Here is a 110,934-nt window from a genome sequence, read left to right on the forward strand (position 1 = left end):
GTTACGCTGCGCTAACCCGCCCTACGGATCTCTCCGTCAATGCGTGACGCGCAGCTCGCGCTCGCGCTGAATCACTTCAGTGGCAAGCCGCAAATACGCTTCGCTGCCGACGCATTTGAGATCGTAGACCAGCACCGGCTTGCCGTAGGACGGCGCCTCCGAGATGCGCACGTTGCGCGGGATCATGGTCTTGTAAACCTTCTCGCCCATGAATTGCCGGACGTCGGCGACGACCTGGTTGGAGAGGTTGTTGCGCGAGTCGAACATGGTCAGCACGATGCCGTGGATCGACAGGTTCGGATTGAGCGTCGAGCGCACCTGCTCCACCGTCTGCAAGAGTTGCGACAGACCTTCGAGCGCGAAGAACTCGCACTGCAGCGGCACCAGGATCGCGTCGGAGGCCGCCATCGCGTTCACCGTGAGCAGGTTGAGCGAGGGCGGGCAGTCGATCAGCACATAGGTGTAGTCGGCATCCGGCGAGACGTTGTTGTTGAGCGCTCCGATGGCGTCGCGCAGCTTGAAGGCGCGGCCTGGCGTAGTGCCGAGCTCGAGCTCGAGGCCGGAGAGATCCATGGTCGAGGGCGCGATGTGGAGCCGCGGCACCGCGGTCGAGACGACGGCCTCGCGCAGCGGGGCTTCACCAATCAGCACGTCATAGGTCGAGCAGGAGCGGTTGCGGCGATCGATGCCGAGGCCGGTCGAGGCGTTGCCCTGCGGATCGAGATCGACGATCAGGACGCGCTCGCCGATCGCAGCGAGCGCCGTGCCGAGGTTGATCGCTGTGGTTGTTTTTCCCACACCGCCCTTCTGATTCGCCAGCGCCAGGATGCGCGGATGGCCATGCGGCACCTCGCTGGTCGGTTCCTGGGTCGGCTCTTGGGTCTGCTCTTGCTGCGGCTCGTCAATCACGGTCATCGAAATTTTCCCCACTCAACCCCTGAGCGCCTCAGCTGCGCCGTTCGGCGGCATCGAGCTCCACGATCCAGCCGTCACCCGTGCGGCTATGGTGGAGCCGAGGCTCGATATTCCAATATTTAGCGGCTTCGGTCAATTCAGCCTCTACATCTTGACCCTTAGGAAATAGCGCCTTTGCGCCCTGGCGCATCAGCGGCTCCGCAAAGCCGATGAGTTGATGTAGCGGAGCCAGCGCACGCGCGGTGACGCAATCGACGGGGCCGGTGATTCTATCCACATTATCCCCGATCTCAGCGAGATGTACGACTCCCGGAGATGTGGTGACGCGAATTGCTTCGCGCAGAAACGCCGCCTTCTTGGCGATTCGCTCAACGAGATGAACTTTCGCGCCCGGCGACGCCGCCATGGCGCAGGCCAGGACGACGCCGGGAAAACCGCCGCCACTGCCGAGATCGGCCCAGCGCTTTGCGGCGGGCGCGAGATCGACGAGCTGGAGCGAATCGGCGATGTGCCGGGTCCAGAGGTTTGGCAGGGTCGAGGGCGCGACGAGATTGGTCTTGGCCTGCCACTCCCGCAGCAATGCGATGTAGCGGTCAAGCCGGGCTTCCGTTTCATGTGAAACGGGGGCGAGCTTCAGCGCCTCACGTTTGTCGGCAGCGATGACGGAATCGAGCGACTGATCATTGGCGCTGGCCTTGTCGATCTTCGGTCTGGCCGGTGCCGGTTCAGATCGACGATCCGCGCCCTCGCCTGTCCCTGGTCGTCGCGTTAGCGGTCTGTCCCCGCCCGGTCCGCGCTGTTTCACGTGAAACGCCTATGCGATTGCCTGGGAGGATTTGCGGGCCTCGCGGCGGAGATAGGCCGCGAGAATGCCGAGCGCGGCCGGGGTCATGCCATCGATGCGGCCGGCCTGACCGACCGTGAATGGCCGTGCCTTCTCCAGCTTGGCGCGGACCTCGTTGGAGAGCCCGGGCACCTGCTGGTAATCGACCTCCGACAGCACCAGCCCCTCGTCGCGCCGGAAGGCCTCGACGTCGGCGCTCTGGCGCTCGAGGTAGACATCGTACTTGGCGTCGATCTCGAGATGGGTGGCGATAACAGGATCGATGGCCGACAGCTCCGGCCAGATCGCGCGGACCTGGCTCCAGCCGATATCCGGATAGGCCATCAGCGAGAACGCCGACCGGCGCTGGCCATCCCGGTTCAAGAACAGTCCGTGCTTGATCGCCTCGTTCGGGGTGATCGCCAGCGACTTCGAGAGCGCCCTGGCCGCGTTCAGGGCGTCCATCTTGGCGCGATGATGCTGGGTCCGGGCACTGCCGACGCACCCCAAAGCGATCCCCTTCTCGGTCAGACGCTGATCGGCATTGTCCGCCCGCAAGGTCAGACGATACTCGGCCCTGGAGGTGAACATCCGATAGGGCTCGCTGATCCCGCGGGTCACGAGGTCGTCGATCATCACGCCGAGATAGCCGTCTGCGCGGTCGAACACGGTCAGTGCGGCCCCGCTCGCAGCCAGTGCCGCGTTCAGGCCGGCCACGATGCCCTGCCCGGCGGCCTCTTCATAGCCGGTGGTGCCGTTGATCTGTCCGGCCAGGAACAGGCCGCGCAGTCGCTTGGTCTGCAGGGTCGGATCGAGCTCCCTGGGATCGATATGGTCGTATTCGATGGCATAGCCCGGGCGGACCATCTTGACCCGCTCCAGGCCAGGGATGCTGGCGAGGATCGCGAGCTGGACCTCCTCAGGGAGCGAAGTCGAGATGCCGTTGGGATAGACCATGCTGTCGTCGAGCCCTTCGGGCTCTAGGAAGATCTGATGACCGTCGCGATCGCCAAAGCGGACGATCTTGTCCTCGATCGAGGGGCAATAGCGGGGACCAGAGCTCTTGATCTGGCCGGAGTACATCGGCGAGCGATGAACATTGGCCCGGATCACCTCATGGGTCGCGGACGTGGTCCGGGTGATGCCGCACTGGATCTGCGGGGTCGTGATCCGCTCGGTCATCACCGAGAACGGCTCCGGCGGCTCGTCGCCGGGCTGCATTTCGACCGCCGACCAGTCGATCGTGGTGCCGTCCAGACGCGGCGGAGTGCCGGTCTTGAGCCGTCCCAAGGTGAAGCCGGCGCGCTCAAACGAGCCGGAAAGACCCATCGCGGGTGCCTCATCGACGCGGCCGGCCGGCCAGTTCTTCTCGCCGAGATGAATGAGACCGCGGAGGAAGGTGCCCGTGGTGACAACCACAGCCCCTGCCCGGAGCTCACGGCCATCGGCCAGGCGCAGACCGGTGACGCGGCCATCGGCCACGATCAGCTCGTCAGCCTCGCCCTCGATGACCGAGAGACCCTCGGTCTGCCGGATCGCGGCCTGCATCGCGGCGGCATAGAGCTTCCGGTCTGCCTGGGCCCGAGGACCGCGGACGGCGGGACCTTTGCGGCGATTGAGCACGCGAAACTGGATGCCGCCGGCATCGCCCACGCGACCCATCAGACCGTCCAGCGCATCGACCTCCCGAACCAGATGACCCTTGCCGAGGCCGCCGATCGCGGGATTGCAGGACATCGCACCGATGGTGGAGAAACGATGCGTCACCAGAGCGGTCGTCGCGCCCATCCGGGCGGCCGCAGCCGCGGCTTCACAGCCGGCGTGGCCGCCGCCAATCACGATGACGTCGAAGCTCTCTCGCTCTGTTCGCATGGCGGACTTCTAGCTCAGTGTCGGGAAAGCCGGAAGAAGAAACTGGGGAGCTGGATGTTTCACGTGAAACACGAACCAAGGGGGCCCAAGCGATTTCGCGAAAACAACCCCATGCACAGTAGAATTACAGTTGGATTGGCTCGTGTTTCACGTGAAACGAAATCGGCATTCCCCGGACAAAGTGCCGACCGGTCGATGGTGGATCCGCTAGCCGCCACACTCGTCATTGCCAGAATCCCTCCTCGGAAGGCAGTCTGGATCGCTTCGCCTCGAGGGCTCCTCGCAATGACTGGGAGCGAGCGTAGCGCCGCTGAGGCGGTCCTTTGTACGCAGAGAGAGGGAACTTCCATTCGCCGTGCTTCGCGCTGGCCCATCCGAACTCCAAAGCGGATCTATATCGAGCGACGACGAGCCGTGGAATGTTTCACGTGAAACACAAGGAATGGAATAAGGGCTAGTTCTACAATGAAGAACTAGACTTACTTTCCAATGCAAAACTTTTGGAAGATGGCTTCGAGGACGTCTTCGACATCCACCCGGCCCAGCAATCGGCCCAAGGCGTAAGCGGCAGCGCGCAGCTCTTCGGCCGCAAGCTCCTCGCCGTCTTCTACAAGGTCCAGACTCCGGCGCAAGCTTTCTGACGTCCGGACCAACAGATCCCGCTGGCGAGCCCGGGTCACCAGCGCGCCCTCGGTGGCTCCGAAAAACTCAGAAGCGAATTTAACCAGCGCGTCCACAAGGTCCGGGACACCATCCCCCCGACTCGCCGAGATCCCGAACTCGGCCCGCGGTACGACGCCCTCGCTCAGGTCGATCTTGTTGCGGACGATCCAGACCGGTCCACCGGACGGATCGCCCTCATCAGACGTCCGCGGCGACCGCATCGCACTGGGATCGACGGCCTGCTCCGCCTCAACCAGCCACAGCACGAGGTCGGCGTCTTCGGCGCGGGCCCTCGCCCGGCGCACGCCCTCCTGCTCGACCGGATCATCGGTCTCGCGAATGCCGGCAGTGTCGATCACCGTGACGGGATAGCCATCGAGATCGAGCTGGACCTCGATCACGTCGCGCGTCGTGCCGGCATACGGCGAGACGATCGCGACCTCGCGGCGCGCGAGCTGATTCATCAGGGTCGACTTGCCGACATTCGGCTCGCCTGCGATCGCAACCACGAGGCCCTCGCGCAGACGTTCAGAATGTCCCTGTGCTGCAAGGACTTCTGCAATTTCATCGTACAGCGCTTTGATCGCTTGCACCGCCGGCGCCCTCAGCTCCGCCGGCACATCGCCCTCATCGGAAAAATCGATGCCGGCCTCGATCAGCGCCGACGCCTCGATGATGCGCTCGCGCCAGTCGCGCGCACGGTCCCCGAGCAGGCCCTGCAGCTGGCGCAGCGCCTGACGGCGCTGGCGGTCGGTGTCCGCGTGGATGAGATCGTCGAGGCCCTCGGCTTCGGTGAGGTCGAGCTTGCCATTCTCGAAAGCGCGTCGCGTGAACTCGCCGGGCTCGGCCGCACGCGTATTCGGAATTAAAGAAATCGTGGCGAACAGCACCGAAAGTACGGCGCGGCCGCCATGAACGTGGAATTCGGCGACATCCTCGCCGGTCGCGCTGGCCGGCCCCGGAAACCACAGCACGACCGCATCGTCGATCGGCTGGCCCGCGCCGTCACGAAGCAGCCGGCGGCTGGCCTGCCTCGACGCCGGCAGCTTCCCCGCCAGGGTCGTCAACGCCAAGCCGGCCTGTGGACCCGAAATGCGCACCACGGCGATCGCACTCGGCGCCCGGCCGGACGACAGCGCAAAGATGGTCTGGTCTCGCGGATGCATGGCCTATTTGTCCGGCTCGCGACGAAAAGGCAAACGGGGCCATTCCTTAGACCGCGGCGGGTCGATTTTGCTGCGCTTTTGCCGCAGCAAAGATCATATTGCATTGCAGCAAAGATCCGGAAATTTGCTGCAAAAATCTTGCCGATTGGAAGGTTCGCCCAACGAGTGTCAAGTATTATGTAGACATATCAACATCTTCCGAGCAGCCCGGATCTGCGCTTCGATATAGCTCCATGCTGCACTTTCGCTGCAGCAAAGCTGCACAACGAAAAGGGCGCCCGAAGGCGCCCTAAAATTCATATTGCACTGCAATCAGGTGTTCATGGAGTCGAAGAACTCCGAATTGCTCTTGGTCGAGCGCAGCTTGTCGAGCAGGAAGTCGATCGCGTCCATCGTGCCCATCGGGTTGAGGATGCGGCGGAGCACGTACATCTTCTTGAGCACCTGCGGATCGGTGATGAGCTCTTCCTTGCGGGTGCCGGAGCGCGAGATGTCGATCGCCGGGAAGGTGCGCTTGTCCGAGACCTTGCGGTCCAGGATCAGCTCCGAGTTACCGGTGCCCTTGAACTCTTCGAAGATGACTTCGTCCATGCGGCTGCCGGTATCGACCAGCGCGGTCGCGATGATGGTCAGCGAGCCGCCCTCCTCGATGTTGCGGGCGGCACCGAAGAAGCGCTTCGGGCGCTGCAGCGCGTTGGCGTCGACACCGCCGGTCAGCACCTTGCCGGATGACGGCACCACGGTGTTGTAGGCGCGACCGAGCCGCGTGATCGAATCGAGCAGGATCACGACGTCGCGGCCATGCTCGACCAGACGTTTTGCTTTTTCGATCACCATCTCGGCGACCTGGACGTGACGCACCGCCGGTTCGTCGAAGGTCGATGACACGACCTCGCCCTTCACCGAGCGCTGCATGTCCGTGACTTCTTCCGGACGCTCGTCGATCAACAGCACGATCAGATAGCATTCGGGGTGATTGTGCGTGATCGAGTGCGCGATGTTCTGCATCAGCACGGTTTTACCCGTGCGCGGCGGCGCGACGATCAAGGCGCGCTGGCCCTTGCCGATCGGCGCGACGATGTCGATCACGCGTGCAGACAAGTCTTTCCGCGTCGGATCGTCGATCTCCATGCGGAAACGCTGATTCGGAAACAGCGGCGTGAGGTTGTCGAAATTGACCTTGTGCTTGGCCTTTTCCGGGTCCTCGAAATTGAGCGTATTGACCTTCAGCAGCGCGAAGTAGCGCTCGCCCTCTTTCGGGCTGCGGATGTGGCCTTCGATGGTGTCGCCGGTGCGCAGGCCGAAACGGCGGATCTGCGACGGCGAAACGTAGATGTCGTCCGGGCCCGGCAGATAATTCGCATCGGGCGAGCGGAGGAAGCCGAAGCCGTCGGAGAGAACCTCGACGACGCCCTGGCCGACAATATCGGTCTCGGCGAGCGCGAGCTGCTTGAGGATGGCGAACAGCAGCTCCTGCTTGCGCATGGTGCTGGCATTCTCGACCCCATTCTCCTCCGCGAACGAGACGAGCTCGGCCGGCGTTTTGGACTTGAGGTCTTCGAGTTTAATTTCCCGCATTGGGGTGGTCCTGTGGGGTAACCTTGGGAGGGGTGCGAGGAGGCTCTGAAATGCGGACGTGAGAAGATAAGGTCCGCAGGTCTGGCAAGGTTAAGTGCCGATGAGGCTTCAAACCTGATGCGGTGTCCGGCCTCTGGAAAGCTCAGACACAACCACATCCGCCTGCGTTGGGTGGGATATCGATAATATAGAAAATCGCTCCCCGCTCCGCAAGCCGAAGCGCTGAGCTAATCGTCGCGCGTCTTGCCTAGAACGGCTTCACGATCACCATGATGACGATGAAAATCATCAAAACGGTCGGCACCTCATTGATAATTCTATAGAATTTCTGGGTCCGGGGGCGCCGGTCGGCAGCGAAATCCTTCAGCCAGCGGGAAAAAAAGCCGTGGACCGCCGACATCGCCAGGACCAGTGCCAGTTTTACGTGCAACCAGCCGAATGAGAACCAATGGCCGGACCAGGCAAGATAAAGGCCGGCGAGCCAGGTGACGGTCATGGCCGGGTTGATGATGGCCTTGAGCAGCCGGCGTTCCATGATCTTGAACGTCTCGGACTGCTTCGAGCCGATTTCGGCCTCGCTGTGATAGACGAACAGCCGCGGCAGATAGAGCATGCCCGCCATCCAGGCGATGACGGCAATCACGTGCAGCGCCTTGATCCAGAGATAGACGTCTTCAAACATTTTCTGCTTCCGGATTTCCGACCCAGCCGAGGGAACGCTGGGGATAGTAAGAACTCGTTAAGGTCTCGCCTGCACACATATCCGTCCGTAGCGCCTTCCTCAAATCTAGAATCTTAGATTCTTAAGGTTTGAGTCTATGTGACCGTGGATTGGACTCACACAATTCCGTCCGCGTGTTCACGCGCGCTTGTTCACATCCATCAACATATCCCTGATCGCTCTGGCGACTTGCGATAAGTCGGCCAGCTTCAAAGGCTTGCGCCTTTCTGTCGGCAGCTTATCAAGGGGGTTGTCCGCGCAATCCCGTTTCCCTGCAGCGAGGGCGCCGGACTTGTCCTGACGGGCAGCGGTGTGAAGAAAATTGGCACTTGTCCCGCCCCTGGTGTCGCGCAACCCTTTCCGAGGGGTTAAGCTCCACAGAAATCCACAAACCACCCCGCCTTCATCCAAAGAGTTTTCGTGCCAACCTCGAACAATTATTTCCATCTGCACCTCGTGTCCGACTCCACCGGCGAGACGCTGATCACCGTGGCGCGGGCGGTTGCGGCCCAATACGCCAACGTCACCCCGGTCGAGCACGTCTATCCGCTGGTGCGCAGCCAGAAGCAGCTCGACCGCGTGCTCGACGAAATCGAGGAAGCGCCGGGGATCGTGCTGTTCACGCTGCTGGAGAAGGATCTGGTCTCCAGGCTCGAGGACAAGTGCAAGGAGATCAATGTTCCGAGCCTGTCGATCATCGGTCCGGTGATGCAGCTGTTCGAAGCCTATCTCGGGGCTGCGACCACCGGCCGCGTCGGCGCCCAGCACGTCCTCAACGCGGAATATTTCAAGCGCATCGATGCGCTGAACTACACCATGATCCATGACGATGGTCAGCATGTCGAAGGCCTCGACGATGCCGACGTCGTGCTGGTCGGTGTGTCCCGCACTTCCAAGACGCCGACGTCGATTTATCTGGCCAATCGCGGCATCCGCACCGCCAACGTGCCACTGGTTCCCGGCATTCCGGTGCCTTCGCAACTGGAGACGCTGACGCGGCCGCTGGTCGTCAGCCTGCACGCGACGCCGGAACGCCTGATCCAGATCCGTCAGAATCGCCTGCTCTCGATGGGAACCGATTCCGGCAACGACACCTATACCGACAGGCAGTCGGTCACCGAGGAAGTTGCGTTTGCGCGCAAGCTCAGCGCCAAGCACGATTGGCCGCTGCTGGACGTCACGCGACGCTCGATTGAGGAAACCGCGGCGGCGATCATGAAGCTCTACAGCGATCGCCAGCGCAACCGGCCTTCCGGATAGCTTTCGCGATGGGTCTGTGGCTCGGCAAATCTCCGTTGATCCTGGCCTCGCAGAGCAGCGCGCGAAAAATGCTGCTGGCCAATGCCGGGCTGGAGTTCAAGGCTGTTACCGCCGATATCGACGAGCGCGGTATTCAAGCCGCTTCAGCGCTTTCAAATCCGCGCGAGATCGCTCTGCTGCTGGCGCGCGAAAAGGCCAAGGCGATCTCGGCCAATCATCCCGGAAGCTACGTGATCGGGGCCGATCAGACACTGGCTCTTGGCAACCGTCTTTTCAACAAGCCTGCAGGCCGTCCGCAGGCATTGGCGCAATTGCGCGATCTCGCCGGCAACAGCCATGAGCTGAATTCCGCCGTGGCCGTGGCACATGACGGCCAGATTGTTTTCGAAGACGTCGCGGTCGCCCGCATGACCATGCGCGAGATGACCGAGGACGAGCTTTCAGCCTATCTGGACGCTACCGGTGACGCCGTCACCACCAGCGTCGGGGCCTATCAGCTTGAAAGCCTGGGCATCCATCTGTTCGAGCGGATCGAAGGCGATCATTTCACCATTCTCGGTCTGCCGCTGCTGCCGCTGCTTGCGTTCCTGCGAGGCGAGCGGCTAGTTGCGGTGTGAATGACAGACAGGGCTGAGCGCTGATGCGGATCCTGGGACTGACCGGCTCGATCGGGATGGGAAAATCCACCACCGCGAAACTGTTCGCGGAGGCCGGCGTGCCCGTCTACGATGCCGATGCCGCCGTGCATCAGCTCTATGAGGGCGAAGCGGCGCCCGCCATCGAGGCAGCCTTTCCCGGCACCACCGCGAACGGCAAAGTGGACCGGCCAAAACTGTCGGCGCGCGTCGTGCACGATCCGGCCGCAATCAAGCAGCTCGAGCAGATCGTCCATCCGATGCTCGGTGCGTCCCGGCAAAAGTTTTTTGCCGCGGCGGAAGCCGCCAAGGCGCCGGTCGTGGTGCTGGACATCCCGCTGCTGTTCGAGACCGGCGGCGAGAAGCGGGTCGACGCCGTGGTCGTGGTCTCGACCTCGCCGGAACTCCAGCGCGAGCGAGTGCTGGCCCGCGGCACGATGGACGAGGCCAAGCTCGACGCGATCATCGCCAAGCAGACGCCGGACGCGGAGAAGCGCAAGCGGGCCGATTTCGTGGTGGATACGTCACATGGACTTGACCCGGTGCGCGCGCAAATCGCCCACATCCTGGCCGAGGTCGTTAAGATGCCGCAGCGGCGGGCCTGATTCGCCGCCGCACACGGCTCTCAAGACGCTGCTCTCACGCCACTGATCTCAAGACATGCGCGAAATCGTTCTCGATACCGAAACCACCGGCCTCGATCCGCTTCGCGGCGATCGTCTGGTCGAAATCGGCTGCGTCGAGATCCTCAATCGCATGCCGACCGGGCAGACGTACCACGTCTATATCAATCCTGAACGGGACATGCCGGCGGAAGCCTTTGCGGTGCATGGGCTGTCGGCCGAATTTCTGTCGACCAAGCCGCTGTTCCACGAGGTCGCCGATGCGTTTCTGGAGTTCATCGGCGATGCGCCGCTGGTGATCCACAATGCCTCGTTCGACATCGGCTTCATCAATGCCGAGCTCGACAAGATCAAGCGCGCGGCGATCCCGCGCGAGCGGCTGGTCGATACGCTGCTGCTGGCGCGGCGCAAGCATCCCGGCGTGTCCAACCGGCTCGACGATCTCTGCTCGCGCTATGCGATCGACAATTCACACCGCACCAAGCACGGCGCGCTGCTGGACGCCGAGCTGCTGGCCGAGGTCTATGTCGATCTGGTCGGGGCGCGGCAGTCGCAGCTGCTCCTGGCGTCGGACGCTCAGGAGATTCGCGTCAATGCGGCGGGTGATGCGCCGCGGCGGCAGCGGCTGGTGCCGCTCGCGCCGCGGGTTTCCGATGCCGAGCGCGAGGCCCACAAGGCCTTCATTGCAACGCTCGGCGACAAGGCGATCTGGAACGAGTTTTTGCCCGCTCCAGCTCCTCCGGCTGGTTAGGCCTGGCCGCTCGGCTGAGCGGCCATTTGCCGCTCCATGTTCTGGCGATAGAGACCGACGAAGTCGACCGGATCCAGCATCAGGGGCGGGAACCCGCCGTCGCGCACCGCGGTCGCGATGATCTCGCGGGCGAACGGGAACAGCAGGCGCGGGCACTCGATCATGACCAGCGGATGCAGATTCTCCTTCGGCACGTTGGCGATGCGGAACACGCCGGCATAGGCGAGCTCGAACGAGAACATGATCTTGCCCGCGGTCTCGGCCTTGCCTTCGACCGACAACGTCACCTCGAACTCCTGTTCGCTGAGATTGTTGGCGCTGACATTGATCTGGATGTTGATCTGGGGGGGCTGGCTCTGCTGCTGGAGCGAGCTGGGCGCGTTCGGATTTTCGAACGAAAGGTCCTTGGTATATTGCGCCAGCACGTTGAGCTGGGGAGCCTGGGCCGCCTCGGGAGGGGTGCCGTTACCGTTGGTCATGAGAGTCTCTCCTTACCCGATTTGGGCTGAATTTCGCGGCGGTTGGCTAACATAGGGCCGCCTCGTTCCACAAGGACGAACGGTCCCGGAGGCGGGATTCCGGCCGCGCCGCAACTGCCGCGTTCATCCTGCCTTTTCCGCAAATCTGCGCCTTAAATGATTGAAGATGCGCGATTTCCGGGCAGGATCGGGTTTCCCCTTAAGCATAAAACGCGCTACACTCGGTGCTGTGCCAAAAGGCGCCATTGGCCGGGCAAGATTTCGTGCCTACATCCCACGGACCTGACGCGGACCTAAAATGGTGATGTAGACTTGCCGTTCCCGTATGGAACGGTCTACTGGCCGGATTGATTTTCCCGGCGACGACCCCAAAGCAAAGACCCAGAGCAAAGACCAGAAAGCGAATCCGACGTGGACATCTACACCATCATCTTCCTGGCGCTAGCGGTCTTCATCTTTCTGCGGCTGCGCAGCGTGCTCGGGCAGCGGACCGGCAACGAGCGGCCGCCGTTCGATCGGACTGCCGCGCGCAATGCGCTCGGGGGCACCCAGGACAACAACGTCGTGACCATGCCGGGCAAGGTGATCGACCAGGCCCCGCTGGCGCCGACGGCCGAGCCGACCCCGCCCTCCGATCGCTGGAAGGGCCTGACCGAGCCGGGCACCGCGCTGGCGCAGGGCCTCGATGCCATCGTCGAAAAGGATTCCACCTTCGACCCGCGGCATTTCATCTCGGGCGCCCGCGGCGCCTACGAGATGATCGTGCTGGCCTTTGCTAATGGCGACCGCCGCGCGCTGCGCGACCTGTTGTCGTCGGACGTCTATGACAGCTTCGAGGCCGCGATCAAGGAACGCGAGAAGAACGAGCAGAAGACCGAGACCCGCTTCGTCTCGATCGACAAGGCGGAGCTCGTCGGCGCCGAGCTGCGCGACCGTACCGCCCAGCTCACGATCCGCTTCGTCTCGCAGATGATCTCGGCCACCCGGGACAAGGCCGGCAACATCGTCGACGGCAGCGCCGACACGGTCGCCGACATCACCGACATCTGGACTTTCGCCCGCGACGTCACCTCTCGCGATCCGAACTGGAAGCTGGTTGGCACCGGAAGCGCGAATTAAGGTCTATCTGAAGACCGGCGCGACGGCGCTTTGCGCAGGTGTCGTCGTGCTGTCGTCGTTTTCGCTCGGCGCCGAGGCGGCGCGGCGCCACTATCGCAGCCATCACCATCATGCTCCAGCGTTGCCTGCCGCTCCGCCGCGGGCCTTGCCCTATCCGCAGCTCCCGCTGCCGTTCGAAATTCCGGGCGCGCAATATCTGCCGCTGGCTTGGGCGGACGTGAAGGGCTGGAGCGATGACAATCATCTCGCGGCGTACAAGACGTTCCGCGCCAGTTGCAAGACGATCAATGCACAAACCGGCGCGGCTGAACCGAAGGCGCTGGCAGGCTCGCTGAACGAACCTTGCCGCGCGGCGAAATCGCTTGAGCTCACCGACGACGCCAAGGCAAAGACCTTCTTCGAGGAGAACTTCGCACCGCTGCGGATCTCGCGCCTCGGCGAGCCCGATGGTTTCGTCACCGGCTATTACGAGCCGGTGCTGGAGGGATCGCGCACGCAGACCGACGTCTACAACGTTCCGGTCTATCGCCGTCCCTCGAATCTGTTCGTGCGCGGCTACAAGCAGGATTCGGTGAGCCTGCCCAACAAGGGCCCGGTCTATCGCAAGATCGGCCGCCGCAAGCTGGTGCCCTATTACGACCGCGGCGAGATCGAGGACGGCAAGATCGCCGGCCGCGGGCTCGAGATCGCCTGGCTGAAGGATCCGACCGATCTGCTGTTCGCGCAGATCCAGGGTTCGGCACGGATCAAGTTCGACGACGGCAGCTCGGTTCGGCTCAATTACGACGCTTATAACGGTTATCCCTACACCGCCGTCGGGCGCATCCTGATCGAGCGCGGCATCATTCCGAAGGAAGAGATGTCGATGCAGAAGATCAGGGAGTGGATGACGCAAAACCCTGATGGCGCCAAGGAGCTGCGGCGCGCGAACCGCGCCTACATCTTCTTCCGCGAGGTCAATCTCTCCGACAAGGACGAGGCCGTGGGCGCACAAGGCATTCCGCTGACGGCGGGACGCTCGATCGCGGTCGACAAGGCGCTGCATGTCTACGGCACACCGTTCTTCATCGAGGGCGAGCTGCCGATCGATTCCGAGCGCTCCAAGACACCGTTCCATCGGCTGATGATCGCGCAGGACACCGGCTCGGCCATCATCGGACCCGCGCGCGCCGATCTGTTTTTCGGCGCGGGCCAAGAGGCCGGCCGCGTCTCCGGCCGGCTGCGCCATCCCATGCATTTCGTGATGCTGGTGCCGAAGGGCCTCGATCCCTCGGCGCGGGCTGTGCGGCTGCCGGTGCCCGATCCGCGCCCCTCGGAGAAGATCGCAAGGCTGTTTCCGCAGACCGATCCTGGGAAGGTGACGGCCAAGCCCGCTGCTGCCGCCGGTCCTGTGGAAGCCAAGACCGACACGGTCGCTATCGCGGGTCCAGTCCCGCTGCCCACGCCGCGTCCCGTGATCGAGCCCGCTTCCGAACCGCAGCGGCCGGCGAAGAAACGTCCCCATCGGCAGCAATGAAGCGATCGTCCCGTCCGCCCGTGCTGGAGCCTCGCCCCTCGCCGCGCCGCCGCGCGCTGAGCGAGGAGGAGCGCGCGCTGTGGGAGGTCGTTGCCAAGCAGGTCAAGCCGCTGAGGAAGCACCGCGCGGCGAAGGCGCATGCCGCTCCGCGCACAGAGCCTTTGCCCGCAGCCCCGGTCACGCGGCCTGCGTCATCGCCACGGCCGGTCGCTGCTGCACCGGCGCCGCGCGCCGCAAAACCGGCCGTCCCGCCTCTGGCGCCGCTCGGCAAGCGCGAGCGTACAAAACTGTCGCGCGGCCGCAGCGAGATCGAGGCGCGGCTCGATCTGCACGGCATGACCCAGAGCCGCGCGCATCGCGCCCTGACCGGCTTCCTGCACCGCGCTCATCACGACGGCATGACCTTCGTGCTCGTCATCACCGGCAAGGGCCGCAGCGGCGGCGAAAGCGGCGTTCTGCGCCGCCTGGTGCCGGAATGGCTGAGCCTGCCGGAATTCCGCGCCTTCGTCGTCGGCTTCGAGACCGCGCATATCGGCCATGGCGGCGAGGGCGCGCTGTATGTGCGGATCAGGCGTGCGAGATTTTAAAACGGCCGGATGATTCCGACGCGCGGGATCAGCGTGAGGATCAGGCCGAAGATATTCGTCTTCTGATCCTCTGCCGGAATCAGCGGCGCCTCACGCGCGGCCGGCAGCATCTTCACCGCATGCAGGATCAGGAACATGCAGACCGCCCAGTTCGAGATCCAGCGCGAATAGTCGAACACCATCGCGAACATCACGAGATAGGCGAGGCTGACGCCGGTCAACGCCGCGAGCACGAGGCGGCGGTGCGTCTCGCTTGCGAGCGCGGCGATCAGCCTGGCAAAATAGCGCCACAGCGGCGTGTGCAGCCAGATCAGCAGCGCGAACACGGGCACGCCGAGGATGTTGTGCGGCAGGCGCCCCCAGGTATCCGAGACCTCCTTCGCCAGCGGCTGGTACCAGATGTAAGCGAATTGCAGCAGGTCGGTTCGCGACGGGTCAGCCATCCGCGTTTTCAGATACGCGACGAAATCCGCTTCGGGAATCGGCATCGTTCCCAAAAATTGCGCCGCAAAGAACAGCACCGCGACGATGAGCAGGGCGACGATGCCGAAGGCGACGTTGCCGCGATTGAGCCCGCAAGCGAGATAATGCCTGATCACGACGATGGTGACGATCGTCGGCACATACATCAGCAGGTGAATGTGGTGGATCAGCACGAGAATGATCGAGAACAGCGCAGCCGTCGCCACGAACAGCAGCGATCCCGCCGGCATCAGCAGCAGGACGATCGCCAGCGCGCAACCATAGATGTCGAAATGGCCGAGCGTGTGCATGAAGTTCTTCAGGAAGAACGGCGAGCCCGCGATGAAGACGAACAGCGGCAGCGTCTTCGCGGTGAAGCCAAAGCTCTTCTGAAACAGCCTTGCGTAGAGGGCCAGCGTCACCAGCCAGGTCACCCCGCCGATCGCGAACACCGACCAGACCGGCACCTTGTCCGTGAACAGCGCGACGATGGCCCCGATCAGCGCGCGCTTGATGAAGCCGAAATGGTAGTCGACCACGAGATGGATGTAGGGGACGTAAGGCGGCAGCTGGATCTTGTGAACGAACACGCCGACGAGGATGGCGGCGTTGACCACAAGCAGAAGGCGCCAGGGATTTTTCTGAATTTGAGCGATCACGCCGCACCTGAGCTGGCGCGATCGACCACCGCTGTCGTCCCGGGCAGGCGAAGCGCGACCCGGGACCCATAACCACAGGACGCTGTTTGAGGCAGGGCTGGAGCTACTATCTGTTTCAACAAGGACCGCTGGTGGTTATGGGTCCCTGCTTTCGCAGGGACGACAACCGATTGATAGCGTGACCGCCCAAAATTACAAAATAAACCGGCTCAAATCCGCGTTCTTGGCGAGATCACCCACGTGCTTCTGCACGAAATCCGCATCGACCTTGACGGTCTCGCCGCTGCGGTCGGGGGCGGTGAAGGAGATCTCGTCCAGCACCCGCTCCATCACGGTCTGCAGCCGCCGCGCGCCGATGTTCTCGACGGTGGAGTTGACGGCGACCGCGACGTCGGCGAGCGCGTCGATGGCGCCGTCGGTGATGTCGAGCGTCACGCCCTCGGTCTGCATCAAGGCGACATATTGCTTGATCAGCGAGGCCTCGGGCTCGGTGAGGATGCGGCGCATGTCGTCGCGGGTCAGCGCCTGCAATTCGACGCGGATCGGCAGGCGGCCCTGCAATTCCGGCAGCAGGTCCGACGGCTTTGCGACGTGGAAGGCGCCGGAGGCGATGAACAGGATGTGGTCGGTCTTGACCGCGCCGTGCTTGGTCGAGACCGTGGTGCCCTCGATCAAGGGCAACAGATCGCGCTGCACGCCCTCGCGCGAGACGTCGCCGGCGGCACGGCCCTCGCGCGCGCAGATCTTGTCGATCTCGTCGAGGAACACGATGCCGTTGTTCTCGACCGCGTTGATCGCCTCCAGCGTCAGCTGATCGGTGTCCAGCAGCTTGTCGGATTCCTCGTTGACGAGGATCTCGTGCGAACCCTCGACCGTCAGCCGCCGCGTCTTGCTGCGGCCGCCCAGCTTGCCGAAGATGTCGCCGATCGAGATCGCGCCCATCTGCGCGCCCGGCATGCCCGGGATCTCGAACATCGGCATGCCGCTGCCGCCGCCTTGCGTCTCGATCTCGATTTCCTTGTCGTTGAGCTCGCCGGCACGCAGCTTCTTGCGGAAGGATTCACGCGTCGCGGAAGAGGCATTGGCGCCGACCAGCGCGTCGAGCACGCGCTCCTCGGCGGCGAGCTGCGCGCGGGCGTGCACGTCCTTGCGCTTCTTCTCGCGGACCTGGGCGATCGCGACCTCGACGAGATCGCGCACGATCTGCTCGACGTCGCGGCCGACATAGCCGACCTCGGTGAATTTGGTCGCTTCCACCTTCAGGAACGGCGCATTCGCCAGCTTGGCGAGCCGCCGCGCGATTTCCGTCTTGCCGACGCCGGTGGGGCCGATCATCAGGATGTTCTTCGGCAGCACCTCCTCGCGCAAGGAGCCTTCGAGCTGCTGCCGGCGCCAGCGGTTGCGCAGCGCGATCGAGACGGCGCGCTTGGCGTCGGCCTGGCCGACGATGAAGCGGTCGAGTTCGGAAACGATTTCGCGGGGAGAGAAGTCTGTCATGTCTGTCTAGCTAGGGCGGGAGGCGGTTAAGGACAAGTCGCTTTTTAGCTCAGATGATGGGCGGACCCGATTGCCATTGCTTCACGGCTTCGATCGGATGGATCAGCATCAGGATATTGAGCGTCAGATTGTCGCGAATGTGCAGCGCCAGCATGATCTCGAAGGCGAGCCCGAGCAGGACCGTCGCACTGACAGGCAGCGCGCGTGCAGCGAGGAACCCCAGCATCATGGCCAGATTGTCGGAGACCGAATTGACGATGCTGTCGCCGAAATAATCCAGCGAAATCGTGCCGGCGCGGTAGCGTTCGATGATGAAGGGCGAGTTCTCGACGATCTCCCAGGCGCCTTCGATCAGCATGGCGATGATCAGGCGGGCCGGCCAGGACAGAGACAGCAGGGGCAATCGCGCAAACAGCAGCCAGGTCAGGCCGTAGAACAGGAAGCCGTGGAGGACATGCGAGAAGCTGTACCAGTCGGCGATATGCTGGGAATTCTCCGAGCTGTTCACCACGCCGTGCCACAGCTTGACATAGCCGCAGGTGCAGATCGGCACCCGCCCCATCGCGAACAGGATCGCGGCCTGCAGCGCCAGCAGCAGCAGCGCGATGCCGGCCCAGGCGAGCGGCGGAAACGCCGTCTTGACGGTGGTGGTTGCGGCAAGCGTCATGGCTCTCGGATCATCAGGAGGGCGGGACCATCGGGCGTAACGATCTCGTGCTGCGGCACGAATCCAGCCTTCTCATAGGCACGAATTGCGCGCGGATTGGCGGGGCTGGGATCGATCACGATGCGCGGCACGCCGCCGGCAAAGAGTTGGTCGATGAAGGCGCGGATGAAAGCGGAGCCGTGGCCGCATCCGAGCATGTCGGCCTCGCCGATGAACTGATCGAGGCCGCGGGTCCCTACGGGCTGCGGACCGAAGCTGACATGCCAATCGCTCATCTGGTAGCACTGCAGATAGGCGAAAGACCGGCCGTCAAGGCTGACGATGAACTGCGCCAAGTCGGGATGCTCGAGGTCGCCGCCGACGAACTCGAGCGTCTCCGGATCATGCCACCATTCGGCAACGTGCGGCGCGTCCAGCCAGCGCCGGATCATCGGTAGATCGGCCGCGGTCATCGGGCGGAAGGTGTAGGCGGGCGCCATGGCCTATCCCGCTGCCAGGCTCTCGATCGTCAAATTCCGGTTGGTGTAGACGCAGATGTCGGCGGCGATGTCGAGGGAGCGGCGGACGATGGTCTCGGCGTCCTTGTCGGTGTCGAGCAGGGCCCGTGCCGCCGCCAGCGCGTAATTGCCGCCGGAGCCGATCGCCATCACGCCGGCCTCGGGTTCGAGCACGTCGCCGGTGCCTGTCAGCACCAGGGAGACGTCCTTGTCGGCCACGATCATCATGGCCTCCAGCCGCCGCAAATAACGGTCGGTGCGCCAGTCCTTGGCCAGCTCGACCGCGGCCCGGGTCAGCTGCCCCGGATATTGCTCGAGCTTGGCTTCCAGCCGCTCAAACAGGGTAAAGGCGTCGGCGGTGGCCCCGGCAAAGCCGCCGATCACGTCGCCCTTGCCCAGTTTTCGGACCTTCTTGGCGTTGGACTTGATCACGGTCTGGCCGATCGAGACCTGGCCGTCGCCGCCGACCACCACCTTGCCGCCCTTGCGGACGGTCAAGATCGTGGTGCCGTGCCAGCTTGGCGAGCTGTTCTGGGAATCCTGCATGAATGATCCTCGTTGTTCGGCCTGATTTAGGCGGTCGGGGGCGGGGGCACAACGGGCCGTTCCGGGCCGAATTTCGCTCACCATAGGTGGAAGTGCCGGCCTGCCAAGGCGATCCCGCGGTAGCGAAGGCGTCATTTGGCTGTTAAAAGACCGGCGTTTTCGGCCCCGAGCCAGGATGAGAGCTAGTTTCAATGCGCACCGCGACGATCAAGCGCAAGACCAAGGAAACCGACATCGAGGTCTCCGTGAACCTCGATGGCACCGGCGTGGCCAACATCACGACCGGCATTGGCTTTTTCGACCATATGCTCGATCTCCTCGCCCGCCATTCCCGTATCGACCTCACGGTCAAGGCGGTGGGCGATTTGCACATTGATTACCACCATACCACCGAAGACACCGGCATCGCGCTCGGCCAGGCGGTCAAGCAGGCGCTCGGCAACATGGCGGGCATCACCCGCTATGCCGGCGTGCACATGCCGATGGACGAGACGCTGTCGCGCGTGGTCATCGACATCTCGGGCCGCCCGTTCCTGGTGTTCAAGGCCGACTTCCCCCGCGACAAGATCGGCGAGTTCGACACCGAGCTGGTGCGCGAGTGGTTCCAGGCCTTCGCCATGAACGCCGGCGTGACTCTCCACGTCGAGACCCTATATGGCGATAACAGCCACCATATCGCCGAGTCCTGCTTCAAGGGCCTGGCGCGGGCGCTGCGCACCGCGGTCGCGATCGATCCGAAAGCGGCGGGAGAAATCCCGTCCACCAAGGGCTCGCTCGGCGGCTGACCTCTTTCGGCTAGCGGCACGCGCCGCTTGCGGCATCACTGAATCCTTAAGAACGGGGCATTACCATGCCTGTCTACACAGTTCATGCTCCCTCCCCTGCCGGAGCCGATCTGCGCGCGACCGACAAGTTTGTGTTCGTGCGCGACGGATTCCATTTCTGGGCGATGATCCTCGGTCCGTTCTGGCTGCTGTGGAATCGGCTGTGGCTGGCGCTGATCGGCTGGGTGGTTTTCGTCGCGGCGTTCAATGCGGGACTGTCCAGCCTCGGCGTCGGACGCGGCTCGATCTTCTTCGCCGATCTCATCGTCGCGCTGCTGATGGGCTTCGAGGCCTCGAGCCTGCGTCGCTGGACGCTGTCGCGCGGCAAATGGCGGCAGCTCGACGTGGTGGTTGGCGATGACGAGGACACCGCCGAGCGCCGCTTCTTCGAGCGCTGGAGCCAGAAGCAGCACGGCATCGTCAACGATCAATGGGCGGTCGATCGCGGTGGCCCGCCGCCGACCCGCAGCGTGCCGGGTCAGCAATTCTCGAATCCGCCGCCGCTTCCGGCCGGCGGCATCATCGGGTTGTTTCCAGAACCGGGAGGGTCAAGATGAGCGTCGCCATCATCGATTACGGTTCCGGCAATCTGCATTCCGCCGCCAAAGCGTTCGAGCGCGCCGCGCGCAGCCTCGAAAATCCGCAGAAGGTCTTCGTCACCAGCGATCCCGATCAGGCCTATGAGGCCGACCGTCTGGTGCTGCCGGGCGTCGGCGCCTTTGCCGATTGCCGGCGCGGGCTCGACGCCGTCAACGGCATGGTCGAGGCGATCACCGAAGCGGTGCGCGTCAAGGCGCGGCCGTTCTTCGGCATCTGCGTCGGGATGCAGCTGATGGCGACCCGCGGCAAGGAGCATGTCACGACCGAAGGTCTGAACTGGATCGGCGGCGACGTCGAGAAGATCACGCCGCGCGACGAGAGCCTGAAGATCCCGCACATGGGCTGGAACACGCTCGACGTGCTGCAGGAACATCCGGTGCTGAACAAGCTGCCGCTCGGCCCCAAGGGCCAGCACGCTTATTTCGTGCACTCCTACCACCTCAATGCGGCCAACGAGGCGGACGTGCTCGCGCGCGCCGATTATGGCGGGCCTGTCACCGCGATCGTCGGCAAGGACACCGCCATTGGCACCCAATTCCACCCCGAGAAGAGCCAGCGCTTTGGCCTCGCTCTGATCTCGAACTTTTTGCGATGGAAACCGTGATGCCTACCGCTCTTGTTACCTCCCCCCTTGTGGGGGAGGTCGAATGCGCAGCATTCGGGAGGGGGGTAGCGGCAACGGCGGTGCCCGTGGCTTACCCCTCTCCCCAACCCTCCCCCACAAGGGGGGAGGGAGCGCACCCTGTGCGCGGAAAAATTCTGGCTCAATCATGATTCTCTTTCCCGCGATCGATCTCAAGAACGGCCAATGCGTGCGCCTCGAGCAAGGCGACATGGCGCGTGCGACGGTGTTCAACCTCAATCCTGCCGCGCAGGCGCAGAGCTTTGCCGAGCAGGGCTTTGAGTATCTCCACGTCGTCGACCTCGACGGTGCCTTCGCTGGCAAGCCGGTGAATGCCGAGGCCGTCGAGGCGATGCTGAAGACGATCAAGATTCCGGTGCAGCTTGGCGGCGGCATTCGCGATCTCGCCACCGTCGAAGCCTGGCTCGACAAGGGCATCACCCGCGTCATCATCGGCACCGCCGCGGTGCGCGATCCGGAGCTGGTGAAGGCTGCCGCGAAGAAATTCCCCGGCCGTGTTGCGGTCGGGCTCGACGCCCGCGACGGCAAGGTCGCGGTCGAAGGCTGGGCCGAAACCTCGCAAGTGACCGTGCTGGAGATCGCAAAGCGCTTCGAGGATGCCGGCGTTGCCGCCATCATCTTCACCGACATCGCGCGTGACGGCCTGCTCAAGGGCCTGAACCTCGATGCGACCATTGCGCTGGCCGACGCCATCTCGATTCCCGTGATCGCCTCCGGCGGCCTCGCCTCGATCGAAGATGTGAAAGCCATGCTGACGCCGCGCGCCAGGAAGCTCGCCGGCGCGATTGCCGGCCGGGCGCTCTATGACGGCCGGCTCGATCCAGCTGCGGCCCTCACCTTGATCCGCGACGCGCGCAGGAGCTGACACATGTTCAAGGTGCGCGTGATCCCCTGCCTCGACGTCAAGGACGGCCGCGTCGTCAAGGGCGTCAACTTCGTCGATCTCAGAGATGCCGGCGACCCCGTCGAAGCCGCCATCGCCTATGACGCCGCCGGCGCTGACGAGCTCACTTTCCTCGACATCACCGCGACCCATGAGAATCGCGGCATCATGCTGGACGTGGTCCGGCGCACGGCGGAAGCCTGCTTCATGCCCGTGACCGTCGGCGGCGGCGTGCGTGAGGTCAACGACATCAAGACGCTGCTGCGCGCCGGTGCGGACAAGGTCTCGATCAACAGCGCCGCTGTATCCCGGCGCGAGTTCGTCAAGGAAGCGGCGGAAAAATTCGGCGAGCAGTGCGTGGTGGTTGCGATCGATGCCAAGCGCGTCAAGCGCCCCGGCGGGGACCGCTGGGAGATCTTCACCCATGGCGGGCGCAACTCGACCGGCATCGACGCGATCGAATATGCCCAGGAAGTGGTCTCGCTCGGTGCCGGTGAAATTCTGCTGACGTCGATGGACCGCGACGGCACGAGGCAGGGATTCGACATCCCGCTGACCCGGGCGATCGCCGACAGCGTTGCCGTCCCCGTGATCGCCTCGGGCGGCGTCGGCAATCTCGACCATCTCGTTGACGGTATCCGCGACGGCCACGCCACGGCCGTGCTGGCCGCCTCGATCTTCCATTTCGGGGAATTCACCATCCGCGAAGCCAAGGAGCACATGGCCCGGCGCGGACTGGCCATGCGCCTCGATGCATGACGACTCCCGTTCATAAAAGTGCTACATGAGGTAGCGGGGAATGGCCTCCGTGGCCAAGTGTGTTGCCAAGCGTGTTTCCGAGTAATTCCGATGCCGCGTTTCACGATCCACGATCTGGCCGAGACCATCGACGCCCGCGCGGCGGCGGGCGGCGAAGCGTCCTATACCCGCAAGCTCCTCGACAAGGGCGCCGAGCATTGCGCCAAGAAGTTCGGTGAGGAAGCAGTCGAAACCGTAATCGCAGCAGTCGAAAACGATCGCGCGCATCTGATCGCCGAGAGCGCAGACCTGCTCTATCACTTCCTTGTCTTGCTCAAGGCCCGCGGCGTAAAGCTGGAAGAGGTGGAAGCGGCGCTCGACAAGCGTACGAATATGTCAGGGTTGGAAGAGAAAGCGTCGCGTAAGGGCTAGTATAAGCCGCAACGGAAAGGTCGCGTTATGGATATCCGCGCACCCGAGCAGCAGTATAATCCGTACCGCATCTATTCGCGCGAGGAGTGGGCGCGTCTGCGCGACGATACGCCGATGACGCTGGAGCCGGGCGAGTTCGACCGGCTGCGCTCGCTGCACGATCGCCTCGATCTCAAGGAAGTCGAGGATATTTATCTTCCGTTGTCACGCCTGCTCTCGATCTATGTCGATGCGATGCAGCGCCTGTATTATGCGGAGCGCCAGTTCCTCAACATCCGCGACCGCAAGGTGCCCTACATCATCGGCGTCGCCGGCTCGGTCGCGGTCGGAAAATCAACCACGGCCCGCGTGCTCCAGGCCCTGCTGGCGCGCTGGTCGCCGCGCCCGAAGGTCGAACTCATCACCACCGACGGATTCCTCTATCCGAACGCTGTGCTCGACCGGCAGGGCATCATGCAGAAGAAGGGCTTTCCGGAAAGCTACGACCTGCCGCTGCTGCTCAGCTTCCTGTCCGACATCAAGTCCGGACGCCGCCATGTGCGTGCGCCGGTCTACTCGCATCTGACCTACGACATCGTGCCGAACCAGTGGGCCGAGATCGACCAGCCCGACATCCTGATCGTCGAGGGCGTCAACGTGCTGCAGACCGGCAAGCTGCCGCGCGACGGCAAGGCGGTGCCCGTGGTCTCCGACTTCTTCGATTTCTCGGTCTATATCGACGCCGACGAAGCCGCGCTGCGGCAATGGTACATCAAGCGCTTCCTGGCGCTGCGCGACACCGCATTTACCAATCCAAAGTCCTACTTCAACCGCTACGCGCTGTTGTCGGACGAGGAAGCCACTGCCACCGCGATCGCGATCTGGGAGCGCACCAATCTCGCCAATCTCGAGGACAATATCCTGCCGACCCGCCCTCGCGCGACGCTGATCCTGAAGAAGGGCGCCGACCACACCGTGGAGAGCGTGGCGCTCAGGCGTCTGTAATCGCGGCGGTCGGCGGATCCTGCGCGTTCGTGCAGCGGTGTCTTTTGTTGCAGACCGACGAGAGGTATTGGGCTAAGACCTTGGAAAACGCGAGGTCTCGATGGTTGATCGTCTCAGAAGTGCTGCGGAACAACTCGAAGCACCGACCTGTCCGGATTGCCATGTCGAGATGAGGTGGTTCCGCTCGGAACTGCTCGCGGACGAGCCGGTTCCGGTGATCGCGCATCTCTTCGTATGCCCGCATTGCAAGCGGGCGGCAAAGACGGACACCGTCTTCCAGGGCACTCCGGGGCCGCCGGACAAGCTCTCCGCGCCGCGCTTCATCGCTTACGCCGCGTAGCAGGTCATTTCCGGGCTGCCTGTTGCTCTTTCGAGCGGACGTAGACCTGCCAGGCCGTCAGGAACATGGCCGCGACGAGCGGGCCGATGACGAAGCCGTTTGCACCGAAAGCCGCAAGGCCGCCCAGGGTGGCGAGCAACACAATGTAGCTTGGCATCCGGATCGACTGCCCGACCAGGATGGGGCGAAGAAAGTTGTCCGCAAGGCCAATCACGAAGATGCCGAAAGCGAGCAGGATGATTCCCTTCGTGACTGAGCCTGCCACGAGCAGATAGAGCCCGGCCGGAAACCATACCAGCGCGGAGCCGAGCACGGGCAGAAGCGAGAGCAGCGCCATCAGCGCACCCGCCAGGAGCGGTGCGGTCAGTCCGAGCAGCCAGAAGATAACGCCGCCAAGCGCGCCCTGAATCAGGGCAACGAGGATGATTCCCTTGATCGTCCCGCGTACCGCCAGGGTGAACGCAGTCAGAATCTCGGCGCTGTGGCTCGCACGCAGCGGCAGGGCGTCGCGGATGCGCGCGTTCAGCTCGTCACCGTCGCGCAGCAGAAAGAACAGCAGGTACAACATCACGAGCAAGCTTGCGACGAATTCGACGGTCAACTGGCCGATGTTGAACGCGTGCCCGGCCAGCTGTTGGCCGGCCGGGACGAGCAGACCCGACAGGCGTTCCTTCAGGGCCGAAAAATCGATGCTGGCGAGGCGATCCGCCATGGGGGCAGCCCAGTCGGGCAGCGCGGATTTCAGCTGCTGAAGCGGATGAGCAAAGCTGATCTCCCCCGACTGAACCCGCTGATACAGCTCCCCTCCCTGGTCGATGAGCGAGGCGATGACGATCGCGACAGGGATCAAGACGATCACCACCACGACGACGACGGTGGAGAATGCGACAAGGTTGCGCTTTCCCGGGAGGATTTCCAGGAAGCGTCGATAAAGCGGGGCGAAGATGATGGCCAGCAGCGTGGCCCACAGCAATGCTCCGGAGAAAGGCCAAAGCACCCAGCCAAACCCGACCGTGATTGCAGCAAGTAATACGAGAAATGAGCGGTCTTCCGATGTTCTCACGTGTTCGCCAGCCTTTCAGTCGGAACTCGCAAGACGTGGGTATCACAAGACGATCGTGCGGGAGCAAGTCGGACAACGTCAATCTGCCCGCGGCGTGTCGGCAATGTCCCGGCAAATCTCAATTGCCGAGTCATCGGCCGGACACCCTCCAGGTGAGCCGGCTCGTCGGGAGCCCGGGGAAATCCGGCCCCTCCATCACACCAGCGAACAGGGTCGAATGCGGGCGCTTCACTTGCCGGCTTTGGCGCTCCAATCTGCAGGCTTGATGCGTCCGGCAAAGGTGGCGGGGCCGGAGCTGCCGGCCTTGTAAACGAAGGCCTCGCCTTCCCCGACGTCACCGGCCTCCTTGCCGAAGGCATCGGCGATGTTCGTCTTGTGGGTGACCAGGAAATTGTTGGTACCAGCTTTCGGCGGCGTGTCGACGAGCTGGCGCACCGCCTGTCCGGCCTTTGCATTGGCGCCGGTCGGGTTTGCCATTCCCGATGCGCTGGCGTTGCTGCTGTCCGTCAACGCGTCGACCGGCTTGACCTCGCGGCCGGAGATCAGCTTGCCGGCCTCGATCGCACGGTTGAGTCGGCTGGTGTAGACATCGCCGATCGGAATCTCGAGGTCCTTGATCGCTGCCCCGATCTGGCGCGCCATGTCCCTGCCCTTTTCGCTGAGCTGACGCTGGGCGCTCATGTCGTCGAACTTGAAGGGGTAGACGTCCTTTTGACTGTCGTCGGTGGCGGTGTGCCGAAAGATCAGCACGTAGCCGCCTTGCTTGAGCGAGGCGATGAGCTCCGGCGTATCGGCCGCGGCGTGTCGGGAAAATCCAGCGAGAAGAACAATGAATACGAGGCGGCAAAGCACGGTCATGCGCGAAACCCTCCTGCAAAGGCCCCCGGAGGATGGTGGCGCGCAACGCGGTCGATTTCAATTATCGATTGCTGACGGGACGAAGTTCCCGTGAGGTTTTCGGATCAGACAGCCAGCCGCCGTGACGCCGCCAGCCCTGCCAGCGCTTCGTCCAGCTTGTCGCGATCGAGCGGCTTGATCAGGAATCCGTTCATGCCCGCCTCGAAGCAGGCATAACGGTCCTCCACCAGCGTATTGGCGGTGAGCGCGAGGATCGGCGTGTGGTGGCCGCCGGTCGCGGCCTCATGCGCGCGGATGCGCTTCGTCGCCTCGATGCCGTCGAGCTGCGGCATCTGGATGTCCATCAGCACGAGATCATAGGGCGTGCCGGCCGATGAAGCGGCGAGCCAGGACTCCAGCGCGGCCTCGCCGTGCACGGCGATGACGACGCGATGGCCGAGCTTCGTCAGCAGTGAGCGCATCAACAGCGCGTTGATCTCGTTGTCCTCGGCGACGAGGATCGACAGGCCTTTGGTCGCTGCTTTGGCCGGTGTCGCGCCGGCAGCTTCCGCCGGTGGTTCCGGCGCCAGATCGGGCGAGGCCACCTCCGGCGTCATCGCAAGGCGCGCGGCGAGCGAGGCCGCCCGCAGCGGCTTCACCAGAAAACCGGTGAAGGCCGGCGACAGCTTTTCGTGACGCGAGCTGGAGGTCAGCAGCACGAGGCGCTGCAGCGCATGCGCGCGGGCCAGTTCGCCCAGCTGGTCGGCCGCGGCAGGGCCGATCGCACGATCGATCAGCACCGCGTGCCATGAGCGTTCCGGCAGCAGCGCTTCGGCAACCGCGGCATCCGCAACCATGCAGGTCTGGCCACCCCAGCGCTCGAGGCGCCGCGCGATCAGCGAGGCCTCGATGCCGTCGGCGACGAGGAGCATCGACTTGCCGGTGAGGTCGGGGCTCGGAAAGGCCGTCTGTCCGGCGCTGGCTTGCGAGGGCGGAAGCGGCACCGCGATCTCGAAGGTCGAGCCTTTGCCCGGCTCGCTTGCGAGCGTGATCCGGCCGCCCATGCGCTTGACGATGCGTTCGCTGATGGCAAGGCCAAGCCCGGTGCCGCCATAGGTGCGGGCGACGCGCTCGTCGGCCTGCTCGAATTCGCGGAAGATGCGCTGCTGCGCCTCCGGCGCAATGCCGATACCGGAGTCGCGGACCAGGAAGCTGATCTCGTTCGGCCAGATACCGGGCTCGACGATCAGCGCGACGCCACCGCTCCCGGTGAACTTGATGGCGTTGCCAGCGAGATTGAGCAGCACCTGGCGCAGCCGCGCCGCATCGCCGACCACCTCCAGCGGCAGGCGCTCGTCGACATAGGCGGCGATCTCCAGCGTCTTGGCCTGCGCGCGGGGCGCGAGCAGCTCGGTGATCTCCTCGACCAGGGTCGAGAGCGCGAAGGGACGCTGCTCCAGATCAAGCTTGCCGGCCTCGATCTTGGAATAGTCGAGCAGTTCCTCGATCAGCGCCATCAAGGCTTCGCCTGAGGTTTTCACCGCTTTGGCGTACGTCCCCTGCTCCGGAGTCAGATTGGTGTCGAGCAGGAGGCCGCCCATGCCGATGATGCCGTTTAGCGGCGTGCGGATCTCGTGCGAAGCCATCGCGAGGAAGCGCGATTTCGCGCGGTTGGCAGCGTCGGCCTGGTCGCGCGCGTCGGACAGAGCGCGTTCGGTCTCGGTGCGGTCGGTGACGTCGCGCCCCACGCTCTGCAATTCGGCGGGCTGTCCGGCATCGAGGCGGACATAGCCTTCGCGCCAGGCGATCCAGCGCGCGCCGAGCGGGGTTGCGATCTTCTGGTCGTGGATGCGTGTGCCGCTGCTTTCGCGGGCGCTGTCGCCCTGCTCCAGCACGTCGAAATCGAAACGCGTGCCGACCAGCGCGCTGCGCGCCTGTCCTGCGAGCGCGCAATAGGCTTCGTTGGCAAAGGTGATGCGGCCATCGGTAGCGCGCAGCACGATGAGGTCGCCCTGTTGCTCGAACAGGCTGCGGGCGCGTTCTTCCGCTTCCTTCAGCTCCCAATTGCGGTCGATCAGCGCCTCGTTGTGGGCGGCGAGGGTGCGCAGCCGCTTGTTCACGAAACGCAGGCGCATGCTCAGCGTCGCAAGGCCGAGGCAGGCGAGCGCGAACAGGAAGCTCGCGCCGATCGCAAAGGTGTGGGGATCGTAGCCGGAGCTTTCGGACCGGCTGCCGGACACGAAACCATAGGCGCCGCCAAAGGTCGCCGAGAAGATCATGAAAGAGCGGATCGCGAAGGCGATGCGGGGATGCTGTCGCCTGAAACGGCGCATGCGCACCTTGATCCGGAACGTCCGACTCATCGCACCGACCCCGACTCTTTTTCGAATCCCGCCACCCGCCGTCTGCGACGATGTCGCGCCGACCTTGCGAACAGCTTGAGGCTTTGGCGCTGCCTCCAAACAGGACTAACGAGGTGTTAACGCTTCAGAGCGAGGCGGCCTGGAGCGGGAGCGGGCGATGGCCACCATGGGCGCCGACGATCAGCGCCGCGGCCTCGCGCTGCGAGAACGACTTCGAGCGCACATAGATGCGGTAATCCGCCGGCCCTTCGGTGGAGAGATAGATCACCTGGCCGCCATCGACGGGCTGAGCGGCAATCGAGACGAGGCGCGTCGAGGGATTGGCCTGACAGGAATCCGGCTCGGAACCGAGACCGTCGTCGACCACGGCGAAGTCCGCCGTATCGGCATCATCGGTGATCTGAACCCGCACCGTGGCCCGGGCGGGATCTTCGGTGAAGGCGACATGGACGGCGGCCGTCCAGAACAGGGAGGTGAGCTCGACCGAGGTTTCGCCGAGGGCGATGCAGGGATTCGAGACCGAACCGATCTCCGCGCGGGCGAACACCGCAGCCGCCAACAAGGGAACAACCGAGGCCAGGATCTTGAAACGCAACATGACACTCTACTCGTCCGGGCCCGGGGAACTCATTGGGCCTTATGGTTTGCAGAGCGTAAAGGAAACTCGTTACCGCCGGGTTGATGCGCGGAATGATCAAGCCATCTGCCGCACATCCTCCGCGAGTGCGCGGTAGGACAAGGCTTCGGCGAGATGCAGCCGGCCGATCTTGTCGGCGCGATCGAGGTCGGCCAGCGTGCGCGCCACCCGCAGCACGCGGTGATAGCCGCGCGCGGACAGCCGCATGGTCTCGGCGGCGTCGCGCAGCAGCTTCTGGCCCTGCGCGTCCGGCTTTGCGATCTCCTCCAGCACGGAGGCTGGGGCCTCGGCATTGGTCCGAACCTTGGGCAGGCCGGCATCGGCATAACGCGCGAGCTGAATGTCGCGCGCCGCGGCCACGCGGGCGGCGACCTCGGCGGAGCCTTCCGCCGGCGGTGGCAGGATCAGATCCGCCGCGGTCACGGCCGGCACTTCGATGCGCAGGTCGATGCGGTCCATCAGCGGGCCGGAGATGCGCGCCTGATAGTCGCCGGTGCAGCGGTCGACGCGGCCGCGCTTGCAGGCATAGCCCGGCTCGAACGCGTTGCCGCAGCGGCACGGATTCATCGCCGCGACCAGCATGAAGCGGGCAGGGTAGGTGACGCGGTGATTGGCGCGCGACACCGCGACTTCGCCGTTCTCCAGCGGCTGCCGCAGTGAATCCAGCACGCGCGGATCGAACTCCGGCAATTCGTCGAGGAACAGCACGCCCTGATGCGCCAGCGAGATCTCGCCGGGTTTTGCACGCATGCCGCCGCCGGTGAGCGCGGCCATGCTGGCGGAATGATGCGGCGAGCGGAACGGCCGCCGCGCGGTCAGCGCGCCGCCCTCGATCTCGCCGGCGACGGAGGCGATCATCGAGACCTCGAGCAGTTCGCTCGGTGACAGCGGCGGCAGGATCGAGGGCAGGCGCGCCGCCAGCATCGACTTGCCGGCGCCGGGCGCGCCGATCATGAGCAGATGATGCCCACCGGCGGCGGCGATCTCCAGCGCGCGCTTGGCGCTTTCCTGACCCTTGATGTCGCGCAGGTCGAGCGTCGAGGCGGCGGGCTCATGCACCTTCGGTGATGGCCGCGACAGCACCTGCGTGCCCTTGAAGTGGTTGGCGATCTGGATCAACGAGCTTGCCGCGATGATCTGGATGTCCGGGCTCGCCCACGCCGCTTCGGAGCCGCACGAGACCGGGCAGATCAGCCCTTCCTCGCGCATATTGGCGCCGAACGCGGCGGGAAGAACGCCGGCCACGGGCGCGATCGAGCCGTCGAGGCCGAGCTCGCCGAGCACGGTGAAGCCGGTCAGCGCATCCGGCGGGATCGCGCCGATCGCCGCCATCAGGCCGAGTGCGATCGGCAGGTCGTAATGACTGCCTTCCTTCGGCAGGTCGGCCGGCGCCAGATTGACGATGATCCGCCGCGCCGGCAGCGCCAGGCCGGAGGCGATCAGCGCCGAGCGCACCCGCTCGCGCGCCTCCGACACCGCCTTGTCCGGCAGGCCGACGATCGCGAAGGCCGGCAGGCCCGGCGCGACCTGCACCTGCACGTCGACCGCACGGGCCTCGATCCCCTCAAAGGCGACGGTGGAAACCCGCTGAACCATGCTCAAACCAGCCTGCCCCTCTCGCACAATTAGGGGTAGCAGAGGCGGGCCGTTTCCGCAAGAACAATACGGGAACGATCTGGGACGGGGAGCAAGCCCTAACCAAACGTAAACACCACGCCGACACTAAGCCTCGAATGCCAGCTTCTGTCCTCAGCACATTCCAACGAATGTCCGCTACTCCTAAGGCTGCGGGATGGGCCGTGGTCTAACGGGTGAACAATTCAAATGCTTGCAAATCGCCGGAGAAGCGAACGTCGGGTATGCAGCCGGCTCGCCAAGATCCATTTTGGCGCGGGCTCGCTGCCGCGGGACTGCACGATCACCGATATTTCGGATGGCGGCGTGAAAGTGGTGGCGGAATTCCTGGAAGTGCCGCCGCAATTCACCATCATCTTCGCACCCGATTATTCCCGCCAGTGCCGCCTGCGCTGGCGCATCGGCTGCGAATTCGGTGCCGAGTTCACCGACTAAAGCGCGACGCGATGAGGATGAATCGCATCGCGCTTTAGGTTGTTGTTCAAGCATGATCTTTTCGGAAAACCGCTGCGCACTTTTCCGGATCATGCTTTGAGATCTCCCAAGCCGCGTCCTTAACGGGACTTTAGCGTTAATCGGTAAGCATCTCTGATCAGTTGCCGAGTGATCAGAGTATGTCCAAGCGTTCGTCCCTCGCCTCTCCCCCGGCGAGATTGCTGCTTCCCGCACTTCTGGTGCTCGCCTTGGGTGGCTGCCAGACCGCCGGCATCGAGGATGTGACCGGCGCGCTCGGTGTCAGATCGGAAACGGCCGTCAAGGCCGATGCCAAGCCGGAAATGGATGCGTTGCGCGAGCGCTATCGCGCCAAGCCCAGTGATCCCAACGTTGCGCTCGCCTACGGCAAGGCGCTGCGCGAGTCCGGCCAGCGCGCGCAGGCGGTTGCGGTCATGGAGCAGGCGGTGCTCGCCCATCCCAGCAACAAGGCGCTGCTCGCCGGCTATGGCCGCGCGCTCGCCGACAGCGGCAATTTCCAGCAGGCCTTCGACGTCCTCAGCCGCGCGCATACGCCCGAGGATCCGGACTGGCGCATCCTGTCGGCGCAGGGTGCCGCGCTCGATCAGCTTGGCCGCAACGAGGAGGCGCAGCAATATTATGCCGCGGCGTTGAAGATCGTGCCGGACGAGCCGACCGTGCTGTCCAATCTCGGCCTGTCCTATATGCTGCAAAACAATTTGCCGAAGGCCGAACAGGTGCTCGGCCGCGCTTATCAGCGCAATCAGAACGATGCGCGGGTCCGCGCCAATCTCGCGCTCGTGCTGGGATTGCAGGGCCGCGAGGCCGAGGCCGAAATCCTCGTGAAGGCCGATTTGCCGCCGGACCAGGCCGCGGCCAAGGTCGCGGCGCTGCGGCAGCTGCTGGCCAAGAAGCAGCAGCGGGCGGACAAGTAATCCGCCCCTCCTGGTGTACGCTTACGACGCCTTGCGATGCGGCGCCGAGTTGCGGCTTGACTTGCCCTTCAGCTTCTTCAGCAGCGGTCCGAGCAGCGAGCGCTTCGGCTTCTTCACCTCGCCGCGCCCGGCGAGGCGGTTCGCCATGTTCTGGAACAGCTCGGTGGTGCGGTGGCTCTTGGAGACCTCCGCGATCATCTGGCCGTTATTGGCTGCGGTGGAGAACAGTTTCGAATCGAACGGGATCACCGCGATCGGCTGGCTTTCCATCGTCTTGGCGAACGCCTTGACCTCGATCTCCGCGCGCTTGTGCATGCCGACCTGGTTGAGGCAGTACAACGGCGGCCGGTCGTTCGGCCGCGCCGCCTTCAGCACGCTCAGCATGTTCTTGGTGTTGCGCAAATTGGCGAGATCGGGCTCGGCCACGATGACGATGTCGTCGGCGTTCACCAGTGCGCGCCGCGTCCAGCCGGACCATTGGTGGGGAACGTCGAGCACGATGCAGGGGGTGGTCATGCGCAGCGTGTCGAACACGGCGTCGAAAGCTTCGGCGCCGAAATCATAGACGCGGTCGAGGGTGGCAGGCGCCGCGAGCAGGCTGAGGCGCTCGGTGCATTTGGAGAGCAGGCGCTCCATCAGCGCCGTGTCCGGCCGGTCCTGCGACAGCACCGCGTTGGCGATGCCCTGCACGGGGTCCTGGTTGTAGTCGAGGCCCGCGGTGCCAAAGGCGAGGTCGAGGTCGATCACGACGGAATCGAGCGCGAGGTCACGCGCGATGGTCCAAGCCACATTGTGCGCGACCGTGGAGGCGCCGACGCCGCCCTTGGCGCCGACCACCGCGATGACCCGGCCGGTGATGATGGCCTCGGAGGCCGAGAACAGGCTGCAGATCGAGCGGACGACATCGAGGGTTTCAACCGGTCCCACCACATAGTCGTTGACGCCGCGACGCACCAGCTCGCGATAGGGCGCGGTGTCGTTGGGATTGCCGATCACGACCACGCGGGTGCCGGGGTCGCAGACGCCGGCGAGGTCGTCCAGTCCCTCGAGGATGTCGCGCGTACCGTCGGATTCGATCACGATCACGTTCGGCGTCGGCATCGATTCATAGACTTCGATCGCCGCGGCAAGGCCACCGTCCTTGGCGGTGAGGTGCGCCTTGGCGAGCCGGCGGTCCTGCCCTGCCGCGGTCACCGCGGCGAGCGTCTTATCGGTCTCGCAAAAAGCCTGCACCGAGATGCGGGGAACCGGCGCAATGTGTTCCTCGGGGTGCTGCGGATCGTCCGCTTCTTCGTCGTGAATGCCCGTCATTTGCCTGTGTCGCTGAGCTTGGCCTTGTCGGCCTCGGAATTGGGAGTCGAGATCGCAGTGCCCTTGCGATAGCGATCAAAGGCGATGTCGCGCCGCGCGGTATAGGCCGGCGTCTCGGATCGCGGCTGCTCGAGGTCGGCCGGATTGTCGATCATCGCGGCGAGATTACGCTGGCTGGCGCAGCCCAGATTGAAGTAGGGCCGGTTCTCGTTGTAGCCGGGATCGAGGATGTTGGGACCGAGGTCTTCCGGCCACAGCCCGCAAGGGCCGGCGACCGCGGCGATCTTCGAATAGCTCAGGCGGATGGTGGGCAGCAGCCCGGGATCTTCAGGGCGATAGGGATGCTGAACGATGGCACGCGACGGTACGCCGCCGGATGCGAGCACGGAACGGATTTCCCGATAGGTTGCAGCCGCCGCGCGCGAATTCGCGCTGTCGACGGGAACGTCGACGACGACGGAGCCGGTGCCTTCTCGCACCCAGTCCCGGGCGATGCCCGCGACGTCCGAATGCTGCGCGGCCGACAGGCCACCCCTCGCCTTGCCGACGAAGATCACGATAGACTTCTTGCCTTCCTGCACCGCGATCGGGTGGCGCTGGCGATAGTCGGTCGGCACCGTCTGGGTGACGATCTCGCCGGTGGTGTTGCAGGCGCCCAGCATGACGGAGAGTCCCGTCAGTGCCAGCGCGACGCCCAGATTGCGACGTCGATCGGCTGTCGTCTTCGTCATCGCTTCATCCCCTCTTGCCCCAAATCCCGCCCCGTTCCCCAGCCGACCGTTCGTCTCAGTCGATGATGAAGCCGAAATCGCCGGGCGCGCCGGCGATCGGATCGACGCGACGCGCGATGCCATAGAGGCGGTTCATGCGGCCGAGCAGCGCGGTCTGCGCGTCGGAGGCCGGGGCGAAGCCGTCGTCGGGCCGCGCCAATTCCTTCTGAGCAACCGCGCGCACCACATAGGGCGTCACGATCACCATCAGCTCGGTCTCGTTGTTGACGAAGTCCTGGCTGCGGAACAGCGCGCCGATGATCGGCACCTGGTCGACGCCGGGCAGGCCGTTGATCGCCTGCTTGGTCTGTTGCTGGATCAGGCCGGCCATCGCCATAGAGCCGCCGGAGGGAATCTCCAGCGTCGTCTCGGCGCGCCGGGTCTGGATCGAGGGGATGGTGATCGAGTTGCTCGAGGTCGAGGACACCGCCTGCGTCAACGTGATCGAATTCGTATTCGACAGCTCCGAGACCTCGGTCATCACGCGCAGGCTGATGCGGCCTTCGCTGAGCACGACCGGGGTGAAGTTCAGGGAGATACCAAACTTCTTGTAGGTGACCTGGGTGGTGCAGACGTGGGTGACCGGATCGCAGGAATAGCCTGCCGGAATCGGGAATTCGCCGCCGGCAATGAAGGTGGCGGATTCGCCTGAGATCGCGGTCAGGCTCGGTTCGGCGAGCGTGCGCATGACGCCGGCGCTTTCCATCGCGCGCATGGTGGCGCTGACGGTGGCGACGCCCTTGGCGAGGCCGGCAACGCCGAGCCCGTTGCTGCCGACGATCGGTCCGCCCGAGACCGAGAACGGGTTGGAATTGTTGAAATTCACCACCGCGGTGCCGGCGTTCAGGCTGGCGCTGAGATCGACGCCGAGCTGCTTGACGATGTCGCGGCGCACTTCGCCGACGACGACCTTGAGCATCACCTGGTCGCGGCCGCGCACGACGATGCTGTTGACGACCTTGTCCGAGCCGCCGACCAGCTTTGCGGCGACCTCGCCGGCCTGCTGGGCCTCGACCGGGCTCGACACCGATCCGGTCAGCATCACGCTGTCGCCGACGCCTTCGATCTGGACGCCCGGCAGCGACTGGCGCAGGGCCGCGCGCATGCCGTTGAGGTCGCGCTTCACTGCGATGTCATAGGAGGCGACCTGCTGGCCGTCGGCGGTGAAGAACACGACGTTGGTCTGGCCGACCTGACCGCCGATGATATAGGCGCGCTGGGCCGAGCGGATCACTGCATTGGCGATCTTGGGATCGGCCACCAGCACGTCCTTGACCTCGCGCGGCAGGTCGATGACGACGGACTTGCCGACGCCAAGCGAGAGAAAACGCGTCTTCGCCGGTGCGATGGTCGCGACCGACGACACGCCGAAATCCGGTGCCTGCATCGGCGCCTGGTCGCCGACCGGCGCATCCGTCGCGCTGACCAGGTCGGGGGCTGCGAGCAGCCCCAGCATCAGCATCGTCCCCGTCCAGAACGAGCGCGTGCGCTTCCCCCGAAGGCGCACGCCCGTCCGATCATCCCCGTAGTTCATGCTATCCCCATCATCACTTCTGTGACGTCAATTGCCGTGCCTGCACCCCGTAACGGATCACGTTCACGCCGCCCGCACGCTTGATCCCCTGGTCCTCAGGCGTGCCGTCGACTGCGTTGGCATCGACGATGCTCCGCAGCGCGAGTTGGAGCGTGCCGCCCTGGCGCGCGGCTGCGAGCACTGCGACCTGATCGGGCCGGAGCTCGAGCGTGACGGTCTTGCCGACGACGGCGTTCTGGCCGTCCTTCTCCTTCGGCGCCTGGTCGATCGCGAGCACGCGGATATTGGTCAGGATGACCTCGGACAGGACGAGATCGTTGCCGCCGGTCGGACCGTTATTGTTGGCGCCGTCGGGGTTCTTCAGACGGCGGGTCAGGACGATGTCGACGCGGTCATTTGGAAGGATGAAGCCGCCAGCGGCGGTCTCGGCTGAAATCTCGGTGGAAACGGCGCGCATCCCGGCGGGCAGGATCGCGGCCATGAAGCCGGAGCCGTCGGCCTTGACCAGCTTCTGCTCGCGGATCGGCTCGCCCTGCATCAGGGGGACGCGGGCGATCGAGCCGGCGATCTGGGTTTGCGCCTCGGGCCTGCTGTCGCGGCGGATGAAGGCGCTGCTCGCGGTCGCTGCCGGCCAGGCCTGCCATTGCAGGTCCTCGGGCTTCACGGCCTGGCCGAGCCCGATGTCGGACTTTGCGACGAGGACCTCGACGGTCGGCAGCTTCTCGGCGGCGGGCAGAACGGTTGCGGGCTTGTTGTCGAAGCCGCTCGCCAGATACGCCGCGACGCCGCCGGCGCCCAGCGCGATGACGAGAACGACAATGCGTGCGGTATTCATACGCTTTTACTCATACGCGGGGCACTCGAACCGCACCTGGCGTGTTCCCCCGCGTCGATGAGTAGGGAGTAAAAGTATAAGGGGTGTTGCGAGGCCGAATGCGATGGCCGGCCACGATGCTGGTTTTCGGCAGATGGTGAACGCGGCGTTATCCGGTCGGCCAGCGGCCCCGTAGATTCACGCAGTACGGAACGTCCGTTCGAATGACATGCGCGGCGTCATGGTGAATGGGTGGTTAGTGGTGGGTGGGTGCGATCATGCCAATGGGATCGCAGCAGCGCTCCACAATATCGGTGTCGTCCCGGCGAACGCCGGGACCCATAACCCCAGGGAGCAGTTTGACGAAGATTGAGCGCCCGGTACCGCGACCAAGCTCCCTGGATAGATTCCGCGGTATGGGTCCCGGCGTTCGCCGGGACGACGTTGAGGAGAGTTCGCGCGCTCCCCAACGTCATCATTGCAGAGTGCTACTTCGCCCGCTTCTGCTCGATCACGTCCCACACCTTCGCCGCCACATCCGGCCCGCCAAGCCGCGCGATCGCGCGGATGCCGGTCGGCGAGGTCACGTTGATCTCGGTGAGGTTGCCGTTGATGACGTCGATGCCGACGAACAGCAGGCCGCGCTCACGCAGCGCCGGGCCGACGGTGGCGCAGATCTCGCGCTCGCGCGGGGTGAGCTCGGTCTCCTGCGCCGCGCCGCCGCGCACCATGTTGGAGCGGAGGTCGTCGGTGGCCGGCACGCGGTTCACCGCGCCAGCGAACTCGCCGTTGACCAGGATGATGCGCTTGTCGCCGTGCTTCACCTCGGGGATGAATTGCTGGATCACCCAGGGCTCCCGGAACGTCACCGAGAACATGTCGAACAGCGAGCCGAAATTCATGTCCTGCGGCATCACGCGGAATACCGCCGCGCCGCCATGGCCGTGCAGCGGCTTCATCACGACGGCGCCGTGCTTGTCGCGGAAGGCGTTGATCTCATCTAAGTCGCGCGAGATCAGGGTCGGCGGCATCAGCTGCGGAAAATTCATCACGAACAGCTTTTCCGGCGCGTTGCGCACGGAAGCTGGATCGTTGACCACCAGCGTCTTCGGATGGATGCGCTCCAGAAGATGCGTCGAGGTGATGTAGGCGAGGTCGAACGGCGGGTCCTGGCGCAGCAGCACCACGTCGAAGCCGTTCAGCGCCTCGCGCCTGGGTTCGCCGAGCGTGAAATGGTCGCCGGACTCGTCGCGCACGGTCAGGAGCTGAACCGGCGCTACGATCTCCTCGCCGACCATCGAGAGCTTGTCGGGCGTATAATAGGACAGGCCGTGGCCGCGCTTCTGCGCCTCCAGAAGCAGCGCAAAGGTGGAATCGCCCTTGATGTTGATGCGGGCGATGGGGTCCATCTGGACGGCGACGTTCAGTTTCATGGTCTGCCTTTCAGGTCGAGGCGTCGAATGCCGCCAACACATGGCGCGGAAGTGAGCGCGGCGCAATCAGCATGGCGTCGAATCGCAATTCGAATTCGGCATGCTCGGGATGCGCCACGAGCCAGCCTTGCGCGGCGGCGATGATGCGCTGCTGCTGGCGCGGCGTCACGGCGAAGGCGGCGTCATCCAGCGTGGCGCGCGCCTTGACCTCGACGAAGGCGATCAGATTGCGGCGGCGTGCCACGATGTCGATCTCGCCATGCGGGGTGCGGTAGCGTTTGGCCAGGATGCGGTAGCCCTTGGCCATCAGATAGGCCGCTGCGCGGCTCTCCGCGGAGATGCCGGTGTGAAACGCGGCGACGCGCTCGGGCGAGGGGACCTTCGGTTCCACCGGGACCTCAGTCTTCGCCATCGCCGCCCCTTGAGTTTTTGGCGAGCTCGAGCGCGCGGGAATAGACCTCGCGGCGCGGCCGGCCCGAGAGCGCGACCGCATGCGCGACGGCATCCTTGACGCTGTGCGCGGCAAGCTGCTCGCGCAACAGATCGTCCAGCGCACCCGATGTCAGCATTTCGGCGTCGGCCGCTGGCGGAGCGATCACCAGCACGAACTCGCCGCGCGTCTCCAGCGTATCGGCCTCGCGCGCCAGCTGGCTCAACGGTGCGCGCGAAATCTCCTCGTGCAGCTTGGTCAGCTCGCGGCAGATCGCGGCCTCGCGCGCTCCCATGATCTCGGCGAGCTCTGCGAGCGTGTCCTGCACGCGGTTGCCGGACTCGAACATCACCAGCGTCGCATCGATGCGCGCGAGCTCGGTCAAGCGCGCCTTTCGCGCGGCTGATTTCGCCGGCAAAAAGCCTTCGAAAAAGAAGCGGTCGGTCGGCAGTGCCGCGACCGACAGCGCCGCCAGCACCGAGGACGGGCCGGGCAGGGCATACACCGCATGGCCGGCGGCGCAGACCTCGCGCACCAGCTTGAAGCCGGGATCGGAGATCAACGGCGTGCCGGCGTCGGAGACCAGCGCAATCGAGCCGCCCTGCCCCAGCGCCTCCAGGATTTTCGGGCGCGCGGCTTCCGCATTGTGCTCGTGATATTGCTTGAGCTGCGCGGCGATGGCGTAGCGCTCGGTCAGGCGCCGGGTGATGCGGGTATCCTCGCAGGCGATGACGTCGACGCCGGCGAGGGTCTGCAGCGCCCGCAGCGTGATGTCGCCGAGATTGCCGATCGGGGTTGCGACCAGATGGAGGCCCGGTGCCGCCTTCGGCGCCGCAAGCCGATGGGCATCGATGGAGAAACCGCGCGAGGCGGCGTCTTGAGCTTCAGGCGTATTTATCGGGGCCGGCTTTGCGCGCATAATGAAAGCAACTTAGGCACGATCCGCAGGGCTGGGAACCGGCTCGCCGAAAAAGATCGTGCCGAGGTGAGGGGCGAGGAACGGACGGGAATGTGATCGATCCAGGATCACGTCGAGGGGGAGTGAGGGCTCTCACGCCATATTCGCGACCGAAACGCCGCCTTGATGCTGAATGAGCGAGGGCAAACAGCTGCCGGGACAGCAAGGCGGCCGCGTTAAGCGGCTATTATCCTTTTGTTTCGGTTAACTATTTGCCGACAATATGCCTGAATCCGCGGCTTGTGTCGTGGAAAGAATGTCGTGACTGGCCGGCGCCGGCGGGTCAGAAGAGAAGCTGAAATGGTGGGCCCGCTTCATCCAAAATCTCCCGTTCCGGGGTCCCTGATGTCAGGGGCGACCCGCCGGAGCGCGCTCGGCCTGTTGCTCGGCACGCCCCTGCTGTCGGCCTGCGCCGGCGTGCAGCAGAGCCTGAGCCAGTTCTCCAACCCGTTCTCGAGCTCGACGCCGCCGGCTCAGCCCGCAGGTCCCCCGCAACAGGCGACGACCGCCGGCACCGGCGGCGTGAAGGTCGCCGTGATCCTGCCGCTCTCGGCCGCCGGCAATGCCGGCTTGGCCGCACAATCCATGCGCAACGCCGCCGAGATGGCGCTGGCCGAGTTCCAGAACCCGAACATCCAGCTGCTGATCAAGGACGACAATGGCAGCCCGCAGGGCGCGCAGGCGTCCGCGCAGCAGGCCGTCGACGAAGGCGCCGAGATCATTCTGGGACCGCTGTTCGCGCAATCGGTGCCGGCGGTGGCGCAGGTCGCGCGCACGCGCGGCATCTCGGTGATCGCGTTCTCGACCGATTCCAGCATCGCCGGCCGCGGCGTCTATCTGCTCTCCTTCCTGCCGGAGTCCGACGTCAACCGCATCGTCGAATATTCCGCCAGCATCGGAAAGCGCTCCGTCGCCGTGCTCGTGCCCGACAATGCCTATGGCAATGTCGTCGAGGCCGCGGTGAAGGCGGCCGTGCCGCGGCGTGGCGGGCGCATCGTCGCGTTCGAGAAATACGGCGCCGATCGCGCCACACCGGCACGCACCGTGGCGCAGCAGCTCGGCAGTGCGGATGCGTTGTTCATTGCCGATGACGGCGATGCCGTGGTGACGGTCGCAGATGCGATGACGGCGGCGGGCGCGAACTTGCGCAACATCCAGCTGCTCGGCACCGGCCTGTGGGACAATCCGCGGGTCTATGCCAATGCGAACCTGCAAGGCGGCCTCTATGCCGCGCCCGACCCGGCCGGCTTCCGCGCCTTCTCCGGCCGCTACCGCACCAAATACGGCGCTGAGCCGATTCGCACCGCAACGCTGGCCTATGACGCGGTCGCTCTGGTCGCCGCGCTGGCGCGGACGCAAGGCACCACGCGCTTCTCGCCCGACGTGCTCACCAATCCGTCCGGCTTCGCCGGCATCGACGGCCTGTTCCGTTTCCGCGCGGATGGCACCAATGAGCGCGGGCTTGCGGTGATGAAAGTGACGAACGGCGGCGGCGTTGCGGTCGCGGGCTCGCCGAAGAGTTTTGGGGCGTAGTCGGGGCGACGGTGCCGTAGGGTGGGCAAAGCGAAGCGTGCCCACGAACTTCATGCGAATTGCTGAGAGATGGTGGGCACGGCGCAAGTGCGCCTTTGCCCGCCCTACGAGATCTCGCTACGCCGCGAGATCCGCGACCACCGCATCCAGCACCGGAAAACCGCTGCTGGTCACGCGCAGCCGGCCCGTCGCATCCACCGTGATCGCGCCTTCCTCGCGCAGCAGCGCGATGCGCTTGGGATCGAGCGGGCGACCGGAGAGGGCTTTGTAGCGCTCGGGGTCGATGCCTTCGGCGAGACGCAATCCCATCAGCAGGAATTCGTCGGCGCGCTCTTCGCTGTTGAGGAGATCGTCGGTAACGACACCATGGCCGTTGGTCTCGACCCGCATCAGCCAGGCCTCGGGACGCTTCTCGGTGGCGGTCGCATGCCTGACCCCGTCGATGTCGAGCCGGCCATGCGCGCCGGGACCGATGCCGGCATATTCCTCACCGCGCCAGTAGACCAGATTGTGCCGGCACTCGGCGCCGCGCCGCGCGTGATTGGAGATCTCGTAGGCCGGCAGGCCGAGCTTGTCGCAGGTCTCCTGCGTGACGTCGTAGAGCGCGCGCGAGACCGCTTCGTCCGGCGTCTTCAATTTGCCGGCCTGGTGCAAGCCGAAGAACGGCGTGCCTTCCTCGATCGTCAATTGATAGAGCGACAGATGCTCGGCCGCCTCGTCGATGGCGAGACGCAGTTCATCGGCCCACATCGCCGGCGTCTGGTCGGGACGGGCGTAGATCAGATCGAACGAATAACGGTCGAACGAGCGGCGTGCGATCGCGACCGCATCGAGCGCCTCGCGCGCACTGTGCAGGCGGCCCAGCGCTTTCAGCGAGGCATCATCGAGCGCTTGCACGCCGAGCGAGACGCGGTTGACGCCGGCGGCGCGATAGCCGGCAAAGCGGGTAGCTTCGACGCTGGTCGGATTCGCCTCCAGCGTCACCTCGACATCGCCGGCGACGGTCCAGTGCTTGCCGATCGCATCGAGCACCGCGCCGACGGTTGCGGGCTGCATCAGCGAGGGCGTGCCGCCGCCGAGAAAGATCGAGGTGACTTCACGGCCGGGCGAGCGCTCGGCGGTGGCCGCGATCTCGCGCGCGAAGGCGGATGCGAAGCGCGCCTCGTCGATCGCGGCGTGACGGACATGGCTGTTGAAGTCGCAATAGGGGCATTTCGACAGGCAGAACGGCCAGTGCACGTAGACGCCGAAGGCTGCGGATTCTTGTTTTGACGCGTTTTCCTGGCGCGAACCGGTATCCACTTCGCTCGAAAACGCTCTATCGCGGCTCAAGGCAGATCTCCGCCAGTTTCACGAAGGCGCGGGCGCGATGCGACAGGCCGAGGCCAAGCGGCGGCAGGCCGTGCTTCTCGATGCTCTCCATCTCGCCGAAGGTGCGATCATATCCGTCAGGCAGGAACATCGGATCGTAACCAAAACCGGCGGTGCCGCGCGGCGGCCAGACCAGCGTGCCGTCGACGCGCGCCTCGACCTCATCGAGATGATCGTCGGGCCAGGCGACGCAGAGCGCGGAGACGAAATGCGCCTTGCGCTTCTCCGGGGCCGTCGCGCCACGCTCCTGCAGCAGGCGTTCGATCTGTGCCATCGCCGCGTTGAAGTCTTTGCCTGGACCGGCCCAGCGCGCGCTGTAGATGCCGGGCGCACCATCCAGTGCGTCGACCACGATGCCGGAATCGTCGGCGAAGGCGGGAAGCCTGGTCGCCTTCGCCGCCGCGATCGCCTTGATCGCGGCATTGCTGCGGAAATCGTTGCCGGTCTCGTCAGGTTCGGCGAGGCCGAGCTCACCGGCCGACACCGCCTCGATGCCGTACGGCGCGAGCAGCTCCTTCATCTCGGCCAGCTTGCCGGGATTATGGGTGGCGATGACGAGCTTTCCGGTGATTCGGCGGTGCATGGGCCTATTGACTACGCCACAGCCAGTTTCTGCAAGTCCACGAGACGCGCGATACCTTTTTGCGCCAGGGCGATCAGCTTCAGGAACTCGTCCTGCGTGAACGGCTCGCGTTCCGCGGTGCCCTGCACCTCGATGATGCGGCCATCGCCGGTCATGACGAAATTGGCGTCGGTCTGGGCTTCCGAATCCTCGGCGTAGTCGAGATCGAGCACCGGCGTGCCGTTGTAGATGCCGCAGGAGATCGCGGCGACGTTGTCGCGCATCACGTTGGCCTTGATCATGTTGCGCGCCTTCATCCAGTTGATGCAATCGGCGAGCGCGACCCAGGCACCGGTGATCGAGGCCGTGCGCGTGCCGCCGTCGGCCTGGAGCACGTCGCAATCGACCGTGATCTGGCGCTCGCCGAGCGCTTCGAGATCGACGATGGTGCGAAGCGAGCGGCCGATCAGGCGCTGGATCTCGACGGTGCGGCCGCTCTGCTTGCCGGCGGAAGCCTCGCGGCGGGTGCGCTCGGAGGTCGCGCGCGGCAGCATGCCGTATTCAGCGGTGACCCAGCCGCGGCCCTGGCCCTTCAGCCACGGCGGCAGGCGATCTTCCAGCGTGGCGGTGACCAGCACATGGGTGTCGCCGAACTTCACCAGGCAGGAGCCTTCCGCATATTTGACCACGCCGCGCTCCAGCGTCACGGGGCGCAATTCGTCGGGCGCACGGCGGCTTGGCCGCATGGGAAATCCTCCAAAACTCGTCGGTATAGGGCTGTTCGCGGTGCTTGTAGGTGGGGTGAGGGTATGCGGCAAGGGGAAAGGACAAGGCTTTTTCACCCCCGGTTTTCCACCCTGCAAACGCGACGCTTGTCAGAACCCTCCTGGATGGACAAATTATGAGCATCTGAGAGGAGTTACCGTCTGTGGCCCATCACGATCCGATCCATCTGATCGCGCCGCGCGCAGGCCTCGCCCAGCTCAACGAGCGTTCTCGCGACATCTTTCGTCAAATTGTCGAAAGTTATCTCGCGACCGGCGAGCCGGTGGGCTCGCGCAATATCTCGCGCCTCATCGCCATGCCGCTATCGCCGGCCTCGGTCCGCAACGTCATGGCCGATCTGGAACAGCTCGGTCTGATCTACGCCCCGCACACCTCCGCCGGCCGGCTGCCGACGGAACTCGGGCTGCGTTTCTTTGTCGATGCCCTGATGCAGGTCGGCGACCTCAACGAGGCCGAGCGTCAATCGATCCAGAGCCAACTCACCTCCGTCGGCCAGGCCCAATCGGTCGAGGCAGCGCTGGACCAGGCGCTGACGCGTCTGTCCGGCCTCACGCGGGCCGCCGCGGTGGTGCTGACGCCGAAATCCAATGCGCGGCTGAAGCACATCGAATTCGTCCGGCTGGAACCCGAGAGGGCGCTGGTGATCCTGGTCGGTGAGGACGGCCAGGTTGAAAACCGCGTGCTGTCGCTACCCCCCGGAGTTCCCTCCTCGGCAATCACCGAGGCCGGCAATTTCCTCAATGCGCGCATCCGTGGCCGCACCCTGGCCGAGGCGCGGCTCGAGCTCGAGACGGCACTTGGACAGGCCCGCGCCGAGCTCGATCAGCTTGCACAGAAGGTGATTTCCGCCGGCATCGCCAGCTGGTCCGGCGGCGAGAACGAGGATCGCCAGCTCATCGTCCGCGGCCACGCCAATCTGCTCGAAGACCTGCACGCGCTGGAGGATCTGGAACGGGTGCGCCTGCTGTTCGACGATCTCGAGACCAAGCGCGGCGTGATCGACCTGCTGGGGCGCGCCGAGACCGCCGAGGGCGTGCGCATCTTCATCGGCAGCGAGAACAAGCTCTTTTCGCTCTCGGGGTCCTCCACCATCATCTCGCCGTATCGGGATGCCGCCGGCCATATCGTCGGCGTTCTGGGCGTGATCGGGCCGACACGGCTGAATTATGCCCGTGTGATCCCGACCGTGGACTACGCCGCCCGCATCGTCAGCCGCCTTTTGGGAGGCTGACCGGCGTTTCCGCCGATCACGGGCGCTTGATTTTCGGCGCTTTAGGCACGATATCCGGGCCAACAATCCCTGGAAACGAGTTCGAGATTAGAGCCGATGACCGAGCAAGACCGGCAACCCGAAGACACGACTGCAGCGACCGGCGAGCCCGTGGTGTCAAAACCCTACATCATGCCCGACGATCCCGAGCCCGGCTCGGTGGAGTTGTTGCAGAAGGAAGCCGCCGAGGCGCGCGACCGCATGTTGCGGACGCTGGCCGAGATGGAGAATCTGCGCAAGCGCACCACCAAGGAGGTCGCCGACGCCCGGCTCTACGGCATCACCGGCTTTGCCCGCGACGTGCTCGACATCGCCGACAATCTCCAGCGCGCGCTCGATGCCGTCCCGGCCGAGGCCCGTGCCGCAGCCGATCCCGGCCTGATCGCGCTGATCGAGGGCGTCGAGCTCACCGAGCGTTCGCTGCTCAACGCGCTGGAAAAGCACGGCGTCAAGAAGCTCGATCCGCAGGGCCAGAAGTTCGACCCGAACTTCCACCAGGCGATGTACGAAGTGCCCGATGCGTCGGTGCCGTCGGGCACCGTGGTGCAGATCATGCAGGCCGGCTACACCATCGGCGAGCGCGTGCTGCGCCCGGCTCTGGTCGGTGTCGCCAAGGGCGGCGCGAAGGCGGCGGCCGCGGCGAACAACAACGAGTCGAGCGGCGCGGCGAATTGAGTTTCAGACCCTCATGGTGAGGAGCCGCGCGTTTGCGCGGCGTCTCGAACCATGAAGGCCAAGATGTAACGGCGGGGCCTTCATCCTTCGAGACGCGCGCGAAGAAGCGCGCTCCTCAGGATGAGGGTCTGACAGTGTCGCGCGAGTCCTACGCGCTCACCGCGATATCCGCGGACTGAATCCGCTTCACGCCGGCCTTGGCCATATCGGCCCAGGCTTTTGCCAGCGAGCCCTGATTGTCGATGCCGCGGCAGGCGTCTTCCACCACATAGACCTCGAAGCCAGCCTTGCGCGCGTCGAGCGCGGTCCAGGCAACGCAGAAATCCGTCGCGAGCCCTGCGACGAAGACGCGCTTGATCTTGCGCCCCTTGAGATAGCCGGCAAGTCCGGTCGAGGTCTTGCCGTCGGCTTCGAGGAAGGCCGAATAGCTGTCGACGTCCTTGTGAAAGCCCTTGCGGATGATCAGCTCGGCGTGCGGGATTGCAAGGTCCTTCGAGAGCGAAGCGCCGTCGGTGCCCTGCACACAATGGTCGGGCCACAGCACCTGCTTGCCGTAGGGAAGGTCGACGGTCTCGAACGGCTTCTTGCCGGAATGCACCGACGCAAACGAGATGTGGCCCGGCGTGTGCCAGTCCTGCGTCATCACCACGTTGGCAAACGCCTTCGAGATCTTGTTGATGACGGGCACCACCTGCTCGCCTTCCTTCACGGCGAGGCTGCCGCCCGGCAGGAAGCAGTTCTGCACGTCGATCACGAGCAGCGCGGAGGCATCGTCCGGCTTGATCGATGCCGCTGCAAGGAGTGCGGTTGGAGCCAGCGTTGCAAGCGCCGTCGTCCCAAGCATTGCGAGGATTTGTCGTCGGTCCAGCATCGTTCGCCTCCCTCCAGGATGATCCAACGGAGACGAAGCCTAGTTCCGTTCGTATACGAACAGAAGCCCGAAAATGCGGCCGGTACTGGCGAGGGGGTGGGCTCTTGCCGCGTGCTCGGTGCAACCTCTCCCGCTTGCGGGGGAGGTCGCGCGAAGCGCCGGGTGGGGGCTCTCTCCACATCGGGAGTGCCCCTATGCGGAACCACCCTCTCCCCAACCCTCCCCCGCAAGCGGGGAGGGAGCGCATTTCGTTCGGAGATGTAGCCTAGCCCTTCGGCTGAATCCCGTCGCGCACGGCGCGGAAGCGGGTGAAGGCGGCCAGCCACTGGTCGCGCGGCGCGCTGGCGATGATGCGCAGCGAGGCGCCGCCGCTCGAGAAGCGGATCCACTGCACCACGGTCACCGGGACCTTGTCCTTGCCGCTGACGCCGTCGATCCGGGTCTCGAAGCCTTGCTGGCCGTTGATGCGGATCGGCTCGGACATGGTGACGCGCGATTCGCGCACGCCGGGGATCTGCAGCGCCGCCTCCTGGGCGAAGCGGGCGCGGTCGTCGGCCTGCTGCGGCGTGGCGCCGATCAGACCGAGGATCATGAATGGCTTCGACTCATAGCCTGCGCTCTCATTGCCGTCGGCGAGGATGATGCTGCTGCCCGGCGCGAGGGTCCGGATGTCCTTGAATTCGGCGAGATCGGTGATCCTGAACGGCATCAGCGCGATCTGCTCCTCGACCGAGACCTGCTTGCGGGTGACGGTGCTGGCGAACATCTGCCGCACCGCTTCATCCGTGTAGATCTTGGTCGCATTCTCCGGGACCTGCACCGCGACATAGCCGGAGAAGCCGGCGCCCGGCACGATCATCGAATAGCGCTTCACCGGGGTGTCGCCGGCCTTGCCGCTTTCGGTGGTGAAATAGGCGAGGCCCGCCGGCGTCTCGATCTTGTCCTGCTTGACGCCGCCGGCGCCGGCCGGATTGGAATTGAAGGCGCTCACGACCTCGCCATAGGCCGCCGGCGGCAGCTCGGTGATCAACACCTTGACGCTGCCGTCCTCGCTCTCGAAGCCCGGAAAGGTTTTTGCCGTGCTGAGACCGACCAGCGGCACCATGCCGAGGCGCAAGCCGGGCGGAAACACGGCATCGGCGGCAAGGGCCGGAAACGCGGAGGCGATCAGGAGGGCGAGCGCGGCGAGGGGGCGGATCAGCTTCATGGGCACTCTGATTGGTTCACATTGAGGCCGTTCGATGGTCGGCCACCGGGCCGCATTGTCGCGCGAAGCAGCTGTGGCGGCTGACCGGCCGGTCCGCCTTTTACCGGGTTTGGGCGTGCGGCAACAGGGCGGGCGGACTTGCGGTAGCGGGGGCTTGCTGAAGCCTGAACCTGTTAATAATTCCTCACCCGCAAGGGCGGTTGAGCCCGGATATCATCGTCCAAAACCCAATGTTTTCACGGCAGAAACGTAGCTTCGGTCCTTGCGGGCCCCTCCCCCCCTCCTATATGAGCCTCAATCATCGCAATATCGCGGATGTTTGATCTTAGGGGGTTTCGGTCGGGTGCCTTCTGGGCCCAGCCAACCTGCCGCAAAAACAAGGATATCAGGACCATGGGAAAGGTCATTGGGATCGACCTCGGCACCACGAATTCGTGCGTCGCCGTGATGGATGGCAAGAACGCCAAAGTCATCGAGAATTCCGAAGGCATGCGCACGACGCCTTCGATCGTCGCCGTGACGGACGACGGTGAGCGCCTCGTCGGCCAGCCGGCCAAGCGCCAGGCCGTCACCAATCCCGAGCGCACCTTCTTCGCAGTGAAGCGCCTCATCGGCCGCCGCTACGATGACCCGATGGTCGAGAAGGACAAGAAGCTCGTCCCCTACAAGATCGTGAAGGCTTCCAACGGCGACGCCTGGGTCGAGGCCGACGGCCAGACCTACTCGCCCTCGCAGGTCTCGGCGTTCATCCTGCAGAAGATGAAGGAGACCGCGGAAGCCCATCTCGGCCAGAAAGTTGATCAGGCCGTCATCACCGTTCCCGCCTACTTCAATGACGCCCAGCGCCAGGCGACCAAGGACGCCGGCAAGATCGCGGGCCTCGAAGTGCTGCGCATCATCAACGAGCCGACCGCGGCCGCGCTCGCCTATGGCCTCGACAAGACCAAGACCGGCACGATCGCCGTGTACGATCTCGGCGGCGGCACGTTCGATATTTCGATCCTCGAGATCGGCGACGGCGTGTTCGAGGTAAAGTCGACCAACGGCGACACCTTCCTCGGCGGCGAAGACTTCGACATGCGCCTGGTCGGCTATCTAGCCGACGAATTCCAGAAGGAGCAGGGCATCAACCTGCGCAACGACAAGCTCGCGTTGCAGCGCCTGAAGGAAGCCGCTGAAAAGGCCAAGATCGAGCTGTCCTCGACGACGCAGACCGAGATCAACCTGCCGTTCATCACCGCGGACCAGACCGGCCCGAAGCATCTGACGATGAAGCTGACCCGCGCCAAGTTCGAGGCGCTGGTCGACGACCTCGTCCAGAAGACCGTCGAGCCCTGCCGCAAGGCGCTGAAGGACGCCGGCGTCACCGCCGGTGAGATCGGCGAAGTGGTTCTGGTCGGCGGCATGTCGCGCATGCCGAAGGTCCAGGAAGTCGTGAAGCAGCTGTTCGGCAAGGAGCCGCACAAGGGCGTCAACCCGGACGAAGTCGTGGCGATCGGCGCTGCGATCCAGGCCGGCGTGCTCCAGGGCGACGTCAAGGACGTGCTGCTGCTCGACGTCACCCCGCTGTCGCTGGGCATCGAGACGCTGGGCGGTGTGTTCACCCGCATCATCGACCGCAACACCACGATCCCGACCAAGAAGAGCCAGGTGTTCTCGACCGCCGAGGACAACCAGAACGCGGTCACCATCCGCGTCTTCCAGGGCGAGCGTGAAATGGCGGCCGACAACAAGATGCTCGGCCAGTTCGACCTGATGGGCATTCCGCCGGCTCCGCGCGGCATGCCGCAGATCGAGGTGACCTTCGACATCGACGCCAACGGCATCGTCAACGTCTCGGCCAAGGACAAGGCCACCGGCAAGGAGCAGCAGATCCGCATCCAGGCCTCCGGCGGCCTGTCGGAAGCCGACATCGAGAAGATGGTCAAGGACGCCGAGGCCAATGCCGAGGCCGACAAGAAGCGCCGCGAGGCCGTCATCGCCAAGAACGAGGCGGATGGCCTGGTGCATTCGACCGAGAAGGCTTTGGCCGAGCACGGTTCGAAGGTCGGCGAGACCGAGCGCCGCGCCATCGAGGATGCCGTCGGCGACCTCAAGGAAGCGCTGAAGGGCGACGATGCCGAGGCGATCAAGGCCAAGACCCAGACGCTGGCCCAGGCTTCGATGAAGCTCGGCGAGGCCATGTACAAGCAGCAGGCCGAGGCCGACGCCAAGAAGGACGCGGCCAAGGACGACGTCGTCGACGCGGAATTCACCGAAGTCGACGACGACAAGAACAACAAGAAGTCCGCCTGAACCCCAAGAGGGTCATGATGCGGACGGCTTGGACCCCACACGCTCTACCGGCCTCCTCCTTCGCGGAGGAGGCCGCCGTGTCGGGACGGACGGGCGGGTCGCCCGTTACGATCGATCAATTCCCCGCCGTTATGCTGAACGCCGCCACGCCGCCCTCTGCCGCCAAGCAGAAGGCTGCCTATATCGTCGTGTGGCGACGTCGTTTCGCTCCGACTTGAATCGCGATTGGATAGACCGAGTCCCACATGTCCACGTCCACCAAGCGCTGCTATTACGAAACCCTCGAAGTCGAACGCGATGCCGACGAATCCGTCTTGAAATCGTCGTTCCGCAAGCTGGCGATGAAGTTCCACCCGGACCGCAATCCCGGGGACGACACCAGCGAAGTCAAGTTCAAGGAAATCAACGAGGCCTACGAGGTCCTGAAGGACAAGGACAAGCGCGCCGCTTATGACCGTTACGGCCATGCCGCTTTCGAGCAGGGCGGCGGCGGCGCCGGCTTCGGCGCGGGCTTTGCCTCTTCCTTCTCCGACATTTTCGAAGATTTGTTCGGCATGGCCGGGCAGCGCGGCCGCGGCGGCCGCGAGCGCGGCGCCGACCTGCGCTACAACATGGAAATCACGCTCGAGGAGGCCTTCGGCGGCAAGACCGCGCAGATCGAGATTCCGGTCTCGGTCACCTGCGAGGCCTGCTCGGGCATCGGCGCCAAGGCCGGAACCAAGCCGAAGACCTGTTCGAGCTGCGGCGGCGCCGGCCGCGTGCGGCAGTCGCAGGGCTTCTTCACGCTGGAGCGGACCTGTCCGGGCTGCCAGGGCCGCGGCCAGATGATCGAGGATGCCTGCCCGTCCTGTTCGGGCCAGGGCCGCGTCACCCGCGAGCGGAATCTTTCGGTCAACATTCCCCCGGGTGTCGAGGACGGCACAAGGATCAGGCTCGCCGGCGAGGGCGAGGCCGGGGTCCGCGGCGGTCCGCCCGGCGACCTCTATATCTTCCTGTCGCTGGCCCAGCACCAGTTCTTCCAGCGCGATGGCGCCGATCTGCATTGCCGTGTGCCGATTTCGATGGTCACGGCCGCGCTCGGCGGCGAATTCGAGGTGCCGACCATTGAGAAGAGCAAGGCCAAGGTGAAGGTGCCGGCCGGGACCCAGTCGAACCGCCGGTTCCGCATTGCATCAAAAGGCATGCCGGTGCTGCGGTCGCGCCAGATGGGCGACATGTATGTTCAGGTCGTGGTCGAGACCCCGCAGAACCTCACCAAGAAGCAGCAGGAATTGCTGGCCGAGTTCGAAAAGCTGTCAAGCGGCAACACCCAACCGGAATCCGAGGGCTTCTTCGCCAAGGTCAAGGATTTCTTCGGTAATCGGGCGAGTTGACCCGGCTTGACCATACCGCTTTCGGCCTATACGTCTTTATGACCATTTTCTGACACGCGGTCCCGCGGTCCCGTCCGGTCCTGACATGCCATTGCCATCGTCCGCGCGTGCGTTGAAGAAGCCTCGTCTCGATGACGAGGTGCGCTTTCTCAGATCATGGATCGAAAAGCCCCTGCACATGGGCGCCGTGATGCCGTCGGGCAAGCTGCTGGCCCGGACCATGGCCCATTATGTCGATGTCGATTCAGACGCGCCCGTGGTCGAGCTCGGGCCTGGCACCGGCGCCATCACCTCAGCCCTGATCGAACGCGGCGTCGACCAGAAACGTCTCGTCCTCGTCGAATACAATCCCGGCTTCTGCGCGCTGCTGCGCGACCGCTATCCGCAGGCCAAGGTTGTGCAGGGCGACGCCTATCGCCTGCGTGACACGCTCTGGAACGTCCTGAGCGCGCCGGCCTCCGCGGTCGTCTCCGGCCTGCCGCTCGTGACAAAACCGATGCTGACGCGGCTGCGGCTGATCCGCGACGCCTTCACGGCGCTCGCGCCGGGCGCGCCCTTCGTCCAGTTCACCTATGCGGTGGTACCGCCGATCCCGAAATCGCTGCCCGGCGTGTCCACAGAGGCGTCGGAACGGATCTGGATGAACCTTCCGCCGGCCCGCGTCTGGGTGTATCGCAAGGACTAATTCCGCCGGCTTGGTTCTTTGCGCGGCGGGCTCGTTTCGCCGAACGCATTGGATTGAATGTCAGCTCCCAAGATCCTGATCATTCCCGGCTCGCTGCGCACCGGCTCGCACAATGCGAAGCTGGCGGCCGTCATAGCCTATGAATTCGCCCGGGCCGGCGTGGACGTCACCCGCATCTCGCTCGCCGATTTTCCGCTGCCGATCTATGACGGCGATCTCCAGGCCAAGTCCGGCCTGCCGAAGCACGCGATCAACCTCAAGCGCATGATCGGCGCGCATCATGGCGTGCTGATCGTCTCGCCCGAATACAATGCTTCGGTGCCGCCGCTTCTCAAGAACGCGATCGACTGGGTCAGCCGCGTGCATGATCTGCATGAGGCGCGCGGCGATGTGTTTCGCAACCGCGCCTTCGCGCTCGCCGGCGCCTCGCAGAGCCGGCTCGGTGCGGCTCGCGCGCTGCAGGCGTTGCGGCTGATCCTGACCTCCTGCCACGCCAATGTGATTGCCAGCCAGCTCACGCTCGCCTTTGCCGACCAGGCCTATGACGATATGGACAGGCTCAAGAACGAGGGCGATATCGCTGCGTTGAAGGAGCTGGTCGCGCAGTTGATCGACATTTCCCAACGCATGATGTGAGGTGACATGACGCCAGCCGAGATCGCCCCCAAGGACCGCCTGATCGTCGCGCTCGATCTGCCCAGCGTCGATGCTGCGGAGGCGACGATCAACCGCCTCGGCGACAGCGTCAGCTTCTACAAGATCGGCTACCGACTCGCTTATGCCGGCGGATTGCCGCTGGTCGGCAGGCTCGCCGACAAGGGCAAGAAGGTCTTTCTCGATCTCAAGCTGCACGACATCGGCAACACCGTGATGCAAGGCGTCGAAAGCATCACCAGGCTTGGCGCCACATTCCTCACCGTGCACGCCTATCCGCAGACCATGAAGGGCGCCGTCGAAGGCCGCGGCAATTCCAGCCTGAAGATCCTCGCCGTCACGGTGCTGACCTCCTACAACGAGGACGATCTGCACGCGGCCGGCTATCGGCTCGGCGTCTCCGAGCTGGTCGAGGCCCGCGCGCAGCAGGCCCAGGTGCTTGGCATCGACGGACTGGTGTCCTCGCCTGAGGAGGTTGGGGCCTTGCGCAAGATCGTCGGGCACCAGATGCATCTCGTCACCCCCGGCATCCGGCCGGTCGGTTCGGCGACCGGCGACCAGAAGCGCATCATGACGCCGGGCCGCGCGATCGCGGCCGGCGCCGATTATCTCGTCGTCGGACGCCCGGTCGTCGAAGCCGCCGACCCGAAGGCGATTGCGGAAGCCATCCAGGCCGAGATCGCGCAAGCGCTCGGCTAATCAACAAACAAGGGAGAAGAACAATGGCAAAAGGCTACTGGATCGGGCGCGTCGATGTGAGCAGTGACGAGGGCTACAAGCCCTATGCCGTCGCCAATGGTCCGATCTTCAAGAAGTGGGGTGGCCGCTTCGTTGTCCGCGCCGGCAAGTTCACCACCGTCGAAGGCGCCAGCCGCACCCGCAACGTCGTGATCGAATTCCCGGACTACGAGACCGCGATCGCCTGCTACAATTCGCCGGAATACCAGGCCAACATCAAGGTGCGCCAGCCCCACTCGGTCGCCGATCTCATCATCATCGAGGGGTATGACGGCCCGCAGCCGTCTGACTCGTAGATTCGACTGCGGCGCTCTCTTACCCTCCCCTGGAGGGGGAGGGTCGATCGCGCGCAGCGCGAGCGGGGTGGGGTGATCTCTCCACTCGGGCACTGTGCGCCGGGGGGAGACCGTCACCCCACCCCGCTGTGCATTCCGCTTCGCTGCATGCCCAGCGCCCACGAGCGAGCTACGCTCGTCTCGGACCCCTCCAGGGGCGGGTGCAAGCATGCCGCGCGTTCCTGCCCCTCGGTTGCCGGAACTGCGTCCCCCCGCTACAACGGCCGTGAGAGGATCACACCATGTCCGACATGCGCCTGATTGTTGCTGGAGCCGGTGGCCGGATGGGCCGCGCGCTGGTGCGGGCGATTGCCGAGAGCAAAGGCGCGGTGCTGGCCGGCGCGCTCGAGGCCCCCGGCTCGGAGCTGCTCGGCAAGGATGCCGGTGTGCTCGCAGGACTGCCGGCCAACGACATCAAGCTCTCCGCTGACCTCTGGGCGATGTCGAAGGAGGCCGACGGCATCCTCGACTTCACCGTTCCGGCGGCGACCATTGCAAATGTCGCGATCGCCGCACAGCGCGGGATCGTGCATGTCGTCGGCACGACCGGATTGTCCGGCTCCGACAACGCCGTGATCAAGAGCGTCACCAACCGCGCCGTCGTGGTGCAATCAGGCAATATGAGCCTCGGCGTCAATCTACTGGCCGCCGTGGTCAAGCGCGTCGCCAAGGCGCTCGACCAGAGTTTTGATATCGAGATCGTCGAGACCCATCATCGCATGAAGGTCGATGCGCCGTCCGGCACCGCGCTGATGCTTGGGCAGGCCGCAGCCAGCGGTCGCGGTGTCACCCTCGATGACCATTCCGAGCGCGGCCGTGACGGCATCACCGGCGCGCGCAGGCCGGGCAATATCGGCTTCGCCTCGTTGCGCGGCGGCACCGTCGCCGGCGATCACAGCGTCACCTTCCTCGGCCCGTTCGAGCGCCTGACGTTGTCGCATCAGGCCGAGGACCGCATGCTGTTCGCCCATGGCGCGCTGAAGGCGGCGCTCTGGGCACACGGCAAGAAGCCCGGGCACTACTCCATGGCCGACGTGCTCGGCCTGTCCGACATCTAATCGAACCTAACGGAAAGCAGTCAATGAGCGAACGTCTTCTCGTGCTCGTGCGCCACGGCCAGAGCGAATGGAATCTGAAGAACCTGTTCACGGGTTGGAAGGACCCTGACCTCACCGAGCTCGGCGTCAAGGAAGCCACGGAAGCCGGCCGCAAGCTGAAGGCGCAGGGCCTCGTGTTCGACGTCGCCTACACTTCGGTGCTCACGCGCGCGCAGCACACGCTCGATCTCATTCTCGGCGAGCTCGGCCAGGAGGGCCTGCCGACGATGAAGAACCTCGCGTTGAACGAGCGCGACTACGGCGATCTCTCCGGCCTCAACAAGGACGACGCTCGCAAGAAATGGGGTGAGGACCAGGTGCTGATCTGGCGCCGCTCCTACGACGTGCCGCCGCCCGGCGGCGAAAGCCTGAAGGACACCCTCGCGCGCGCGCTGCCGTATTACGTGCAGGAGATCCTGCCCGGCGTGCTCAACGGCAAGCGTACCCTCGTCGCCGCCCACGGCAATTCGCTGCGCGCGCTGATCATGGTGCTGGAAAAGCTCTCGCCCGAAGGCATCTTGAAGCGCGAGTTGGCGACGGGTGTGCCGATCATCTACCGCCTCAACACGGATTCGACCGTGGCCTCGAAGCTCGATCTGGCGGGTTAAGGCCGGTCCCGTAGGGTGGGCAAAGGCGCACAGCGCCGTGCCCACGATCTTTCCATGATAGCTGACGTAAGGTGGGCACGCTTCGCTTTGCCACCCTACGGCAGTGTGCTTGCGGTGCCTACTGCATCCCCAGCTGTCCGGCCTCCCAGCCCAGCATCGCCTGTTTGCGGGTGATGCCCCAGTGATAGCCGGTAAGCGTGCCGCTCTTGCCGAGCGCGCGATGGCAGGGCACGACGAACGAGACCGGGTTCTTGCCGACCGCCGCGCCGACGGCACGCGAGGCCTTTGGGCTGTTGATGTTGCAGGCGATGTCGGAATAGGACACCGCGCGTCCCATCGGGATCTTCAGCAGCGTCTCCCACACCCGCACCTCGAAATCGGTGCCGATCATCACCACGCGCAGCGGCTGGTCCGGCCGCCACAGCTTCGTATCGAAGATGCGTGCGGCGAGTGGCGCGGTGCCTTCGTGATCCTCGACATAGGTGGCGTTCGGCCAGCGCCGGGTCATGTCAGCGAGCGCAACCTTCTCCTCGCCGTGATCGGCGAAGGCAAGCCCCGACAGGCCGCGGTCGGTCGCGATCACGATCGCGGTGCCGAACGGCGAGGGGTGAAAGCCGTAACGCAGGGTCAGGCCGGCGCCGCCGTTCTTCCATTCGCCCGGCGACATGGCTTCGTGGGTCACGAAGAGATCGTGCAGCCGTCCCGGGCCTGACAGCCCGGAGTCGAGCGCGGCGTCGAGAATGCTCGCGGAATCGCGCAAGAGGCCTTTGGCGTGATCGAGCGTCAGCGCTTGCATGAAAGCCTTCGGCGTGATCGAGGCCCAGCGGCGGAACAGATGGTGCAGCTCATCCGGCGTGACCCCGGCCGCATCCGCCATCGCCTCGATGGTCGGCTGCGCGCGCCAGTTCTCCGAGATGAAGGCGATCGCCCTGCGTACCGAATCATAGTCGCGCAGCGCGGCGTTCTGGGTGCCCGGCCTGGCCAGGCGCTGGTCATGTATGGCGAGTGTCATCATGACTGGAAATGTAGGAGAGGGACGGGTGAGAAACCACCCGATTTCTGACTGCGCTCAGGTCACCGGATTGTAGGTCGGGCCGCGCCGGGCGGCATTCAGGGCGCCGACCAAGGCATTGTAAAAACTCGCTTTTTCCTCTGGCCCGAGAAAGCCGGCAATGAGAATCCGGCGGCCGCGCGAGATCAGATAGAGGTGCTCGATGCCGTATTCCTCGTCGACCTCCTGGTCGATCCGGACCCAGAGCGGATTGAATGTCCATTCCGAGACCTGGCCGCGATGGCTGACGCGGCGCACGCGCAGCTCCGACGGCGTGACCACGATCTCCTCGCTGGCCCGCGCCGCGCGGAAATTGGCCTTGAAGGCCCACCAGATCACGAGAACGTCGAGGCCGAAGAAACCGAACACCGGCCAGGCACCCATCATCAGGAAGGCGAGGCCCGTGACGAAGCTGACCACGCTCAGGAACAGCATCACGGCGAGGAAGCCGGTGCGGTTCAGCGAGCGGTGCGGCGTCAGCCGCGCGGAGAAGATCTGCGCGTCGCGCGGATCAGGACCGCTGCCGTCAATTTCGTTGCCTGTGCTCATCGTCCCTCAGTATATCCCGATCATGGCGAAAATCACCCGCAAGCCGGCTCCGCGCAAAGCGTCCGTGCCGAAGAAGAAGGCAAAGGCGGTCGTCGCAAAGCCGAACGCGCCCGCCAAAAAGACGCTCAAGGCGATCAAGCGCTGGACGCCGGCCGAGGTCCATGAGGTCTTCAGCCGTTTCCGCAAGGCCAATCCGGAGCCGAAGGGCGAGCTCGAGCACGTCAATCCGTTCACGCTGCTGGTCGCCGTGGTGCTGTCGGCCCAGGCAACCGACGCCGGCGTCAACAAGGCGACGCGCGCCTTGTTCGAGGTCGCCGACACTCCGGAGAAGATGCTCGATCTCGGCGAGGAGTCTTTACGCGAGTACATCAAGACGATCGGCCTCTACCGCACCAAGGCCAGGAACGTGATCGCGCTGTCGGCCAAGGTGCTCAGCGAGTTCGGCGGCGAGGTGCCGCGCACGCGCGCCGGGATCGAGTCGTTGCCCGGTGCGGGACGCAAGACCGCCAACGTCGTGCTCAACATGGCCTTCGGCGAGCACACCATGGCGGTCGACACGCATGTCTTCCGCGTCGGCAATCGCACAGGACTTGCGCCCGGCAAGACGCCGCTCGAAGTCGAGCTTGGTCTCGAAAAGGTGATCCCGGCCGAGTTCATGCTGCATGCCCATCATTGGCTGATCCTGCACGGCCGCTATACTTGCCTCGCACGCAAGCCGCGCTGCGAGGTCTGTCTGATCAACGATCTGTGCCGGTGGCCGGAGAAGACGGTGTAGATGGCGGTGAGAGCAGAGCGTCTTGGGGTAAAATCGTGAGTCAACAGGAACAAGTCCCGCCCCCGGCTGCCGCCGCAACGCCTGCCCCACCACCGAAGCCGACGCAGCGGCCGGCGACTTCGCTGTGGAGCCGGTTCGCGATCCCGCTATTCGCTGTGATCATCGCGCTCGGCTTCGTCGCGCTGGCGACGCTGCGCTTCGACGAATGGGTCGGCAATGCGGTGATTCAGACCACCAATGATGCCTATGTGCGCGCCGAGCTGACACGGCTTTCGAGCCGCGTCTCGGGCGAAGTGCTGACCGTCGCCGTCACCGACTTCCAGCGCGTCAAGGCCGGTGATCTCCTGATCCAGATCGATCCCGCCGATTACGAGGCCCAGGTCGCGCAGTCCGAAGCTTCGGTCGCCGCCGCCCAGGCCGCGCTCGACAATCTGGCCAACCAGGTCGAGCTGCAATATGCGACGATCGCGCAGGCGCAGGCGGCGCGGCTCTCCGCCGAAGCCATGGAGGTCGAGGCACGGCAGGAGCAGGAACGTCAACAATCGCTGTCGCAGACCGAATCCGGCACGCGGCAGCGGCTCGAGCAGGCGGTGGCTGCTTACGCCAAGGCGCAGGCCGATGTGCGCGCGAGCCGCGCCGTGATCGCCGCCCAGCAGCACCAGCTCGAAGTCCTGCAAGGCACCCGGAAGCAGCGCGCCGCCGATGTCGCAGCGGCCAAGGCAACGCTGGCGGGTGCGAAGCTCAAGCTCGGCTACACCAGGATCACAGCGCCGTTCGACGGCGTGGTCGGCGAGCGCCAGGTGCAACCCGGCGACTACGTCAATATCGGCACCAATCTCATCAACGTGGTGCCGCTGCCGCAGGTCTATGTGATCGCGAATTACAAGGAGACCCAGCTCACTCATGTGCAGCCGGGCCAGCCGGTCGAGATCACCGTCGACAGCTTTCCGCGCGAGACGCTGCGCGGCAAGGTCGAGCGCATCGCGCCGGCGACGGGATCACAGGTCGCGCTGCTGCCGCCTGATAACGCCACCGGCAATTTCACCAAGGTCGTGCAGCGCATTCCCGTGCGGATTCAGCTCGACGACGGCCAGCCGCTGCTGGCGCGGCTGGTGCCGGGCATGTCGGTCGTCACCAGCATCGACACCAAGGCCGGCAATGGCGGAAAATGACGACACAGACCGCGGACCGCTCTCGCGCGGCGGCGTTGCGCCGCAGCCGCTGTTCGCCGTGGCCGCGGTGCTGCTCGGCTCCTTCCTCGCCAATTTCGACAGCCGGCTAACCACGGTTGGCCTGCCCGATTTGCGAGGCGCGTTCTCGCTCAGCTTCGACGAGGGCGCCTGGCTCTCCACCGCCGGCATCGGCTCGCAGATCTTCATCGCGCCCGCAGTGGCATGGCTCGCGACCGTGTTCGGGCTACGCCGCGTGCTTGGCATTCCCAGCCTGATCTATGCCGTCGTCTCGCTGATCCTTCCCTTCGTGCACGATTATCCAACGCTGCTCGCGCTCAGCGTCGTGCATGGCCTCCTGCTCGGCACCTTCGTGCCGGCGACGCTGATGATCGTGTTCCGCAATCTGCCGATCCGCTGGTGGCTGCCGGCGATCTCGATCTATTCGATCCGCGTCGGCTTTGCGCTCGATACCTCGAGCTCGCTGGTCGGCTTCTATGTCGACCATCTCGGCTGGCAATGGCTGTACTGGCAGAGCGTCGTGATCGCGCCCCTGATGGGGCTGATGGTCTATCTCGGTACGCCGAACGAGCCCCTGAACCGCGCGCTGCTGCGCGAGGCCGATTGGGGCGGCATGCTGCTGCTCGGCGCGTCCGTTTCGATGATTTATGCCGGGCTTGATCAGGGCAATCGATTGGACTGGCTCGGCTCGGGGACGGTGATGGCGCTGCTCGCCAGTGGCGCGGTGCTGTTCGCAGGCTTTCTCGTCAACGAGTCGCTGGTACGGCAACCCTGGGCGCATGTGAACGTCTTGTTCGCGCGCAATATCGGCTTGGGACTGGTCCTGATCCTGCTCTACACCTTGACCAGCCTGTCCAACGCCTCGCTGGTGCCGAACTTCCTTGCCGCCATCGCCCTGCTCAGGCCCGAGCAGAGCGGCATGCTGCTGCTCACCTATGGCGCGCTGCCGATGTTCGTGCTGGTGCCGCTCTCGATCTGGCTGCTCAGGCATTTCGATACGCGCACCGTGATTGTCATGGGTTTCGCCTGCTTCGCCGCCGCCAATCTCTGGGGCACGCAGCTCACCCATGACTGGGCGCGCGAGGATTTTGTCGGCATCGTGCTGCTCCAGGCGATCGGGCAGTCGCTGACCTTGTTGCCGCTGATCATCACGCTGCTGTCGAACTCCGATCCGAGCCGCGCCACTTCCTTTGCCGCCTATATCCAGATCATGCGGCTCGGCGGCGCCGAGATCGGTGTGGCGCTGATGGGGACATGGCTGCGCGTGCGCGAGCAGGTCCATTCCTTCTATCTCGGCCAGAACCTCGGCGTCGGCGAAGTCGATGTGGTCCGCGTCCTGAAGCAGCTTGCCGATCACTTCGCTGCCCACGGTGCCGGGCTGGCGCAGCCGCGCGCGCTCGGCACGCTGGCGGGCATCGTGCAGCGCGAGGCCAATGTGCTCGCCTATATCGACGGCTTCTGGCTGTGCTTCTGGCTCGCGATAGCCGCGCTCGGCGTTGTCGCACTCATCACCCGCGCCCCGCCCGGCCCGTTCACGCCAGCGCCGTTCGGCTTCGCCAAGACGGTGCTGCGGAAGTGCGGCGTGCAGGTGACGTAGAGCGCGTTACCGCATCTGCCGCGCCGGCTCGATCAGCTCGGGCCTCGGGCCCGACAGCCGCTTGTGCATGTGGACCATGAAGGCCATGCCGAAGATCGGCGTCGCCAGATTCACGATCGGGATCGAGACGAAGGCGGCGATGAAGAGGCCGGCGGTGAAGATGGTGGCGGCATTGTCGCGCCGCATCGCCTTGGCCTCTTCCGGCGAGCGGAAGCGCATCGCGGCGAGCTCGAAATATTCGCGGCCGAGCAGCCAGGCGGCGGCGATGAAGAAGATCAGGAAGCCTGCGCCGGCGAAAAGCACCAACGGCAACGCGATCAGATAGACCAGGATGGTCAGGAGCGCGGTCTTGATGCCCTCGAAAATGGCTTGGCTGAACGGTAGCGCGAGCCCCGGCTGCTCGGCGGGATAATGCTCGCGCTCGACGATGTCGGCGACGTCGTCGACGAACAGGCTCGCCACCAGCGAGGTGATCGCGGGCATCAGGAAGACGCCGCCGAACACGACGCCGAGGCCCGCCGCGATCGAGACGATCCAGGACAAGACCTCGAGAGAGGTGTGCCAGCCCGGCCCGAGCAGGCCTTCCAACCAGACCTCGCCATGGGTCGCAAACCAGCTGAGCAGCCGCTGCAAGCCGATCGCCAGCGCGGTGATCAGCACGAGCGCAAGCCCGATCGACCGCCACAGGATCGAGCGCATCGGCGGCGAGATCATTTGCGACAGCGCCTTTACGGCGGCATCCAGCATCGGAGGGGCCCTCTGAGGTAAACACTGCGCGAGAGGTAGACACCCAATGCGGCTTCGGCAAGGGAGGAATTGCCGCGCTGCTGACGGCCGCAAACGCGGCGCGAGCCCTTGCTTACCCTCCTCACGGGCACTGTTCGACGCGGAGAGACCGTCACCCCACCCCGCTCGCGCTGCGCGCGATCGACCCTCCCCCTCCAGGGGAGGGTAAGAGCCGCTACGCTTTCCTAGAATAGCCTACTCGTGCCGGTGCCCATGCTTTCGCGCCTTCACCGCCTTGCCTTCGCCGGTCGGGATCATCACCACGCGGCCGTAGCGGACGCCGCGTTCGGCGATGATATGGTCGGCGAAATGCTTGACCTCATCCGCCGACCCCCGCAGCGCCGTCATCTCCATGCAATTGTTGTCGTCGAGATGGACGTGCAGCGTTGCCAGCGCGAGGTCGTGATGGCCGTGGAATTCCTGCACCAAGCGTTTTGACAGATCGCGGGCGGCGTGGTCGTAGACATAGACGAGACCGGCCACGCATTGGCCGGTCTGCGCGGTGTCCTCGGTGCTCTGCTGCAGGCCGGCGCGGGCGAGGTCGCGGATGATCTCGGAGCGGTTCTGGTAGCCGCGCGCTTCCGCCGCCGCGTCGATCTCCGCCAACAGATCGTCCTCGATCGTGATGGTAATTCGCTGCATCAGATATTCCCCGCGTGCCTCGCCTGTGTTCCGTGAACCGTAGCCCGGATGGAGCGAAGCGCAATCCGGGACGGTACCAATTTGCGGGCAAGACCCCCGGATTTCGCTTGCGCTCCATCCGGGCTACGCAGTGTCCTCACAGCCGCGTCGCCCGCAGCCGCAGCGCATTTCCGACCACGCTCACCGAGGACAGCGCCATCGCCGCCGCGGCGATGATCGGCGAGAGCAACACGCCGAAGGCGGGATAGAGGATGCCGGCCGCGATCGGAATGCCGGCGGCGTTGTAGATGAAGGCGAAGAACAGGTTTTGCCGGATGTTGCTCATCGTCGCCTGCGACAGCTTTCGCGCCCGGACGATGCCGACGAGGTCGCCCTTGAGCAGGGTCACGCCGGCGCTCTCCATCGCCACATCCGTGCCGGTGCCCATGGCGATGCCGACTTCCGCGGCGGCCAGCGCCGGCGCGTCGTTGACGCCGTCACCGGCCATCGCGACGCTGCGGCCGGCCTTTTGCAGCTTCGTCACCACCGCGCTCTTCTGATCCGGCAGCACCTCGGCCTCGACCTCGGCGATGCCGAGCCGGCGCGCCACCGCTTCCGCCGTGGTGCGGTTGTCGCCTGTCAGCATGATGACCTTGATGCCTTCGGCAGCTAACGCCTTCAGTGCCTCCGGGGTCGAGGCCTTGACCGGATCGGCGATCGCGAACAGGCCGGCGAGCCGGCCGTCGACGGCCATGTTGATCACGGTGGCGCCATCGCCGCGCAGCCGCTCGGCCTCGGCGTCGAGCGTTTTGGTGTCGATCCCGATCGACGTCAGATACCTGGCATTGCCGAGCACGATGGTCTTGCCGTCGACTTTGCCGGTGGCGCCCTTGCCGGTCGGCGAGTCGAAGTGCTCGACCTGGCCGAGGGCGAGCTGCTTCTCCTTGGCTGCGCGCACGATCGCGTCGGCCAAAGGATGTTCGCTGGCGCGCTCGACGCTGGCGGCAAGCTTGAGGATGTCATCCTCCGCAAAGCCTGACGCCGGCACGATCGCGACCACCTTGGGCTTGCCCTCGGTCAGGGTGCCCGTCTTGTCGACCACCAGCGTGTCGATCTTCTCCATCCGCTCCAGCGCCTCGGCGTTCTTGATCAGCACGCCGCCTTGGGCACCGCGGCCGACGCCGACCATGATCGACATCGGGGTTGCGAGGCCCAATGCGCAGGGGCAGGCGATGATCAGCACGCTGACGGCGGCGACGAGACCGAAGGCCAGCCGCGGCTCAGGTCCGAACCAGGCCCAGGCGCCGAAGGCAGCGAGGGCGACGACGATCACCATCGGCACGAACCAGCCCGCGACCTGATCGGCCAGCCGCTGGATCGGCGCGCGCGAGCGCTGCGCGTCCGCGACCATCTGCACGATCTGCGACAGCAGCGTCTCGCGTCCGACCTTGTCGGCGCGCATGATGAAGCTGCCCGACTGGTTCAGCGTGCCGGCGATCACCTTCGCGCCGCTCTCCTTGGTGACGGGCATGGATTCGCCCGTGACGAGCGATTCGTCGAGCGAGGAGCGGCCCTCGAGGATCACGCCGTCGACCGGCACCTTTTCGCCCGGACGGACGCGCAGACGTTCGCCGGCATGGAGCGCGTCGATTTCGACCTCGTGCTCGCTGCCGTCGTCATCGACGCGGCGTGCGGTCTTCGGCGCAAGCTGAAGCAGCGCCTTGATCGCGCCGGAGGTTGCGTCACGGGCGCGCAGCTCCAGCACCTGGCCGAGCAGCACCAGCACGGTGATGACGGCAGCCGCCTCGAAATAGACGGCGACCGCACCCTCATGGCCGCGGAACGTTGTGGGGAAGATCTGCGGCACGACGGTGCCGATGATGCTGTAGACATAGGCAACGCCCGTGCCCATCGCGATCAGCGTGAACATGTTGAGGTTGCGCGTCAGCAGCGACTGCCAGCCGCGAACGAAGAACGGCCAGCCGGCCCACAGCACCACGGGGGTGGCGAAGGCGAGCTGGATCCAGTTCGACAGCGTCTGATCGATCCAGTTGTGCGGGCCCGCGAGATGGCCGCCCATCTCGAGCACCACGGCCGGCAGTGCCAGCGCGCCGCCGATCCAGAACCGCCGCGTCATGTCGGCGAGCTCGGGGTTGGGACCGGTCTCCAGGCTTGCCACTTCCGGCTCCAGCGCCATGCCGCAGATCGGGCAGCTGCCGGGTCCGACCTGGCGGATCTCCGGATGCATCGGGCAGGTGTAGATCGTGCCCGCGGGCATCTCCGGCTCGGGCGCCTTGTCCTTGGCGAGATATTTTGCGGGATCGGCGGCGAACTTGGTGCGGCAGCCGGCCGAGCAGAAATGGAAGGTCTCGCCGTGATGGTCGAAGCGGTGCTTCGAGGTCGTGGGATCGACAATCATGCCGCAGACGGGATCGTGCACCTTGCTGACCGCATCGCCATGGTCATGCGCGTGATGATGGTCGTGGCCGGCATGATCGCCGTGCCCGCCGCAGCAGGAGGCCGCCGGCTTGGTCGCTTCCGACTTGGCCGCTCCCGTTTTGCCGGAACAACCGCATCCGGAATGCCCGTCCGCGCCCTGATGATGCCTGTGTTCGTTCATTGCCTTGCTCCGGCCTTGTACCCTCGGGACTTGCAACCCATACCCGGTAGGGGTATATAGACCCCATGCGCAAGGACATCAAGGCATCTGTCGGAAAACGCCTCGGCCGGATTGAAGGTCAGGTTCGCGGCCTCTCGAAAATGGTAGAGGAGGACCGCTACTGCATCGACATCGTGACGCAGATCTCGGCGGTGCGAGCCGCACTGCGCCGGGTCGAGGAGGAGGTCCTGAAGGACCACGTCGCCCATTGCGTCGAGCACGCGATCGCGAGCGGCGACAAGGCCGACCAACGCGAGAAGATCGCGGAGCTGATGGCGGTGATCGGGCGGGCGGAGCGGTAGGTCTTTACTCCCGTCCTTGCGAGCGAAGCAATCCAGACTGTCCCCGAGGAAGTAGTCTGGATTGCTTCGTCGCAAGAGCTCCTCGCAATGACGGTTGCTGAGGTGCTCGCGCCACACTCACAGGCGTCGTCCCCGCGAACGCAACGACCCATAACCCCAGGGAAGGGTTTGACGAAGACTGGGAGTTCCGGATTTCTACCGTGCGCAGCCGATAGATCACGCGGTATAGGTCCCTGCTTTCGCAGGGACGACAGCCGTTACGCCGCCCTCTCGCGCACCCGGCCACGGCGCCTCGGGCGGTACATCGCCAGCTTCTTCAGCAGCGGGACATGCCCGGGAACGCGTTCAGACGTCCCCGCAAGGCACTCACTCATTTGCGCAGCCGGAATTTCAGCCGGCGCTTCTTGGTCAACCGCCTCAGGAACGAGCGGCGGCGCACTGATCGTTTCTGGAAACACACTGAATGTGCCCGCTACCTCCTCGAGCGGCTTCTGCTTGTCGGCCCAGTGCAGGGCGGTGTAGTCGAACCCGTGCACGATGGTGGGTTTGACGACTTCGAAATAGGGCGAGATGTCGAAGTCGCGGGGCATGTAGAGCGAGGAATCGCGGATGTGCAGGATCTCGCGGCGGGCCGCGCGGCTGCCGGCCTTGGTGATCTTCGGCAGGATCGGATAGCGCACCGCGTCGAACGCCTGTGCGATCAGCGCCGAGCAGATGATCTTGGTGGGATCGCCCGAGCCGATCGCGATCATGCGTCGCCGCCAGCGCTGCGGCACCGGCAACGGGAACAGAAAGCGCATGAGGTCGACGATGTTCTTGGTGTCGTAGCCGAAGCCGATGCGGTTGATCGCATAGCGGCAGACGGTGGTGCGGTCCTCGTAGGACAGCCCGACCGGGCGGCAGACCCGGGTGTGATAGGGGAAATATTTCGACAGTGGGGCCGAGGTGACGCCTTCGCCGATATTGGCCTCGATCAGCACATGCGGTTCGCCGTCAGGCTCCGCGGCGCCCTCGACCGGGCCGACATAGAGCGCGGCATGCGACCAGGTCGACTGCGTCAGATATTTGATGATGCCGGAGATGCGGTTGTTGCCCTCGACCAGCAGCACGTCGCCGGGCTCGATCACGCCGCGCAGGTGCTCCGGGTCACTCGGCGTGAACGGCTCGTAGCCCGGCACCTCCTTGGAGAGGTACGCGGCAATCAGCTTGCCGACTGAATCTAGGACCGTCCCCATTTCCAACTCCCCCCACGGCCTTTTGCGGCCGTCTTTTTCCCTTCTCTATCATGGTCGAAACGTGTTGCAATTCGGTTCATCACTCCGTGACATCAAGCACGATTGATTCACCATGATGGTTGCCGTGCAACATCAGATGCGGCAAGGTTCGCTGACTGTTCCCGTTCGCCGCAAGTCCTCGGAAACCATGACATGACAATCACGCGCCGCGGTTTCCTTGTCGCGTCGGCGGGCCTTGCCGCGATGCCGGTCCTGCGCGCATCCGCCGCGCCCCTGCCGCGCGAGGCCGACATCGTCGTGATCGGTGCGGGAGCCGCGGGAATCGCTGCGGCGCGGCGCATCATGGCGACGGGCCGCAAGGTCGTCGTGATGGAAGCGGCATCGCAAGTCGGCGGCCGCTGTATCACCGACAGCACAACCTTCGAGGTGTCGTTCGACCGCGGCGCACGCTGGATGCACAATCCCGACACCAATCCGATGATCCGGCTGGCGCGCAGTGTCGGGCTGGACGTGCTGCCGGCGCCATCGGGCCAGAAGATGCGCATCGGCCGCCGTAACGCGCGCGCGGGCGAGACCGAGCAATTCCTGGCGGCGCTGGTGCGCGCCAACCGCGCCATCGACGATGCCTCGCGGGCTAAGCTGGATACCTCTTGCGCCTCCGTGCTGCCGAAGGATCTCGGCGACTGGGCCGGCGCGGCCGAGTTCATGCTGGGCGCGGGCTTTGCCGGCAAGGACCTGAAGGATCTGTCCGCGATCGATAAGGGACGCGCGCAGGATCGCAACGCGGCGATCGCCTGCCGTCAGGGTCTGGGCACGCTGATCACCAAACTCGGGGAGCAGGCGCCGGTGGCGCTGTCGACGCCGGCGAGCCGCATCAGTTGGAGCAACCGCGACGTCAGCGTTGAGACGCCAGCCGGCAAGATCGCCGCACGCGCCGCCATCGTCACGGTCTCGACCAACGTGCTGACATCGGGCGCGATCAAGTTCACGCCCGACATTCCCAAACGCACGCTGGACGCGGCGTCGAAGCTCGGCCTCGGCAGCTATGATCGCATCGTGCTGCAATTGCCCGGCAATCCGCTCGGCCTGTCGCGCGACGATATCCTCATCGAGCAAAGCAATTCGACACGCACGGCGCTGATGTTCGCCAACATCGGCGGCTCCTCGCTGTGCTCGATCGACGTTGGCGGCGCGTTCGGCCGCGATCTCTCCGAGCAGGGTGAGAAGGCGATGGTCGCCTTCGCCAGGGAATGGATCACGAAATTGTTCGGTAGCGAGGCTGCGGCTGCCATCGGGAAGACCAGCGCTACGCGCTGGAACGCCTCGCCCCACGTCCTGGGTGCGATGTCGGCGGCTTCCCCTGGCGGTCAGCTGTCGCGCAAAATCCTGAGCGAGCCGATTGGCAATGTGTTCCTCGCCGGCGAAGCTACGCACGAGACGCTGTGGGGCACCGTCGACGGCGCCTGGGAAAGCGGCGAACGCGCCGCGGACGCAGCCTTGCGCAAGATCGGTGCGCTCAAGGACGATTCGGCGGATGTGCCGACGCAGTCGACGAAGAAGCGCCGCGTGCCGCGGCAGTAAGCCAGTCAAGCCGCCAAACACTCCGCCGTCGTCCCTGCGAACGCAGGGACCCATAACCACAGGGAGACGTTTGACGATGCCTCGCAGTTGAGAGATCGTCGTCGGGACTGTCACTTGTGTCTTATCGATAGATCACGCGGTATGGGTCCCTGCGTTCGCAGGGACGACAGCGGAGATAATCAGCGCAACACCCCGTCCAGCACCGGCAGTCCCGCGATCACCGCCATCGCGATCAGACCATAGCAAATCGCGCGAAACACCCGCTCGCTGGCGCGGCCGAACAGCGAGGCGCCGAATGCGACGCCGATCGCATAGACCGGGCCGACGATCAGCGAGAGCGCGAGCGATTCGCGGCTGATCAGCCCCGTGGCCGCGTAGCTGATCATCGAGAAGAAGTCAGACGCGCCGAAGAACAGCACGATGTTGGCGCGCGCGACGATCGGCGCGATCGGGCGGCCGAGCCAGTAGCCGACGATCGGCGGGCCGCCGGTCTGCGCGAGACCGCTGCAGAAGCCGGAGAGGCCGCCGATGCCGACCGAAAGCCAGGTGTGGTCCTTGCCACGATAGCGCCAGCCCGACAGCAGCAGGAGCAACAGCGCCGCGACGAAGCAGGAGATGATCCAGCGCGTGGTGACGGGTTCGAGTACGCTGAGAAAGTATGTGCCGACGGGCACGCCGACCAGCGCGCCCAGTACAATCACCGCGGTCGCCTTGCGGTCCGCCTTCCGCCACGCGTCCGGCAGCAGCGGCGCCGCCGCGACGAAATCGATCACCAGAAGCAAGGCGGCGACGAGCCGTGGCGCAGCAATGCTGCTTGCCAGCGGCATGAAGATCAGCGCCGAGCCGAAGCCCGAGAAGCCGCGTGCAGTGCCGGAAACGAAGGCGACGGCGCAGAGCGCCATCGCAATGGTGAGGCTGACGTCCTTCGGAAGGAAGTCCGCAAGGGTCATGCTTTATTTCCGGAGCATGATGTTGTCCGAAACCCGCTTCGCACTTTTCGGCATCATGCTCTCAGCGTGCCGCCGGTCTTCTTCGTGACCTCGGCCACGACCTTCGCCGCGACAGCCTCGATCTCCTGATCGGTCAGCGTCTTCTCGCGCGGCTGGATCGTCACCGCGATTGCGATCGACTTCTTGTCGTCGTCGATGCCCTTGCCCTCGTAGACGTCGAACACGTTCACGCCGGTGATCAGCTTCTTGTCGACACCCTGCGCGGCGCGCACGATGTCGCCCGCCTTCACGGTGCGATCGACGATGAAGGCGAAGTCGCGCGTGACGGGCTGGAATGCCGAGAGCTCGATCAGTGGCTTGGCGCGGGTCGGCTTCTTCTTCGCTTCCGGAATACGGTCGAGGATCACCTCGATCACCATCAGCGGGCCGTCGGCGCCGAGCGCCTCGAGCGCTCTGGGATGTACCTCGCCGAAATGGCCGAGCACGTTCTGCGGTCCGATCTGGATCGTGCCGGAACGGCCCGGATGCAACCATGCCGGACCGCCGGCGACGATTTGCAGCGCCTGCATCGGCGCACCGGCCGCAGCCAGCACAGCCAGCGCGTCCGCCTTGGCGTCGAACACATCAGCCTGGGCCGAGCCCGACCAGTGCCGTCCAAGACCTTCAGAAGAGGCAAAGCCGCGGCGCACGCCGCTCGCCGCCATGAACTGATCCTGTGGGCGATCGCCCTTGAAAATTTGGCCGACTTCAAACAGCGCGACATCGCTGACGCCGCGATTGGCGTTGGCCTGTGCGGCCGCGATCAGGCCCGCGAGCAGCGTCGGGCGCATGTCGGAGAGATCAGACGCGATCGGGTTGGCGACTTCGAGCTCGCGCTGGCCGCCGCCGAACAATTTTGCCGCGGACTTCGTGATGAAGGACCAGGTCACCGCTTCGATGATGCCGCGGCTCGCGAGCGCGCGCCTGGCGCGCCGGGTGCGCAGCTGCAGCGGCGTCAGCACCGGTTTGCGCGCGTCCTCGCCGCGCTCGAACGGCGTCATCGGCACCTTGTCGACGCCGTAGATGCGGACGATCTCCTCGACGATGTCGGCCTTGCCGTGCACATCCGTGCGCCACGAGGGCACCGCGACCTTCACCACCGGGCCGGGGCCCGCCATCATGAAGCCGAGATGGGTCAGGATGCGCTTCATCTCGACCTGCGGCACCTCGATGCCGGAGAGACGCTTGACCTCGGTCACGGGGAAATCGATCACCCGGTCGTCGCCAAAGGCCTTGCCGACCACGACGGTCTCGGACGGCGTGCCGCCGCACATCTCCATCACCAGCTTGGTCGCCAGCTCCAGCCCCGGCACCATGAAGGCCGGATCGACGCCGCGCTCGAAGCGGTAGCGCGCGTCCGAATTGATGCCGAGCTTGCGGCCGGTCTGGGCGATGTTGATCTCGTTCCACAGCGCCGATTCGATCAGCACGTCGGTGGTATCATCGTCGCAGCCGGAGGCTTCGCCGCCCATGATGCCGGCGAGCGATTCGACGCCGTGCTCGTCCGCGATCACGCAAATGGCGGGATCGAGATTGTAGGTGCGACCGTCGAGCGCCAGCAGCGTCTCGCCGTCACGCGCGCGGCGCACGACGAGATTGCCTTTCACCTTCCTGGCGTCGAACACGTGCAGCGGCCGCGCGCGGTCGTAGGTCATGAAGTTGGTGATGTCGACCAGCGCGTTGATTGGGCGCAGTCCGATTGCGGTCAGCCGCTTCTGCAGCCATTCCGGCGACGGACCGTTCTTGACGCCGCGAACGAGGCGCAGCGCGAAGCCCGGACACAGCGTGGAATCCTCGACCGTGACCTTCACGGGACAAGGGAATTCGCCCTTGATCAGCTTGATCGCGGGATCCCTGAACTTGCCCATGTCGGCGGCGGCAAGGTCGCGCGCGATGCCGTGCACGCCGGTGCAGTCCTGCCGGTTCGGCGTCAGGTTGATCTCGACCACGGGATCGCCAAGCGCGGCCCATTCGGCATAGCCGGCGCCAACAGGCGCATCCGCCGGCAATTCCATGATGCCGTCATGGTCGTTGGAGATCTGCAGCTCGGCCGCCGAGCACAGCATGCCGCGGCTCTCGACGCCGCGGATGGTGCCGACGCCCAGCGTGATGTCCTTGCCGGGAATGTAGGTGCCGGGCGGCGAGAACACGCTGACGAGACCCGCACGCGCATTCGGCGCGCCGCAGACGACCTGCACCGGCGCGCCGCCGTCACCGGTATCGACCATGCAGACGCGCAGGCGATCCGCATTCGGATGCTGCTCGGCCGAGATCACCTTCGCAATCGTGAAAGGCTTCAGCGCCTTCGCCTTGTCCTCGATGTTCTCGACCTCGAGCCCGATCATGGTGAGCTTCTCGGCGAGCTTGTCCAAGGGCTCGTCGGTCTCGAGATGATCCTTCAGCCAGGAGAGGGTGAATTTCATGGCTGTGTGCCTCGGCTCTTGTCGGTGGAGTTACTTTGGTCAGTGCTAGTGTTCCCTCCCCCCTTGTGGGGGAGGGTCAGGGAGGGGGGTGAGCCGCGGGCTCCGGCTGAAGTTGCCTGGCGAATTGCCTCAACAACTCCCTCAAGGTTCGACATCACCTGATCGTTGGTGAAGCGCAGAACCTGAAAGCCCTCGGCTGCGAAGAAAGCGTCGCGACGCTCATCCTTCCTCTGACGTTGCTCGAAATCGTGGGACTCTCCATCGAGCTCGATGATGAGCTTCGACGAGAAGCACACGAAATCGGCGATGTAGTTTCCGATTGGCGTTTGACGACGAATGCCAACACCATCCATGCGGTTAGCCTTCAAGTAGCGCCACAGCAGTGTTTCGGCGCGCGTCATCGACCGGCGAAGCTGTTTCGCCCGGCTGCGCTGACGCTCGTTCACAACTGCGTGCGGCATCCGCGGCTACCCCCCTCCCTGACCCTCCCCCACAAGGGGGGAGGGAACGGAGAGAGTCTTCGCATGCACAATCATCGCCATCACGAGCTCAGCCCTCCAGCCAGCGTCGGCACCTCCAGCGGCTTGAAGCCGTAGTGGCTCAGCCAGCGGACGTCGCTGTCGAACAGCTGACGGAGGTCGGCGATGCCGTATTTCAGCATGGCGATGCGGTCGATGCCCATGCCCCAGGCGAAGCCCTGGTACTCGTCGGGGTCGATGCCGCAGGCGCGCAGCACGTTCGGATGCACCATGCCGCAGCCGAGAATCTCGAGCCAGTCCTCGCCCTCGCCGAAGCGGATCTCGCCCTTGTCGCGGCGGCACTGGATGTCGACTTCCAGCGACGGCTCGGTGAACGGGAAGAACGACGGTCGGAAGCGCATGTTGATATGGTCGACCTCGAAGAACGCCTTGCAGAACTCGTGCAGGATCCATTTGAGGTGGCCGAGATGCGAAGTCTTGTCGATGACGAGGCCTTCGACCTGGTGGAATTGCGGCGTGTGGGTCGCGTCCGAATCGATGCGGTAGGTGCGGCCCGGGCAGATCACGCGGATCGGCGGCTTCTGGCTCAGCATCGTGCGCACCTGCACCGGCGAGGTGTGGGTTCGCAGCAGCATACGCGAGCCGTCCTCCTTCGGATGGAAGAAGAAGGTGTCGTGCATCTCGCGCGCCGGATGGCCTTCCGGAAAATTCAGCTTGGTGAAGTTGTAATCGTCGGTCTCGATGTCGGGGCCTTCGGCAACCGAGAATCCCATGTCGGCGAAGATGGTGGTCAGCTCGTCCCAGACCTGGCTCAGCGGATGAATGCGGCCGGCTTCCGTCGGCGCATCGCGCAGCGGCAGCGTGACATCGACGGTCTCGGACGCGAGCCGCGCATCGAGCGCCGCCGATTTCAGCACGTCGCGACGGGCGGCGAGCGCCTGGGTGACCTCGTCCTTCGCCTGGTTGATCGCTGCGCCTTGCGTCTTGCGCTCGTCCGGCGACATCTTGCCGAGCGTTGCCAGCAAGGCTGAGATCGAGCCCTTTTTGCCGAGCGAGGCAACGCGGACGGCTTCGAGGGCCGCTTCGTCGCCGGCAGCACTGATCTGCGCGAGGATGGATTGAACGAGACTGGCGAGGTCGGACACGGTCGGATCCCTCAAACTTGCAAAAGGCTGCCGGGTTGTGGCCGCAGCCGGGGCGGAACGTCAAGCCGATTGGACGTCGTAAATGCGGGGCATTTGAACCGTAAAGGCATGGCTGGCACCAACCTGAACGCGAAGGAGGGGACGATGCGTTTGCGATCCTGCGTGGCCGGCCTGGCCCTGGTTCTCTTGGAAGGCTTTCTGGGAGGCGCGGCTCTCGCCGCCGAAGAATGCCAGGCCAAATCCACGTCGATGGATGACATCATCGTGGCCCTGAACGCGGCGCCGGGCTGCGAGCGTGCCATGAAGCAGTTCGAAGCCTGCGCATACGGCGCCAGCGGCGACGTACAGTTCGGTGAGGTGGTCGAGAAGAAGTGCGAGGCCGATTTCATCGGCCAGCTGCAGCCGCCACAGAAGCTCAGCTACCAACGCGAGTTGCGGGTCTGCGACCAGAAGTACCGGAGCAAGTCCGGCACCATGTATATCTCGGCCACGGCCTTCTGCCGGGCGGAGGTCGCCCAGCGCTACTCGCAACGTGCGCTGAAGGCCGGCAAAGCCGGCCGCTAGCGCCGCAGGGCTCAGGCGGCGAGCGCAGCCTTGGCCTTCTCGGCGATCGCCTGGAACGCCGCGGGCTCGCTGATCGCGAGATCCGACAGCACCTTGCGGTCCACGGTGATCCCGGACTTGGCCATGCCGTCGATAAATCGGCTGTAGGTCAGGCCGAACGGACGGACGGCAGCGTTGATGCGCTGGATCCAGAGCGCGCGGAAGGTCCGCTTCTTGCGCTTGCGATCACGGAACGCGTACTGCTGGGCCTTTTCCACGGCCGGCTTGGCGGCGCGGATGGTGTTCTTGCGGCGGCCGTAGAAACCCTTGGCGGCCTTGTAGACTTTCTTGTGCTTGGCGTGGGCGGTCACACCGCGTTTGACGCGAGACATGACAAAATCCTTCAGAGATGACTTTGGTTATCGGATTGCCGCGCAAGACGCGGCACGGTTGGCAATGATCGTGGACGCGATCAGGCGTTCGGCAAGAAGTACTTCTTGACGTTGTCGCCGTCGGTCTTGAACAGCACCGCGGTGCCGCGCAGCTGACGGATCTGCTTCTTCGTCCGCTTGATCATGCCGTGACGCTTGCCGCGATGGGCGAACATCACTTTGCCGGTGGCAGTCACCTTGAAGCGCTTTTTAGCGCCCGATTTGGTCTTCAGCTTGGGCATTTGGCTCTCCTAATGGCCACAGAGTTCCGCCCGCGAAGGCGGCTGGCCGTCAAAATGCTCGTTAGAGCGTTGATTGTGCTCAGGTTTTACGAACAAGCGCGAAACCCGCACGAAACACCGCCACGGCAGCCCTTAATCAGCCGGGCGATGAAGGCTGGGCTTATGACAGAGGACAGGCCGATTGGCAACGATGAACCGGCAGAACCAGCCCGGCGACTATTCGGAATTGCGACCCTCATGTCCAAGCCTGTCGCCTGGAGCAGGACCAAAATGGCCCATTTTTCCCGATCGCTTCCCTCTTTGACTGCTTTCGCCCGTCCGCGCCATCTGGCGCTTCTGGCCGTGCTCGCCACGGCCGCGCTGCCATCGACGGCCGATGCCCGCGTCGGCGGCTATGACGGCGTCTGGAATGTCACCTTCGCCACCACGCGGGGCAATTGCAGCTCCGGCTACAGCGTCCCCTTCACGGTGACCGGCAGCCGGGTGTCATCCGCCGGCGGCGGCCGGGTCTCCGGCAAGATCAATCGCGGCGGCGCCGTCGCGGTGCAGGTCTCGGTCGGGGCGTCCCATGCCAGCGGCGGCGGCCGGCTCGCCGGCGTGAACGGAGCCGGCTCGTGGAGAGGTGTCATTTCCGGTGACCAGTGCAGCGGCACCTGGCAGGCGACACGGACGTAGCTGTCGCCGGGAAAGCTGCTGCGCACCTCCCTGCCTGCAGGGAGGTGAAAACAAAACGGCCCGCCGGAGATCCGGACGGGCCGTTGAACTCTTGAGTTCCAAACAACCGGCGTCAGCGCGGCGCCAGAACCATGACGACCTGGCGTCCCTCGAACCTGGCGTCCTGCTCGACCTTGGCGAGCTCGGCGACGTCGGTCTTGATCTTGTCGAGCAGCTTGGTGCCGATCTCCTGATGCGCCATTTCGCGACCGCGATAGCGCAGCGTGATCTTGACCTTGTCGCCCTCTTCGAAGAACCGCTGCATCGCGCGCATCTTCACGTCGTAATCGTGGTCGTCGATCATCGGGCGGAGCTTGATCTCCTTGATCTCGACGATCTTCTGCCGCTTGCGGGCTTCAGCGGCTTTTTTCTGGGCCGAATACTTATACTTCCCGTAGTCCATGATCTTGCAGACGGGAGGGCTGACGTTCGGCGAGATCTCGACCAGATCCATGCCGGCTTCCTGGGCCATCCGGATGGCCATGACGGTCTCGACCGTGCCTTTGTTGTCACCGGCCTGATCGATCAGCTGGATCTGCGCATTGCGAATATCATCATTGATGCGCGGCCCATCTTTGCTGGCGACGGGCGGGGCTTTATTGGGACGGCGAATGGGTGGTTCTCCAAAGTTGTGAAAGAGGCTGCTATTTTGCAGGAAGATGCGTTTGCCGGCAAGCAATTCGCTCCTGCGCGAAACGAAAAACCCTCAAATGCGAGGTATTTCGGCCACGCCTGGGCACGCTGACCGACATAGACACCTTGCTTCCGTTCCGCAAGCGTCCCAAAGGGACAATGCCGGTCTCCGGCGCTGCGGAAGACGACCCGACAGCTCAAACCGCGCAGCCAGGTTAAACGTTCCATGAGCCATGCAATTCCCGATGCCGTACTCGATACCATCGACGTGGGTGAGGGCCCGTCAGCACGCAGGATCGCGGTGCGCAGCCGGCGCGGGCAGGGGCCCGGGCTGGTCTGGCTCGGCGGATTCAAATCGGACATGCAGGGCAGCAAGGCCCTGGCACTGGACGCCTGGGCCCGGGATCACGGCCGCGCCATGGTCCGGTTCGACTATTCCGGTCACGGCGAATCCGGCGGCGATTTCGCCGATGGAACCATCGGACGCTGGCTGGAGGAGTGCGTGGCGGTGTTCGAACGGTTCTGCGATGGCCCGCAGGTCCTGATCGGCTCCTCCATGGGCGGCTGGATGGCCCTGCTGCTCGCGCGCGAGATCAGGAAGCGATCCGGCGCGGCCTCGCTCGCGGGCTTGGTGCTGATCGCGCCGGCGCCGGACTTCACCGAGGAGCTGATGTGGAAGAATTTTTCGCCGGCGGTGAAGCAGGAGATCGAGACCAAGGGTCTCTGGCTGCGGCCATCCGAATATGGCGACGGCTCGCCCTATCCGATCACGCGGAACCTGATCGAGGAAGGCCGCAATCATCTCGTGCTCGGCAGCGCCATCGATCTCGGCTGCCCGGTCCGCATCCTGCAAGGTGCGAAGGATCCTGATGTGCCCTGGCAGCACGCTTTTGCGCTGACGCATCGCCTGCCGGCCGACGACGTCGTGCTGACCATGATCCAGGACGGCGATCACCGCCTCTCGCGCCCGCAAGACATCGCGCGCATTCTTGCCGCGGTGGCTGAGATCGGGTGAAGTGCCTTCTTCCTTCAGGAGGCAATCAATGACCACCACCGCCATGCTGCGCGCCTTCTGCGATGCTGTCGAGCAGCGCAACGGCAAAGCGTTCGCCGAGCTGTTCACCGAGGACGGCGTCTATCACGATGTGTTCTACGGCGCCTTCGCCGGCCGTGAGAAGATCGCCGCGATGATCGACGACTGGTTCTATCGCGCCGCGACCGATTTCCGCTGGGACATGCACGATCCCGTCACCGACGGCACCACGCTCTATGCGCGCTACACTTTCAGCTATCGCTCCACCCTGCCGGAAGCTGGCGGCGCGCGGGCGATGTTCGAGGGCGTCGCGATCATGACGCTGAACGGCGGCAAGATCGTGAGCTATCACGAGGTCGCCAATACCGCGCCGGCATTCATCGACCTGAAGTTTGCACCGGAACGCATTGCCAAGCTCGTCGCCAAGCAGGGCGCGGCGCTGAAGGCGCGGCCGGAGATGCAGCGGCATCTCGCCTAGTCGTCATTCCGGGTTCAGCCCTGCGGGCTGCCCCGGAATGACGGCAAGCTCCTATCGCTTCGAAGGATTGGCCATCGGCTTGCGCTGCGCCAGCGCGGCCACCGTCGCGGTGCCGATCGGACCCTGTTCGTCATAAAGCCAGCATTCGCCGATCGCGACGCCGTCGGTGGCGTGATGGTTCACCACCTCGAAGCCGATCCAGCTCGTCACCGGCAGGCGATGCAGATAGATCGTCACGTCGCTGTTGATGTAGCCGAGCCCGTTGTCGCCGGCGTTGGCAAAGGGGCTGGCGAAATCCGCGCCGGTGGCAACGTGGACGAACGGCGTCATCGGCACGCCCGCGACGAGCTCGCGCACCTCGCTCATCCAGAGTTTTCGCGGACCGAGCGAGCCCATATGACCGACAATGGGGCGCGTCGTCCATTTGCCGTTCATGCCGAGCCTGGGATCGGTGGGTTTTGGAATGTCGGCCGGCTTCGGCACGTCCCAGTTCGGCGGCGACCAGACATTGCCATCAGGATTTTGCGTCTTGCGCAGCAGCTGGCACGAGGCCCGCGCCATGCTAACGCCGCCGGAGACGAATTCCGCTTCGACCACGCGGATGCGCAGGCCGTCACGCACGAGGCGCGTCGTTACCTCGATCGGCTTGTCGATGGTCGGCAGCCGAAACATGTCGACGGTGAGCCGCGCCGGCACCAATTCGGGACCCGAATGGCGCTCCTCGATGGCGAAGCCGAGCAGCCCGACGACGACGCGTCCATGCAGCGATTTCGGATCCCACGGACCATTGGCGGCTTCCGTCGGATGGAATGTATCGCCATCGCGGGTGAAGAAAGGCAGGTTTGTCATGCGTGCGAGATTGAAGAAACGCGCGGGGAAATCAAGGGTGGTGGTGCCGTCGTGAGAGTCAGGCCGCGCAAGCTATCGCCACAACAACTGGTGTCTTCGCCCGCGAAGGCGGGCGATCCAGACTCCGAGACCGCGGTGATTGAGTCGAGAAGCCGCGGCGTACTGGATTCCCCGCCTTCGCGGGGAATGACACGGAGGGTTAGGCGACGGTCTGCCACTCCTCGCGCACGCTGTCGTCGCGTTCGTGATCTAATGCAGCGCCCTTCATCGCCGCAAACTCTTCCCGTCCCAGCAACTGCCCCAGCGCCCACACCGCAGCGCCACGCACCAGCGGGCTCGCATCCTCCAGCAACCGTCGCGCTTCCTCGGCCAGCGCCGCCTCGCCCGAGTTACCAATCGCAATCAGCACATTCCGCAAGAACCGATCGCGACCAATGCGCTTCACTGGCGACTTCGTGAACAGCGCGCGGAACGCAGCGTCGTCGAGGCGTGCCAGCTCGGCGAGACCAGGCGCGCGCAATTCGCTGCGCGCGGTGAGCTTGGCCTCGCGCCCCTCCTGCGCGAACTTGTTCCAGGGACACGCCGCGAGGCAATCGTCGCAGCCATAGATGCGGTTGCCGATGGCTTTGCGAAACTCGTGCGGGATCGGTCCCCTGTTCTCGATGGTGAGATAGGAAATGCAGCGCCGCGCATCGAGCTTGTAGGGCGCGGGAAACGCCGCCGTCGGGCAGATGTCGAGACAGGCCTGGCACGAGCCGCAATGATCGATCTCGGCAGCGTCGCGCGGCAGTTCCAACGTGGTGTAGATCGCGCCGAGGAACAGCCACGAACCGAACTCGCGCGAGACGAGGTTGGTGTGCTTGCCCTGCCAGCCGAGACCCGCGGTCTGCGCCAACGGCTTCTCCATCACCGCGGCGGTGTCGACGAACACCTTCACGTCCGACGGCGCGGTCGCGACCAGCCAGCGCGCCAGCGCCTTCAGCCGCTTTTTTATGAGATCGTGATAGTCGTCGCCCTGCGCATAAACCGAGATCGCCGCGCGCGCGCGCTGCTCGAGAATCGCGAGCGGATCCTGGTCCGGGCCGTAATTGACCCCGAGCATGATCACCGAGCGCACGTCAGCCCACAGCCCGCGCGGATCGACACGACGCTCCGGCTGCGCGGCGAGCCAGTCCATGTCGCCATGACCGCCGGAGGCAATGAATTCCAGAAAGTATTTGCCGGCGCTCTCGATCGTGCCTGGCATCGTGATGCCGATGCAGTCGAAGCCGAGTGCCCGCGCCTCGCGCGTGAGCGCCGCCTTCAGTTCAGTCGGATCGGAGTTCAGAAATCCAGGTCCACGTAGGTCCGCGATGCCGGCACGCCGGCCAGCCATTCGCTCAGCAGCGGACGGAACGACGGGCGGGACTTCACCCGCGCGTACCACGCCTTTGCTGCGTCGTCCTCGCTCCATGGCACGTCGCCCAGATAGTCGATCGCCGAGAGATGCGCCGCGGCGGCGAGATCCGCGTAAGTGAGCCGGTCGCCGGCGAGGAAATTACGGGTCTGCGCCAGCCAGCCGATATAGGCCAGATGATAGCGCACATTGGCCTTGGCGGCGCGCATTACGTCGGCCGAGGGCGGCCCGCCGCCGTTCTCCTCGCTCATGAAGCGCTTGTAGATGCGCTCGGTGACGAGAGGATGCGAGACCTCCTCGAAAAATTTTTCGTTGAACCAGGCCATCAGCCGGCGAACCTCGACGCGCTCGCCGATGGATTCCGGCATCAGGCGCTTGGGTCCCATCTCGGCGCCATAGGCCTCGTCGACATATTCGGCGATGATCGCAGCGCCGGGGATCGGCGGCTGCTCGTCGTCCACCATCACAGGCGTCGTGCCTGCCGCATTGAGCAACAGAAACGCCTCGCGCCGCTCCCAGCTGCGCTCCTCGACCAGCTTGAGGTCGAGCCCGTATTCGCCCGCGATCAGGCGGATGAAACGCGAATGCGGACAGAACGGATGATGAAACAGCGTAAACATGAAGCCTTTGACTATTTGATGGTGCTTAAGATTCCATCAATGTTTGTGCGGCGCCACACTAGTCCTTCAAAACCGCGAGGCAAGGGCGTGATTTCGCATTTTGCGATTGCGGCATGGGGACGAATAGGCGAGAAGGGCCCCGCTTTTCCAGCCGAAATGGACCGTAAATATGTCAGACGCAATACGGGCAGTGATCCTCGGCATCATCGAGGGTGTGACCGAGTTCCTTCCCGTATCCTCGACCGGCCATTTGCTGCTCGCGGAACGCTTCTTCCATCTCGGCGAAGGCGCCTTCTGGGATTCGTTTACGGTTTTGATCCAGCTGGGTGCGATCCTCGCGATCGTCGGGCTGTACTTCAAGAAGCTCTGGGATGTCGTGATCGGCTTCTTCACGGGCGACACCTATTCGCGCCGCTTCGTGCTCGGCGTGCTGGTCGCGTTCCTGCCCGCTGTGATCGTCGGCCTCGTCGCCGGCAAATACATCAAGAGCGTGCTGTTCAATCCCTGGGTCGTGTGCTTCACGCTGATCGTCGGCGGCGCCATCCTGCTCTGGGTCGACAAGCTCGATCTCAAGCCGCGCGAGCATGACGCCACGAGGTTTCCGCTGCTGATGTATCTCTATATCGGCATCGCGCAGTGCGTGGCGATGATCCCGGGCGTGTCGCGTTCCGGCGCCAGCATCGTCGCCGCGATGTTCCTCGGCGCCGACAAGCGCGCGGCGGCGGAGTTCTCGTTCTTCCTCGCCATCCCCACCATGATCGGTGCGTTCGCCTACGACTTCTACAAGAGCCGCTCCGAGATGACGATGGACCATATGGGCATCGTCGCGATCGGCTTCGTGGTGTCGTTCATCACCGCGATCATCGTGGTCAAGACGTTCCTGGAATATGTCACCCGCCACGGCTTCGTGGTGTTCGCCTGGTGGCGCGTCATCGTCGGCACGCTCGGCCTGATCGCGCTGGCGCTGGGGCGGTAGGTGTAGGCCTGTAGCCCGGATGAAGCCCAGCGTAATCCGGGGCCAGCGTTCCTTGTGGCAGGGTCCCCGGATTGCGCTGCGCTCCATCCGGGCTACGACTCCACCAGGCCTTCAACGCAAAATAAGCTTTTGATCGGTAGTCAGTTCCAACGCCGGGCGGCGCGCGCCCGGCACAGGAGCTGAGCCATGACCCTTGTCAGCGGCTGGGGGCGCTTCCCGGTCGTCGATAGCGATGTGCTGCGCCCGCGCTCGTTCGCGGCGGTCGGCGAGGCTGTCTCCGCCGGCACCGTCGCGCGCGGCAATGGCCGCGCCTATGGCGATGCCGCGATCGGCGCCGTCAGGACCGTCACGATGACCGGCTTCGACCGGGTCAGGTCGTTCGATCCGGCAACCGGGCGCATCCGCCTGGAAGCCGGGGTTCTCCTGTCGGACCTGATCGACACCTTTGGCCCGCGCGGCTTCCTGCCCTTCGTCGTGCCCGGCACCCGCTTCGTCTCGGTCGGCGGCGCCATTGCGGCCGACGTCCACGGCAAGAACCATCATTGCGAAGGCGGCTTCGGCCGCTACGTCGACAGCCTCCTGCTGCGCACCGGGCAGGGCGAAGTCATCGAGGCCTCGCGCGAACAGAATTCCGACGCCTTCTTCGCGACCGTCGGCGGCATGGGCCTGACCGGCATCATCCTCGAAGCGACGATGCGGCTGCGCCGGGTCGAGACCGGGTGGATCCGCGAACGGGTGATCTCCGCGTCCGATCTCGATGCCGCGATGCGCGCGCTCGAGGCGGGGGATGCCGCGACCTATTCGGTGGCCTGGATCGATTGCGCGGCACGCGGGCGCGATCTCGGCCGTTCGCTGATCTATCTCGGCGAGCACGCGGGCAGGGGCGAACTGGCGGAAGGCGTCGATGCATTTCCGGTCGGCAAGGAGTCTCGCTTCAGCGTGCCGGTCGACCTGCCGTCGATGGCACTGAACCGCACCAGCGTCCGCGCCTTCAACGAGCTCTATTATCGCATGGGCGCGCGGCGCGCCGGCGGCAGCCATGTGGTCTCGCTCTATCCGTATTTCTTTCCGCTCGACAGCGTCGGTGAGTGGAATCGCATCTATGGCAAGCGCGGCTTCCTGCAGCATCAATGCGTGATCCCGCAAGCCGGCGCGCGCGCCGTGCTCGGCGATATCCTCGATCGCGTCGCACGGCGCGGCGATGCCTCCTTCCTCGCCGTGCTCAAGAAGCTCGGACAGGGCGACGGCATCCTGTCGTTCCCGCTGCCCGGCTACACGCTGGCGCTGGATTTTCCGGTGAAGGGCGACATCCTGAATTTCCTCGACGAGATCGATCGGCTGGTCGTCGCCTCCGGCGGCCGGCTGTATCTGGCGAAAGACGCACGCCAGTCGCGTGCGACCTTCGCGGCGAGCTATCCTGCCTTGCAGCGTTTCAACGCAATCCGCAAATCGCTTGATCCCGCCGGCAACATCCGCTCGAAACTTTCACAGCGTCTGTTTGATGAGGTCTAGGCCGTGACGTCACGCAAATCTGTCTTGGTGCTCGGCGGTTCCTCCGACATCGGCCGCGCCGCCGCGCGTGCCTTCGCCAAAGCCGGCTACGATGTCGGCCTCGCAGGCCGCGACGTCGCCGCGCTGGAACCTGACGCCGCCGATCTGCGCGCGCGCTACGCGATCGACGTCGGTCTCTACAAATTCGATGTGCTCGACACCGCCGCATTCGAGGGCTTTGTGAGCGGCCTGCCGGCATTGCCCGATGTCGTCATCTCGATCATCGGCCTCCTCGGCGTGCAGGAGAATGCCGAGAGCGACCTTGCCCACGCCACCGCGATCATGCGCTCGAACTACGAAGGGCCCGCGCTGATCCTCGGCCTGTTCGCCGAAAAATTCTTGGGCCGCGGCACCGGCACGCTTGTCGGCGTGTCGTCCGTGGCCGGCGATCGCGGCCGGGCCTCGAACTATGTCTATGGCTCGGCCAAGGCCGGCTTCTCCGCTTTCCTCTCCGGCCTGCGCGCCCGCGCCAGTCGTGGCGGCGTGCATGTCGTCACCGTCAAGCCCGGCTTCGTCCGCACCAAGATGACTGATGGCATGAAGCTGATCGGCCCGCTCACCGTCGAAGCGCCGGTGGTCGGCGATGCGATCCTCAGCGCCGTCGAGAACAAGACCGACGTCGTCTATGTCAGCGGCAAATGGCGCCTCGTGATGCTGATCATCAAGACGCTGCCGGAAGCGGTGTTCAAGAAGCTGAAGTTTTAAGTCGCCGGCCGCGCCGGTGGTGCACTCCCTCTCCCGCTTGCGGGGCTGGGGAGGGGGTAGCTCCGCGGGCGAGGACCCCCCAAGAGGAGAAGGCCCTCACCCGGATTGCTTCGCAATCCGACCTCTCCCGCAAGCGGGAGAGGTGACACCACCCTCACACGCTCATACGCTGGAACTGACCGGCAGCGCGGAAGCGCCAGAGATATTGTGGGGCGATCGCTTCCAGCGAATCCGGCGTAATGCCGAGCCCTTCCAGCGTGAGCCCGGCGGCCTTGGCCGCGTCCGACACCACATTGTCGCGCTCGAGCATCGTGACCTGGTCCGGCGTCAGCTTGAAGGCGCCCGGCGCGAATTGCAGGAAGTTCGCCTGGAAGCGGGCGAGGCCGAACGGCAGCGGGATCAGCGCCGGCTTGCGCGCGGTGATCTCGAGGATGGCCTCGATGATCTCGCGCATGGTCAGCACTTCCGGCCCGCCAAGCTCGTAGGTCGCGCCCGACTTGGCCTTGCCGTCGACGGCGTCCGCGATCGCGGTGGCGACGTCGCCGACATAGACCGGCTGCATCCTGGTCTCGCCGCCGATCAGCGGCAGCACCGGCGACATTCGGGCCAGCGCGGCGAACCGGTTGGTGAACTGGTCCTCGGGGCCGAACATCAGGGAGGGGCGGAAGATCGTCGCCGACGGCACCGCTTCCCTCACCGCGGCTTCGCCGGCCGCCTTGGCCTTGGCATATCGCGAGGGCGATTCGGCATCGGCCCCGATCGCCGAGACATGCACCAGGCTGGCGCCGGCCGCGGCCGCCGCCTTGGCGACGGTTTCGGCGCCCTTGGCCTGGACCGCGTCAAAGGTCTGCGCGCCGCTCTCGGTCAGGACGCCCACGAGGTTGATGACGACGTGCGAATCACGCAGCGCCGCCTCGACCGAGGCCGGATAGCGCAAATTCGCCTGCACGGTATGGACCTGCCCGACCTTGCCGGAGGGCTGGAGGTATCCGGCGAGTTCCGGCCGCCGCACCGCGACCCGGACCCGGTAATCCCGCTTGCACAGCGCGCGGACGACATTCCGGCCCAAAAACCCCGATCCGCCGAAAACCGTGACGAGCGTGTCCAGATTCGATGCCATGGGAGCCGTTCCTGCGGAAAAGAGTGCGTCTTGTCAGGCTTGTATCGGGCCGGTTTGCGATGCGCAATCGGCATCCCCAAACCCGGGTCACGCATGAATTGACAACGGCGTCACCGAACCGTAGTAACCGCCTCCGTGCCCCAAACGGCATGCCCAGGTGGTGGAATTGGTAGACGCGCTGGCTTCAGGTGCCAGTGGCTTAACGGCCGTGAAGGTTCGAGTCCTTTCCTGGGCACCATTTTGCGGAATTCGGACGCAAATTAAGACGGCTCCCGATCCGCGAAGATAGCGGAGCGGCGATTGCTGCATCGCCGTCGCGACGGTCCCCTGGTACGCCAGTTCGTCCCGTTTCCCCTCACACCACCCTTTTCCCCGTCCGCTCCGCCACCGCCTTCTGCACAAAATACATAGCTACCAGCGAGACGATCGCCGATGCTACGACGACGTAGCCGATCCGGTCGAAATGGATCAGCGAGCCGTCCGCCCCTTCCGCGATGATCGCGCCGGCGAGCACCGAGCCGAGGCCGCCGGAGAGCTGCTGCAGCGAGGCGCTGACCGCGCTGAACGAGCCGCGCTGGTCGGGATCCGGGATTGCGGACATCAGGGCCTGCGACGGGATCATGCGCGAGAAGATGCCGACGAACATCAGCACGTTGACGAGGATCGCGGTCACCAGCGTGACGTGGCCGAGATGGGTGTAGATCAGCACCATGATGACGGACACCACGCTGCCGAACACGAAGGTCGGGTATTTGCCGAACGCATCGCTTGCCCTTCCGACCAGCGGCCCCGTGACGATGCTGAACAGGCCTGAGACGAGATAGATCGTCGGCAGATGCGTGATGTCGATGCCGAGATTGTGCACGGTGAAGGCGCTGGAGAACGGCATCAGCATGTAGCCGCCGGTCGCCAGCAGCGTCGTGACGAAGAAGGCCAGCGTGTAGCGCGGCTGCCCGACGGTCGAGATCAGATGGTGGAACGGGTTCTTGTCCTGTTTCCGCTTCAGATGCGCGTCGACCGGCTCCATCGCGAAGGCGATGATGGCGATCGCCGCGATCGACACCACGACGATCGCAATGAAGCAGACGTGCCAGCTCCAGTGATTGGCGAGAAACAGGCCGGCGGGAATGCCGAGCACCTGGCTTGCTGCAAATGCGGTCTGGATGAAGCCCATCACGCGGCCGCGCAGATGCAGCGCGAACAGGTCGGTGACGATGGCGAGCACCACCGAGCCGATCACGCCGCCGAACAATCCGGTCACGATCCGGCCGAGCAGCAGCACATGATAATTCGGCGCGATCGCGCAGAGCAGGGTCCCGAGCGTGAAGCCGACATAGAAGAACAGCAGCAGGCGTTTGCGATCGAAGCGATCGGCAAAGCCGGCGGCCAGCACCCCCGAAATGCCCGCGCTGAACGCGTAGGCCGACACCGCGACGCCGAATTGGCCGGCCGTGATGTCGAGCGCGGGCATCAGGATGGCGCCGAGCGGCGACATGATGATGAAGTCGAGGATGATGGTGAACTGCGTGAACGCGAGCAGCGCGATGAGCAGGGACTGGTAGCGCGAAAGGCCGCGCGGACGGTCCGATTGATCGTCGATAGGCGCGGCGAGCGTCTGGTCGGTCATGGGGCTCGATTCACGGCGAGTGGAGGAAGAGACTGGCAGATGGGGTGAGCCGGGGCGAATTTCATCGGCCGCCGGCCGCTCGTTCCCTGGGGAACATGAAGCTCACACCGGGTTGTGGGATCCATGCAACAGGGAGTCCGGCAATCCGCTCAATTCCGCTTCGGCCTGCACCAGCCAGAACCGCATCTCCATCTCGCGGTACATCGTCGCCGCGGCGACAAGCTCGTCGCGAGCCTGGTCCGGGCATCCCGCCTTCAAATAGAATTTTCCGAGGCCGTGACGGCAGCGCGCAGCGAGCGGGCGGAGGTCGAGTTCATCGGCGAGCGCGAGCGCGGCTCTGAAGTGACCTTCGGCCTGGTCCGGGGAGCTGCCGCCGCTGGAAGCCTCGCCCAGAAGGCGCAGGGCGGCCGCCTCGCCGCTCCGCTGGCCATTTTCACGGGCCAGCGTCAGCGCCTGTCCGGCAGCCCTGAGAGCATCCGCCTGCCGGCCAGCCAACAGGTATGCTTCGCCCAAAGGCGACAGGAACAGCGCCTGGGCAAATCGATGCCCCATCTTCTCGAAGACCCTCAGCGCCTGCTCCATCAGCGGCAGGCCTTCGGCCGTTCGCCCCAGCAGGGCATAAGCGTGGCCAAGGCTGCCGGAATTGCCTGCGACGAGGAACGGCAGGTTCCACTCGCGCGCCACCGCCAGTCCGCGCTCCAGCACCACGACTGCGCGGTTCAGCTCTCCCCGGGACGCCAGCAGATCGGCAAAGCACCAGCTGACGATGCCGAGGCTGTAGGGGTGATCGACCGCCTCGGCGAGGCGTATGCCTTCCTCGCCGTGAGCGATCCCGCGCGCGAACTTGCCCTGGTCGGCATAGATGCGAGCGAGAAAACCGTGGGCGGTCACGGCCGGAAATCCGGCGAGGGAAAATTGCCGGAGGCGTGCGTCGCCGTCGAGCAGTTCCAGCACGTTGAGATAATGAGATTCCGACTCGCCGTAGTGCAGCGTCGAGAAGCAGGCGAGCCCGAGAAACAGCGATGCCGAGATGCGGTGCGAAAGCTCGCCGAGCTGCTCTGCGAGACGATGGGCATCCCGCCCGAACTTGACGGCGTCCTGTGGATGGCCGCTCAGGCTGAGGGTCTGGCACATGTGAACGGACGCGAGGCAAAGCCGTCCGGGATCGTCGAGATCTCTGGCCAGCGCTTCGGCCTCGCGAAGATAGCCGACGATGCGCGCGAACTGGCCAAGTGGAAACAGCGAGGTCTTCAGGTCGAACCTGAGATCGATCGCCTGCTCCATTGTGTCCCGGGTCTGCGGCAGCGTCGCGAGGCAGCGCAGCCCCCGTTCGAAGAAATTGGCCGCTTCGCGGTTGGCCCATCGCGCATGTGCGAGTCGCCCCGCCTTGATCCAGTGGTCGGTCGCCTCGCGGACCCGCCCGGCCTCGTCGAAATGAAGGGCAACGATCTCGGGTTGGGTTTCGGCCAGCGCCGGGAAGCTTTCGATGAGCGTGTTCGCGATATCCGCATGCAATTGCTGCCTGCGGCTCCTCAGCATCGCGACATAGGCGGCATCCTGGACCAGCGCGTGCTTGAACGTGTAGCTCGCCTGCGGCGGCGAGCCGCGACGACTGACGAGGCCGGAGGCCGTCAGCCGTTCAAGCGCGGCGTCCAGATCGACAGGGGGCAGCGCGGATATTGCAGCGATCAGCTCGTAGGAGAATTCCCGCCCGATCGAAGCGCCGATCGAAGCCACGTCCTTCACCGCGCCGAGCAGGTCGAGGCGAGCGGCCAGCGAGGCCTGCAACGTCGCCGGAATGGCGAGCGACCGCCGCGACCCCTCCAACCCTTCGCTATCGGATGCCTCGCGCAACAGCTCCTGCTCGATCAGCATGCGGGTCAACTCCTCGACGAACAGCGGGATGCCGTCGGCGCGCGACAGTATCTGCTCGACGACGGGCTCGGGGAGAGGCTTGCCTCCCGCGACGTCATCAATGATGCCGGCGCTGTCGCTGCGGCCAAGACGGCCGAGGGGCAGCAGCGTCACATGTGGCTGGCCGATCCAGGAAGGCTGGAATTCCGGCCTGATGGTGACAAGCAACAGCAGCGGCAGATTTGCGGCGCGAGCCGCGATCGCGTCGAGCAGGTCGAGCGATGTCGGGTCGATCCAGTGCGCGTCCTCGACCACGATCAGCCCCGGTGTCTGCACCGTTCCGGCTGAAAGCTGGTTGAGCAGCGCATTGAGGGTCATCTCCCGCTTCTCCTGCGGGGAGATCGCGAGGGCCGGATAGCGTCCGTCCGAGGGCACGCCGAGAAGTTCGGCGATCAGCGCGACATCGCGGGTCAGATTTTTCGTTGCGGGCGCGAGCAGGGCTTCCAGCCTGTCTATCCGTGCGTCGGCGCTGCTGCCGGGTTCGAAATCGGCAGCCCGTTCAAGCTGAACGATGAGCGGGTAGAGCGCGCTGTGCGCATGATGCGGAGAGCAATAATAGCGCAAGCGGCTGTGTTGCTCGTCCTCGAGCCTCGTCAACACGCTCTCGACGATGCGCGACTTGCCGATGCCGGGCTCGCCCGAGATCAGCACCACACGGCCCGCACCGGACTTCGCCTGATTCCAGCGACGCAGCAGCAGATCAATCTCTTCCTGGCGACCGACGAGCGCGGACAGTGAATCGGCGCGCCGCGCATCGAAACGGCTGAGGCCAACAGCCTCGCCGAGCACCTGCCACGCGGGCACCGGCTCTCGCAGTCCCTTGACCTCGATATCCGGAAGCGCGCGCGTGTCGAACAATTGCCCAAGCAGCCGCCGCGTGCGGGCTGCGATCGCGACCTCGCCCGGTCCGGCAACGCCCTGCAACCGTGTTGCCAGGTTCGGCGTCTCGCCGATCGCAACGTGCTGCCTGAGATCGCCGGGCCCGGGCTTCTCGCCGATCACGACGAGGCCGGTTGCGATCCCGACGCTCGCCCGCGGTGCCGCGCCGGCCGGTGCGTCCATAATGCGAACCGCGTCGACGATTGCGAGGCCGGCGCGTACGGCATGTTCAGCATCGTGCTCGCGCGCCATGGGATAACCGAAATAGATCAGGACACCGTTGCCCTGGTGCTGGGCGACGAAGCCATGGAATTGCGCTGCGATCCGAGCCGCGACCTGATGAAAGGCGACGATCTGGTCGTGGACATCCTCCGGGTCGCGCTCCGCGGACAGAGGCATCGCGCCGATCAGTTGACAGGCCATGATCGTCAACTGGCGCTGCTGGCGGCCGCCCGGGCGAAGCGATTCCGAGGGCGGAGCATCGTCATCGCGTTCCGCGACGGCTGCGGCTTCGGTCTCCCGCACCCGAACGCCATCCAGGGGCTCGTTCGTACGCGACGCACCGGACGGTCTGGCGTTGCGGAGGTCCGCGACGAGCGACTGGGTGACCGCATCGGGCTCCGTGTTCAGCTCGCGCTTGAGCAGCGCGACGAGATCCTGATAGCGCTTGAGCGCCTCGGCCTTGCGTCCATTGGCGGTGAGCGCCTGGATGACCAGCCGATGCGCATCCTCGCGCAAGGCATTCACGGCAATGGCCCGGTTGGCCGTCCTGAGCGCGGATTCCGCATGTCCGGACTGCAGCGCGTGCTGGCCGTGCCGGACCATGGAATCGACGGCCAGGCCGTCCAGCCGCTCCCGTTCCCGGTCGCGCCATTCCGACCATGCGTCTTCTTCTATATTCAGATCCGTCAGCAGCGGATTGCGGTAGAGATCGGCGGCCGCGGCCAGCGACGCGCGGCTGCCCTCGACGATCAGGGTCTCGAAGCGGACCGCATCGCAATCGATCACCCCGGGCGCGAGCCAGACGTCATTGTCGTCGCTGCAAATGGAGTCCTGCCCGAGAATCCGCCGTAACCGCACCAGGCTCTGGCGCAGATTCTGCCGCGCCTGGGTCTCGAAATGCGAGCCCCACAGCAGGTTCGCGAGCTTTTCGCGCGGTTGGCGGCGCGGCGCAGCGCAAGCCAGATAGGCGAGCAATCCAGCAAGTTTCCGGCCCGGCAACGAAACCACGCCGTCACTTGTCGTCAGTTCAAAACGTCCGAACAGCGAAAGACCAAATCTCGGAAGCGGCACGCAGTCTCTCATTCCCATGGCAAATCGGGCACGGCGATCGTGGCCTCGGAAACACACCTAACACGCTTTGACGCACTTTGAAGGCCGCGCAAAGCAGGAGTCACGCTGATGTCACGCCGGACTGACGCCGGCATTGACGGCGGTCGGCCTACAAATCCCCGCGGCGCGCCCCGATGTCTGCCAACAAATTCTCAGCCGCGACCGTCATCGGCTGGAATTTTTCACTGCTCCCGGACGGACTATGAAGAGGAACAAGTTCATGATGTATCGAATGATGATCGCCGCGGCGTTGTTCGCAGCGGTCAGTGCCGCCCCGGTCATGGCTTACACGAGATCTCCGTCGCTGGCCGACGCGGCCGTACGGAAGAATATCCCGCCGCCGCCGAAGCCCACTCCGGCGCCCCCCAAGCCGCCAGCCCCCACGTCCGGGAAGAAGCAGCCGTAACCGCGGCTTGATCGCGGGTCCGAGCGCGAGGTCGCCGTGCATCCGGCGATCTCGTTGCCGTCAGGCTTCTCCAACTGCATGTCCTCTCAGCCCATCATGCGCGCGCGCCTCTACGATTCGGTTCGAGACGGATGGAAGCGCGCGTGTGTGGTCATGGCCTGCTGTACGGTCTCCTCGCTCGCGAATGCCGCCGAGCCGAACTGGTCGCTGAGCGCCGATCAGGAATTGCGATATGCCACCTGGAGCGGCACGCGGGGTTTCCCTGCCAGCGGCTCGGTGGCGGCCGGCGCCGGGACGCAGGTCTATGCACCCCTGACGATCCAGGCGAGCGGGCAGCCGCTCGAAAACGTCAAAGTCGATCTGCTCGGCAGGGGCGGCTATGTCTGGTCACGGCAATCCACGCCCGGGTTGACCGGCAGCGTCACGACCACGACCGATACGGTCGTCTCGGGGACAGCAACCTTTCTCGGCATTCCCGGAATCCAGCCGTTCGTCTCCATGAACGTCAATCTTCCAACGGGGACGACGGCTCTCTATGGCAGCGCGGCGAATGCGCGGATGGATCAGGACATCGTCGACCTCGCAACATTCGGGGAAGGGCTGAACATAGGGCCGACGGTCGGCGTCAACCTGCCCATCGGCGAACAGCTCATCCTGACGTTCAGTTCCGGCTATACCTGGCGCGGCGCATATCGCATGGAAGCGCTGCTCGATCCCGCAAGCACGGAGCCGCAGGCAACCACATTGGTGGGGCCGGGACGGGTCGCGACGCAGACGGCGTCGCTCGGCTACCAGCTGGCGAGCCTGACGCTGCTGGCTTCAGCGTCCTACGCCCACGAAACTGCAACCCGTCTGGATCATATCTCATCTTATGCGCTTGGCGACCGCTACACACTGTCAGGTACGGTCGGATATGCATGGACGACATCGTCGAGCACGACATTCACGGCGTCGTGGACCAACGCCGAGAAGAACAGGGTTTTGGATCCGGAGCTGTTGAAGATCATTCCCGAGTCGTTTCGGTCCAACAGCGCCGTGTATCGGTATCGCCTCGAGCAATCCGTCGTGAGCGGCAACTGGACCGTCGCGCCGATGCTGAACTACATGCGGCGCGATCAAAACTCCTACAATCCGGTCACGCAGCAATTCATTCCGGCAAAGACCCGCATCGGAGCGGGAGGTTCTGCGCAGTATTCGCCACGCGAAGGCTTGTCCTTGAAAGCGAGTGCCGAGCACTTCTGGATCAATGAAAACCTGACCGAACTGACGCCGAACCTTCGCGTTCGCGGCTGGATCGCGATGCTTGGCGGGAGCATGAAATTTTGACGCGCATCATCACTGGTTTGAGCGGCTTTGCTCTTGTCACGGCATTCGTCGCCGGCTCGTCGATTTTCGATCAGGCGCAGGCGCAAGCAAGATGCCCGGAGGGCAGGACTTCAGGTGGTGGATGCGTCAACGGCGGCCTCGCCAGGTCGATGCGCCAGCGAGCCATCATCTTCTCGCAGCCCAAACTGTCCTATACCGGCGCGCCGGTCTCGCAGAGCCGCGGCGACAGCCAGGACACGAACAGCCCCAGGTCGATCGAGCGGTCCTACGACAAATACGGACCGCCTCCGCCGCAGCCCGTGCCGGCGGTGGTTCCGACCCTGCCGCCAACGCCTCCACCGCCTGTCACGTCCGACAGGCGGCTCAAGCGCGATATCTCGCGGCTCGGATGCCTCGACAGCGGCATCTGCCTCTACCGGTTTCGCTATCTCTGGGACGACACGTTTTATGTCGGTGTGATGGCCCAGGAGGTCGAGCGGATCGTGCCCGGTGCCGTGGTGCACGGTCCCGACGGCTATCTTCGGGTCCGTTACGACCTGCTCAGACTGCAGTTCCGCAGCTGGAGCGATTGAGAGACCACCAGGCCTCGCCGGATTGCCGCCAATCTCGGGTTAAGCCAGCCTTAGCGAATGCCTCCTAGGCTCGCTGCCGTCCATTTCCCTGCTCCCTGGCCATCCGCTTTCCTGGAGCCGGTCATTTTGCGGCAAACAAGAGCGTTTTCGAATGGAGCAGCCTGCCTGGCAGTACGTTTCCAGCGCGCCGGGGCCGTCGGCAGTGCCGGCGGCGGCGCGGACGCTCGTCATCGATCTCGAAGGCGCCCTGCTCCGTTCCGAGCTCTTGATGGAAGCGCTGTTCTCCAGCCCCGCTCGCCTGCTGGCCCGCTTCGGCGCGGGCGGACGGCCCGGCATGGCGGCGCTGACGGATGTCCTGGCGCAGGCCGAGATCGACTACGCCCATCTGCCCTATGATCCCGATGTGCTGAACCAGGCGCTGGCGGCGCGGGCGCGCGGTGCGAAGGTCTACCTGCTCGCTAGCCGGCTTCCCGGCCATGCGGCCGGCATCGCCGCGCATCTCGGTTTCGATGGCGTCGTGACGCCGGCCGATCACGCTGCGGGCGAGCTTCCCTTCGATCGCGGCACGATCGATCGCATCGAAAACCGCGGCGGTCGCAATCCCGGGCTGAAGATCTGGGTCAAGGCGCTGCGCGTCTATCAATACGCCAAGAACACGCTGGTGTTCGTGCCTGTCATCACCGCGCATCAGCTGAATTTTGCCAGCTTCGGCTCCGCGCTGCTGGCGTTCCTGGCGTTCTCGGCCTGTGCGTCTGGCGCCTATCTGATGAATGATCTCCTGGATCTCGCAGCGGACCGGCAGCATCCGACCAAGCGCCATCGCGCGCTGGCGGCCGGAGATCTGCCGATCTCGTCCGCGCTATCAGCGATTCCTGCGTTGTGGCTGTTCGCGGTCGTGGCCGGCCTCTGCATCTCGCCTTTGTTCCTCGGCGTGCTCGGCGCCTATCTCATCACCACCATCGCCTATTCGCTCGCGCTCAAGCGCAAGATGCTGGTCGACATCGTCACGCTCGCCGGTCTCTACACGCTTCGCATCGTCGCCGGCGCGGTCGGCGTCGGCGTGGTGCTGTCGGAATGGCTGCTGATCTTCTCGCTGTTCGTGTTCACCTCGCTGGCACTGATCAAGCGCTTCAGCGAGCTCAGCATGCGCGAGAGCGCCGGCCTTGCCGATCCCTCCAACCGCGACTATCGCGTCACCGACCTGCAAATCATCGCCGCGATGGCGGCGGCGAGCGCGATGAACGCGGTGACCGTGTTCTCGCTCTACGTCTCCTCGACCGCGGTGACGCCGCTGTACAGCCGTCCCTGGATGCTGTGGCTGCTCAATCCGCTGCTGCTCTACTGGTTCGGCCGCGCCCTGATGATGGCGCATCGCCGCGAGATGCCCGATGACCCGATTCTGTACGCCTTCCGCGACGGCCCCAGCCGCATTGCGGTTGCGGCGATGATCTGCATCATGCTGGCGGCGATCTGAGCGAAGCCCGTGCTTGCGCGGCCCGCCGGCAATGGCTACATCGCGGGCAATCCGAATTCGCTATTGTGCCGACGCACCGATTAGACCCGAGGTTTTGAAACGCCATGACCGTACGCCTGCATCGCGGCGACCTGCCCGACCTGTCCCGCTACACCGGAGCGGTTGCGATCGACACCGAGACCATGGGGCTGAATCCGCACCGCGACCGGCTCTGCGTGGTGCAGCTCTCGCCCGGCGACGGCAGCGCCGACGTGGTCCAGATACCCAAGGGCCACACCGACGCGCCGAACCTGAAGGCGCTGCTGGCCAATCCCGCCATCACCAAGATCTTCCACTTCGCGCGGTTCGACGTCGCGGTGCTGTACCAGACCTTCGGCGTCATGACTGGCCCGATTTATTGCACCAAGATTGCCTCGCGCCTGACCCGCACCTACACCGATCGCCACGGCTTGAAAGACCTCGTGCGCGAGGTGCTCAATGTCGATCTCTCCAAGCAGCAGCAATCCAGCGATTGGGGTTCCGACAGCCTGACCGAGCCGCAGCTCGCTTATGCCGCCTCGGACGTGCTGCACCTGCATGCCTTGCGCGAACGGTTGGATGCCATGCTGGTGCGGGAGGGCCGCACCGCGCTGGCCAAAGCCTGTTTCGACTTCCTGCCGACCCGCGCCCTGCTCGACCTTCAGGGCTGGGCGGAGGAGGACATTTTCGCGCATTCCTGAGCCTTCGACCGCCGGTTAGACTTCGGGCTGCGCCCCGTTTCGGACACTTTCGTGCGGCCTGTCCGAGCCTGATATGTCCAAGGCTGATATGTACAAGGCTGCATATTGCGGCGCTGACGGGTACAATGGGGCGGCCTGCAACCCGGCCTGGCGAGCGGTACCTCAGGAGCTCAGGTGAATTCGGCCCACAATCCCACCTACGACGCCGCGCTTGCGGCGAAGTTTGCCAGCGCGGCGCGCCACAGCCGTCTGGTGCGGATTCTGCGCCTCGCGGTGCCGGCTGCAGTGCTGTTGTCGATGGCCGCCATCGTCGGCGTCTCGGTCTTCAATCCGTTCCGCATGCTGATGCCGAAGCTGCCGCTCGATTCTGGAAACCTGGTGGTGTCGGGCACCAAGATCACGATGGAATCGCCGCATCTGGCGGGCTACACGCCGGACCAGCGGCCCTACGAGCTCTGGGCCAAGACCGCGACGCAGGACATCACCGATCCCGATCATGTCGATCTCTCCGACCTGCGCGCGAAAGTGCTGATGGAGGATCAATCGACCCTGTTCCTCGATGCCCGCACCGGCCGCTTCGACAACAAGCAGCAGCAGCTCGATCTGCACAAGGACATCTTCCTGCGCACCTCGACCGGCTACGAGGCGCGGCTGAACTCGGCCTTCGTCGACATGGGCAAGGGCACGGTTTCCTCGGACGAGCGTGTCGACGTCAAGCTGACCAACGGCACGCTGTCCGCGGACAAGCTGCGCATTACGGAAGGCGGCGACGTCATCCGCTTCGAGGGCAATGTGGTGATGCATCTGGACAAGCTGGATGACCCCGCCGCCGCTCAGCCTGCGCCAGCCGAGCCCGCGGCGGCGGCGCCGCCGGCCAAGTCAAAGAATAAATCTGCCAATTCAAAGTGATTTTCATGATCAGGACTTTACCGCGCAACCACACGCGCAATGCCATCGTCAGTGCAGCTGCGCTCGCCGCCACTGTCGTGCTTGCTGCAACCGGCGCCGCTTTTGCGCAGAGCACGATGCAAGGCGTGCCGAACGCGATGCAGGGCTTCTCGCAGAACCGCGATCAGCCGATCCAGATCGAGGCGGCCTCGCTCGAGATGCGCGACAAGAAGAAGGAGGCGACCTTCGCCGGCAATGTGAAGGTCATCCAGGGCGACACCACCATGACCTCGAAGACGCTGGTGGTGTTCTACGAGTCGGGCGGCGACAAGCCCGCCACGCCGCAGCCTGCGGCCAAGGCGACCAAGGGCGCGCCGATGCAGTCGGCGCAGCCGGGCCCCGGCGGCAGTTCCTCGATCAAACGGCTGGAGGCGCGCGGCAATGTCGTGGTCACCCAGAAGGACCAGGTGGTGACCGGCGAGACCGCCGTGTTCGACACCAGGACCAATCTCATCACCATGCTGGGCGGTGGCGGCCAGGTCGTCCTGACGCAGTGCAAGAACGTGCTGCGCGGCGACCGTTTGATGGTCGACATGACGACGGGCGTGTCGCGGGTGGAATCCGACAACGGCCGGGTTCAGGCCCTGCTGCCGCAGGGCGGCGGCAATGATTGCGGTTCGGGTAAGCCCGGCGGGGCGCCGCCTTTGCAATTGCCCGGCGGAACTAAATCGAAATGAATTCAACGACTTGGATCGGTTGCTCCCGATCCGAGGTTGAAGCTTGGCCGGTGAGACTGTATCTAGCGCGCAGGGCTTTCGAAGCGGGGTCCGCCGCTTTTCGGGCGTGTTTCACTGGGCATGAGACATCCCTTCACTCATGCTGCATCGGCCAGTCGAACGGCCGGTGCGGCAGATCGCGCGAATTCGCGCAGGATCGTCGCGAAAGGCTTAGAAGGCGGGGATGGTCGATCTCTTCAGCATGTTCCGTCGGCGCCCCGCCAAGCGCGGCCGGCCAGGATTTGCGCGTCAGGACATCACCGCGCTTGGTGACGGCGTCGGCGGGCTCGTGACGAGCCCGATCCGGGACGCGCCGATGGCCCGCGACCAGGCGATCCATGCGCCCGATCAGTTCCAGGGTGACTATCAAGGCGACTATCAAGCCGAGGCGCCGCGTCAGCCGGCAGTTCACCCCGTCAGGGCCGCCGCCAAGCCGAACGGCGGCGGGCCGCAGCTCCTGAAGCGGCCCGGCTTTCTGGCTGTGCATAGCGTGGAAAAGGCCTTCGGCAGCCGCCAGGTCGTGCGCGGTGTCAGCATCTATGTGCGCCGCGGCGAAGCCGTCGGCCTGCTCGGTCCGAACGGCGCCGGCAAGACCACCGTGTTCTACATGATCACCGGCCTGATCAAGGCCGATCGCGGCGCCATCGAGCTGGACGGCCACGACGTCACCAAGCTCCCGATGTATCAGCGCGCGCGGCTCGGCATCGGCTATTTGCCGCAGGAAGCCTCGATCTTCCGCGGCCTCACCGTCGAGCAGAACATCCGCGCCGTGCTCGAAGTGGTGGAGCCCTCGCGCAAGAAGCGCGAGCAGCAGCTCGATTCGCTGCTCGACGAGTTCAACATCACGCGGCTCAGGAAATCGCCGTCAATCGCTCTGTCGGGCGGCGAGCGCCGCCGCGTCGAGATCGCGCGCGCGCTGGCGACGCGGCCGAATTACATGCTGCTCGACGAGCCCTTCGCCGGCATCGACCCGATCGCGGTCGGCGACATCCAGGACCTCGTCCGCCATCTCACCAATCGCGGCATCGGCGTCCTCATCACCGACCACAATGTCCGCGAGACGCTCGGTCTCACCGACCGCGCCTACATCGTCTATGCCGGCGAAATCTTGACCGAGGGGAGCCCGGATGAGATCGTCGCCGATCCGGACGTGCGCCGCCTTTACCTTGGCGAGGAATTCCGCCTCTAGCCCGTTTTTGCGTTCGTCAAGACGTGTACATCGGGCCTGGACTAGGATAAGCAAAAATCGGACCAATTTTTGGGAACGGTTCTTGCTTCATGGCGCTCACGCAGAGATTAGAGTTCCGGCAATCGCAGTCGCTGGTCATGACGCCGCAGTTGATGCAGGCGATCAAGCTGCTGCAATTGTCCAATCTCGATCTCACGACCTTCGTGGAAGAGGAGCTCGAGCGTAACCCCCTGCTGGAACGGGCCAATGACGAGGCTCCCGCGGGCGAGGGCCCGGCCGAGGCCGGCCAGTATAGCGATGGCGAGGAGTCCGGCGGCCAAGGCGATGGCCAGGGCGATGACGGCTTTGGCGGCGGCGACGCGTTCGAGCCGGGCCAGGAAGAATGGATGAGCAAGGATCTCGGCACCCGCGCCGAGATCGAGCAGACCCTGGATACGGGCCTCGACAACGTCTTCTCCGAGGAACCGGCCGAGGCCGCGGCGCGCAACGCCCAGGATGCCGCGCCGACCACCTATACGGAATGGGGCGGCGGGGCCTCCGGCGACGAGGACTACAATCTCGAGGCCTTTGTCGCGGCCGAGTTGACGCTCTCGGACCATCTCGCCGAGCAGCTCTCGGTGGCCTTCACCGCACCTGCCCAGCGCATGATCGGCCAGTATTTGATCGACCTCGTCGACGAAGCCGGCTATCTGCCGGGCGATCTCGGCCAGGCCGCCGAGCGCCTTGGCGCGACGCAAGCCGACGTCGAGGGCGTCCTTGCCGTGCTGCAAAAATTCGATCCGCCCGGCGTCTGTGCGCGCAATTTGAGCGAATGCCTGGCGATCCAGCTCCGCGAGCTCGACCGCTACGACCCCGCGATGCAGGCCCTGGTCGAGCATCTCGATCTCCTGGCCAAGCGCGACATCGTGGCCCTGCGCAAGATCTGCGGCGTCGATGACGAGGACATCGCCGACATGATCGGCGAGATCCGCCGTCTCAATCCCAAGCCCGGCATGAAGTTCGGCTCGGCGCGTCTGCAGACCATGGTGCCCGACGTCTATGTCCGCCCGGGTCCCGACGGCGGCTGGCATGTCGAGCTCAACAGCGACACCTTGCCGCGCGTGCTGGTCAACCAGACCTACTATTCCGAGCTGTCGAAGAAGATCGGCAAGGACGGCGACAAGTCCTATTTCACCGACGCGCTGCAGAACGCGACCTGGCTGGTGCGCGCGCTCGACCAGCGCGCCCGTACCATCCTGAAAGTTGCAACCGAGATCGTGCGCCAGCAGGACGGCTTCTTCACCCATGGCGTGGCGCATTTGCGGCCGCTCAATCTGAAGGCCGTGGCCGATGCCATCCAGATGCATGAATCCACGGTGTCGCGTGTCACCGCCAACAAGTACATGGCGACCAATCGCGGCACGTTCGAGCTGAAATATTTCTTCACGGCCTCGATCGCCTCGGCCGACGGCGGCGAGGCGCATTCCGCCGAAGCCGTCCGCCACCACATCAAGCAGCTGATCGATTCGGAGGAGCCCGCCGCGATCCTGTCGGACGACACCATCGTGGAACGCTTGCGCGCCTCGGGCATTGATATTGCCCGCCGCACGGTCGCGAAGTACCGCGAAGCCATGCGCATTCCTTCCTCGGTGCAACGTCGCCGCGACAAGCAGAGCGCTCTTGGTAACGTCCTCACCACCGCCTTGTCCGATCGCTCCCGCAACACCGAACCGGCCTGATTGCGCTGGCGCGAAATCGCGCTACTCTCGCCCCCCCGTCGAGACGGATCCAAGCAGGCGCATGATCCGGAAAAGTGTCCAGCGGTTTTCCTTCCCGACAAACGCCGAAGGCGTTTGCGGGGAGAGCATGCGCAGGAAATCTTCCAAAGGTGCGATGACGTGGCATCGCACCGCGAGCACGTGAACCAAGCGAGGCATCACATGACTCTCAGAATCTCGGGAAAGAGCATCAGCGTCGGCGAGGCCCTGCGCGGCCGCGTTTCCGACCGCACCGACGAGGTGCTGCGCAAATATTTCGACGGCAATTATTCCGGCCACATCACGCTCAGCAAGGACGGCTTCGGCTTCCGCACCGATTGCGCCCTGCATCTCGATTCCGGAATCACGCTGGAGGCCGATTCGAACGCGCCGGATGCCTATGCCAGCGCCGACCAGGCGCTCCTGATGATCGAGAAGCGGCTGCGTCGCTACAAGAACCGGCTCAAGGACCGCTCCGCCCGCAAGGCCCATGTCGCCTCCGAAGCAATGGCTGCGCTCGATGCCACCAGCTACGTGCTCGAGGCGCCGGAGGGCGAGGACGAGGTCACCGGCTACAGCCCCGTCATCATCGCCGAGGCGACCACTTCGCTGAAGCCGCTGTCGGTCAGCGAGGCCGTCATGGAACTCGACCTGAGCGGGGCTCCCTGCCTGGTCTTCCAGCATGGCTCCAGCGGCCGGGTGAACATCATTTACCGCCGGGCCGACGGCAATGTGGGCTGGATCGACCCGCCCGGAGCCAAAACGGATGCCGGCGCGGATGGCAAGGGGAACAGCGCGGCCGGGGGATAGGCAAAAGCCCGGCCCCGTACCATCCGCAGGCCTTAACAATGACCGGGGCAAAGCCGCACGCGGGAGTTGGCACCGGGATTGCGTTGGAGTAGAAGCGCCCCACATCAGGACTTAACGGGATTTGGGCTAAGTCCTCCTCCTGCTTGACCTTCTTGACGCCGGCCCGGCGTGGTTTCTCTCCAAGCCGGCCAATTCGGAACCTGACGGTTTAATTCACCTCGGAAACCCTCCATGCCGATTACCGATCTGGTCGCACCCGAGGCGATTCTCCCGGCATTGAAGGTCAACAGCAAGAAGCAGGCCCTGCAGGAGCTCGCGGCCAAGGCCGCCGAGCTGACCGGGCAGAACGAGCGTTCGGTGTTCGAGGTGCTGCTGCAGCGGGAGAAGCTCGGCACCACCGCGGTCGGCTATGGCGTCGCCATTCCGCACGGCAAGCTGCCCAAGCTCGAAAAGATTTTTGGCCTGTTCGCACGCCTCGACCGCCCGATCGATTTCGAGGCGATGGACGGCCAGCCGGTCGATCTCGTCTTCCTGCTGCTCGCCCCCGAAGGCGCCGGCGCCGATCACCTCAAGGCCCTCGCCCGCATCGCCCGCTTGTTGCGCGACCAGGACATCGCCAAGAAACTGCGCGCTTCGCGCGATGCCCAGGCGATTTACTCTGTGCTGGCACTGCCGCCGGCAACGGCGGCGTAACTTCGCCGTCAAAGGCCGGATCTACTCTGGCCTCCTGGATCGCCCGGCATTGCCGGCGTCGCGCCCTGCCCTGGGGATCTGCAGGTAGACGCTCCGAAAATTTTCCCGCTTGAGACGCACGGCACATTGAGCGGCGCCAAAATCCGCTAACAGTCGTTCGAAGCTGTGGACCGAGCGGACGTGATTTGGAATGGAAATGCGTCGTTGCGCATTGGCGCGGCGGGGGGAGAACGACGCGGGGAACCGGGCCTCGGCCGGCGGATGCCCGGCGTATCGTCCAGAAGCTACCCGCCTGGCAAGACGCCCAGGCGATCCCCTCGGTGCCGGCGTTGGAGCCGGCGACAAACCGCCAATCATCGATATCGTTGGGTTCAGGCTGCGCTTTTGCTCGAACTGACGTCCGGGCCAATCGAGGCCCGCTCGCGGCGCAAATCCCGGGAATGTCGACCGCGCGAAGGCGGTCGCGACGCGCGGTAGGGGACATCGGCCGTGCTTCAGGAAGGTCAGCTCAGGGCCAGCCCACGAATCGCTCCGGATTCCGAGACATACGAAAGCGCGATCTGGAAAGCGCGCAGCGTCGGTGTGGAGAAGCTTGCCAGAAACGTGATCCGCGGTTCGATCACCGTCAACGTGGTCGCGTCGATGGGGGTCTTCCAACCCGCGTTGCTTCCCGCAGAGTGGAGCAATCTGCAACAGGCCGTTGCGCTCGTGATGTGGATCATCCTGATCTACGCCAGTGTCTTCGTCCGTCCACGCGTACGCGTGCAGCCGAATCCCGATCTCATCGCGCTGGTGGCATTCTATTCCCTCGCTGCCATTTCCGTGCTCTGGACCGGCCTCGCCACTGCGGCGATCATGAAGAGCGCGGCTCTTGTGGTGACGACCTTCGGTGCGTACTGCCTCATTACCCGTATCGACGTGAACGAGATCGTCGGATCGACGGCACTCGGGTTCTTCATTCTGGTCGCCGCCTCGGCCTTGTGTGCCGTCTTCGTGCCCGAGATCGGCGTCGACCAGAGCTGGATGCACAATGGCCAGTGGCAGGGAATCTACGAATCGAAGCAGACGCTCGGCTTCATCAGCGCATATCTGATGTTCTTTGCCTGCTATCAGAAGATGACCGGGCAGGGATGGATCGCTTTTCTCGCGACGTTTCTCCTGGCGTCGACGTGCGTCATTGCCTCGGAATCCCGTGGTGCCGGCGCCGTTGCCGTTGCCGCGTGTGGGCTGCTCGTCACCTCGATGTGGTCGATCCGCTGCATGAGAGTCTATGCGGTGCTGCCATTCATCATGTGCATTCTGGCCGCCCTGCTGTTTCTGTATTTCTATCTGACGGGGTACGATTCCTTTCATCTCGGCGGCGAATCGACCATCGACTTGACCGAGCGGACTTTCATTTGGCAGTACGCCATCAGCCATTTCAACGACGCGCCCCTGCTGGGCTTTGGCATCAACGGATTCTGGACGCGCCCCGCGATTTACGACTACTTCAACCAGAACCATGGCTGGGTGCTCGACAATTATCATAGCGGTTACATCGCGGTGGCGATTGAAACGGGATTTCTGGGATATTTGCTGTTTGTCGCGAGCGTCTATCTGTTTTCGGAAAAGGTCCTGTATTTGATCGCCACCCGGTCGATCGATCGTTCCCATTGCGCTCTCATCATCGGATTTGTCGTCCTGAGCTTTCAATCGAATTTCACGGAGACGATGTTCCTCCGCTCGACGATGTTCACGTCGGTGCTTCTCGTCGCGTTCTTCTTCGCGGTGTGCAGGCCGGTGCCGCAGCAATCCCTGCGGCCATGATGGAGAAAGCAGCATGAATGCCATCTGCGCCCGCTGGTTGGTGACCTTCCGTCTCACCTTGGCGATCGCCATGCTCGCGATCTGCTCTCAGGCCGACGCAGCCAAGCAGGGCACCGCGCGCACCCTCGGAGAATTGGGGCGCGGCATCAACATCCTCGGCTACGACGGCATCTGGGAGGGAGGCCGGAACGCGCCATTTCGTCTGGACAACCTCACTGCGATCAGAAACGCCGGGTTCTCGCACGTTCGGATCAATTTCTTCGGCTTCAAGTTCATGGGCGAAGGGAATCTGCTGGATGAAATCGTCTTGAGACGGCTTGATGCGGTGATCGAAGACGTGCTCGCCCGGAAGCTCATCCCCATTCTGGACGAGCACGATACGGATACTTGCCAGCGCGACGTGTCCGGATGCGCCGAGAAGCTGAAGGCATTCTGGACGCAAATCGCCGGGCGCTATGCCGGAAGATATCCGAAGCTTGTCTTCGAGGTCCTCAATGAGCCCGGCGGGCAGATGACGTCGACCAGCTGGAACGCCCTTCTGAAGGAGTGTCTCGGCATCATCCGCACCAGCAACCCCGGACGGACGGTCATTGCTGCCGTTCTCAACGTCGATGACATGCCGGTCGAGGAACTGGCCCTGCCATCAGGTGACAGAAATCTCATCGTGACGTTTCACTATTACGCGCCGATACGTTTCACGCATCAGGGTGCGCCGTGGTCCCCAACGTTCTCGCGGCTCGGGCCACTCGATTGGGGCAGTCCGGAGGACGAACGGAAGGCTCTCGCCGACTTCGAAAAGATTCGTATCTGGTCCGAAAAGGAAAAGCGCCCGATCTATCTCGGCGAGTTCGGCGTGTACGAGCGCGCTCCGACGGACGCCCGGACGCGATATCTGTCGTTCGTGGCGCGAACTGCGGATCGGCTCGGCTGGGCCTGGGCCTACTGGCAGTTCGACCACGATTTCGCGGCCTTCGACAGCGCGCGTCAAACCTGGAAGCCGGACATCCTGCGGGCGTTGATCCCGGCGGCGCGTTGAAGCGCGCGTTCGGGATTCGAGCGTTGAGCCTACTGCGGCCTCACGCACCGTCATTGCGAAAAGCGTCATCGCGTCAAAATGAAAACGGGCACGCCTTCCTGCGAAGGCGTGCCCGTTGAAACTCTGTTCGTGCGACGTGCGCTCAGTGCACGCTGACGGCTTGCAGCTCGTTGCTCCAGGCGTTCGCGATCGCGGCTTCGCGGCTGTCGGTCAGCATGATCGGCGTGCCGTCGGCAGCGTGGAGCGCGAAGAGTTTTAAGCCCGGCGCGATTTTCGGCGCTTCGGGAAACAGGCCCGGCACGTCCTCGGAGCGGATCTGCTTCACATAGGCGATATGGCCTTCGCCAAGGGTTGCCAGGGTCTCGGGTGAGACGTTCTTGGCTTCATATTCGAACGCAACGTGACCTTCACTCATGGTCTCGACTCCTCTGGAACACTAAGCGGTCGAGTCCGCTACTCGTTCCATTATTCGTGCTCATTGATAGCGATTGTCTTAACGATCCTCTCCGGTTCAGGCCGGGCCAGATCGATCGACAACAACCCGTTCTTCAGATCCGCACCCAGCACCAGCATCCCCTCCGCCAGCACGAAGGTGCGCTGGAAGTGGCGCGCGGCGATGCCGCGATGGATGTATTGCCGGGACTTGTCGTCCTGCTGCCGCCCGCGGATCACGAGCTGGTTTTCCTCAATGGTTACATCGAGTTGGTCGCGCGTAAATCCGGCGACCGCCAGCGTGATACGCAACCGCTCGGGCTGGCCGTCCGCGCCGCCACACCTCTCGATATTGTAGGGAGGGTAGCCGTCGGCGCCTTTGACGACGCGATCGAGCACGCGCTCAATCTCGTCGAAGCCCAGAAGGAACGGACTGGATAACGTTGGAACACGAGACATAGTTTACAAAGTCCTCGCAGAAGCGACTTTGGTGCATCAGGGCCCGTAGAGGCGCCCCTTGATCAGCAATATGGGCATGTTCCCGTGCTGGTTCAAGCAGGTAGCCGGGGAGCTGTGGATTGGCCATCTCCAGCCGTCATGACTGGGACGAGCCCGGGCATGACGAATTCAGCTGGCGATTTATCTCAACAAAAACAGACCCCCTTCTACTGTGCATGGGGTTGTTTTTGCGTTTTGTGGTTTCCGGCCCCTCGGAACGGATCAGGCCTCCAGCCGCGTCCGCCCGTCGCCGCTGAACAAATGCAGCTTCGTCCGCACCGCCGCCACCCGGATTTTCGCGCCGATGGCGGGGGCCTCGGTTCCGGGAATGCGGACGATGATCTCGCCGGGCGGCAGCTCGCCCGGCGTGGCGGCGACACGCTGCTCTTCCTGCTCGCGCGAGCCGTAGACGAAGGTTTCGGCGCCGACGCGCTCGATCGCTTCCACGGTCAGCGGCAAAGCGACGCCGCCAGCCGGTGTCTGGTCGGTGATGACGAAGTCTTCCGGGCGGATGCCGAGAATGCCGGCGTCAGAGGCGCTGCCGCCGAGCTGTGATCTGATCTCCTCGGGGCGCGTCGACATCAAATTCATCGGCGGCGCCCCGATGAAGGAGGCGACGAAGGTGGTCGCCGGCTTCTCGTAGATCGCGAGGGGATTGCCGACCTGCTCGACCCGGCCGCCATTCATCACGACGAGAACGTCGGCGAGCGTCATGGCTTCGAGCTGGTCGTGGGTGACGTAGATCGACGTGGTGTTGAGCCGGCGCTGCAATTTGCGGATTTCGACCCGCATCGCGATGCGCAGTTTCGCATCGAGGTTCGATAGCGGCTCGTCGAATAGAAACACCTTCGGCTGGCGCACGATGGCGCGGCCCATGGCGACGCGCTGGCGCTGGCCGCCGGAGAGCTGGCGCGGCTTGCGCTCCAGCATCGGCGTGAGCTCGAGCACGCGCGCGGCTTCCTCGACCCGGGACTTGATCTCGGCCTCCGCCATGCCGCGGTTGCGCAGGCCGTAGGCCATGTTGTTGAAGACGCTCATATGCGGATAGAGCGCGTAGTTCTGGAACACCATCGCGATGTCGCGATCGGCGGGCTCGACCTGGTTGACCACGCGGCCGCCGATGTCGATCTCGCCGCCGGTGACGGTCTCGAGGCCCGCGACCATGCGCAGCAAGGTGGACTTGCCGCAGCCGGAGGGGCCGACCAGCACGCAGAACTGTCCGTCGCCGACATCGACGTTGACGCCCTTGATGGCCTCGAAGCCGCCGAGATAGGTCTTGCGGACGTTGCGCAGGGTGACGTTAGCCATGGATTGCACCGGCGAGTAGCGAGTAGGGAATGGCGAATGGGGATTGGTTGACACGCAAGGCTGACGCAGCGACCCCATTCGCTACTCGCCATTCACCATTCGCCATTTTCACTTTTCCGTCTCGACCAGGCCGCGCACGAACAATTTCTGCATGGCGACGACGACGAACACCGGCGGCAGCATGGCCAGCATGGCGGTCGCCATCACGATCGGCCATTCGGTCAGCGCGTCGGTAGTGGTGATCATCTTGCGGATGCCGACCTGGATGGTCTGCATGTCGTCGCGGGTGGTGATGAGCAGCGGCCAGAGATATTGATTCCAGCCGAGGATGAACAGGATCACGAACAGCGCCGCCATGTTGGTGCGCGACAGCGGCAGCAGCGTATCCCAGAAGAAGCGCAGGGGACCCGCGCCGTCGATGCGCGAGGCCTCGAGCAATTCGTCCGGCACCGTCATGAAGAACTGTCGGAACAGCAGCGTCGCGGTGGCCGAGGCGATCAGCGGCAGCGCGAGGCCCGCGTAGCTGTCGAGCATGTGCAGATCGGCGACGATCTTGTAGGTCGGATAGATGCGGACCTCGACCGGCAGCATCAGGGTGATGAAGATGATCCAGAAGATCGCCATCCGGAACGGAAAGCGGAAATACACGATCGCATAGGCCGAGATGATCGAGATCGCGATCTTGCCGACCGCGATCAGCAGCGCCATCACCAGCGAGTTCAGCATCATGTTGCCGACAGGCTCGCGGGTCGAGCCGCTCGTGCCGACGAAGATGGTTTGATAATAGGTCTCGAAGAAATGACCGCCCGGCAGCAGCGACATTTGCCCGTTCGCGATCAGCGCGTTGTCCTGGGTCGAGGCGACGAACGCGATGTAGACCGGGAAGGCGACGATCGCGATCCCGATCCAGAGAATGATGTGCGCGACGTAGCGCCGAAAGCCCTCTTCCTCGACCATCAGTAGGTCACCTTGCGTTCGACGAAGCGGAACTGGATGCCCGTCAGCACGATGACCATGACCATCAGGATCACCGATTGCGCCGCGGAGCTGCCGAGATTGCCGCCGAGCAGGCCGTCGGAATAGACCTTGTAGACCAGCGTCTCGGTCGACTTGCCGGGACCGCCGCGGGTCATGGTGTCGATGATGCCGAACGTGTCGAAGAAGGCGTAGACGATGTTGACGACCAGCAGGAAGAAGATGGTCGGCGACAGCAGCGGGAAGGTCACGGTCCAGAACCGGCGCATCGGGCGCGCACCGTCGATCGCGGCGGCTTCGAGCACGCTTCTTGGGATGCTCTGCAGGCCGGCGAGGAAGAACAGGAAATTGTAGGAGATCTGCTTCCAGGCGGCGGCGAGGATGATCAGCGTTGCCGCCTGGTCACCGTCGAGCAGCGGATTCCAGTCGATCCCGAGCGCGCGCAGGTAGCGCGCGATAACGCCCAGCGAGGGATGCAGCATGAAGATCCAGAGCACGCCGACGACCGGCGGCGCCACCGCATAGGGCCAGATCAAGAGGGTGCGGTAGAGCATCGAGCCGCGCAGGGGCTTGTCCGCCATGACGGCGAGCAGCAGCGCAAAGGACAACGACGAGACCGCGATGGCGAACGAGAAGAAGAAGGTGCGGAGGATCGCCTCGAAATAGGCGGGCTCCCTGAACAGATCGAGATAGTTCTCGAACCAGACGAAGCTCGTCGACAGGCCGAAGGCGTCCTGGAGCAGGAAGGACTGGATCACCGCCTGCAGGGCCGGCCAGTAGAAGAATAGCAGGACGATCGCGAGCTGCGGCGCAACCAGCACGTAAGGCAATAGCTTGGATTGAAAAATGGCTTGCTTTTGCATGGTGTCCGCCGAAAGCGGCAGGCCGGGGGACCGGCCTGCCGCTCATCGCCTCACTTGACGGCGGTCTTTTCGAACTGCCGCAGCATCGTGTTGCCGCGCTCGACGGCGGCATCCAGCGCCTGCTTGGCGGTCTTCTTGCCGGCCAGCGCCTGCTCGATCTCTTCCGACCAGACGTCACGCAGCTGGACCATGTTGCCGAGGCGCAGACCGCGCGAGTTCTCGGTCGGCTCCTTGTTGGTCAGCTCGAGCAGCGGGGTCTCGAGATAGGGCTGGTCCTTGTAGAAGCCCTCGGCCTTGGCCTTCTCATAGGCCGCCTTGGTGATCGGCAGATAGCCCGAGGCCTTGTGGATGTAGACCTGACGATCGGTGTCCGAGAGGAAGGTCAGGAATTTTGCGACACCCTTGTATTCATCGGCCGGCTTGCCGCCCATGACCCAGAGCGAAGCGCCGCCGATGATCGAGTTCTGCGGCGCGCCCTTTGCCTCCGGATAATACGGCATCGGCACAGCGGTGAAGTTGAACTTGGCCTGGGCCTTGACGTTGCCGAAGAAGGCCGACGAGGTCAGGTAGATCGGGCATTCGCCCGAGGTGAAGCGGCCTTCGCCGGTGTTGGTGCGGCCGGCATAGTCGTAGACCTTGGTCTTCTGGAGCTCGACCAGGTTTTCGAGATGCTTGACCTGGAGCGGCCCGTTGAACTCGAGCTTGGTGTCGAAGCCGTCGAGGCCGTTGGCCTTGCTGGCGAGCGGCACGTTGTGCCAGGCGGAGAGCTGCTCGAGATTGACCCAGGTGACCCACGAGCCGGAGAAGCCGCAGGTGTCATGACCGGCAGCCTTCAGCTTCTTGGCGGCTTCGAACGTTTCGGGCCAGGTCTTCGGGATCGCGACATTGGCCTTCTTCAGTTCGTCGAGATTGACCCACATCACGGTCGACGACGAATTGAAGGGGAACGACAGCATCTCGCCCTTCGAGGTCGAATAGTAGCCGGTGATGGCGGGCAGGTAGATCTTGGGATCGAACTTCTCGCCGGCCTCGGCCATCAGCTTGTAGACGGGCTTCACCGCGCCGGTCGCAGCCATCATGGTGGCGGTGCCGACCTCGAACACCTGCATGATGTGCGGCGCGTTGCCGGCACGGAACGCCGCGATGCCCGCGTTCATGGTGTCGGCGTAATTGCCCTTGTAGGTCGGAACGACCTTGAAGTCGCTCTGCGACGCGTTGAAGTCGTTGGCGAGCTTGACGATGACGTCGTTGTTGGCGCCGGTCATCGCGTGCCACCACTGGATTTCCGTCACGGCCAGCGCCGGCGAGGCCGTCATGCCAACCGTGAGTGCAAATGCGGCAGCCGCCCCAAAGTGTCGAAGAGCCATCAAGTAAACCTCCCTTGGCCGTCAAAAGAAGCGCTTGCGCTAGCAGCGCCATATGACGTTCACATGACTGTGTAAGCGGCCGAAACGAAAGCGGCAAGCGCTGGAAAAGGGAAGCCGGCAAATAGGCGAAGACGGCATGGGCGGCCGCATGGGTTCGCGGTGCACCTGCGTGGTCGCGCCGCAGTGCGGCATTGATGTGAGGCAGGCGATCAGGCTGCGGGCTCGAAAACCTCTCCCGCTTGCGGGAGAGGTCGCGCCGAAGGCGCGGGTGAGGGTTCTATCCTCTAGGGGATTGTCCCGTTGCGGAGGCACCCACCGCAAGCGGGAGAGCCACCTAGCGCTTGCGCTCGGGACCGCAGACGGTGCCCTTCTCGACCATCGCGTCGATCTCGGCCTTGGAGTAGCCGAACTCGCCCAGCACTTCCTGGGAGTGCTGGCTGAATTTCGGCGGCAGCCGGCGCAGGCTCGGCTTGCTGCGGTCGAGCCGGATCGGCGAGGCCACGCCCTTGTACCAGTCCTTCTCGATAATATCGCCGCGCGCGATCGTGTGCGCATTCGTCAGCGCCTGGTCGATCTTCTGCACGGGCCCTGCGGGCAGGCCCGCGGCGAGCAGGCGATTGCACAGCGGCTCGGCCTCGTGCTGGCTGAACACGGCGGCAAGCTCTGCGCGCAGCGCCTCACGGTTGGCGATGCGGTCCTTGTTGCGGGCAAAGCGCGAATCGGTGCCGAGCTCGGGCTTGCCGATCTCCTTGGCGAGCTTGCGGAAGGTGCCGTCATTGCCGACGCCGATGAAGATGTTGTCGGTCTTGGTCGGGAAGATCGCGTAAGGCACGAGGTTGGGATGCTCGTTGCCGGTGAGGCTCGGCGGCTTGCCATGCATGAAATAATTCGCGGTGTGCGGATGCATGATGGCAAGGCCGGTCTCGTACAGCGTCGTCTCCAGGAATTGGCCCTTGCCGGAACGCTGCCGCTCCGACAGTGCCATCAGGATGCCGATCGCGGCATAAAGTCCGGTGGTGATGTCGACCAAGGGCACGCCGATCCGCATCGGTCCGCTCTCGGGCGAGCCGGTCGCGGCGATCATGCCGGTCATGGCCTGGATGATGGCGTCATAGCCGGGATTGCCGCCGCGCGGGCCGTCGGCGCCGAAGCCGCAGATCCGGCAATGCACGAGGCGCGGAAATTTCTTGCTGAGCACGTCGTTGCCGATGCCCCATTTCTCCAGGGTGCCCGGCTTGAAATTCTCAATCAGGACGTCGGCCGTCTCAAGCATCTTGAGCAGCACGGCACATCCGCCCTCGGAGGCGAGGTCGAGGCCGATCGAGCGCTTGTTGCGGTTGATGCCGACGAAATAGGCCGCGTCCTCCTCGTGGAAGGGAGGGCCCCATTCACGCACCTCGTCGCCCGCGGGCGGCTCGACCTTGATCACGTCGGCGCCGTGATCGGCGAGGATCTGGGTGCAGTAGGGACCGCCGAGCACACGCGTGAGATCGATGACGCGCAATCCGCTCATTGCGCCCAATGCGGCTTCAGAACTGGCGGCTTCAGAACTCATGCCTTCGCTTCCCCTGTGTCGATATTTGGTCACAGGCCTAGCGAGGTTCGCACAAGCCAGCAATGGCCTGTTGCGTAGGGGCGTATGCAGTGCCGGCCGCATGCCGCGGCGTGGCAAATCAGGATTGGCAGATCAACGGAAGCGGCCGGCCCGAGGGGGATCCCGGGCCAGCCAATCCGCCGTCGCGATCAGACGACCGTCAGGCGAACGTCGACATTGCCGCGCGTGGCATTGGAATACGGGCACACCTGGTGCGCCTTCTCGACCAGCGCCTCGGCTTCCGCGCGGGCGAGGCCCGGCAGCGAGACGGCGAGATCGATGTCGAGACCGAAGCCGCCCTCGGAGCGCGGGCCGATGCCGACGGTCG

Annotated in this window: 108 protein-coding genes, 1 tRNA gene and 1 pseudogene (1 of these 110 running past the window's edge); 53 read left to right on the top strand and 57 right to left on the bottom strand. The window is 64.7% G+C overall.

The features are described from left to right. Window positions 1-36 precede the first annotated feature (36 nt). The 6 genes from GGD67_RS10090 to hemJ all read right to left on the bottom strand — a co-directional run bounded on the left by GGD67_RS10090 (window position 37) and on the right by hemJ (window position 7,699). Entirely contained in the window at window positions 37-915 is an 879-nt protein-coding gene (locus GGD67_RS10090; protein ID WP_018323546.1) for a ParA family protein, read from the bottom strand. A 31-nt stretch (window positions 916-946) separates the two neighbouring features. After that, window positions 947-1,618 (bottom strand): 16S rRNA (guanine(527)-N(7))-methyltransferase RsmG, encoded by a 672-nt coding sequence (gene rsmG, locus GGD67_RS10095; RefSeq protein WP_179733034.1) that lies wholly within the window; start codon window positions 1,616-1,618, stop codon window positions 947-949. A gap of 111 nt (window positions 1,619-1,729) precedes the next feature. Further along, window positions 1,730-3,610, bottom strand: a complete 1,881-nt coding sequence (gene mnmG / locus GGD67_RS10100) for a tRNA uridine-5-carboxymethylaminomethyl(34) synthesis enzyme MnmG (RefSeq protein ID WP_179732474.1) — start codon at window positions 3,608-3,610, stop codon at window positions 1,730-1,732. Window positions 3,611-4,089: 479 nt separating this feature from the next. Next, a complete protein-coding gene (gene mnmE, locus GGD67_RS10105; RefSeq protein WP_179732476.1) occupies window positions 4,090-5,439 on the bottom strand; it encodes a tRNA uridine-5-carboxymethylaminomethyl(34) synthesis GTPase MnmE in 1,350 nt (449 codons plus the stop codon). 312 nt (window positions 5,440-5,751) lie between these two features. Further along, window positions 5,752-7,017: a transcription termination factor Rho gene (gene rho / locus GGD67_RS10110; RefSeq protein WP_008133567.1), complete on the bottom strand. Its 1,266-nt coding sequence runs from the start codon at window positions 7,015-7,017 to the stop codon at window positions 5,752-5,754. A gap of 247 nt (window positions 7,018-7,264) precedes the next feature. Then, complete coding sequence (gene hemJ / locus GGD67_RS10115; protein WP_091965360.1) at window positions 7,265-7,699, bottom strand: protoporphyrinogen oxidase HemJ; 435 nt, start codon at window positions 7,697-7,699, stop codon at window positions 7,265-7,267. A gap of 459 nt (window positions 7,700-8,158) precedes the next feature. Between hemJ and GGD67_RS10120 the strand changes: the two genes are divergently transcribed. The 4 genes from GGD67_RS10120 to dnaQ are packed head-to-tail and all read left to right on the top strand — an operon-like array spanning window position 8,159 to window position 11,007. Then, complete coding sequence (locus GGD67_RS10120) at window positions 8,159-8,998, top strand: pyruvate, water dikinase regulatory protein (RefSeq protein WP_018323540.1); 840 nt, start codon at window positions 8,159-8,161, stop codon at window positions 8,996-8,998. Between the two features lie 8 nt (window positions 8,999-9,006). Further along, complete coding sequence (locus GGD67_RS10125) at window positions 9,007-9,615, top strand: nucleoside triphosphate pyrophosphatase (protein ID WP_179732478.1); 609 nt, start codon at window positions 9,007-9,009, stop codon at window positions 9,613-9,615. 23 nt (window positions 9,616-9,638) lie between these two features. Further along, entirely contained in the window at window positions 9,639-10,238 is a 600-nt protein-coding gene (gene coaE, locus GGD67_RS10130; protein WP_018323538.1) for a dephospho-CoA kinase, read from the top strand. Window positions 10,239-10,293: 55 nt separating this feature from the next. Further along, on the top strand, window positions 10,294-11,007 hold the full coding sequence (dnaQ, locus tag GGD67_RS10135) for a DNA polymerase III subunit epsilon (protein ID WP_179732480.1): 714 nt from the start codon (window positions 10,294-10,296) through the stop codon (window positions 11,005-11,007). On the opposite strand, the gene secB is transcribed toward dnaQ, so the two are convergent. Then, window positions 11,004-11,486, bottom strand: a complete 483-nt coding sequence (secB, locus tag GGD67_RS10140; protein ID WP_018323536.1) for a protein-export chaperone SecB — start codon at window positions 11,484-11,486, stop codon at window positions 11,004-11,006. The genes dnaQ and secB overlap by 4 nt on opposite strands. 411 nt (window positions 11,487-11,897) lie before the next feature. On the opposite strand from secB, the gene GGD67_RS10145 reads away from it, so the two are divergent. The 3 genes from GGD67_RS10145 to GGD67_RS10155 are packed head-to-tail and all read left to right on the top strand — an operon-like array spanning window position 11,898 to window position 14,708. Further along, complete coding sequence (locus GGD67_RS10145; RefSeq protein WP_092251324.1) at window positions 11,898-12,605, top strand: Tim44/TimA family putative adaptor protein; 708 nt, start codon at window positions 11,898-11,900, stop codon at window positions 12,603-12,605. Further along, complete coding sequence (locus GGD67_RS10150) at window positions 12,583-14,121, top strand: murein transglycosylase A (RefSeq protein WP_179732482.1); 1,539 nt, start codon at window positions 12,583-12,585, stop codon at window positions 14,119-14,121. Before GGD67_RS10145 ends, GGD67_RS10150 begins: the two co-directional genes overlap by 23 nt. After that, the gene (locus GGD67_RS10155; protein WP_179732484.1) at window positions 14,118-14,708 is read left to right on the top strand and encodes a Smr/MutS family protein; all 591 of its coding nucleotides are present in this window, start codon (window positions 14,118-14,120) and stop codon (window positions 14,706-14,708) included. The genes GGD67_RS10150 and GGD67_RS10155 overlap by 4 nt, the downstream gene beginning before the upstream one ends. Here GGD67_RS10155 and GGD67_RS10160 read toward each other — a convergent pair. The 5 genes from GGD67_RS10160 to hslV form a co-directional block, all read right to left on the bottom strand. Next, on the bottom strand, window positions 14,705-15,829 hold the full coding sequence (locus tag GGD67_RS10160) for a hypothetical protein (RefSeq protein ID WP_179732485.1): 1,125 nt from the start codon (window positions 15,827-15,829) through the stop codon (window positions 14,705-14,707). The two genes, GGD67_RS10155 and GGD67_RS10160, sit on opposite strands and share 4 nt — an antisense overlap. Before the next feature lie 192 nt (window positions 15,830-16,021). Then, complete coding sequence (gene hslU / locus GGD67_RS10165) at window positions 16,022-17,326, bottom strand: ATP-dependent protease ATPase subunit HslU (protein WP_092251328.1); 1,305 nt, start codon at window positions 17,324-17,326, stop codon at window positions 16,022-16,024. Window positions 17,327-17,375: 49 nt separating this feature from the next. Continuing rightward, window positions 17,376-17,993, bottom strand: coding sequence for a DUF2585 domain-containing protein (locus GGD67_RS10170; RefSeq protein WP_018323530.1), 618 nt, complete (start codon window positions 17,991-17,993; stop codon window positions 17,376-17,378). After that, on the bottom strand, window positions 17,990-18,472 hold the full coding sequence (locus GGD67_RS10175) for a GNAT family N-acetyltransferase (RefSeq protein ID WP_018323529.1): 483 nt from the start codon (window positions 18,470-18,472) through the stop codon (window positions 17,990-17,992). The genes GGD67_RS10170 and GGD67_RS10175 overlap by 4 nt, the downstream gene beginning before the upstream one ends. A 3-nt stretch (window positions 18,473-18,475) precedes the next feature. Next, window positions 18,476-19,036, bottom strand: a complete 561-nt coding sequence (gene hslV / locus GGD67_RS10180; protein ID WP_179732487.1) for an ATP-dependent protease subunit HslV — start codon at window positions 19,034-19,036, stop codon at window positions 18,476-18,478. A gap of 191 nt (window positions 19,037-19,227) precedes the next feature. On the opposite strand from hslV, the gene hisB reads away from it, so the two are divergent. From hisB to GGD67_RS10220, 8 genes are all read left to right on the top strand, one after another. Next, on the top strand, window positions 19,228-19,821 hold the full coding sequence (hisB, locus tag GGD67_RS10185; RefSeq protein WP_092251332.1) for an imidazoleglycerol-phosphate dehydratase HisB: 594 nt from the start codon (window positions 19,228-19,230) through the stop codon (window positions 19,819-19,821). Window positions 19,822-19,886: 65 nt separating this feature from the next. Further along, window positions 19,887-20,417, top strand: coding sequence for a DUF2628 domain-containing protein (locus GGD67_RS10190; RefSeq protein ID WP_018323526.1), 531 nt, complete (start codon window positions 19,887-19,889; stop codon window positions 20,415-20,417). Continuing rightward, window positions 20,414-21,064 carry an imidazole glycerol phosphate synthase subunit HisH gene (gene hisH, locus GGD67_RS10195; protein ID WP_179732489.1) on the top strand — a complete coding sequence of 217 codons (651 nt, stop codon included), beginning with the start codon at window positions 20,414-20,416 and terminating at the stop codon, window positions 21,062-21,064. The genes GGD67_RS10190 and hisH overlap by 4 nt, the downstream gene beginning before the upstream one ends. Window positions 21,065-21,230: 166 nt before the next feature. Continuing rightward, window positions 21,231-21,968: a 1-(5-phosphoribosyl)-5-[(5-phosphoribosylamino)methylideneamino]imidazole-4-carboxamide isomerase gene (hisA, locus tag GGD67_RS10200; protein ID WP_092251334.1), complete on the top strand. Its 738-nt coding sequence runs from the start codon at window positions 21,231-21,233 to the stop codon at window positions 21,966-21,968. Between the two features lie 3 nt (window positions 21,969-21,971). Then, complete coding sequence (hisF, locus tag GGD67_RS10205; protein WP_018323523.1) at window positions 21,972-22,745, top strand: imidazole glycerol phosphate synthase subunit HisF; 774 nt, start codon at window positions 21,972-21,974, stop codon at window positions 22,743-22,745. A 90-nt stretch (window positions 22,746-22,835) separates the two neighbouring features. After that, complete coding sequence (locus GGD67_RS10210; protein ID WP_018323522.1) at window positions 22,836-23,156, top strand: phosphoribosyl-ATP diphosphatase; 321 nt, start codon at window positions 22,836-22,838, stop codon at window positions 23,154-23,156. A 27-nt stretch (window positions 23,157-23,183) separates the two neighbouring features. Next, window positions 23,184-24,140 (top strand): type I pantothenate kinase, encoded by a 957-nt coding sequence (gene coaA, locus GGD67_RS10215; RefSeq protein ID WP_018323521.1) that lies wholly within the window; start codon window positions 23,184-23,186, stop codon window positions 24,138-24,140. A 100-nt stretch (window positions 24,141-24,240) separates the two neighbouring features. Beyond that, window positions 24,241-24,480 carry a hypothetical protein gene (locus GGD67_RS10220; RefSeq protein WP_179732491.1) on the top strand — a complete coding sequence of 80 codons (240 nt, stop codon included), beginning with the start codon at window positions 24,241-24,243 and terminating at the stop codon, window positions 24,478-24,480. A gap of 4 nt (window positions 24,481-24,484) precedes the next feature. On the opposite strand, the gene GGD67_RS10225 is transcribed toward GGD67_RS10220, so the two are convergent. From GGD67_RS10225 to GGD67_RS10245, 5 genes are all read right to left on the bottom strand, one after another. Then, window positions 24,485-25,543 carry an AI-2E family transporter gene (locus GGD67_RS10225; protein ID WP_179732493.1) on the bottom strand — a complete coding sequence of 353 codons (1,059 nt, stop codon included), beginning with the start codon at window positions 25,541-25,543 and terminating at the stop codon, window positions 24,485-24,487. A gap of 228 nt (window positions 25,544-25,771) precedes the next feature. Next, a complete protein-coding gene (locus GGD67_RS10230; RefSeq protein ID WP_179732495.1) occupies window positions 25,772-26,401 on the bottom strand; it encodes a histidine phosphatase family protein in 630 nt (209 codons plus the stop codon). 104 nt (window positions 26,402-26,505) lie between these two features. Next, complete coding sequence (locus GGD67_RS10235; protein ID WP_179732497.1) at window positions 26,506-28,743, bottom strand: PAS domain-containing hybrid sensor histidine kinase/response regulator; 2,238 nt, start codon at window positions 28,741-28,743, stop codon at window positions 26,506-26,508. 124 nt (window positions 28,744-28,867) lie between these two features. Beyond that, complete coding sequence (locus GGD67_RS10240; protein WP_179732499.1) at window positions 28,868-29,341, bottom strand: hypothetical protein; 474 nt, start codon at window positions 29,339-29,341, stop codon at window positions 28,868-28,870. A gap of 96 nt (window positions 29,342-29,437) precedes the next feature. Continuing rightward, window positions 29,438-30,976, bottom strand: a complete 1,539-nt coding sequence (locus GGD67_RS10245) for a YifB family Mg chelatase-like AAA ATPase (protein ID WP_018323516.1) — start codon at window positions 30,974-30,976, stop codon at window positions 29,438-29,440. A 228-nt stretch (window positions 30,977-31,204) separates the two neighbouring features. Here GGD67_RS10245 and GGD67_RS10250 point away from each other — a divergent pair, with 228 nt between their 5' ends. Both GGD67_RS10250 and GGD67_RS10255 read left to right on the top strand, forming a co-directional pair. Continuing rightward, entirely contained in the window at window positions 31,205-31,450 is a 246-nt protein-coding gene (locus tag GGD67_RS10250; protein ID WP_011083489.1) for a PilZ domain-containing protein, read from the top strand. A gap of 179 nt (window positions 31,451-31,629) precedes the next feature. After that, window positions 31,630-32,403, top strand: a complete 774-nt coding sequence (locus tag GGD67_RS10255; RefSeq protein ID WP_179732501.1) for a tetratricopeptide repeat protein — start codon at window positions 31,630-31,632, stop codon at window positions 32,401-32,403. Between the two features lie 21 nt (window positions 32,404-32,424). Here the strand turns inward: GGD67_RS10255 and GGD67_RS10260 are convergent, their stop codons facing one another. The 7 genes from GGD67_RS10260 to rsmI form a co-directional block, all read right to left on the bottom strand. Continuing rightward, a complete protein-coding gene (locus GGD67_RS10260; protein ID WP_092251357.1) occupies window positions 32,425-33,714 on the bottom strand; it encodes a CpaE family protein in 1,290 nt (429 codons plus the stop codon). Beyond that, on the bottom strand, window positions 33,711-34,445 hold the full coding sequence (locus tag GGD67_RS10265) for a CpaD family pilus assembly protein (protein ID WP_179732502.1): 735 nt from the start codon (window positions 34,443-34,445) through the stop codon (window positions 33,711-33,713). Before GGD67_RS10265 ends, GGD67_RS10260 begins: the two co-directional genes overlap by 4 nt. Window positions 34,446-34,500: 55 nt before the next feature. Beyond that, window positions 34,501-36,018, bottom strand: a complete 1,518-nt coding sequence (locus tag GGD67_RS10270; RefSeq protein WP_018323512.1) for a type II and III secretion system protein family protein — start codon at window positions 36,016-36,018, stop codon at window positions 34,501-34,503. A gap of 13 nt (window positions 36,019-36,031) precedes the next feature. Continuing rightward, the gene (gene cpaB / locus GGD67_RS10275; protein ID WP_018323511.1) at window positions 36,032-36,853 is read right to left on the bottom strand and encodes a Flp pilus assembly protein CpaB; all 822 of its coding nucleotides are present in this window, start codon (window positions 36,851-36,853) and stop codon (window positions 36,032-36,034) included. A 467-nt stretch (window positions 36,854-37,320) separates the two neighbouring features. Beyond that, complete coding sequence (gshB, locus tag GGD67_RS10280) at window positions 37,321-38,265, bottom strand: glutathione synthase (RefSeq protein WP_018323509.1); 945 nt, start codon at window positions 38,263-38,265, stop codon at window positions 37,321-37,323. 10 nt (window positions 38,266-38,275) lie between these two features. Then, window positions 38,276-38,677 carry a YraN family protein gene (locus GGD67_RS10285; protein ID WP_179732504.1) on the bottom strand — a complete coding sequence of 134 codons (402 nt, stop codon included), beginning with the start codon at window positions 38,675-38,677 and terminating at the stop codon, window positions 38,276-38,278. After that, window positions 38,664-39,614, bottom strand: a complete 951-nt coding sequence (gene rsmI / locus GGD67_RS10290; RefSeq protein ID WP_179732506.1) for a 16S rRNA (cytidine(1402)-2'-O)-methyltransferase — start codon at window positions 39,612-39,614, stop codon at window positions 38,664-38,666. The genes GGD67_RS10285 and rsmI overlap by 14 nt, the downstream gene beginning before the upstream one ends. A 339-nt stretch (window positions 39,615-39,953) precedes the next feature. Here rsmI and GGD67_RS10295 point away from each other — a divergent pair, with 339 nt between their 5' ends. Beyond that, entirely contained in the window at window positions 39,954-41,186 is a 1,233-nt protein-coding gene (locus tag GGD67_RS10295; protein ID WP_177236836.1) for a penicillin-binding protein activator, read from the top strand. A 117-nt stretch (window positions 41,187-41,303) separates the two neighbouring features. Here the strand turns inward: GGD67_RS10295 and hemW are convergent, their stop codons facing one another. Genes hemW through rph form a run of 3 tightly spaced genes read right to left on the bottom strand, consistent with a single transcriptional unit; the run spans window position 41,304 to window position 43,865 of the window. Continuing rightward, window positions 41,304-42,488: a radical SAM family heme chaperone HemW gene (gene hemW / locus GGD67_RS10300; protein ID WP_179733036.1), complete on the bottom strand. Its 1,185-nt coding sequence runs from the start codon at window positions 42,486-42,488 to the stop codon at window positions 41,304-41,306. A gap of 16 nt (window positions 42,489-42,504) precedes the next feature. Continuing rightward, entirely contained in the window at window positions 42,505-43,140 is a 636-nt protein-coding gene (rdgB, locus tag GGD67_RS10305) for an RdgB/HAM1 family non-canonical purine NTP pyrophosphatase (protein ID WP_179732508.1), read from the bottom strand. A gap of 11 nt (window positions 43,141-43,151) precedes the next feature. Further along, window positions 43,152-43,865 (bottom strand): ribonuclease PH, encoded by a 714-nt coding sequence (rph, locus tag GGD67_RS10310; RefSeq protein WP_018323503.1) that lies wholly within the window; start codon window positions 43,863-43,865, stop codon window positions 43,152-43,154. A gap of 182 nt (window positions 43,866-44,047) precedes the next feature. On the opposite strand from rph, the gene hrcA reads away from it, so the two are divergent. Then, window positions 44,048-45,136: a heat-inducible transcriptional repressor HrcA gene (gene hrcA, locus GGD67_RS10315; RefSeq protein WP_018323502.1), complete on the top strand. Its 1,089-nt coding sequence runs from the start codon at window positions 44,048-44,050 to the stop codon at window positions 45,134-45,136. A gap of 96 nt (window positions 45,137-45,232) precedes the next feature. After that, window positions 45,233-45,850: a nucleotide exchange factor GrpE gene (grpE, locus tag GGD67_RS10320; protein ID WP_018323501.1), complete on the top strand. Its 618-nt coding sequence runs from the start codon at window positions 45,233-45,235 to the stop codon at window positions 45,848-45,850. Between the two features lie 148 nt (window positions 45,851-45,998). Here the strand turns inward: grpE and pncA are convergent, their stop codons facing one another. Together pncA and GGD67_RS10330 are read right to left on the bottom strand one after the other, a co-directional pair. Beyond that, window positions 45,999-46,721, bottom strand: a complete 723-nt coding sequence (gene pncA / locus GGD67_RS10325; protein ID WP_179732510.1) for a bifunctional nicotinamidase/pyrazinamidase — start codon at window positions 46,719-46,721, stop codon at window positions 45,999-46,001. A 265-nt stretch (window positions 46,722-46,986) separates the two neighbouring features. Continuing rightward, window positions 46,987-47,928: a hypothetical protein gene (locus tag GGD67_RS10330; RefSeq protein ID WP_179732512.1), complete on the bottom strand. Its 942-nt coding sequence runs from the start codon at window positions 47,926-47,928 to the stop codon at window positions 46,987-46,989. A 393-nt stretch (window positions 47,929-48,321) separates the two neighbouring features. On the opposite strand from GGD67_RS10330, the gene dnaK reads away from it, so the two are divergent. The 8 genes from dnaK to GGD67_RS10370 all read left to right on the top strand — a co-directional run bounded on the left by dnaK (window position 48,322) and on the right by GGD67_RS10370 (window position 55,713). Continuing rightward, on the top strand, window positions 48,322-50,223 hold the full coding sequence (dnaK, locus tag GGD67_RS10335) for a molecular chaperone DnaK (protein WP_018323498.1): 1,902 nt from the start codon (window positions 48,322-48,324) through the stop codon (window positions 50,221-50,223). Between the two features lie 245 nt (window positions 50,224-50,468). Continuing rightward, the gene (dnaJ, locus tag GGD67_RS10340; protein ID WP_018323497.1) at window positions 50,469-51,596 is read left to right on the top strand and encodes a molecular chaperone DnaJ; all 1,128 of its coding nucleotides are present in this window, start codon (window positions 50,469-50,471) and stop codon (window positions 51,594-51,596) included. A gap of 85 nt (window positions 51,597-51,681) precedes the next feature. Next, window positions 51,682-52,281 carry a class I SAM-dependent methyltransferase gene (locus GGD67_RS10345; protein ID WP_018323496.1) on the top strand — a complete coding sequence of 200 codons (600 nt, stop codon included), beginning with the start codon at window positions 51,682-51,684 and terminating at the stop codon, window positions 52,279-52,281. A gap of 57 nt (window positions 52,282-52,338) precedes the next feature. After that, complete coding sequence (locus GGD67_RS10350; RefSeq protein WP_018323495.1) at window positions 52,339-52,917, top strand: NADPH-dependent FMN reductase; 579 nt, start codon at window positions 52,339-52,341, stop codon at window positions 52,915-52,917. A gap of 6 nt (window positions 52,918-52,923) precedes the next feature. Then, window positions 52,924-53,634 carry an orotidine-5'-phosphate decarboxylase gene (gene pyrF, locus GGD67_RS10355; protein WP_018323494.1) on the top strand — a complete coding sequence of 237 codons (711 nt, stop codon included), beginning with the start codon at window positions 52,924-52,926 and terminating at the stop codon, window positions 53,632-53,634. Between the two features lie 23 nt (window positions 53,635-53,657). Continuing rightward, window positions 53,658-53,969, top strand: coding sequence for a DUF1330 domain-containing protein (locus GGD67_RS10360; RefSeq protein ID WP_092251380.1), 312 nt, complete (start codon window positions 53,658-53,660; stop codon window positions 53,967-53,969). Window positions 53,970-54,250: 281 nt separating this feature from the next. After that, window positions 54,251-55,066 carry a 4-hydroxy-tetrahydrodipicolinate reductase gene (gene dapB / locus GGD67_RS10365; protein WP_026202940.1) on the top strand — a complete coding sequence of 272 codons (816 nt, stop codon included), beginning with the start codon at window positions 54,251-54,253 and terminating at the stop codon, window positions 55,064-55,066. A gap of 23 nt (window positions 55,067-55,089) precedes the next feature. After that, complete coding sequence (locus GGD67_RS10370) at window positions 55,090-55,713, top strand: 2,3-bisphosphoglycerate-dependent phosphoglycerate mutase (protein ID WP_179732513.1); 624 nt, start codon at window positions 55,090-55,092, stop codon at window positions 55,711-55,713. Between the two features lie 118 nt (window positions 55,714-55,831). Here the strand turns inward: GGD67_RS10370 and GGD67_RS10375 are convergent, their stop codons facing one another. Both GGD67_RS10375 and GGD67_RS10380 read right to left on the bottom strand, forming a co-directional pair. Continuing rightward, window positions 55,832-56,728 carry a methylated-DNA--[protein]-cysteine S-methyltransferase gene (locus GGD67_RS10375; RefSeq protein WP_018323490.1) on the bottom strand — a complete coding sequence of 299 codons (897 nt, stop codon included), beginning with the start codon at window positions 56,726-56,728 and terminating at the stop codon, window positions 55,832-55,834. Between the two features lie 54 nt (window positions 56,729-56,782). Beyond that, window positions 56,783-57,313 carry a DUF2244 domain-containing protein gene (locus GGD67_RS10380; protein ID WP_026202939.1) on the bottom strand — a complete coding sequence of 177 codons (531 nt, stop codon included), beginning with the start codon at window positions 57,311-57,313 and terminating at the stop codon, window positions 56,783-56,785. Window positions 57,314-57,335: 22 nt separating this feature from the next. On the opposite strand from GGD67_RS10380, the gene nth reads away from it, so the two are divergent. The 3 genes from nth to GGD67_RS10395 are packed head-to-tail and all read left to right on the top strand — an operon-like array spanning window position 57,336 to window position 60,875. Continuing rightward, window positions 57,336-58,088 carry an endonuclease III gene (nth, locus tag GGD67_RS10385; protein WP_179732515.1) on the top strand — a complete coding sequence of 251 codons (753 nt, stop codon included), beginning with the start codon at window positions 57,336-57,338 and terminating at the stop codon, window positions 58,086-58,088. Between the two features lie 35 nt (window positions 58,089-58,123). Continuing rightward, window positions 58,124-59,260 carry an HlyD family secretion protein gene (locus GGD67_RS10390; protein WP_179732516.1) on the top strand — a complete coding sequence of 379 codons (1,137 nt, stop codon included), beginning with the start codon at window positions 58,124-58,126 and terminating at the stop codon, window positions 59,258-59,260. Further along, window positions 59,247-60,875 (top strand): MFS transporter, encoded by a 1,629-nt coding sequence (locus GGD67_RS10395; protein ID WP_179732518.1) that lies wholly within the window; start codon window positions 59,247-59,249, stop codon window positions 60,873-60,875. The genes GGD67_RS10390 and GGD67_RS10395 overlap by 14 nt, the downstream gene beginning before the upstream one ends. Before the next feature lie 6 nt (window positions 60,876-60,881). Here the strand turns inward: GGD67_RS10395 and GGD67_RS10400 are convergent, their stop codons facing one another. The 3 genes from GGD67_RS10400 to GGD67_RS10410 form a co-directional block, all read right to left on the bottom strand. Beyond that, window positions 60,882-61,622 (bottom strand): sulfate transporter family protein, encoded by a 741-nt coding sequence (locus GGD67_RS10400; protein ID WP_179732520.1) that lies wholly within the window; start codon window positions 61,620-61,622, stop codon window positions 60,882-60,884. 234 nt (window positions 61,623-61,856) lie between these two features. Beyond that, the gene (gene nikR / locus GGD67_RS10405; protein ID WP_018323485.1) at window positions 61,857-62,303 is read right to left on the bottom strand and encodes a nickel-responsive transcriptional regulator NikR; all 447 of its coding nucleotides are present in this window, start codon (window positions 62,301-62,303) and stop codon (window positions 61,857-61,859) included. Between the two features lie 136 nt (window positions 62,304-62,439). Then, entirely contained in the window at window positions 62,440-64,902 is a 2,463-nt protein-coding gene (locus GGD67_RS10410) for a heavy metal translocating P-type ATPase (protein ID WP_179732522.1), read from the bottom strand. A gap of 65 nt (window positions 64,903-64,967) precedes the next feature. On the opposite strand from GGD67_RS10410, the gene GGD67_RS10415 reads away from it, so the two are divergent. Next, window positions 64,968-65,243, top strand: a complete 276-nt coding sequence (locus GGD67_RS10415; RefSeq protein ID WP_007598521.1) for a metal-sensitive transcriptional regulator — start codon at window positions 64,968-64,970, stop codon at window positions 65,241-65,243. 257 nt (window positions 65,244-65,500) lie between these two features. Here GGD67_RS10415 and GGD67_RS10420 read toward each other — a convergent pair whose 3' ends face one another. After that, window positions 65,501-66,478, bottom strand: coding sequence for a YiiX/YebB-like N1pC/P60 family cysteine hydrolase (locus GGD67_RS10420; RefSeq protein ID WP_179732524.1), 978 nt, complete (start codon window positions 66,476-66,478; stop codon window positions 65,501-65,503). 192 nt (window positions 66,479-66,670) lie between these two features. Here GGD67_RS10420 and GGD67_RS10425 point away from each other — a divergent pair, with 192 nt between their 5' ends. After that, entirely contained in the window at window positions 66,671-68,059 is a 1,389-nt protein-coding gene (locus tag GGD67_RS10425; RefSeq protein WP_179732526.1) for an NAD(P)/FAD-dependent oxidoreductase, read from the top strand. A gap of 179 nt (window positions 68,060-68,238) precedes the next feature. On the opposite strand, the gene GGD67_RS10430 is transcribed toward GGD67_RS10425, so the two are convergent. The 4 genes from GGD67_RS10430 to pheS form a co-directional block, all read right to left on the bottom strand. Then, entirely contained in the window at window positions 68,239-69,009 is a 771-nt protein-coding gene (locus GGD67_RS10430) for a sulfite exporter TauE/SafE family protein (protein ID WP_179732527.1), read from the bottom strand. A gap of 53 nt (window positions 69,010-69,062) precedes the next feature. Next, the gene (gene pheT / locus GGD67_RS10435; RefSeq protein ID WP_179732529.1) at window positions 69,063-71,471 is read right to left on the bottom strand and encodes a phenylalanine--tRNA ligase subunit beta; all 2,409 of its coding nucleotides are present in this window, start codon (window positions 71,469-71,471) and stop codon (window positions 69,063-69,065) included. Further along, on the bottom strand, window positions 71,468-71,932 hold the full coding sequence (locus tag GGD67_RS10440) for an endonuclease domain-containing protein (RefSeq protein WP_179732531.1): 465 nt from the start codon (window positions 71,930-71,932) through the stop codon (window positions 71,468-71,470). The genes pheT and GGD67_RS10440 overlap by 4 nt, the downstream gene beginning before the upstream one ends. Window positions 71,933-72,012: 80 nt before the next feature. Then, window positions 72,013-73,095, bottom strand: coding sequence for a phenylalanine--tRNA ligase subunit alpha (gene pheS, locus GGD67_RS10445; RefSeq protein WP_179732533.1), 1,083 nt, complete (start codon window positions 73,093-73,095; stop codon window positions 72,013-72,015). Window positions 73,096-73,239: 144 nt separating this feature from the next. Between pheS and GGD67_RS10450 the strand changes: the two genes are divergently transcribed. Continuing rightward, complete coding sequence (locus GGD67_RS10450) at window positions 73,240-73,659, top strand: hypothetical protein (RefSeq protein ID WP_179733038.1); 420 nt, start codon at window positions 73,240-73,242, stop codon at window positions 73,657-73,659. Between the two features lie 11 nt (window positions 73,660-73,670). On the opposite strand, the gene rplT is transcribed toward GGD67_RS10450, so the two are convergent. Both rplT and rpmI read right to left on the bottom strand, forming a co-directional pair. Further along, on the bottom strand, window positions 73,671-74,030 hold the full coding sequence (gene rplT / locus GGD67_RS10455) for a 50S ribosomal protein L20 (RefSeq protein ID WP_027561620.1): 360 nt from the start codon (window positions 74,028-74,030) through the stop codon (window positions 73,671-73,673). An 80-nt stretch (window positions 74,031-74,110) separates the two neighbouring features. Further along, window positions 74,111-74,311 (bottom strand): 50S ribosomal protein L35, encoded by a 201-nt coding sequence (gene rpmI, locus GGD67_RS10460; protein ID WP_008143958.1) that lies wholly within the window; start codon window positions 74,309-74,311, stop codon window positions 74,111-74,113. Between the two features lie 270 nt (window positions 74,312-74,581). Here rpmI and GGD67_RS10465 point away from each other — a divergent pair, with 270 nt between their 5' ends. Further along, entirely contained in the window at window positions 74,582-74,986 is a 405-nt protein-coding gene (locus GGD67_RS10465; RefSeq protein WP_179732535.1) for a hypothetical protein, read from the top strand. A gap of 112 nt (window positions 74,987-75,098) precedes the next feature. Here GGD67_RS10465 and infC read toward each other — a convergent pair whose 3' ends face one another. Beyond that, window positions 75,099-75,638 (bottom strand): translation initiation factor IF-3, encoded by a 540-nt coding sequence (gene infC / locus GGD67_RS10470; protein WP_080670072.1) that lies wholly within the window; start codon window positions 75,636-75,638, stop codon window positions 75,099-75,101. A 246-nt stretch (window positions 75,639-75,884) separates the two neighbouring features. Here infC and GGD67_RS10475 point away from each other — a divergent pair, with 246 nt between their 5' ends. Further along, window positions 75,885-76,673 carry a carboxylesterase gene (locus GGD67_RS10475; RefSeq protein WP_179732536.1) on the top strand — a complete coding sequence of 263 codons (789 nt, stop codon included), beginning with the start codon at window positions 75,885-75,887 and terminating at the stop codon, window positions 76,671-76,673. Between the two features lie 28 nt (window positions 76,674-76,701). Beyond that, on the top strand, window positions 76,702-77,169 hold the full coding sequence (locus GGD67_RS10480) for a nuclear transport factor 2 family protein (protein WP_179732538.1): 468 nt from the start codon (window positions 76,702-76,704) through the stop codon (window positions 77,167-77,169). 51 nt (window positions 77,170-77,220) lie between these two features. Here the strand turns inward: GGD67_RS10480 and GGD67_RS10485 are convergent, their stop codons facing one another. The 3 genes from GGD67_RS10485 to GGD67_RS10495 all read right to left on the bottom strand — a co-directional run bounded on the left by GGD67_RS10485 (window position 77,221) and on the right by GGD67_RS10495 (window position 80,034). Next, window positions 77,221-78,018 (bottom strand): acyl-CoA thioesterase domain-containing protein, encoded by a 798-nt coding sequence (locus GGD67_RS10485; protein WP_179732540.1) that lies wholly within the window; start codon window positions 78,016-78,018, stop codon window positions 77,221-77,223. A 199-nt stretch (window positions 78,019-78,217) separates the two neighbouring features. Beyond that, entirely contained in the window at window positions 78,218-79,393 is a 1,176-nt protein-coding gene (gene queG / locus GGD67_RS10490; protein WP_179732542.1) for a tRNA epoxyqueuosine(34) reductase QueG, read from the bottom strand. Then, window positions 79,342-80,034, bottom strand: coding sequence for a glutathione S-transferase family protein (locus tag GGD67_RS10495; RefSeq protein WP_018323471.1), 693 nt, complete (start codon window positions 80,032-80,034; stop codon window positions 79,342-79,344). Before GGD67_RS10495 ends, queG begins: the two co-directional genes overlap by 52 nt. A gap of 169 nt (window positions 80,035-80,203) precedes the next feature. Between GGD67_RS10495 and GGD67_RS10500 the strand changes: the two genes are divergently transcribed. The 3 genes from GGD67_RS10500 (at window position 80,204) to GGD67_RS10510 (ending at window position 83,266) form a co-directional block, all read left to right on the top strand. After that, entirely contained in the window at window positions 80,204-81,010 is an 807-nt protein-coding gene (locus GGD67_RS10500; protein ID WP_179732544.1) for an undecaprenyl-diphosphate phosphatase, read from the top strand. 186 nt (window positions 81,011-81,196) lie between these two features. After that, the gene (locus tag GGD67_RS10505; RefSeq protein WP_179732546.1) at window positions 81,197-82,522 is read left to right on the top strand and encodes an FAD-binding oxidoreductase; all 1,326 of its coding nucleotides are present in this window, start codon (window positions 81,197-81,199) and stop codon (window positions 82,520-82,522) included. Window positions 82,523-82,525: 3 nt separating this feature from the next. Beyond that, window positions 82,526-83,266, top strand: a complete 741-nt coding sequence (locus GGD67_RS10510; protein ID WP_179732548.1) for an SDR family oxidoreductase — start codon at window positions 82,526-82,528, stop codon at window positions 83,264-83,266. 154 nt (window positions 83,267-83,420) lie between these two features. On the opposite strand, the gene GGD67_RS10515 is transcribed toward GGD67_RS10510, so the two are convergent. Then, window positions 83,421-84,386: a complex I NDUFA9 subunit family protein gene (locus GGD67_RS10515; protein ID WP_179732550.1), complete on the bottom strand. Its 966-nt coding sequence runs from the start codon at window positions 84,384-84,386 to the stop codon at window positions 83,421-83,423. Window positions 84,387-84,537: 151 nt separating this feature from the next. Here GGD67_RS10515 and GGD67_RS10520 point away from each other — a divergent pair. Beyond that, a tRNA-Leu gene (locus GGD67_RS10520) sits at window positions 84,538-84,624 on the top strand. Between the two features lie 117 nt (window positions 84,625-84,741). On the opposite strand, the gene GGD67_RS10525 is transcribed toward GGD67_RS10520, so the two are convergent. The 3 genes and pseudogenes from GGD67_RS10525 to GGD67_RS39865 form a co-directional block, all read right to left on the bottom strand. Continuing rightward, on the bottom strand, window positions 84,742-86,013 hold the full coding sequence (locus tag GGD67_RS10525) for an MFS transporter (protein ID WP_179732551.1): 1,272 nt from the start codon (window positions 86,011-86,013) through the stop codon (window positions 84,742-84,744). 102 nt (window positions 86,014-86,115) lie between these two features. Continuing rightward, window positions 86,116-88,716, bottom strand: a complete 2,601-nt coding sequence (locus GGD67_RS10530) for an AAA family ATPase (RefSeq protein WP_312013676.1) — start codon at window positions 88,714-88,716, stop codon at window positions 86,116-86,118. Window positions 88,717-88,779: 63 nt separating this feature from the next. After that, window positions 88,780-90,117 (bottom strand): annotated as a pseudogene (locus tag GGD67_RS39865) (BTAD domain-containing putative transcriptional regulator); the annotation flags it as partial. 463 nt (window positions 90,118-90,580) lie between these two features. Here GGD67_RS39865 and GGD67_RS10535 point away from each other — a divergent pair. The 12 genes from GGD67_RS10535 to GGD67_RS10590 all read left to right on the top strand — a co-directional run bounded on the left by GGD67_RS10535 (window position 90,581) and on the right by GGD67_RS10590 (window position 103,569). Then, a complete protein-coding gene (locus GGD67_RS10535; RefSeq protein WP_179732555.1) occupies window positions 90,581-91,870 on the top strand; it encodes a hypothetical protein in 1,290 nt (429 codons plus the stop codon). Beyond that, window positions 91,867-92,442 (top strand): tail fiber domain-containing protein, encoded by a 576-nt coding sequence (locus GGD67_RS10540; RefSeq protein WP_179732557.1) that lies wholly within the window; start codon window positions 91,867-91,869, stop codon window positions 92,440-92,442. The genes GGD67_RS10535 and GGD67_RS10540 overlap by 4 nt, the downstream gene beginning before the upstream one ends. 151 nt (window positions 92,443-92,593) lie before the next feature. Then, window positions 92,594-93,916, top strand: coding sequence for a UbiA family prenyltransferase (locus GGD67_RS10545; protein ID WP_179732559.1), 1,323 nt, complete (start codon window positions 92,594-92,596; stop codon window positions 93,914-93,916). A 104-nt stretch (window positions 93,917-94,020) separates the two neighbouring features. Then, window positions 94,021-94,635, top strand: coding sequence for a ribonuclease D (locus GGD67_RS10550; RefSeq protein WP_018323452.1), 615 nt, complete (start codon window positions 94,021-94,023; stop codon window positions 94,633-94,635). A 174-nt stretch (window positions 94,636-94,809) separates the two neighbouring features. Next, window positions 94,810-95,544: an LPS export ABC transporter periplasmic protein LptC gene (gene lptC / locus GGD67_RS10555; protein ID WP_179732560.1), complete on the top strand. Its 735-nt coding sequence runs from the start codon at window positions 94,810-94,812 to the stop codon at window positions 95,542-95,544. A gap of 5 nt (window positions 95,545-95,549) precedes the next feature. Then, window positions 95,550-96,260, top strand: a complete 711-nt coding sequence (locus GGD67_RS10560; protein ID WP_179732562.1) for an LptA/OstA family protein — start codon at window positions 95,550-95,552, stop codon at window positions 96,258-96,260. 223 nt (window positions 96,261-96,483) lie between these two features. Next, the gene (lptB, locus tag GGD67_RS10565; protein ID WP_092251416.1) at window positions 96,484-97,488 is read left to right on the top strand and encodes an LPS export ABC transporter ATP-binding protein; all 1,005 of its coding nucleotides are present in this window, start codon (window positions 96,484-96,486) and stop codon (window positions 97,486-97,488) included. Window positions 97,489-97,577: 89 nt separating this feature from the next. Continuing rightward, a complete protein-coding gene (rpoN, locus tag GGD67_RS10570; protein ID WP_179732564.1) occupies window positions 97,578-99,206 on the top strand; it encodes an RNA polymerase factor sigma-54 in 1,629 nt (542 codons plus the stop codon). Window positions 99,207-99,407: 201 nt separating this feature from the next. Continuing rightward, window positions 99,408-100,034 (top strand): ribosome hibernation-promoting factor, HPF/YfiA family, encoded by a 627-nt coding sequence (hpf, locus tag GGD67_RS10575; protein ID WP_018323447.1) that lies wholly within the window; start codon window positions 99,408-99,410, stop codon window positions 100,032-100,034. Between the two features lie 231 nt (window positions 100,035-100,265). Further along, complete coding sequence (gene ptsN / locus GGD67_RS10580; protein ID WP_008141251.1) at window positions 100,266-100,727, top strand: PTS IIA-like nitrogen regulatory protein PtsN; 462 nt, start codon at window positions 100,266-100,268, stop codon at window positions 100,725-100,727. Window positions 100,728-101,216: 489 nt separating this feature from the next. After that, window positions 101,217-102,533, top strand: coding sequence for an O-antigen ligase family protein (locus GGD67_RS10585; protein WP_312009915.1), 1,317 nt, complete (start codon window positions 101,217-101,219; stop codon window positions 102,531-102,533). A 13-nt stretch (window positions 102,534-102,546) separates the two neighbouring features. Further along, a complete protein-coding gene (locus GGD67_RS10590) occupies window positions 102,547-103,569 on the top strand; it encodes a glycoside hydrolase family 5 protein (protein ID WP_179732566.1) in 1,023 nt (340 codons plus the stop codon). Window positions 103,570-103,711: 142 nt separating this feature from the next. Here the strand turns inward: GGD67_RS10590 and GGD67_RS10595 are convergent, their stop codons facing one another. From GGD67_RS10595 to GGD67_RS10630, 8 genes are all read right to left on the bottom strand, one after another. Further along, window positions 103,712-103,984, bottom strand: a complete 273-nt coding sequence (locus GGD67_RS10595; RefSeq protein WP_007598581.1) for a DUF1150 family protein — start codon at window positions 103,982-103,984, stop codon at window positions 103,712-103,714. Window positions 103,985-104,034: 50 nt separating this feature from the next. Beyond that, window positions 104,035-104,460 (bottom strand): Hsp20 family protein, encoded by a 426-nt coding sequence (locus GGD67_RS10600; protein WP_018323442.1) that lies wholly within the window; start codon window positions 104,458-104,460, stop codon window positions 104,035-104,037. Window positions 104,461-104,721: 261 nt separating this feature from the next. Next, a complete protein-coding gene (locus tag GGD67_RS10605) occupies window positions 104,722-105,807 on the bottom strand; it encodes a sn-glycerol-3-phosphate import ATP-binding protein UgpC (protein WP_179732568.1) in 1,086 nt (361 codons plus the stop codon). 108 nt (window positions 105,808-105,915) lie between these two features. After that, entirely contained in the window at window positions 105,916-106,764 is an 849-nt protein-coding gene (ugpE, locus tag GGD67_RS10610) for a sn-glycerol-3-phosphate ABC transporter permease UgpE (RefSeq protein WP_179732570.1), read from the bottom strand. Further along, window positions 106,764-107,645: a sn-glycerol-3-phosphate ABC transporter permease UgpA gene (gene ugpA / locus GGD67_RS10615; protein ID WP_018323439.1), complete on the bottom strand. Its 882-nt coding sequence runs from the start codon at window positions 107,643-107,645 to the stop codon at window positions 106,764-106,766. Before ugpA ends, ugpE begins: the two co-directional genes overlap by 1 nt. Before the next feature lie 50 nt (window positions 107,646-107,695). Then, window positions 107,696-109,012, bottom strand: a complete 1,317-nt coding sequence (ugpB, locus tag GGD67_RS10620) for a sn-glycerol-3-phosphate ABC transporter substrate-binding protein UgpB (RefSeq protein WP_018323438.1) — start codon at window positions 109,010-109,012, stop codon at window positions 107,696-107,698. Window positions 109,013-109,346: 334 nt separating this feature from the next. Further along, window positions 109,347-110,567 (bottom strand): CaiB/BaiF CoA-transferase family protein, encoded by a 1,221-nt coding sequence (locus tag GGD67_RS10625; RefSeq protein ID WP_246784274.1) that lies wholly within the window; start codon window positions 110,565-110,567, stop codon window positions 109,347-109,349. A 188-nt stretch (window positions 110,568-110,755) separates the two neighbouring features. After that, a protein-coding gene (locus tag GGD67_RS10630) for an organic hydroperoxide resistance protein (RefSeq protein ID WP_018323436.1) crosses the window boundary here: on the bottom strand, window positions 110,756-110,934 show its final stretch. The gene runs 247 nt beyond the window's last position; 179 of the gene's 426 nt are visible here — the last part of the coding sequence; its start codon lies off the right edge, out of view; its stop codon occupies window positions 110,756-110,758.

Origin of the sequence: Bradyrhizobium sp. IAR9 (genome assembly GCF_013408065.1) — a bacterium.
Classification (GTDB): domain Bacteria; phylum Pseudomonadota; class Alphaproteobacteria; order Rhizobiales; family Xanthobacteraceae; genus Bradyrhizobium.

What these genes read in the sequence shown, in the direction of transcription:
- GGD67_RS10090 (WP_018323546.1), bottom strand. Translation starts at nt 915, where the DNA reads ATGACCGTGATTGACGAGCCGCAGCAAGAGCAGACCCAAGAGCCGACC.
- mnmG (WP_179732474.1), bottom strand. Translation starts at nt 3,610, where the DNA reads ATGCGAACAGAGCGAGAGAGCTTCGACGTCATCGTGATTGGCGGCGGC.
- mnmE (WP_179732476.1), bottom strand. Translation starts at nt 5,439, where the DNA reads ATGCATCCGCGAGACCAGACCATCTTTGCGCTGTCGTCCGGCCGGGCG.
- rho (WP_008133567.1), bottom strand. Translation starts at nt 7,017, where the DNA reads ATGCGGGAAATTAAACTCGAAGACCTCAAGTCCAAAACGCCGGCCGAG.
- hemJ (WP_091965360.1), bottom strand. Translation starts at nt 7,699, where the DNA reads ATGTTTGAAGACGTCTATCTCTGGATCAAGGCGCTGCACGTGATTGCC.
- GGD67_RS10125 (WP_179732478.1), top strand. Translation starts at nt 9,007, where the DNA reads ATGGGTCTGTGGCTCGGCAAATCTCCGTTGATCCTGGCCTCGCAGAGC.
- coaE (WP_018323538.1), top strand. Translation starts at nt 9,639, where the DNA reads ATGCGGATCCTGGGACTGACCGGCTCGATCGGGATGGGAAAATCCACC.
- dnaQ (WP_179732480.1), top strand. Translation starts at nt 10,294, where the DNA reads ATGCGCGAAATCGTTCTCGATACCGAAACCACCGGCCTCGATCCGCTT.
- secB (WP_018323536.1), bottom strand. Translation starts at nt 11,486, where the DNA reads ATGACCAACGGTAACGGCACCCCTCCCGAGGCGGCCCAGGCTCCCCAG.
- GGD67_RS10155 (WP_179732484.1), top strand. Translation starts at nt 14,118, where the DNA reads ATGAAGCGATCGTCCCGTCCGCCCGTGCTGGAGCCTCGCCCCTCGCCG.
- hslU (WP_092251328.1), bottom strand. Translation starts at nt 17,326, where the DNA reads ATGACAGACTTCTCTCCCCGCGAAATCGTTTCCGAACTCGACCGCTTC.
- GGD67_RS10170 (WP_018323530.1), bottom strand. Translation starts at nt 17,993, where the DNA reads ATGACGCTTGCCGCAACCACCACCGTCAAGACGGCGTTTCCGCCGCTC.
- GGD67_RS10175 (WP_018323529.1), bottom strand. Translation starts at nt 18,472, where the DNA reads ATGGCGCCCGCCTACACCTTCCGCCCGATGACCGCGGCCGATCTACCG.
- hslV (WP_179732487.1), bottom strand. Translation starts at nt 19,036, where the DNA reads ATGCAGGATTCCCAGAACAGCTCGCCAAGCTGGCACGGCACCACGATC.
- hisB (WP_092251332.1), top strand. Translation starts at nt 19,228, where the DNA reads ATGCGCACCGCGACGATCAAGCGCAAGACCAAGGAAACCGACATCGAG.
- GGD67_RS10190 (WP_018323526.1), top strand. Translation starts at nt 19,887, where the DNA reads ATGCCTGTCTACACAGTTCATGCTCCCTCCCCTGCCGGAGCCGATCTG.
- hisH (WP_179732489.1), top strand. Translation starts at nt 20,414, where the DNA reads ATGAGCGTCGCCATCATCGATTACGGTTCCGGCAATCTGCATTCCGCC.
- hisA (WP_092251334.1), top strand. Translation starts at nt 21,231, where the DNA reads ATGATTCTCTTTCCCGCGATCGATCTCAAGAACGGCCAATGCGTGCGC.
- hisF (WP_018323523.1), top strand. Translation starts at nt 21,972, where the DNA reads ATGTTCAAGGTGCGCGTGATCCCCTGCCTCGACGTCAAGGACGGCCGC.
- GGD67_RS10210 (WP_018323522.1), top strand. Translation starts at nt 22,836, where the DNA reads ATGCCGCGTTTCACGATCCACGATCTGGCCGAGACCATCGACGCCCGC.
- coaA (WP_018323521.1), top strand. Translation starts at nt 23,184, where the DNA reads ATGGATATCCGCGCACCCGAGCAGCAGTATAATCCGTACCGCATCTAT.
- GGD67_RS10220 (WP_179732491.1), top strand. Translation starts at nt 24,241, where the DNA reads ATGGTTGATCGTCTCAGAAGTGCTGCGGAACAACTCGAAGCACCGACC.
- GGD67_RS10230 (WP_179732495.1), bottom strand. Translation starts at nt 26,401, where the DNA reads ATGACCGTGCTTTGCCGCCTCGTATTCATTGTTCTTCTCGCTGGATTT.
- GGD67_RS10235 (WP_179732497.1), bottom strand. Translation starts at nt 28,743, where the DNA reads ATGAGTCGGACGTTCCGGATCAAGGTGCGCATGCGCCGTTTCAGGCGA.
- GGD67_RS10240 (WP_179732499.1), bottom strand. Translation starts at nt 29,341, where the DNA reads ATGTTGCGTTTCAAGATCCTGGCCTCGGTTGTTCCCTTGTTGGCGGCT.
- GGD67_RS10245 (WP_018323516.1), bottom strand. Translation starts at nt 30,976, where the DNA reads ATGGTTCAGCGGGTTTCCACCGTCGCCTTTGAGGGGATCGAGGCCCGT.
- GGD67_RS10250 (WP_011083489.1), top strand. Translation starts at nt 31,205, where the DNA reads ATGCTTGCAAATCGCCGGAGAAGCGAACGTCGGGTATGCAGCCGGCTC.
- GGD67_RS10255 (WP_179732501.1), top strand. Translation starts at nt 31,630, where the DNA reads ATGTCCAAGCGTTCGTCCCTCGCCTCTCCCCCGGCGAGATTGCTGCTT.
- GGD67_RS10260 (WP_092251357.1), bottom strand. Translation starts at nt 33,714, where the DNA reads ATGACGGGCATTCACGACGAAGAAGCGGACGATCCGCAGCACCCCGAG.
- GGD67_RS10265 (WP_179732502.1), bottom strand. Translation starts at nt 34,445, where the DNA reads ATGACGAAGACGACAGCCGATCGACGTCGCAATCTGGGCGTCGCGCTG.
- GGD67_RS10270 (WP_018323512.1), bottom strand. Translation starts at nt 36,018, where the DNA reads ATGAACTACGGGGATGATCGGACGGGCGTGCGCCTTCGGGGGAAGCGC.
- cpaB (WP_018323511.1), bottom strand. Translation starts at nt 36,853, where the DNA reads ATGAATACCGCACGCATTGTCGTTCTCGTCATCGCGCTGGGCGCCGGC.
- gshB (WP_018323509.1), bottom strand. Translation starts at nt 38,265, where the DNA reads ATGAAACTGAACGTCGCCGTCCAGATGGACCCCATCGCCCGCATCAAC.
- GGD67_RS10285 (WP_179732504.1), bottom strand. Translation starts at nt 38,677, where the DNA reads ATGGCGAAGACTGAGGTCCCGGTGGAACCGAAGGTCCCCTCGCCCGAG.
- rsmI (WP_179732506.1), bottom strand. Translation starts at nt 39,614, where the DNA reads ATGCGCGCAAAGCCGGCCCCGATAAATACGCCTGAAGCTCAAGACGCC.
- GGD67_RS10295 (WP_177236836.1), top strand. Translation starts at nt 39,954, where the DNA reads ATGGTGGGCCCGCTTCATCCAAAATCTCCCGTTCCGGGGTCCCTGATG.
- rdgB (WP_179732508.1), bottom strand. Translation starts at nt 43,140, where the DNA reads ATGCACCGCCGAATCACCGGAAAGCTCGTCATCGCCACCCATAATCCC.
- rph (WP_018323503.1), bottom strand. Translation starts at nt 43,865, where the DNA reads ATGCGGCCAAGCCGCCGTGCGCCCGACGAATTGCGCCCCGTGACGCTG.
- grpE (WP_018323501.1), top strand. Translation starts at nt 45,233, where the DNA reads ATGACCGAGCAAGACCGGCAACCCGAAGACACGACTGCAGCGACCGGC.
- pncA (WP_179732510.1), bottom strand. Translation starts at nt 46,721, where the DNA reads ATGCTGGACCGACGACAAATCCTCGCAATGCTTGGGACGACGGCGCTT.
- GGD67_RS10330 (WP_179732512.1), bottom strand. Translation starts at nt 47,928, where the DNA reads ATGAAGCTGATCCGCCCCCTCGCCGCGCTCGCCCTCCTGATCGCCTCC.
- dnaK (WP_018323498.1), top strand. Translation starts at nt 48,322, where the DNA reads ATGGGAAAGGTCATTGGGATCGACCTCGGCACCACGAATTCGTGCGTC.
- dnaJ (WP_018323497.1), top strand. Translation starts at nt 50,469, where the DNA reads ATGTCCACGTCCACCAAGCGCTGCTATTACGAAACCCTCGAAGTCGAA.
- GGD67_RS10345 (WP_018323496.1), top strand. Translation starts at nt 51,682, where the DNA reads ATGCCATTGCCATCGTCCGCGCGTGCGTTGAAGAAGCCTCGTCTCGAT.
- GGD67_RS10350 (WP_018323495.1), top strand. Translation starts at nt 52,339, where the DNA reads ATGTCAGCTCCCAAGATCCTGATCATTCCCGGCTCGCTGCGCACCGGC.
- pyrF (WP_018323494.1), top strand. Translation starts at nt 52,924, where the DNA reads ATGACGCCAGCCGAGATCGCCCCCAAGGACCGCCTGATCGTCGCGCTC.
- GGD67_RS10360 (WP_092251380.1), top strand. Translation starts at nt 53,658, where the DNA reads ATGGCAAAAGGCTACTGGATCGGGCGCGTCGATGTGAGCAGTGACGAG.
- dapB (WP_026202940.1), top strand. Translation starts at nt 54,251, where the DNA reads ATGTCCGACATGCGCCTGATTGTTGCTGGAGCCGGTGGCCGGATGGGC.
- GGD67_RS10370 (WP_179732513.1), top strand. Translation starts at nt 55,090, where the DNA reads ATGAGCGAACGTCTTCTCGTGCTCGTGCGCCACGGCCAGAGCGAATGG.
- GGD67_RS10375 (WP_018323490.1), bottom strand. Translation starts at nt 56,728, where the DNA reads ATGATGACACTCGCCATACATGACCAGCGCCTGGCCAGGCCGGGCACC.
- GGD67_RS10380 (WP_026202939.1), bottom strand. Translation starts at nt 57,313, where the DNA reads ATGAGCACAGGCAACGAAATTGACGGCAGCGGTCCTGATCCGCGCGAC.
- nth (WP_179732515.1), top strand. Translation starts at nt 57,336, where the DNA reads ATGGCGAAAATCACCCGCAAGCCGGCTCCGCGCAAAGCGTCCGTGCCG.
- GGD67_RS10395 (WP_179732518.1), top strand. Translation starts at nt 59,247, where the DNA reads ATGGCGGAAAATGACGACACAGACCGCGGACCGCTCTCGCGCGGCGGC.
- GGD67_RS10400 (WP_179732520.1), bottom strand. Translation starts at nt 61,622, where the DNA reads ATGCTGGATGCCGCCGTAAAGGCGCTGTCGCAAATGATCTCGCCGCCG.
- nikR (WP_018323485.1), bottom strand. Translation starts at nt 62,303, where the DNA reads ATGCAGCGAATTACCATCACGATCGAGGACGATCTGTTGGCGGAGATC.
- GGD67_RS10410 (WP_179732522.1), bottom strand. Translation starts at nt 64,902, where the DNA reads ATGAACGAACACAGGCATCATCAGGGCGCGGACGGGCATTCCGGATGC.
- GGD67_RS10415 (WP_007598521.1), top strand. Translation starts at nt 64,968, where the DNA reads ATGCGCAAGGACATCAAGGCATCTGTCGGAAAACGCCTCGGCCGGATT.
- GGD67_RS10420 (WP_179732524.1), bottom strand. Translation starts at nt 66,478, where the DNA reads ATGGGGACGGTCCTAGATTCAGTCGGCAAGCTGATTGCCGCGTACCTC.
- GGD67_RS10425 (WP_179732526.1), top strand. Translation starts at nt 66,671, where the DNA reads ATGACAATCACGCGCCGCGGTTTCCTTGTCGCGTCGGCGGGCCTTGCC.
- GGD67_RS10430 (WP_179732527.1), bottom strand. Translation starts at nt 69,009, where the DNA reads ATGACCCTTGCGGACTTCCTTCCGAAGGACGTCAGCCTCACCATTGCG.
- pheT (WP_179732529.1), bottom strand. Translation starts at nt 71,471, where the DNA reads ATGAAATTCACCCTCTCCTGGCTGAAGGATCATCTCGAGACCGACGAG.
- GGD67_RS10440 (WP_179732531.1), bottom strand. Translation starts at nt 71,932, where the DNA reads ATGCCGCACGCAGTTGTGAACGAGCGTCAGCGCAGCCGGGCGAAACAG.
- GGD67_RS10450 (WP_179733038.1), top strand. Translation starts at nt 73,240, where the DNA reads ATGCGTTTGCGATCCTGCGTGGCCGGCCTGGCCCTGGTTCTCTTGGAA.
- rplT (WP_027561620.1), bottom strand. Translation starts at nt 74,030, where the DNA reads ATGTCTCGCGTCAAACGCGGTGTGACCGCCCACGCCAAGCACAAGAAA.
- rpmI (WP_008143958.1), bottom strand. Translation starts at nt 74,311, where the DNA reads ATGCCCAAGCTGAAGACCAAATCGGGCGCTAAAAAGCGCTTCAAGGTG.
- GGD67_RS10465 (WP_179732535.1), top strand. Translation starts at nt 74,582, where the DNA reads ATGGCCCATTTTTCCCGATCGCTTCCCTCTTTGACTGCTTTCGCCCGT.
- GGD67_RS10475 (WP_179732536.1), top strand. Translation starts at nt 75,885, where the DNA reads ATGAGCCATGCAATTCCCGATGCCGTACTCGATACCATCGACGTGGGT.
- GGD67_RS10480 (WP_179732538.1), top strand. Translation starts at nt 76,702, where the DNA reads ATGACCACCACCGCCATGCTGCGCGCCTTCTGCGATGCTGTCGAGCAG.
- GGD67_RS10485 (WP_179732540.1), bottom strand. Translation starts at nt 78,018, where the DNA reads ATGACAAACCTGCCTTTCTTCACCCGCGATGGCGATACATTCCATCCG.
- queG (WP_179732542.1), bottom strand. Translation starts at nt 79,393, where the DNA reads ATGGCTGGCCGGCGTGCCGGCATCGCGGACCTACGTGGACCTGGATTT.
- GGD67_RS10495 (WP_018323471.1), bottom strand. Translation starts at nt 80,034, where the DNA reads ATGTTTACGCTGTTTCATCATCCGTTCTGTCCGCATTCGCGTTTCATC.
- GGD67_RS10500 (WP_179732544.1), top strand. Translation starts at nt 80,204, where the DNA reads ATGTCAGACGCAATACGGGCAGTGATCCTCGGCATCATCGAGGGTGTG.
- GGD67_RS10505 (WP_179732546.1), top strand. Translation starts at nt 81,197, where the DNA reads ATGACCCTTGTCAGCGGCTGGGGGCGCTTCCCGGTCGTCGATAGCGAT.
- GGD67_RS10515 (WP_179732550.1), bottom strand. Translation starts at nt 84,386, where the DNA reads ATGGCATCGAATCTGGACACGCTCGTCACGGTTTTCGGCGGATCGGGG.
- GGD67_RS10525 (WP_179732551.1), bottom strand. Translation starts at nt 86,013, where the DNA reads ATGACCGACCAGACGCTCGCCGCGCCTATCGACGATCAATCGGACCGT.
- GGD67_RS10545 (WP_179732559.1), top strand. Translation starts at nt 92,594, where the DNA reads ATGGAGCAGCCTGCCTGGCAGTACGTTTCCAGCGCGCCGGGGCCGTCG.
- GGD67_RS10550 (WP_018323452.1), top strand. Translation starts at nt 94,021, where the DNA reads ATGACCGTACGCCTGCATCGCGGCGACCTGCCCGACCTGTCCCGCTAC.
- GGD67_RS10560 (WP_179732562.1), top strand. Translation starts at nt 95,550, where the DNA reads ATGATCAGGACTTTACCGCGCAACCACACGCGCAATGCCATCGTCAGT.
- lptB (WP_092251416.1), top strand. Translation starts at nt 96,484, where the DNA reads ATGGTCGATCTCTTCAGCATGTTCCGTCGGCGCCCCGCCAAGCGCGGC.
- rpoN (WP_179732564.1), top strand. Translation starts at nt 97,578, where the DNA reads ATGGCGCTCACGCAGAGATTAGAGTTCCGGCAATCGCAGTCGCTGGTC.
- hpf (WP_018323447.1), top strand. Translation starts at nt 99,408, where the DNA reads ATGACTCTCAGAATCTCGGGAAAGAGCATCAGCGTCGGCGAGGCCCTG.
- ptsN (WP_008141251.1), top strand. Translation starts at nt 100,266, where the DNA reads ATGCCGATTACCGATCTGGTCGCACCCGAGGCGATTCTCCCGGCATTG.
- GGD67_RS10590 (WP_179732566.1), top strand. Translation starts at nt 102,547, where the DNA reads ATGAATGCCATCTGCGCCCGCTGGTTGGTGACCTTCCGTCTCACCTTG.
- GGD67_RS10595 (WP_007598581.1), bottom strand. Translation starts at nt 103,984, where the DNA reads ATGAGTGAAGGTCACGTTGCGTTCGAATATGAAGCCAAGAACGTCTCA.
- GGD67_RS10600 (WP_018323442.1), bottom strand. Translation starts at nt 104,460, where the DNA reads ATGTCTCGTGTTCCAACGTTATCCAGTCCGTTCCTTCTGGGCTTCGAC.
- GGD67_RS10605 (WP_179732568.1), bottom strand. Translation starts at nt 105,807, where the DNA reads ATGGCTAACGTCACCCTGCGCAACGTCCGCAAGACCTATCTCGGCGGC.
- ugpE (WP_179732570.1), bottom strand. Translation starts at nt 106,764, where the DNA reads ATGGTCGAGGAAGAGGGCTTTCGGCGCTACGTCGCGCACATCATTCTC.
- ugpA (WP_018323439.1), bottom strand. Translation starts at nt 107,645, where the DNA reads ATGCAAAAGCAAGCCATTTTTCAATCCAAGCTATTGCCTTACGTGCTG.
- ugpB (WP_018323438.1), bottom strand. Translation starts at nt 109,012, where the DNA reads ATGGCTCTTCGACACTTTGGGGCGGCTGCCGCATTTGCACTCACGGTT.
- GGD67_RS10625 (WP_246784274.1), bottom strand. Translation starts at nt 110,567, where the DNA reads ATGAGTTCTGAAGCCGCCAGTTCTGAAGCCGCATTGGGCGCAATGAGC.